The 108,625-nt window shown below is 68.9% G+C and carries 121 protein-coding genes, 1 tRNA gene and 1 other RNA gene (2 of these 123 cut by a window edge); 52 read left to right on the forward strand and 71 right to left on the reverse strand.

Annotation, left to right across the window (positions count from 1 at the left end; all coding sequences use genetic code 11):
- The 6 genes from V3W47_RS00870 to V3W47_RS00895 form a co-directional block, all read left to right on the forward strand.
- On the forward strand, positions 1-372 hold the final stretch of the coding sequence (locus tag V3W47_RS00870) for an XdhC family protein (protein ID WP_331823257.1). Its footprint begins 771 nt before the window's first position; 372 of the gene's 1,143 nt are visible here — the last part of the coding sequence; its start codon lies off the left edge, out of view; its stop codon occupies positions 370-372.
- 85 nt (positions 373-457) lie between these two features.
- Positions 458-964: a ribonuclease E activity regulator RraA gene (gene rraA / locus V3W47_RS00875; protein WP_331823258.1), complete on the forward strand. Its 507-nt coding sequence runs from the start codon at positions 458-460 to the stop codon at positions 962-964.
- A 174-nt stretch (positions 965-1,138) separates the two neighbouring features.
- Positions 1,139-1,537 (forward strand): YbaN family protein, encoded by a 399-nt coding sequence (locus V3W47_RS00880; RefSeq protein ID WP_331823259.1) that lies wholly within the window; start codon positions 1,139-1,141, stop codon positions 1,535-1,537.
- Complete coding sequence (locus tag V3W47_RS00885; RefSeq protein ID WP_331823260.1) at positions 1,534-2,496, forward strand: alpha/beta fold hydrolase; 963 nt, start codon at positions 1,534-1,536, stop codon at positions 2,494-2,496. Before V3W47_RS00880 ends, V3W47_RS00885 begins: the two co-directional genes overlap by 4 nt.
- 395 nt (positions 2,497-2,891) lie before the next feature.
- Positions 2,892-3,890, forward strand: a complete 999-nt coding sequence (locus V3W47_RS00890) for a 4Fe-4S binding protein (protein WP_331823261.1) — start codon at positions 2,892-2,894, stop codon at positions 3,888-3,890.
- A 115-nt stretch (positions 3,891-4,005) separates the two neighbouring features.
- Positions 4,006-4,692, forward strand: a complete 687-nt coding sequence (locus V3W47_RS00895) for a bacteriorhodopsin (RefSeq protein ID WP_331823262.1) — start codon at positions 4,006-4,008, stop codon at positions 4,690-4,692.
- Between the two features lie 37 nt (positions 4,693-4,729).
- Here V3W47_RS00895 and V3W47_RS00900 read toward each other — a convergent pair whose 3' ends face one another.
- The 3 genes from V3W47_RS00900 to V3W47_RS00910 all read right to left on the reverse strand — a co-directional run bounded on the left by V3W47_RS00900 (position 4,730) and on the right by V3W47_RS00910 (position 7,821).
- Positions 4,730-6,112, reverse strand: a complete 1,383-nt coding sequence (locus tag V3W47_RS00900) for a D-alanyl-D-alanine carboxypeptidase/D-alanyl-D-alanine-endopeptidase (protein ID WP_331823263.1) — start codon at positions 6,110-6,112, stop codon at positions 4,730-4,732.
- Between the two features lie 40 nt (positions 6,113-6,152).
- A complete protein-coding gene (locus tag V3W47_RS00905) occupies positions 6,153-6,986 on the reverse strand; it encodes an SDR family oxidoreductase (RefSeq protein ID WP_331823264.1) in 834 nt (277 codons plus the stop codon).
- Positions 6,987-7,050: 64 nt separating this feature from the next.
- Entirely contained in the window at positions 7,051-7,821 is a 771-nt protein-coding gene (locus V3W47_RS00910) for an enoyl-CoA hydratase-related protein (RefSeq protein ID WP_331823265.1), read from the reverse strand.
- Positions 7,822-7,898: 77 nt separating this feature from the next.
- Here V3W47_RS00910 and V3W47_RS00915 point away from each other — a divergent pair, with 77 nt between their 5' ends.
- Positions 7,899-8,303, forward strand: coding sequence for an NUDIX domain-containing protein (locus V3W47_RS00915; protein ID WP_331823266.1), 405 nt, complete (start codon positions 7,899-7,901; stop codon positions 8,301-8,303).
- A gap of 5 nt (positions 8,304-8,308) precedes the next feature.
- Here V3W47_RS00915 and V3W47_RS00920 read toward each other — a convergent pair whose 3' ends face one another.
- Positions 8,309-8,575, reverse strand: coding sequence for a hypothetical protein (locus V3W47_RS00920; RefSeq protein ID WP_331823267.1), 267 nt, complete (start codon positions 8,573-8,575; stop codon positions 8,309-8,311).
- A 60-nt stretch (positions 8,576-8,635) separates the two neighbouring features.
- On the reverse strand, positions 8,636-9,559 hold the full coding sequence (gene pdxY / locus V3W47_RS00925) for a pyridoxal kinase PdxY (protein ID WP_331823268.1): 924 nt from the start codon (positions 9,557-9,559) through the stop codon (positions 8,636-8,638).
- Positions 9,560-9,687: 128 nt separating this feature from the next.
- Here pdxY and V3W47_RS00930 point away from each other — a divergent pair, with 128 nt between their 5' ends.
- A complete protein-coding gene (locus V3W47_RS00930) occupies positions 9,688-10,905 on the forward strand; it encodes an MFS transporter (RefSeq protein ID WP_331823269.1) in 1,218 nt (405 codons plus the stop codon).
- 65 nt (positions 10,906-10,970) lie between these two features.
- Here the strand turns inward: V3W47_RS00930 and V3W47_RS00935 are convergent, their stop codons facing one another.
- Complete coding sequence (locus V3W47_RS00935; protein WP_331823270.1) at positions 10,971-11,513, reverse strand: DUF4142 domain-containing protein; 543 nt, start codon at positions 11,511-11,513, stop codon at positions 10,971-10,973.
- A 203-nt stretch (positions 11,514-11,716) separates the two neighbouring features.
- On the opposite strand from V3W47_RS00935, the gene V3W47_RS00940 reads away from it, so the two are divergent.
- A complete protein-coding gene (locus tag V3W47_RS00940) occupies positions 11,717-12,112 on the forward strand; it encodes a hypothetical protein (RefSeq protein WP_331823271.1) in 396 nt (131 codons plus the stop codon).
- Between the two features lie 70 nt (positions 12,113-12,182).
- Here V3W47_RS00940 and V3W47_RS00945 read toward each other — a convergent pair whose 3' ends face one another.
- From V3W47_RS00945 to V3W47_RS00975, 7 genes are all read right to left on the reverse strand, one after another.
- Positions 12,183-12,380 (reverse strand): hypothetical protein, encoded by a 198-nt coding sequence (locus V3W47_RS00945; protein WP_331823272.1) that lies wholly within the window; start codon positions 12,378-12,380, stop codon positions 12,183-12,185.
- 58 nt (positions 12,381-12,438) lie between these two features.
- Positions 12,439-13,752 (reverse strand): cytochrome b, encoded by a 1,314-nt coding sequence (locus tag V3W47_RS00950; RefSeq protein ID WP_331823273.1) that lies wholly within the window; start codon positions 13,750-13,752, stop codon positions 12,439-12,441.
- A complete protein-coding gene (locus V3W47_RS00955) occupies positions 13,749-14,414 on the reverse strand; it encodes a Rieske (2Fe-2S) protein (RefSeq protein ID WP_331823274.1) in 666 nt (221 codons plus the stop codon). Before V3W47_RS00955 ends, V3W47_RS00950 begins: the two co-directional genes overlap by 4 nt.
- A 19-nt stretch (positions 14,415-14,433) precedes the next feature.
- A complete protein-coding gene (locus V3W47_RS00960) occupies positions 14,434-15,288 on the reverse strand; it encodes a c-type cytochrome (protein ID WP_331823275.1) in 855 nt (284 codons plus the stop codon).
- A gap of 214 nt (positions 15,289-15,502) precedes the next feature.
- Positions 15,503-16,330 carry a serine hydrolase gene (locus V3W47_RS00965; RefSeq protein ID WP_331823276.1) on the reverse strand — a complete coding sequence of 276 codons (828 nt, stop codon included), beginning with the start codon at positions 16,328-16,330 and terminating at the stop codon, positions 15,503-15,505.
- A complete protein-coding gene (locus V3W47_RS00970; protein ID WP_331823277.1) occupies positions 16,327-16,578 on the reverse strand; it encodes a hypothetical protein in 252 nt (83 codons plus the stop codon). The genes V3W47_RS00965 and V3W47_RS00970 overlap by 4 nt, the downstream gene beginning before the upstream one ends.
- Before the next feature lie 173 nt (positions 16,579-16,751).
- Positions 16,752-17,396 carry a response regulator transcription factor gene (locus tag V3W47_RS00975; RefSeq protein ID WP_331823278.1) on the reverse strand — a complete coding sequence of 215 codons (645 nt, stop codon included), beginning with the start codon at positions 17,394-17,396 and terminating at the stop codon, positions 16,752-16,754.
- A gap of 120 nt (positions 17,397-17,516) precedes the next feature.
- On the opposite strand from V3W47_RS00975, the gene V3W47_RS00980 reads away from it, so the two are divergent.
- From V3W47_RS00980 to V3W47_RS00990, 3 genes are all read left to right on the forward strand, one after another.
- Complete coding sequence (locus V3W47_RS00980; protein WP_331823279.1) at positions 17,517-18,005, forward strand: hypothetical protein; 489 nt, start codon at positions 17,517-17,519, stop codon at positions 18,003-18,005.
- Positions 18,006-18,146: 141 nt separating this feature from the next.
- The gene (locus V3W47_RS00985) at positions 18,147-19,628 is read left to right on the forward strand and encodes a DUF512 domain-containing protein (protein ID WP_331823280.1); all 1,482 of its coding nucleotides are present in this window, start codon (positions 18,147-18,149) and stop codon (positions 19,626-19,628) included.
- A 27-nt stretch (positions 19,629-19,655) separates the two neighbouring features.
- Positions 19,656-20,120 (forward strand): DinB family protein, encoded by a 465-nt coding sequence (locus V3W47_RS00990; RefSeq protein ID WP_331823281.1) that lies wholly within the window; start codon positions 19,656-19,658, stop codon positions 20,118-20,120.
- A 112-nt stretch (positions 20,121-20,232) separates the two neighbouring features.
- Here the strand turns inward: V3W47_RS00990 and V3W47_RS00995 are convergent, their stop codons facing one another.
- Together V3W47_RS00995 and V3W47_RS01000 are read right to left on the reverse strand one after the other, a co-directional pair.
- Positions 20,233-21,444 carry a vWA domain-containing protein gene (locus V3W47_RS00995; RefSeq protein ID WP_331823282.1) on the reverse strand — a complete coding sequence of 404 codons (1,212 nt, stop codon included), beginning with the start codon at positions 21,442-21,444 and terminating at the stop codon, positions 20,233-20,235.
- Positions 21,445-21,527: 83 nt separating this feature from the next.
- Positions 21,528-22,007 (reverse strand): hypothetical protein, encoded by a 480-nt coding sequence (locus tag V3W47_RS01000; protein ID WP_331823283.1) that lies wholly within the window; start codon positions 22,005-22,007, stop codon positions 21,528-21,530.
- Between the two features lie 56 nt (positions 22,008-22,063).
- Here V3W47_RS01000 and V3W47_RS01005 point away from each other — a divergent pair, with 56 nt between their 5' ends.
- Complete coding sequence (locus V3W47_RS01005; protein WP_331823284.1) at positions 22,064-22,969, forward strand: DMT family transporter; 906 nt, start codon at positions 22,064-22,066, stop codon at positions 22,967-22,969.
- A gap of 70 nt (positions 22,970-23,039) precedes the next feature.
- Here the strand turns inward: V3W47_RS01005 and rocF are convergent, their stop codons facing one another.
- Together rocF and V3W47_RS01015 are read right to left on the reverse strand one after the other, a co-directional pair.
- Positions 23,040-23,939, reverse strand: coding sequence for an arginase (rocF, locus tag V3W47_RS01010; protein ID WP_331823285.1), 900 nt, complete (start codon positions 23,937-23,939; stop codon positions 23,040-23,042).
- A gap of 89 nt (positions 23,940-24,028) precedes the next feature.
- Positions 24,029-24,577 (reverse strand): GNAT family N-acetyltransferase, encoded by a 549-nt coding sequence (locus V3W47_RS01015; RefSeq protein ID WP_331823286.1) that lies wholly within the window; start codon positions 24,575-24,577, stop codon positions 24,029-24,031.
- Between the two features lie 111 nt (positions 24,578-24,688).
- Between V3W47_RS01015 and V3W47_RS01020 the strand changes: the two genes are divergently transcribed.
- Together V3W47_RS01020 and V3W47_RS01025 are read left to right on the forward strand one after the other, a co-directional pair.
- Positions 24,689-25,402: a metallophosphoesterase family protein gene (locus tag V3W47_RS01020; RefSeq protein WP_331823287.1), complete on the forward strand. Its 714-nt coding sequence runs from the start codon at positions 24,689-24,691 to the stop codon at positions 25,400-25,402.
- Between the two features lie 258 nt (positions 25,403-25,660).
- Positions 25,661-26,095: a dUTP diphosphatase gene (locus tag V3W47_RS01025; RefSeq protein ID WP_331823288.1), complete on the forward strand. Its 435-nt coding sequence runs from the start codon at positions 25,661-25,663 to the stop codon at positions 26,093-26,095.
- Positions 26,096-26,143: 48 nt separating this feature from the next.
- Here the strand turns inward: V3W47_RS01025 and V3W47_RS01030 are convergent, their stop codons facing one another.
- Positions 26,144-26,689 (reverse strand): single-stranded DNA-binding protein, encoded by a 546-nt coding sequence (locus V3W47_RS01030; protein WP_331823289.1) that lies wholly within the window; start codon positions 26,687-26,689, stop codon positions 26,144-26,146.
- A 74-nt stretch (positions 26,690-26,763) separates the two neighbouring features.
- Between V3W47_RS01030 and V3W47_RS01035 the strand changes: the two genes are divergently transcribed.
- Positions 26,764-27,822, forward strand: coding sequence for a DUF4357 domain-containing protein (locus V3W47_RS01035; protein WP_331823290.1), 1,059 nt, complete (start codon positions 26,764-26,766; stop codon positions 27,820-27,822).
- On the opposite strand, the gene paaI is transcribed toward V3W47_RS01035, so the two are convergent.
- Complete coding sequence (paaI, locus tag V3W47_RS01040) at positions 27,819-28,184, reverse strand: hydroxyphenylacetyl-CoA thioesterase PaaI (protein WP_331823291.1); 366 nt, start codon at positions 28,182-28,184, stop codon at positions 27,819-27,821. The genes V3W47_RS01035 and paaI overlap by 4 nt on opposite strands.
- A 95-nt stretch (positions 28,185-28,279) precedes the next feature.
- On the opposite strand from paaI, the gene V3W47_RS01045 reads away from it, so the two are divergent.
- Positions 28,280-28,798, forward strand: a complete 519-nt coding sequence (locus V3W47_RS01045) for an RNA 2'-phosphotransferase (protein ID WP_331823292.1) — start codon at positions 28,280-28,282, stop codon at positions 28,796-28,798.
- Positions 28,799-28,805: 7 nt separating this feature from the next.
- On the opposite strand, the gene V3W47_RS01050 is transcribed toward V3W47_RS01045, so the two are convergent.
- Together V3W47_RS01050 and V3W47_RS01055 are read right to left on the reverse strand one after the other, a co-directional pair.
- On the reverse strand, positions 28,806-29,222 hold the full coding sequence (locus V3W47_RS01050; RefSeq protein WP_331823293.1) for a type II toxin-antitoxin system VapC family toxin: 417 nt from the start codon (positions 29,220-29,222) through the stop codon (positions 28,806-28,808).
- Positions 29,219-29,503: a hypothetical protein gene (locus V3W47_RS01055; protein ID WP_331823294.1), complete on the reverse strand. Its 285-nt coding sequence runs from the start codon at positions 29,501-29,503 to the stop codon at positions 29,219-29,221. Before V3W47_RS01055 ends, V3W47_RS01050 begins: the two co-directional genes overlap by 4 nt.
- 69 nt (positions 29,504-29,572) lie before the next feature.
- Here V3W47_RS01055 and V3W47_RS01060 point away from each other — a divergent pair, with 69 nt between their 5' ends.
- Positions 29,573-30,325, forward strand: coding sequence for an SIR2 family NAD-dependent protein deacylase (locus V3W47_RS01060; protein WP_331823295.1), 753 nt, complete (start codon positions 29,573-29,575; stop codon positions 30,323-30,325).
- On the opposite strand, the gene V3W47_RS01065 is transcribed toward V3W47_RS01060, so the two are convergent.
- The gene (locus V3W47_RS01065) at positions 30,313-30,576 is read right to left on the reverse strand and encodes a hypothetical protein (protein WP_331823296.1); all 264 of its coding nucleotides are present in this window, start codon (positions 30,574-30,576) and stop codon (positions 30,313-30,315) included. The two genes, V3W47_RS01060 and V3W47_RS01065, sit on opposite strands and share 13 nt — an antisense overlap.
- A 52-nt stretch (positions 30,577-30,628) precedes the next feature.
- Between V3W47_RS01065 and V3W47_RS01070 the strand changes: the two genes are divergently transcribed.
- A complete protein-coding gene (locus tag V3W47_RS01070) occupies positions 30,629-30,904 on the forward strand; it encodes a DUF3248 domain-containing protein (RefSeq protein WP_331823297.1) in 276 nt (91 codons plus the stop codon).
- Between the two features lie 43 nt (positions 30,905-30,947).
- Positions 30,948-31,415 carry a DUF3809 domain-containing protein gene (locus tag V3W47_RS01075; protein WP_331823573.1) on the forward strand — a complete coding sequence of 156 codons (468 nt, stop codon included), beginning with the start codon at positions 30,948-30,950 and terminating at the stop codon, positions 31,413-31,415.
- Between the two features lie 253 nt (positions 31,416-31,668).
- On the opposite strand, the gene V3W47_RS01080 is transcribed toward V3W47_RS01075, so the two are convergent.
- Together V3W47_RS01080 and ftsY are read right to left on the reverse strand one after the other, a co-directional pair.
- Positions 31,669-32,193, reverse strand: a complete 525-nt coding sequence (locus tag V3W47_RS01080; RefSeq protein ID WP_331823298.1) for a CAP domain-containing protein — start codon at positions 32,191-32,193, stop codon at positions 31,669-31,671.
- A 161-nt stretch (positions 32,194-32,354) separates the two neighbouring features.
- On the reverse strand, positions 32,355-33,314 hold the full coding sequence (ftsY, locus tag V3W47_RS01085; protein WP_331823299.1) for a signal recognition particle-docking protein FtsY: 960 nt from the start codon (positions 33,312-33,314) through the stop codon (positions 32,355-32,357).
- Positions 33,315-33,691: 377 nt separating this feature from the next.
- On the opposite strand from ftsY, the gene V3W47_RS01090 reads away from it, so the two are divergent.
- Positions 33,692-34,141, forward strand: a complete 450-nt coding sequence (locus tag V3W47_RS01090) for a hypothetical protein (protein ID WP_331823300.1) — start codon at positions 33,692-33,694, stop codon at positions 34,139-34,141.
- A 69-nt stretch (positions 34,142-34,210) separates the two neighbouring features.
- On the opposite strand, the gene V3W47_RS01095 is transcribed toward V3W47_RS01090, so the two are convergent.
- The 6 genes from V3W47_RS01095 to V3W47_RS01120 all read right to left on the reverse strand — a co-directional run bounded on the left by V3W47_RS01095 (position 34,211) and on the right by V3W47_RS01120 (position 39,681).
- Complete coding sequence (locus V3W47_RS01095; RefSeq protein WP_331823301.1) at positions 34,211-35,179, reverse strand: ring-cleaving dioxygenase; 969 nt, start codon at positions 35,177-35,179, stop codon at positions 34,211-34,213.
- A gap of 248 nt (positions 35,180-35,427) precedes the next feature.
- Positions 35,428-36,603, reverse strand: coding sequence for an acetyl-CoA C-acyltransferase (locus V3W47_RS01100; RefSeq protein WP_331823302.1), 1,176 nt, complete (start codon positions 36,601-36,603; stop codon positions 35,428-35,430).
- Position 36,604: 1 nt separating this feature from the next.
- Positions 36,605-36,919, reverse strand: coding sequence for a DUF6959 family protein (locus V3W47_RS01105; RefSeq protein ID WP_331823303.1), 315 nt, complete (start codon positions 36,917-36,919; stop codon positions 36,605-36,607).
- A complete protein-coding gene (locus V3W47_RS01110; protein WP_331823304.1) occupies positions 36,916-37,368 on the reverse strand; it encodes a helix-turn-helix domain-containing protein in 453 nt (150 codons plus the stop codon). Before V3W47_RS01110 ends, V3W47_RS01105 begins: the two co-directional genes overlap by 4 nt.
- Before the next feature lie 10 nt (positions 37,369-37,378).
- Entirely contained in the window at positions 37,379-37,564 is a 186-nt protein-coding gene (locus V3W47_RS01115) for a type II toxin-antitoxin system HicA family toxin (RefSeq protein ID WP_331823305.1), read from the reverse strand.
- Positions 37,565-37,602: 38 nt separating this feature from the next.
- Positions 37,603-39,681 carry a 3-hydroxyacyl-CoA dehydrogenase NAD-binding domain-containing protein gene (locus tag V3W47_RS01120; RefSeq protein ID WP_331823306.1) on the reverse strand — a complete coding sequence of 693 codons (2,079 nt, stop codon included), beginning with the start codon at positions 39,679-39,681 and terminating at the stop codon, positions 37,603-37,605.
- Positions 39,682-39,803: 122 nt separating this feature from the next.
- Between V3W47_RS01120 and V3W47_RS01125 the strand changes: the two genes are divergently transcribed.
- Positions 39,804-40,793 (forward strand): NADPH:quinone oxidoreductase family protein, encoded by a 990-nt coding sequence (locus V3W47_RS01125; RefSeq protein ID WP_331823307.1) that lies wholly within the window; start codon positions 39,804-39,806, stop codon positions 40,791-40,793.
- Between the two features lie 205 nt (positions 40,794-40,998).
- Here the strand turns inward: V3W47_RS01125 and V3W47_RS01130 are convergent, their stop codons facing one another.
- The 4 genes from V3W47_RS01130 to V3W47_RS01145 all read right to left on the reverse strand — a co-directional run bounded on the left by V3W47_RS01130 (position 40,999) and on the right by V3W47_RS01145 (position 44,246).
- Positions 40,999-41,703 carry an IclR family transcriptional regulator gene (locus V3W47_RS01130; RefSeq protein ID WP_331823308.1) on the reverse strand — a complete coding sequence of 235 codons (705 nt, stop codon included), beginning with the start codon at positions 41,701-41,703 and terminating at the stop codon, positions 40,999-41,001.
- A 154-nt stretch (positions 41,704-41,857) separates the two neighbouring features.
- Positions 41,858-42,523, reverse strand: a complete 666-nt coding sequence (locus V3W47_RS01135; RefSeq protein WP_331823309.1) for an amino acid ABC transporter permease — start codon at positions 42,521-42,523, stop codon at positions 41,858-41,860.
- Positions 42,524-42,586: 63 nt separating this feature from the next.
- Complete coding sequence (locus tag V3W47_RS01140) at positions 42,587-43,360, reverse strand: transporter substrate-binding domain-containing protein (protein ID WP_331823310.1); 774 nt, start codon at positions 43,358-43,360, stop codon at positions 42,587-42,589.
- A 151-nt stretch (positions 43,361-43,511) separates the two neighbouring features.
- On the reverse strand, positions 43,512-44,246 hold the full coding sequence (locus V3W47_RS01145; protein ID WP_331823574.1) for a carbonic anhydrase: 735 nt from the start codon (positions 44,244-44,246) through the stop codon (positions 43,512-43,514).
- Positions 44,247-44,322: 76 nt separating this feature from the next.
- On the opposite strand from V3W47_RS01145, the gene V3W47_RS01150 reads away from it, so the two are divergent.
- Entirely contained in the window at positions 44,323-44,706 is a 384-nt protein-coding gene (locus V3W47_RS01150) for a hypothetical protein (protein WP_331823311.1), read from the forward strand.
- Between the two features lie 28 nt (positions 44,707-44,734).
- Here V3W47_RS01150 and V3W47_RS01155 read toward each other — a convergent pair whose 3' ends face one another.
- The 4 genes from V3W47_RS01155 to V3W47_RS01170 all read right to left on the reverse strand — a co-directional run bounded on the left by V3W47_RS01155 (position 44,735) and on the right by V3W47_RS01170 (position 46,097).
- Positions 44,735-45,094, reverse strand: a complete 360-nt coding sequence (locus V3W47_RS01155; protein WP_331823312.1) for a tRNA-binding protein — start codon at positions 45,092-45,094, stop codon at positions 44,735-44,737.
- Positions 45,095-45,284: 190 nt separating this feature from the next.
- Entirely contained in the window at positions 45,285-45,785 is a 501-nt protein-coding gene (locus V3W47_RS01160) for an arsinothricin resistance N-acetyltransferase ArsN1 family A (RefSeq protein WP_331823313.1), read from the reverse strand.
- Between the two features lie 35 nt (positions 45,786-45,820).
- Positions 45,821-45,919, reverse strand: an RNA gene (ffs, locus tag V3W47_RS01165) — signal recognition particle sRNA small type.
- A 93-nt stretch (positions 45,920-46,012) separates the two neighbouring features.
- A tRNA-Leu gene (locus V3W47_RS01170) sits at positions 46,013-46,097 on the reverse strand.
- 177 nt (positions 46,098-46,274) lie between these two features.
- Between V3W47_RS01170 and rpsO the strand changes: the two genes are divergently transcribed.
- Positions 46,275-46,550, forward strand: coding sequence for a 30S ribosomal protein S15 (rpsO, locus tag V3W47_RS01175; RefSeq protein WP_331823314.1), 276 nt, complete (start codon positions 46,275-46,277; stop codon positions 46,548-46,550).
- An 82-nt stretch (positions 46,551-46,632) separates the two neighbouring features.
- On the opposite strand, the gene V3W47_RS01180 is transcribed toward rpsO, so the two are convergent.
- Both V3W47_RS01180 and V3W47_RS01185 read right to left on the reverse strand, forming a co-directional pair.
- Complete coding sequence (locus tag V3W47_RS01180) at positions 46,633-47,085, reverse strand: gamma-glutamylcyclotransferase family protein (RefSeq protein WP_331823315.1); 453 nt, start codon at positions 47,083-47,085, stop codon at positions 46,633-46,635.
- 50 nt (positions 47,086-47,135) lie between these two features.
- Positions 47,136-47,837 (reverse strand): XRE family transcriptional regulator, encoded by a 702-nt coding sequence (locus V3W47_RS01185; protein ID WP_331823316.1) that lies wholly within the window; start codon positions 47,835-47,837, stop codon positions 47,136-47,138.
- A 193-nt stretch (positions 47,838-48,030) separates the two neighbouring features.
- Here V3W47_RS01185 and V3W47_RS01190 point away from each other — a divergent pair, with 193 nt between their 5' ends.
- The 5 genes from V3W47_RS01190 (at position 48,031) to coaD (ending at position 51,424) form a co-directional block, all read left to right on the forward strand.
- On the forward strand, positions 48,031-48,354 hold the full coding sequence (locus V3W47_RS01190) for a hypothetical protein (RefSeq protein ID WP_331823317.1): 324 nt from the start codon (positions 48,031-48,033) through the stop codon (positions 48,352-48,354).
- A gap of 180 nt (positions 48,355-48,534) precedes the next feature.
- Positions 48,535-49,686 carry a S1C family serine protease gene (locus V3W47_RS01195; protein WP_331823318.1) on the forward strand — a complete coding sequence of 384 codons (1,152 nt, stop codon included), beginning with the start codon at positions 48,535-48,537 and terminating at the stop codon, positions 49,684-49,686.
- Positions 49,687-49,874: 188 nt separating this feature from the next.
- Complete coding sequence (locus tag V3W47_RS01200; protein ID WP_331823319.1) at positions 49,875-50,315, forward strand: superoxide dismutase; 441 nt, start codon at positions 49,875-49,877, stop codon at positions 50,313-50,315.
- A gap of 39 nt (positions 50,316-50,354) precedes the next feature.
- Positions 50,355-50,900, forward strand: coding sequence for an RsmD family RNA methyltransferase (locus tag V3W47_RS01205; protein WP_331823320.1), 546 nt, complete (start codon positions 50,355-50,357; stop codon positions 50,898-50,900).
- A complete protein-coding gene (gene coaD / locus V3W47_RS01210) occupies positions 50,897-51,424 on the forward strand; it encodes a pantetheine-phosphate adenylyltransferase (protein WP_331823321.1) in 528 nt (175 codons plus the stop codon). The genes V3W47_RS01205 and coaD overlap by 4 nt, the downstream gene beginning before the upstream one ends.
- A 50-nt stretch (positions 51,425-51,474) precedes the next feature.
- On the opposite strand, the gene metK is transcribed toward coaD, so the two are convergent.
- The gene (gene metK / locus V3W47_RS01215) at positions 51,475-52,716 is read right to left on the reverse strand and encodes a methionine adenosyltransferase (RefSeq protein ID WP_331823322.1); all 1,242 of its coding nucleotides are present in this window, start codon (positions 52,714-52,716) and stop codon (positions 51,475-51,477) included.
- Between the two features lie 383 nt (positions 52,717-53,099).
- Here metK and V3W47_RS01220 point away from each other — a divergent pair, with 383 nt between their 5' ends.
- The 3 genes from V3W47_RS01220 (at position 53,100) to V3W47_RS01230 (ending at position 57,508) form a co-directional block, all read left to right on the forward strand.
- Positions 53,100-55,727 carry a S8 family serine peptidase gene (locus V3W47_RS01220; protein ID WP_331823323.1) on the forward strand — a complete coding sequence of 876 codons (2,628 nt, stop codon included), beginning with the start codon at positions 53,100-53,102 and terminating at the stop codon, positions 55,725-55,727.
- Positions 55,728-55,878: 151 nt separating this feature from the next.
- Positions 55,879-56,979 (forward strand): IS4 family transposase, encoded by a 1,101-nt coding sequence (locus V3W47_RS01225; RefSeq protein WP_442877193.1) that lies wholly within the window; start codon positions 55,879-55,881, stop codon positions 56,977-56,979.
- Between the two features lie 25 nt (positions 56,980-57,004).
- Positions 57,005-57,508 carry a hypothetical protein gene (locus V3W47_RS01230; protein WP_331823324.1) on the forward strand — a complete coding sequence of 168 codons (504 nt, stop codon included), beginning with the start codon at positions 57,005-57,007 and terminating at the stop codon, positions 57,506-57,508.
- 79 nt (positions 57,509-57,587) lie between these two features.
- Here the strand turns inward: V3W47_RS01230 and V3W47_RS01235 are convergent, their stop codons facing one another.
- The 6 genes from V3W47_RS01235 to V3W47_RS01260 form a co-directional block, all read right to left on the reverse strand.
- Positions 57,588-58,298 carry an ABC transporter ATP-binding protein gene (locus tag V3W47_RS01235; RefSeq protein WP_331823325.1) on the reverse strand — a complete coding sequence of 237 codons (711 nt, stop codon included), beginning with the start codon at positions 58,296-58,298 and terminating at the stop codon, positions 57,588-57,590.
- Complete coding sequence (locus V3W47_RS01240) at positions 58,298-59,077, reverse strand: ABC transporter ATP-binding protein (RefSeq protein ID WP_331823326.1); 780 nt, start codon at positions 59,075-59,077, stop codon at positions 58,298-58,300. The genes V3W47_RS01235 and V3W47_RS01240 overlap by 1 nt, the downstream gene beginning before the upstream one ends.
- Complete coding sequence (locus V3W47_RS01245; protein ID WP_331823327.1) at positions 59,074-60,009, reverse strand: branched-chain amino acid ABC transporter permease; 936 nt, start codon at positions 60,007-60,009, stop codon at positions 59,074-59,076. Before V3W47_RS01245 ends, V3W47_RS01240 begins: the two co-directional genes overlap by 4 nt.
- 1 nt (position 60,010) lies before the next feature.
- Positions 60,011-60,985, reverse strand: a complete 975-nt coding sequence (locus V3W47_RS01250; protein ID WP_331823328.1) for a branched-chain amino acid ABC transporter permease — start codon at positions 60,983-60,985, stop codon at positions 60,011-60,013.
- Between the two features lie 87 nt (positions 60,986-61,072).
- On the reverse strand, positions 61,073-62,230 hold the full coding sequence (locus V3W47_RS01255) for an ABC transporter substrate-binding protein (RefSeq protein ID WP_331823329.1): 1,158 nt from the start codon (positions 62,228-62,230) through the stop codon (positions 61,073-61,075).
- A 224-nt stretch (positions 62,231-62,454) separates the two neighbouring features.
- A complete protein-coding gene (locus V3W47_RS01260; protein ID WP_331823330.1) occupies positions 62,455-63,594 on the reverse strand; it encodes an acyl-CoA dehydrogenase family protein in 1,140 nt (379 codons plus the stop codon).
- Between the two features lie 143 nt (positions 63,595-63,737).
- Between V3W47_RS01260 and V3W47_RS01265 the strand changes: the two genes are divergently transcribed.
- Positions 63,738-65,003: an MFS transporter gene (locus V3W47_RS01265; RefSeq protein WP_331823331.1), complete on the forward strand. Its 1,266-nt coding sequence runs from the start codon at positions 63,738-63,740 to the stop codon at positions 65,001-65,003.
- Positions 65,004-65,385: 382 nt separating this feature from the next.
- Here V3W47_RS01265 and V3W47_RS01270 read toward each other — a convergent pair whose 3' ends face one another.
- Positions 65,386-66,450, reverse strand: a complete 1,065-nt coding sequence (locus V3W47_RS01270; RefSeq protein WP_331823332.1) for a lipid II:glycine glycyltransferase FemX — start codon at positions 66,448-66,450, stop codon at positions 65,386-65,388.
- A 101-nt stretch (positions 66,451-66,551) separates the two neighbouring features.
- Between V3W47_RS01270 and V3W47_RS01275 the strand changes: the two genes are divergently transcribed.
- A complete protein-coding gene (locus V3W47_RS01275) occupies positions 66,552-67,622 on the forward strand; it encodes a peptidylprolyl isomerase (RefSeq protein WP_331823333.1) in 1,071 nt (356 codons plus the stop codon).
- Positions 67,623-67,682: 60 nt separating this feature from the next.
- Here V3W47_RS01275 and V3W47_RS01280 read toward each other — a convergent pair whose 3' ends face one another.
- From V3W47_RS01280 to argJ, 3 genes are all read right to left on the reverse strand, one after another.
- On the reverse strand, positions 67,683-68,435 hold the full coding sequence (locus tag V3W47_RS01280; RefSeq protein WP_331823334.1) for a TspO-related membrane protein: 753 nt from the start codon (positions 68,433-68,435) through the stop codon (positions 67,683-67,685).
- 56 nt (positions 68,436-68,491) lie between these two features.
- Positions 68,492-69,268 carry a hypothetical protein gene (locus tag V3W47_RS01285; protein WP_331823335.1) on the reverse strand — a complete coding sequence of 259 codons (777 nt, stop codon included), beginning with the start codon at positions 69,266-69,268 and terminating at the stop codon, positions 68,492-68,494.
- A 487-nt stretch (positions 69,269-69,755) separates the two neighbouring features.
- Positions 69,756-70,931 (reverse strand): bifunctional glutamate N-acetyltransferase/amino-acid acetyltransferase ArgJ, encoded by a 1,176-nt coding sequence (gene argJ / locus V3W47_RS01290; protein WP_331823336.1) that lies wholly within the window; start codon positions 70,929-70,931, stop codon positions 69,756-69,758.
- Between the two features lie 110 nt (positions 70,932-71,041).
- Here argJ and V3W47_RS01295 point away from each other — a divergent pair, with 110 nt between their 5' ends.
- The 8 genes from V3W47_RS01295 to V3W47_RS01330 all read left to right on the forward strand — a co-directional run bounded on the left by V3W47_RS01295 (position 71,042) and on the right by V3W47_RS01330 (position 78,645).
- Positions 71,042-71,563 carry a hypothetical protein gene (locus V3W47_RS01295; RefSeq protein WP_331823337.1) on the forward strand — a complete coding sequence of 174 codons (522 nt, stop codon included), beginning with the start codon at positions 71,042-71,044 and terminating at the stop codon, positions 71,561-71,563.
- Between the two features lie 307 nt (positions 71,564-71,870).
- Positions 71,871-73,430 (forward strand): nitrite/sulfite reductase, encoded by a 1,560-nt coding sequence (locus V3W47_RS01300; RefSeq protein WP_331823338.1) that lies wholly within the window; start codon positions 71,871-71,873, stop codon positions 73,428-73,430.
- Positions 73,427-73,972, forward strand: coding sequence for an adenylyl-sulfate kinase (gene cysC, locus V3W47_RS01305; RefSeq protein WP_331823339.1), 546 nt, complete (start codon positions 73,427-73,429; stop codon positions 73,970-73,972). Before V3W47_RS01300 ends, cysC begins: the two co-directional genes overlap by 4 nt.
- Complete coding sequence (locus V3W47_RS01310) at positions 73,969-74,745, forward strand: phosphoadenylyl-sulfate reductase (protein WP_331823340.1); 777 nt, start codon at positions 73,969-73,971, stop codon at positions 74,743-74,745. Before cysC ends, V3W47_RS01310 begins: the two co-directional genes overlap by 4 nt.
- 54 nt (positions 74,746-74,799) lie before the next feature.
- Positions 74,800-75,993 (forward strand): sulfate adenylyltransferase, encoded by a 1,194-nt coding sequence (gene sat / locus V3W47_RS01315; protein WP_331823341.1) that lies wholly within the window; start codon positions 74,800-74,802, stop codon positions 75,991-75,993.
- Positions 75,994-76,071: 78 nt separating this feature from the next.
- Positions 76,072-77,040: an ABC transporter substrate-binding protein gene (locus V3W47_RS01320; protein ID WP_331823342.1), complete on the forward strand. Its 969-nt coding sequence runs from the start codon at positions 76,072-76,074 to the stop codon at positions 77,038-77,040.
- Positions 77,041-77,044: 4 nt separating this feature from the next.
- Complete coding sequence (locus tag V3W47_RS01325) at positions 77,045-77,875, forward strand: ABC transporter permease (RefSeq protein ID WP_331823343.1); 831 nt, start codon at positions 77,045-77,047, stop codon at positions 77,873-77,875.
- Complete coding sequence (locus tag V3W47_RS01330; RefSeq protein ID WP_331823344.1) at positions 77,872-78,645, forward strand: ABC transporter ATP-binding protein; 774 nt, start codon at positions 77,872-77,874, stop codon at positions 78,643-78,645. Before V3W47_RS01325 ends, V3W47_RS01330 begins: the two co-directional genes overlap by 4 nt.
- Positions 78,646-78,703: 58 nt before the next feature.
- Here V3W47_RS01330 and V3W47_RS01335 read toward each other — a convergent pair whose 3' ends face one another.
- From V3W47_RS01335 to V3W47_RS01345, 3 genes are all read right to left on the reverse strand, one after another.
- The gene (locus V3W47_RS01335) at positions 78,704-79,123 is read right to left on the reverse strand and encodes a helix-turn-helix domain-containing protein (protein ID WP_331823345.1); all 420 of its coding nucleotides are present in this window, start codon (positions 79,121-79,123) and stop codon (positions 78,704-78,706) included.
- Positions 79,124-79,405 (reverse strand): type II toxin-antitoxin system HigB family toxin, encoded by a 282-nt coding sequence (locus V3W47_RS01340; RefSeq protein WP_331823346.1) that lies wholly within the window; start codon positions 79,403-79,405, stop codon positions 79,124-79,126.
- A gap of 115 nt (positions 79,406-79,520) precedes the next feature.
- Positions 79,521-80,789: an aspartate aminotransferase family protein gene (locus tag V3W47_RS01345; RefSeq protein WP_331823347.1), complete on the reverse strand. Its 1,269-nt coding sequence runs from the start codon at positions 80,787-80,789 to the stop codon at positions 79,521-79,523.
- Positions 80,790-80,972: 183 nt separating this feature from the next.
- Between V3W47_RS01345 and V3W47_RS01350 the strand changes: the two genes are divergently transcribed.
- Positions 80,973-81,383 (forward strand): hypothetical protein, encoded by a 411-nt coding sequence (locus tag V3W47_RS01350; protein ID WP_331823348.1) that lies wholly within the window; start codon positions 80,973-80,975, stop codon positions 81,381-81,383.
- On the forward strand, positions 81,383-82,549 hold the full coding sequence (locus V3W47_RS01355; protein WP_331823349.1) for a glutathionylspermidine synthase family protein: 1,167 nt from the start codon (positions 81,383-81,385) through the stop codon (positions 82,547-82,549). Before V3W47_RS01350 ends, V3W47_RS01355 begins: the two co-directional genes overlap by 1 nt.
- Before the next feature lie 10 nt (positions 82,550-82,559).
- Here the strand turns inward: V3W47_RS01355 and V3W47_RS01360 are convergent, their stop codons facing one another.
- From V3W47_RS01360 to V3W47_RS01380, 5 genes are all read right to left on the reverse strand, one after another.
- A complete protein-coding gene (locus V3W47_RS01360; RefSeq protein WP_331823350.1) occupies positions 82,560-82,766 on the reverse strand; it encodes a hypothetical protein in 207 nt (68 codons plus the stop codon).
- An 89-nt stretch (positions 82,767-82,855) separates the two neighbouring features.
- Positions 82,856-84,631 (reverse strand): ATP-binding protein, encoded by a 1,776-nt coding sequence (locus V3W47_RS01365; RefSeq protein ID WP_331823576.1) that lies wholly within the window; start codon positions 84,629-84,631, stop codon positions 82,856-82,858.
- Between the two features lie 44 nt (positions 84,632-84,675).
- On the reverse strand, positions 84,676-85,719 hold the full coding sequence (locus V3W47_RS01370) for a DNA double-strand break repair nuclease NurA (RefSeq protein ID WP_331823351.1): 1,044 nt from the start codon (positions 85,717-85,719) through the stop codon (positions 84,676-84,678).
- Positions 85,720-85,850: 131 nt separating this feature from the next.
- A complete protein-coding gene (locus V3W47_RS01375) occupies positions 85,851-86,474 on the reverse strand; it encodes a Crp/Fnr family transcriptional regulator (RefSeq protein ID WP_331823577.1) in 624 nt (207 codons plus the stop codon).
- 317 nt (positions 86,475-86,791) lie between these two features.
- On the reverse strand, positions 86,792-87,712 hold the full coding sequence (locus V3W47_RS01380) for a histone deacetylase family protein (protein ID WP_331823352.1): 921 nt from the start codon (positions 87,710-87,712) through the stop codon (positions 86,792-86,794).
- Between the two features lie 160 nt (positions 87,713-87,872).
- On the opposite strand from V3W47_RS01380, the gene V3W47_RS01385 reads away from it, so the two are divergent.
- Complete coding sequence (locus tag V3W47_RS01385) at positions 87,873-88,787, forward strand: carbohydrate kinase family protein (protein WP_331823353.1); 915 nt, start codon at positions 87,873-87,875, stop codon at positions 88,785-88,787.
- A gap of 78 nt (positions 88,788-88,865) precedes the next feature.
- On the opposite strand, the gene V3W47_RS01390 is transcribed toward V3W47_RS01385, so the two are convergent.
- The 6 genes from V3W47_RS01390 to V3W47_RS01415 all read right to left on the reverse strand — a co-directional run bounded on the left by V3W47_RS01390 (position 88,866) and on the right by V3W47_RS01415 (position 95,878).
- A complete protein-coding gene (locus V3W47_RS01390; protein WP_331823354.1) occupies positions 88,866-90,017 on the reverse strand; it encodes a cytochrome P450 in 1,152 nt (383 codons plus the stop codon).
- Positions 90,011-91,420 (reverse strand): phytoene desaturase family protein, encoded by a 1,410-nt coding sequence (locus tag V3W47_RS01395; RefSeq protein ID WP_331823355.1) that lies wholly within the window; start codon positions 91,418-91,420, stop codon positions 90,011-90,013. The genes V3W47_RS01390 and V3W47_RS01395 overlap by 7 nt, the downstream gene beginning before the upstream one ends.
- The gene (locus tag V3W47_RS01400; RefSeq protein ID WP_442877194.1) at positions 91,417-92,613 is read right to left on the reverse strand and encodes a glycosyltransferase family 2 protein; all 1,197 of its coding nucleotides are present in this window, start codon (positions 92,611-92,613) and stop codon (positions 91,417-91,419) included. The genes V3W47_RS01395 and V3W47_RS01400 overlap by 4 nt, the downstream gene beginning before the upstream one ends.
- A 100-nt stretch (positions 92,614-92,713) precedes the next feature.
- Entirely contained in the window at positions 92,714-93,370 is a 657-nt protein-coding gene (locus V3W47_RS01405; RefSeq protein WP_331823356.1) for a 1-acyl-sn-glycerol-3-phosphate acyltransferase, read from the reverse strand.
- On the reverse strand, positions 93,367-94,332 hold the full coding sequence (locus V3W47_RS01410; protein WP_331823357.1) for a carotenoid biosynthesis protein: 966 nt from the start codon (positions 94,330-94,332) through the stop codon (positions 93,367-93,369). The genes V3W47_RS01405 and V3W47_RS01410 overlap by 4 nt, the downstream gene beginning before the upstream one ends.
- Positions 94,333-94,342: 10 nt before the next feature.
- Positions 94,343-95,878: a phytoene desaturase family protein gene (locus V3W47_RS01415; protein ID WP_331823358.1), complete on the reverse strand. Its 1,536-nt coding sequence runs from the start codon at positions 95,876-95,878 to the stop codon at positions 94,343-94,345.
- A gap of 102 nt (positions 95,879-95,980) precedes the next feature.
- Here V3W47_RS01415 and V3W47_RS01420 point away from each other — a divergent pair, with 102 nt between their 5' ends.
- The gene (locus tag V3W47_RS01420; RefSeq protein ID WP_331823359.1) at positions 95,981-96,169 is read left to right on the forward strand and encodes a hypothetical protein; all 189 of its coding nucleotides are present in this window, start codon (positions 95,981-95,983) and stop codon (positions 96,167-96,169) included.
- A gap of 411 nt (positions 96,170-96,580) precedes the next feature.
- Here V3W47_RS01420 and V3W47_RS01425 read toward each other — a convergent pair whose 3' ends face one another.
- Entirely contained in the window at positions 96,581-97,189 is a 609-nt protein-coding gene (locus tag V3W47_RS01425) for a GNAT family N-acetyltransferase (protein ID WP_331823360.1), read from the reverse strand.
- A complete protein-coding gene (locus V3W47_RS01430; RefSeq protein ID WP_331823361.1) occupies positions 97,165-97,593 on the reverse strand; it encodes a ketosteroid isomerase-related protein in 429 nt (142 codons plus the stop codon). Before V3W47_RS01430 ends, V3W47_RS01425 begins: the two co-directional genes overlap by 25 nt.
- A gap of 270 nt (positions 97,594-97,863) precedes the next feature.
- Here V3W47_RS01430 and V3W47_RS01435 point away from each other — a divergent pair, with 270 nt between their 5' ends.
- The gene (locus V3W47_RS01435) at positions 97,864-99,108 is read left to right on the forward strand and encodes a hypothetical protein (protein ID WP_442877195.1); all 1,245 of its coding nucleotides are present in this window, start codon (positions 97,864-97,866) and stop codon (positions 99,106-99,108) included.
- 53 nt (positions 99,109-99,161) lie between these two features.
- Here the strand turns inward: V3W47_RS01435 and V3W47_RS01440 are convergent, their stop codons facing one another.
- The 3 genes from V3W47_RS01440 to V3W47_RS01450 all read right to left on the reverse strand — a co-directional run bounded on the left by V3W47_RS01440 (position 99,162) and on the right by V3W47_RS01450 (position 100,659).
- Positions 99,162-99,407 (reverse strand): hypothetical protein, encoded by a 246-nt coding sequence (locus V3W47_RS01440; protein ID WP_331823362.1) that lies wholly within the window; start codon positions 99,405-99,407, stop codon positions 99,162-99,164.
- A gap of 133 nt (positions 99,408-99,540) precedes the next feature.
- Entirely contained in the window at positions 99,541-99,759 is a 219-nt protein-coding gene (locus tag V3W47_RS01445; RefSeq protein ID WP_331823363.1) for a hypothetical protein, read from the reverse strand.
- 198 nt (positions 99,760-99,957) lie between these two features.
- A complete protein-coding gene (locus V3W47_RS01450) occupies positions 99,958-100,659 on the reverse strand; it encodes a hypothetical protein (protein ID WP_331823364.1) in 702 nt (233 codons plus the stop codon).
- Between the two features lie 245 nt (positions 100,660-100,904).
- Between V3W47_RS01450 and V3W47_RS01455 the strand changes: the two genes are divergently transcribed.
- The 3 genes from V3W47_RS01455 (at position 100,905) to V3W47_RS01465 (ending at position 106,811) form a co-directional block, all read left to right on the forward strand.
- A complete protein-coding gene (locus V3W47_RS01455) occupies positions 100,905-103,754 on the forward strand; it encodes a 2-oxoglutarate dehydrogenase E1 component (RefSeq protein ID WP_331823365.1) in 2,850 nt (949 codons plus the stop codon).
- Between the two features lie 171 nt (positions 103,755-103,925).
- Positions 103,926-105,260: a 2-oxoglutarate dehydrogenase complex dihydrolipoyllysine-residue succinyltransferase gene (gene odhB, locus V3W47_RS01460; protein ID WP_331823366.1), complete on the forward strand. Its 1,335-nt coding sequence runs from the start codon at positions 103,926-103,928 to the stop codon at positions 105,258-105,260.
- A gap of 201 nt (positions 105,261-105,461) precedes the next feature.
- Positions 105,462-106,811 (forward strand): hypothetical protein, encoded by a 1,350-nt coding sequence (locus V3W47_RS01465; RefSeq protein ID WP_331823367.1) that lies wholly within the window; start codon positions 105,462-105,464, stop codon positions 106,809-106,811.
- Between the two features lie 31 nt (positions 106,812-106,842).
- Here the strand turns inward: V3W47_RS01465 and pyrE are convergent, their stop codons facing one another.
- Entirely contained in the window at positions 106,843-107,403 is a 561-nt protein-coding gene (pyrE, locus tag V3W47_RS01470; RefSeq protein WP_331823368.1) for an orotate phosphoribosyltransferase, read from the reverse strand.
- 80 nt (positions 107,404-107,483) lie between these two features.
- Here pyrE and V3W47_RS01475 point away from each other — a divergent pair, with 80 nt between their 5' ends.
- Together V3W47_RS01475 and V3W47_RS01480 are read left to right on the forward strand one after the other, a co-directional pair.
- Complete coding sequence (locus V3W47_RS01475; RefSeq protein ID WP_331823369.1) at positions 107,484-107,696, forward strand: XRE family transcriptional regulator; 213 nt, start codon at positions 107,484-107,486, stop codon at positions 107,694-107,696.
- A 231-nt stretch (positions 107,697-107,927) separates the two neighbouring features.
- Positions 107,928-108,625: the 5' portion of a ribonuclease H family protein gene (locus V3W47_RS01480; RefSeq protein ID WP_331823370.1), read on the forward strand. It continues 37 nt past the right edge of the window; only the first 698 of its 735 coding nucleotides appear in the window; the start codon lies at positions 107,928-107,930; its stop codon lies off the right edge, out of view.

Consider the following 108,625-nt stretch of genomic DNA (forward strand, 5'->3'; position numbering starts at 1 on the left):
CACCTCGTCGTGATGAACCACCACCTCGACCGCGACCGGGTGTGCCTCGCCCACGCGCTGCGGTCGGGGGCCGAATATGTGGGCGTCCTCGGTCCCCGCTCCCGCGCGGAGGAACTGTTGCGCGACCTCACGGCGGAGGACGTGACCTTCACGCCGGAACAGCTCGCCCGGTTGCGCTCGCCCATCGGCCTGCGGCTGGGGGCCGAGGCCCCGGAGGAGGTCGCCCTGAGCATCCTCGCGGAGCTGATGGCGTGGCGACGGGGCTACGACGGCGGCTTTCTGAGCGGGCACACGGGCCGCATCCACGACGCGCCGACCCACGCGGCGGCCCCTGACCCGCTGGACAGGGCGGAGCCGCTCAACGCCAACTGATCGCGTTGGGCCTAGTTCGGTCCTCATATTGTCTCTACCGTAGTTCCTATGTGGGGCATTCGGTGTCTGCTGTGATGGCGACACCATGACTCCCCCGCCAATTCCCGATGCCGACTTCATACCCACGACGGACCTCAGCGACGCGCACCCGGACGCGCCCGTGCTGGCCCCGGTCTTCCGCGACTACGGCGGTCGCTCCCCCTTCCACGGTCCCGCCGTCACCCTCCGCATCGAGGACGACAATCCGCTCGTGCGCGCGGCGCTGGAGGAACCCGGTGGGGGCCGCGTCCTCGTCGTGGACAACGGCGACAGCCTGAACTGCGCCGTGCTGGGCGAGATGCTCGCCGGGATCGGGGCACGCAGCGGCTGGGCGGGCGTAATTGTGAACGGTTGTGTACGTGACGTGGCCGCGCTCGCCGCCGTGGACCTCGGCATCCGGGCGCTCGCCCCACATCCCCGCCGAAGCGCGAAACGGGGCCTGGGGGAGCGGGACGTGCCCGTGACCCTCGCGGGCGTCACCGTCCACCCCGGCGACCACCTCCACGCCGACGAGGATGGGACAGTCGTTCGGCCCGCCGGAAGGAACTTCTAGGACAGGCTGCACGTTATTTCTGCCCGGCGGCGAAGTTCCCCATCCTGCTCAGTCCCTTGAGGCACGACAGCAACAGGTCCCGGCTTTCCGCCAGATCATTGCTGTCTGACGGCTGGTTGCTCATTCGCGGTTCCCTTTCCTCCCGGTCCCTTTGCCGCCATACTTCGGGGCGTCATGGCCCGCCCGCCGTCCTCCCCATCCTCCCCCGCATTGCGGCCCCTGTGGGTCGCGCTCGGCTTCGTGCTGACGGGGCTGGGCGTCGTCGGCGTGGTGCTGCCGGGCATACCGGGGACGGGGCTGCTCGTGCTGGCGGCGGCCTGTTTCGCGCGGGGGAATCCGAGGTGGGAGGCGTGGCTCCTCTCACGGCCCGTGGTCGGCCAGCTCGTGCGCGACTACCGGGCCGGGCGCGGGATGCCCCTGCGGGCGAAGTGGGCCGCGTGCACGTGCATCCTCGTGGCAGTGGCCTTCAGCCTGAGTCGCCTCTCCAGCCTGCCCGTTCAGGTGGCGCTCGCCCTCGTCGGGTTGGTCGGTGTCCTCTACATCACCCTGCGCGTGCCGACGCGCCGCCCTTGATCCGCGCCGCGCACCTGCTGGGGCTGGCCGCCGTCCTGGGGGCCGGGGCGCTGGCGACCCATGCCCGCATCCGCCGCAATGTGGGCCGCTACCCGCCGCACGGCTTCACGCTGGACCTGCCGGACGGTCCCACCCACGTCATCGAGGGAGGCGAGCCGGACGCCCCGCCCACCGTCCTCATTCACGGGAGTGATGGGGTGGCGCTCGACTGGCCCGTCTCGCCGCTGTGGGGGCAATTGGGCGCGCACGCCCGCCTCATCGCCCCCGACCGCCCCGGCCACGGCCACACGCCCGCGCGGGTCGGCTCGCCCATCACCGTGGAGGTGAACGTGCGGCGGCTCGCGCAGCTTCTGGACGCACTGGAAGTGCATGAACCCGTCACCCTGCTCGGCCACTCCTACGGGGCGGCGGTGGCCCTCGCGTTCGCCGCCGCGTATCCGGGGCGGGTGCGGGCGCTCGTCCTCGTGTCGCCCACCGCCTTTCCCGTGCGCGGGCTGACGCGGCCCCTCGCCTACGTACCCCTCGTGCCCGTGCTGGAGACGCTGCTGACGCGGGTGCTGCTGCTGCCGATCGGTCGGCTCGTGGCATGGATCGAGGGCACGCGCGCCTTTCACCCGCACCCCATCCCCGCCGACTGGCACGCGATGATGCTCGCCTTCTCCCGCCGACGCGCGCAGGTCCACGCCCTCGCGTGGGAGAACCGCACCTTCGCGCAGGAACTCGCCCGCCTCGCCCCGCACTACCCGGAATTGGACGTGCCCGCCGTCGTCGTCGCCGGGGCACACGACCGCCTCGCGCCCACGGAGGGCCACGCCGTCCCCCTCGCCCATGCCCTGCCCCACGCCAGGTTGCGCCTGTTGCCCGACGCGGGGCATCAACTCCACTGGACGCACCCGGAGGAGTTGACGCGGGCGGTGGTGGAGGTGGCGGGGATGGAGGAAACGGACACCGGGAGTTGACGGCTCCGGCTTCTGGGAGGCTCGGCCCGTTCACCCCCTCGCGGCCTCCTCCCAGGGGACGCCTGATGTGAATTGCAGATTGGGCGGCAGGGGCGTTTTCGCTGTCCAGGAGAAGGGCGAGCGTGGCTCGCCACCCCTCTCCCCGGCCCTCTCCCGCAAGGGGAGAGGGAGAAAAAAGCACATCCGGCACGCTTATTTTCCAATTCACATCAGGCGTTCAAGGGGGAGGAGCTAAAAAGCTGATGCCCAAGCATCTTTTCTCCCTCCCTCCTTGTGGGGGAGGGTCGGGGAGGGGGGTGACGAGCGGCGCTCGCCTTGCTTTTGGGACGCAACAATCCCCTTCCTTCGTCTCCCGCCTCCCTTTGCTCCCACACCCCCGGCGCTAGACTCCCCGCGTGTTGAAGGGCGTTCTCAGCCGTCTGGGCGAGTATGGCAACCAGATGCCGCGTTATACGGGGCCACGCTGTCTGCTGGAGCGGCAGGCGGTCGGCGGGTGTGACGCCTGCCACGCCACCTGCCCGCACGACGCCATCACGGTCGGGCCGCTGGGCGACAGCATCCGCATCGACCCGGCGGCGTGTACGGGCTGCGGCCTGTGCGTGCAGGTCTGCCCGACGGGGGCGCTGGAGTACGACCTGACCCCCACCCTCCAGAGCGTGCGCGACGCGGGACAGACGGGGGAAGCTGGCCTCACCTGCTCCCAGAGCGGGGCGGGCGGGCCGACCCTGCCCTGCCTGGGCCGCGTGACGCCCGCCGTGGTCGCCGCCGCCGGAGCGTGGGGCATCCCGCTCACCATGATTCACGGGGAATGCGAGAACTGCCCGGTGGGAGCCTCCGACGTGCCCGAGCGCCTGGAGCGCGTGGTGGAGGAGGCGAACCATCTGCGGGGGGCGACCGGGCGGCCCGCCGAGGCCACCGTCCGTCCCGCCACTCCCGAGGACCGCGACCGGGCGGTGACGGTCTCGCGCCGTGGAGCCTTCGCCACCCTGCTGCGGGCGGGGCGTCAGCAGGTCGCGCAGGCGATTCCTGACCGTCCCCTCCCCTTCGTGGACTGGAGCCAGCCGGGGGAGCGCACCCCGGAGGAATGGCGCTGGCGGGCACGCGCCCTGACGCCGGACCCGGCCCCGAACGCGGGCGTCTTCTGGCCCGCCCCCCTCGTGGACGACTCCTGTATCGACTGCCCGGTGTGTGCCAACGTCTGCCCCACGGGGGCGATCACCCGCGACCTCAAGCCGGAGGGCGGCGCGCGGCTGCTCCTCAACCTCTCGGCCTGCACGGGCTGTATGGCCTGCGTGCGCTCGTGCCCGCCGGACGCGATGCACCCGCAGGACGAGTGGCTGCCCGCCGCCTTCCACACACCGATCCTGATTCGGGACGGTGGCGGGGCGATGTAGGGGCAGGGTGGGAGGCCCGGAAGACCCCCGGCGAAGTCCGCCCCCGTTCCCAAGAATGAAGTCCGGGTTGATCCCGGGTCACATGCGGGACGGCCACCCTCCGGCAAGGTGGGGCATGACGAGTGAACTGTGGCTGTGGCCGTACGTGGCGCTGATGGCGGCGGGGGCGCTGCTCTTCTATAGCTGGAGCCGTGACCCGCGCGGGGTGCCGCAGGTGGAATACCTCGTCGCCATCGTCATTCCGGTGTGGTCGGGCCTGGCGTATACGGCGATGGCGCTGGGTCAGGGGCTGCTGGAGGTGGACGGCCAGACGACCTACGTGCCGCGCTATCTCGACTGGGTGGTGACCACGCCGCTGCTGCTGGTCGCCCTGGCCCTGACGGCCATGAACCGCGCCGCCCAGAAGAACTGGACCCTGCTGGGTGCCCTGATCTTCAGCGACGTGGTGATGATCGTGAGCGGGCTGGTCTCCGACCTGTCGGAGGGACCCGCCCGCACGCTGTGGTACCTGAACGGGGTCGTCGCCTTCATGATCGTGCTGGCGCTGATCTGGGGTCCCCTGCGCGCGGAGGCGGAACGGGGCGGGACGGACCTCGCGGCCCTGTACCGCCGGGTCGCGGGCTTCCTGACCGCCTTGTGGTTCGCCTACCCCACGATCTGGGCCATCGGCCCGTCCGGCTTCGACCTGATCGGGCAGACCACCGAGACGGCGCTGTTCGTGATCTTCCCCTTCCTCTCCAAGGTCGGCTTCAGCATTCTGGACCTGAGCGGCCTGCGCCGTCTGTCCACCCGTCCTGTCTGACCCCCGCCCGTGGGTGAGCGGCGGGGAGGAACGGGCCTCAATACGCGGCGGCCACCGCCCGCACGATCTCGTCCTGGGCCGCCCGCAAGGCCCGGTTGAAGGTGTTCTCCGGCCCGTTCATCAGGAGGGAGAAGGCGAGGGTGTGCCCGCTCCGGCCCGTCACGTACCCGCTCAGGGCCGAGACGCCGGGAAGGGTGCCCGTCTTGGCGCGCACGTCCAGCCCCGACCCGACGAGCCGCCCGGCGAGGGTGCCGCCCCGACCGGCATAGCCCGGCAGGTAGGCCCCCGTCCCCGCCTGCGGCAGCGCCTCGACGAACAGGTTGCGCCGGGCGCGGTAGGTCTGGCCGGGCGACTCGGCCCGCAGCGCCCCGGCGGTGGGATACGGGAGGTCGTGGACGGCCCGCAGCAGGCCAACCAGCGCACGGGGGGTGACGCGGTTCTCCCGGCTCAGGCCGCTGCCGTCGGCGAGGCGGATGTGGGTGAGGTCCACCCCCAGCCGCCGCAGGGCCGCCCGCTCCCGCGCCAGCGCCCCGGCCAGCGCGCCGTTCCCAGCGGGCCGCACCGCCAGCGTGGCGAGCAGTTCCTCGGAGCGCAGATTGTCGCTGGGGCGCAGCATGGCGTACAGGAAACTCCTGGGCGACCCGCTGCGAACCGTCGCCACCCCCTGCTCCGGTCGTCGGTTCAGCGGCACGACGGGATCGGGGGGAAGGGCCTGGCCCCGCTCGTCCGTCCGCGACGGTGGTCGGTAAGGCAGGAAGGGCCGGGCCGTTCCCATCCCCTCCGACCGCACCCGCACCCCGGCGCGGCGCAACTCGGCGACGAGGGCAGCCCCCACCCGCTCCCGCGCCTCCGCCGCCGATGTGGGCGTGTTGTTGTGCCACTCGGCCAGGCGAACGGGGGTCATGGGCACGCCGAGAAGGAGGCCGTCCCAGGTCGAGGCGTCCAGTGTGGATTCGTCCAGCAGAACTGCGCCGACCTCCCGCACGCCCCGCCCGTGGACCTGACGCGCCAGCGCCCGCAGGCTGTTCGGGCCGTCCGCGATGCTCAGCGTCGGGTCGGCGCTTCCGCGCAGGGTGAGGTGGGAGACGCGCGCCCGGCCCACCTCGCGGGCGGGCACCGTGAGTTCCGTGCTCCACCACCCGCCCGCCCCACCCCGGTCGAGCAGCGCCGACGCCGCCACGATGAGCTTGCGGTTGCTCGCGGGGATGAAGGGCTGATCGGCGTTCCGCGACTCCAGCACCCGGCCCGTCGTCAGGTCGCGCACGAGGACGCCGGCGCGCACTCCCGGCGGCAACCCGTCCACGACCCGCCGCACCCCCGCGCTCAGCCCCGGCTCACGGACGGGCGGGGCGGCGGGGGGAGCCTGTGCGCCCGACCACGGGGCCAGCAGCGCCAGGCAGAGGGGGAGGAGACGGCGCACGCGGGAGAGGATACGACAGCGGGCGAGCAAGGCCAGAACTTCAGCCCCCGGACTTCTGCATCTGGAGATACATCTGATACTGCGGTGCCCCTCCCAGCATGTTCTGGCCGCCGTCCACGGGAAGAATCACGCCCGTGACGTAGCTCGCCGCGTCGGACACGAGGAAGAGGGCCGCGTTGGCGATGTCCTGCGGCACCCCGAAGCGGCCCAGGGGCACGGTGCGGGTGAACTGCTGCCGGGTGCGCTCGTCGGGGGCGAGGCGGGCCATCCCCTCGGTGCCGTCGATGGGACCGGGAATGATCGCGTTCACCCGCACGCCGCGCAATCCCCACTCGACCGCGAGCGTCCGCGTCAGGGCGTCCACCCCCGCCTTCGCCGCGACGACGTGCGCCTGCATGGGCACGGGCACCCCGTAGGCGCTGATGGAGAGGATGTTGCCGCCGGGCACGCGCAGATGCGGCGCGCACGCCTTGATCGTGTTGTAGGTGCCCAGCAGGTCGATGTCCACGACCGTCTTGAACCCGTTGGGGCTGATGCCGTCCACCGGGGCCGGGAAATTCCCCGCCGCCCCCGCGATCACGATATCGAGCGGACCGAATGCCTCCACCCCGGCCTGTGCCGCCGCCTGGAGCGCCGCGAAGTCGCGCACGTCCGCCGAGACGCCGAGCGCCCGGCCCCCCTCCGCCTCGATGCCCCGCGCGGCGCTCACGCCCTTCTCCAGGTTGCGGCCCAGGATGGTCACGGCGCACCCGTGCGCGGCGAAGCTCCGCGCGATGCCGAGGTTGATGCCGCTGCCGCCCCCGGTGATGAGGGCGTGTTTGCCCGTCAGGAGGTCGGGGCGGAAGGTGGTGGCGGGGTCGGCGGGCTGGGTCATGGGTGGCTCCTTCGAAGGAAGCTGTCAGCTCTCAGCGGTCAGCTTTCAGCAAGAGACGGACGCTTTAGCGGTGGCTTTCGGATGCTGACGGCTGACGGCTGACCGCTGAGAGCTTCAAGGCCTCCGCCGTCATGTGCCGCGCGTTCCACTGCACCGCCGCCGCCAGGCTCTCCGCGTGGGAGAGGCCATCTTGCAGGGTGCGCTTGGTGCCCTCCAAAGCTCTGGGCGGCAGCGTGGCAAGGTGAGCGGCGAGGGCGTGAGCGCGGGCGTACAGGGCGTCAGCGTCCGGCAGCACCTCCGTCACGAGACCCCAGCGTTCGGCGGTGGCGGCGTCGATGGGTTCGCCCGTCAGCGCGAGGTGGGCGGCGCGGCCCCGCCCGATGAGGTGGGGCAGCCGCTGAAGGCCCCCCAGGTCGGCGGTGATACCCAGTTTGACCTCCGGCAGGCTGAAGCGGGCCGACGCGCTGCACAGCCGCAGGTCGCAGGCGGCGGCGAGTTCCAGCCCCGCGCCGATGCACCAGCCGTCGATGGCGGCGATCACAGGCACGGGCAGCGCGGCGAGGCCCTCGATGGCGGCGTGCATCTCGTCCACCACAGTCTTGAACCGCTCCGGGTCGCCCAGGGCCGGGGCGATCAGGGGCGCGGTCGCCGCCACGTCCAGCCCGACGCTGAAGGCCCGCTCGCCGCGCACGACCAGCACGCGTGCCCCCTCCACCTCCGCGAGCGCCAGCGGCACCTCCCGCCATGTCGCCGGGCCGAAGGCCCCTTTCGGGTGCGCGAGGGTCAGGGTCGCCACCTCCCCCTCGCGGGAGAGCCGCACACTGTCATAGCTCATGGGTGGAGTGTACCCGGTTCAAAAAGGCGGGGCGCAGGAAGGACGGCCCGCCCCTCCCCATACGCCAGACTGCCCCCATGCGAACGGTCGTGGTGGGCATCCTGGAACGCGAGGGACTGGAGGGCGGGCGGCAGGTCCTCGTGAGCGCCCGGTCCTCCCCCGCGTGGGCGGCGGGCCAGTGGGAGTTTCCGGGTGGGCGGGTGAAGGACGGCGAGACGGAGGCGGCGGCCCTCGTCCGGGAGTGGCGCGAGGGGCTGGGGGCCGAGGTGGAGGCGGGCGAGGAGGTCTACCGCACGAGTCTGGAGACGCCCGTGGGGCCGTTCACGCTCGTCGCGCTGCGGCTGCGGCTGCTCGCGGACCTGCCACGACCACCCGAACACCGCGCCGTCGCGTGGGTGGCTCCCGCCGACCTCTCCCGCCTGCGCCTGCTGCCGGGCAACGTGCCTATAGCGCGGGTGTTGCTGGAAACCTCGGCCCCCTGACGTTCCTACATCACGAAGAAGCTCAGGCCGAACATGACGAGGGCGGGGAACACGACCACGACCCCCGGCATGGTGTTAGGTCTGCCTCGCATCCGCGCCATCTCCGCCACGGACTGCAACAGGAACCACAGCGCCGCCGAACCGAGCAGGCCGCTCAGCCACAGCAGGGGCCGCAGCTCCAGCAGAAACCCCGCGACGAAGACGATCGCGCTCAAGCCCTCCAGCGCCAGGAAGATGAGGTGCGAACGTTGGAAGGCGGCCCCGGAGGTCATGCCCCCGATCCTGCCGCCTCCCGTCCCACGGGATTCTGACGCGCCCGAATGTGAAGCGGCCTACCCGACCTGTTCCGCCCCGAACATCCGGGAAGGCCGCACGAACTCCTCCTGCGCGGCGACGAGCTGAATCTCGCGGGTGCCCGCCGCGTGGGTGCGCTCCAGCACGGCGAACAGGGCGCTCATGCTCAGGGCGAGGGCCTCTCCCGCGTCCCCTGTCTGGAGGAAATGCCCGAAGAACAGCGCGGCGATGGCGTCGCCCGTGCCGTTGCGGGGGGGGTCCAGCGGCAGCAGGGGGGTGCGGCACAGCCACGCGCCGCCTTCCGTTACCGCCAGCGTCTCGATCACGTCCCCCGGCGCGTCCTCCCGCACGAGGCTCGTCACGACGACGATGCGGGGGCCGCCCGCCCGCAGGGAGCCGCGCAGGGTCCGGGCCGCGTCCAGCGCCTCCGCCAGCGTCGTCACGCGCACGCCCGTCAGCAACTCCAGCTCGAACTGGTTGGGCGTCACCACGTCCGCCTCGGGAATGGCCTGCGTGCGGATGAGGTCGGGCAGCTCGGGCCGCACGAACACGCCGCGCCCCACGTCGCCCATCACGGGGTCACAGCAGTACAGGGCCGACGGATTGGCCGCGCGCACCCGCCGCACCGCGCCCACCACCGCGCCCACCGTGCCCTCGCTGCCCATGTAGCCGCTCAGGACCGCGTGACACGTCGGCAGCACGCCCCGCGCCTCGATGCCGTCGATGATCTGCGCCACATGCTCGGGCGGGAAGACGTTGCCCGTCCACGCCCCGTACCCCGTGTGGTTGGAAAACTGCACCGTGTTGATCGCCCAGACCTCGAAGCCCAGCCGTTGCAACGGGAAGACGGCGGCGGCGTTTCCCACGTGCCCGTAACTCACCCACGACTGGATGCTCAGCAGGTTGAGGGGCAGCGCCTGATGAGAGGGGGAGGCGTCGGCGGGCGAGGAGGGGACAGTCATGGGCTGAGCATAGCGGGGGACATGCGGGGCGGTGGGGCGGCAGGGCGGCAGGGCAGGGGGCAGGGCCACCCGGACCTGAGGGCGGGCCGTACTCCCGATTCCACGCTCCCCGGCGTACACTCCCCCGCGTGACCGCCCGTCCCGCCACCGCGCCCTTTCGCCCCTCGCCCGCGCACCTGGGCCTCATCGCCGTCACCTTCCTGATGTGGGGCGGCTTTTTCCTCATCATCCCCCTTGTCACGGTGCACTTCGTCGGCGGGCTGGGGTGGGCGGCGGCGAGCGTGGGGCTGGTGCTGGGGGTGCGCCAGCTCACGCAGCAGGGCCTGACCGTCTTCGGGGGCGCGTGGGCCGACCGGGTGGGGCCGAAGCCGCTCATCCTGGCCGGGTGCCTCATCCGCACGCTCGGCTTCGCGGGCATGGCCTTCTCGGACACCTTCGCGGAGCTGCTCGCCGCCTCGGTGCTGGCGGGGGTGGGCGGTGGGCTGTTCGACGCGCCCAAGAGTGCGGCCATCACCGCCGTCACGGCCCCCGAACACCGGGCGCGGATGTTCAGCCTGATCGGCGTGGCCGGGAACCTCGGCATGGTGACGGGGCCGCTGATCGGCGCGGCGCTCGCGGGAATCGGCTTCCGAACGGCGGCGCTGGCGAGCGCGGCGGTGTACGTCCTTTCCGCCGCGCTGCTCGCTCTCACCCTTCCGCACGTCCGGCCCGCGCGCACGGCGGGAGGCGGCCTCGCCGGGCTGTGGACGGCGGCGCGCGACCGACGCTTCCGGCGCTTCACCCTCGTGCTCATCGGCTACTTCCTGCTGAGCACGCAGATCAACGTGGCCGTAACCCTCAAGGCCATCGCGCTCGCCGGGCCGGGGGCGACCGGGCCACTCTACGGGCTGTCGGCGGGGCTGGCCGTCCTGTTGCAATATCCGCTTCTCCGGTTGGTGGAGCGGCGTGTCCGAACCCGCGTCGCCCTCGTCGCGGCGGTTCTCACCGTCGGGCTGAGCCTGGGGCTGATGGGCCTCGCCGTCACCTTCGGGCAACTCCTCGCGTGCGTGGCGCTCTACAGCCTGGGCACCATGCTCGTCTATCCCACCCAGCAGACCCTCACGGCGCGGCTCGCCCCGCCCGGTGCCACGGGGAGCTACTTCGGCTTCTCCGCGATCAGCCTCGGGGTGGGAGGCGCGCTCGGCAACGTGGTCGGCGGCACGCTGGTAGACGCCGGGGAGAGCCTGGGGCTGCCGCTGCTCCCGTGGCTCTCCCTGATGACCGTGGGACTGGTCACGGCCCTCGGCCTGCGCTGGGCGCTGCGGGAGGTGCCGGGCCGGGAGGCGGCGGAGGGCATGGGCGCGTAACGGGATCAAACGAAAGGTCCCACACCCAGTTATGAGGGACCGGGGTGGGGCCGGGTGGAAGGGACTCAGTGGCCGCCGGAATGGCCCGCCGACTGACCCGCCGGAGCGCCGCCGCCGAGCGACTGAATCTCCTGGAGGTGGCGCTGGATGAGCGGCAGGTTCTTGTTGGCGAACGCCAAAACTCCAGCGTCCCTGCCCGCCGTCTGCTCGTTCTGGAAGACACTCACGGTGAGCTGGTGGCTCAGCGTCTGCTCGCGGATGTAGGCCGCATCGAACTCCGCACCGTTCAGGCCGCTCAGGGTCGTCACCTTGAGTTGTAACTCCGGGGGCAGGGCCGGAGGCAGCGGCACCCGGCGGGCCGACGCGAGGGCCGCCACCTCGTTCTGCGCGGTCGTGTGCTCGTTGATCATCTGCTGGGCGTAGGTGCGGATGGCGGGCGTGTTTGACTTCTGGAGCGCCACCTGCGACGACTGAATCTCGAAGAGGTTGCTGCCCGTGGCCGCCTGGAGGAACAGGCCGTCGGCGGTGCTCGCGTTCGGGGCTGTCAAAGACGGCGCGCACGCGGCGAGAACGAAGGGGAGGAGCAGGGCGGCAGAACGTTTGGACATGGGAAGGCCTCCGGGCTGGGATAACGAAGGTCACGCCGGGGCGGACCTCGCGCGAGCTTCGTTTCAGCCCCTAGTCTGGGCGGTCCGGTACCCGCGACCGTGGCAGGACCTTCAAGGCAGAGTCAACTTCGCCTCAAGCCGGGGGAGTGAGCATGGCCCGGCCCACAATCCCCGCCGTCCTCTGCGCGGCGTACACTCCCCCTATGGCGTGGGTCAACGTCTTCATGCTGCTGCTCGTGGCGCTGCTCGTCGGCTGGATTCCCGTACTGGGGCCGCTCGCGCTGGGCTTCCTGGCGGGCCGGGCGGAGCGGGGCGTCCGGGCCGTGCTCGTGCTGCTGCCCGCCCTCCTCCTCCAGACGCTCGGCCTCCTCGGCGTGCGCTGGCTGGAGAACGCGGTGGAGGCGCGCGGGCTGGACGGCTGGTTCTGGACCGCCCTCACGTGGCTGGGCAGCCCCGTCAACGCCGCGCTGGGCCGTCCCCTCGGCGGCATGATCGGCGACAGCGACCTGCCCGGTTTCCTCCTGCTGTTCACCCTGCCCGCCCTCATCGGCCTGGGCCTGGGGATGCTGACGGGTGGGCGGCGACGGCGGGGGCTGTAGCAGACTTTTGCTCCTCCCCCCCTACGGGGGAGGCCGGGTGGGGGGTGACGCCGAAGGCGTCCTATGCTCCTCAGTTCCCCGTCACCCGCCTCTGCGCCCAACACCCCACATCCTCCTCCCCGGCCACCAATCCGAGCGCCGCGAGTTCATCCAGCACGGCCTGAGCGAAGGCCCGCACCGTGTCCGGCTTGGCCTCGGCAGCATTGAGGGCGTCCAGCCCGAGCAGCCGGGCCTGTTGAGCGAGGTGGGTGGCGAGGTCGTCCTTCACGCCCGACAGCATAGAAAAAGCCCCGGCACTGGACCGGGGCAGAGCGCGTGAGGTGAGCCTAGTCGTCCGCCGCCTGGAACGCGGTGCGGTCGCGGGAGTCGGCCTCGCGCAGGGCACGGATGCCGCGCACGATGCCCTGCACCGCGAAGTACGACGCGGCGGGAAGAGCGAAGGACGCGACCCACAGCACCATGTTGGAGTTCTCAGTCGAGAGGATGCCCGCGCTGATCAGCTCCGGCTTGTACCCGGCGACCGACCACACGACGAGCAGCATCATGAAGGCCACGCCCGCGCCGAGCCGCACCGGGTAGTTGGTGGGATTCTCAGCGTAGTACAGGTTCTCCTTGCTGCGGTCGAGCATGGGCACCGCGAACATCGCCAGCAGGGCCATCGTCGGCACCACGATAGCGCCCACGAACTCCGCGCCGATGATGCCGCCGAACAGGTGGAACTCGAAGCTGGGAATGATCGCCAGCACACCGAAGACCCACAGCAGGTACCAGTCGGGCTTGATGTTGTTGATCGGCGTGGTGGAGGGCGGCCCGAAGTATTCGACCGGGTGGACCGGGATAAAGGCGCTGAACAGCACGATGATGCCCGCGAACGCAAAAGTGAGCAGCAGCATGATGGGCGTTTGCTGGGTCATCAGCGGCACGCCGACGATCTTCTTGTAGGCGATGCGCTTGGCGTACTGCGGCTGCGTGTGCTTCTGCTTGATCATGATCAGCATGTGCGCGGCGGTCAGCCCCAGCAGGATGCCCGGCAGCAGCATGATGTGGTAGCCGTACACGCGCGGGATCACACCGTCGCCGGGGAACTTGCCCGCGAAGGCGGCCTGCGCCACCCACTCGCCCACCCACGGAATCGAGGCCGCGATGCCGTAGATCACCTTGAGGGTGTTGTAGGCGTAATTGTCGTAGGGCAGCACGTAGCCCGTCACGGCGGTCAGCGCCGCGAAGATCAGGAGCAGCATCCCGATCCACCAGTTGATCTCGCGCGGCTTCTTGAACGCGCCCGTGAAGTACACCCGCATCATGTGGATCACCGACGCGGCGATCATGATGTTTGCCGTCCAGTGGTGGATGCGACGCAGCATGTCCCCGAAGGGCATCGCGTTAATCTTCAGGGCTGAGTGGTACGCCGCCGGGACGAGGTTGGGCGCGTCCGTCGTGCCGGGGTCGAAGGAGTTCACGACGAGGCTGTTGCTCGGCTCGTAGGACAGAGCGAGCAGGATGCCCGTCAGGATCAGGATGATCAGGCTGAACAGGGTGATCTCGCCCAGGAAAAAGGCGTGATGGACGGGAAAGGCCTTACGCAGGAACTTGTCGTTCAGGCGCGAAATGTGCAGACGCTCATCAAGCCACTGGTTCATGCGAGCTGTTCCTCCACTTCTTCCTTAAAGGACTCCCACTCGGCCTCGGCGGTAAACGGATACGGCATCTGCAAGAAGAAGTCCGCCACCACGATGTTCTCGCCCTGAAGCCGGATGGGCAACTGCGCGAGCGCGCGGGGCGGCGGCCCACCCACCACGGCGGCGGCGCGCTTGGGGTCGTACTCGCCGGAGTGGCACGGGCACTTCATCGCCCCGGCGCGGGTGTCGCTGTCGGAGACCGAGCAGCCCGCGTGGGTGCAGATGTCGCTGTAGGCCACGACCTCGCCGTTGATCGTCGCGTCCAGGTTGGTGGGGGCCACGATCTGCCCGCGCGGAAAGCGGTACAGCGCGAGGATGTTGTTGGGGTCGCCCTTGCGAATCACGTTCTCGCCGTTCTCGTCCTTGCCCATCGGCCACACGCGGACGAGTTGCTCGTTGAGTTCGCTGAGCTTGACGGGCTGGCCCTCCTTGTTGTTCTCCGCGTGAACGAGGATGTCGCCCTCAAGTGGCGGCATCTTGTCGCGCGTGAGGCGGAAGACGGGGTTGGCGGTGCCGAGCGTGCTGAGCAGGCTCACGCCCCCCACGGCGGCGGTCGTGCCCATCGCCAGGTTGATGAAGCGGCGGCGGCTGAGTTCGGGGTCCTGTCTCTTGTAGCGGGTCATCGTTGATTCTCTCCTTCCCTTACCAGGGGAACTCGCCGCTGGCGTCCTCCACCAGCACCTCGCCGTCCATGAAGAACTTCTTGTACAGGGCGATGGCGACGGCGATGGTGAGCAGGATCATCGCGGCGAAAAAGCCCTCCATCGCCACGTTCGGCATCTCGCGGTTGGCCCACGCGGCGTAGTCGGCGACCATCTGCCGCACGAACAGCACGCTGAACAGCAGGCTCAGCCCCAGCGTGACCACCATCGCCAGCATCGCCACGGGCGTCGCGCGTACCTTGTGAATGCCGGGTTGCAGCTCCTGCCCCTCGGCCCACACGCTGTACAGCCCGATCACGCCGTAGGTCAGCAACACCATCACGAAGGTCGCCAGGAAGATTTCGGGCAGCTTGATGTCCTCGGGGACGAAGCGGCTGCGGTTCTTCAGCACGGCGGGGTCGATCCTCGTCTGCCCCTCGGCGACGAGCGCGGGCGTCAGCGGCTCCTCCACCTCGTTGCCCCAGGAGTTGAGCACGTAGTTGGAAACCGCGTACACCTCCTGCTCCGAGAGCTGCGGGAAGGCGGGCATCTGCCCCTTGCCCTTCGTGATGATGGTATGGACGTACACCGGGTCCTTGACGATTTTCTCGTCGCCCGCCAGCCTCGGGCCTGCCCCGCCCTGCCCCTGCGCCCCGTGACAGCCCACGCATCCGGCGGAGGTGTACACCTGCGCGCCCACCGTCGGCCAATCGCGGGTGATGCTCGCCGTCACCTCGGGGTCCACCACGATGGGTTCGGGAGCCGTCTCCTTGTTGAACAGGAACAGCAGAATGATCCACATGATCGCCGCGCACACGATGGCGACCCAGGGCATCACAGCGTCGTTTCTCTCCACGTTCTTCTCCTCGCGCTTGAAGTGCCCTCACGGGGCCTGCCCAGTCCGGAACCGCCAAAGGCCGCCGAAGTCGTGTCCAGCATAACACGTACCCAGGACGCCTCCCGCCCGTGCTGTACGTCAAAAAGACTGGCCCAAAGACTATACTTCCGCACCGTCATTCTGGCCCTGACCGAGCGGTTAAATGTCCCCGTCCGGCCCCCGCAACAGGCTCCTAGAATACGCCGCCGAGCGACGCCAGCAGCGGCCAGAGTGTGCCCGAGAGTACCGCCACGTCCCGGTTGTCCGGGTGCTCGCGGGGGTCTTGCCCCCCCTCCGAGAGCAGGGCCACCACGAGGGGGCGCGGGGTGAACAGCATGCCGACATCGTGGTGGACCCCGGCGAGTTCGCCGCTCTTGCTCGCCACCCGGTAGAGGGGGTCGCCGCCCGCGCCGCGCGGGATGTGGCGGGCCAGGATGTCCCGGAACTGCTGGCGCGACAGGATGGAGAGGGCGAGGTCGGTATGGGCGGCGTCCAGCACCTCCCCGCGCGCGAGGCGGCCCAGGAGCGTCACGTGCTCGCGGGCCGTCGTGCGGTTGCGCTCGCCCCGGCGCTGAGCCTCGTTCCGCTTCTCCGGCGGCAGTTGCAGCTTGCCGACGAGGCGGGTGTGCGTCAGCCCCTGACCGTCCAGCCACCCGTTCACCCCCTCCACGCCCAGCCGCCCGATGACGAGGTTCGTCGCGGTGTTGTCGCTCACGATAACCATGAGGGTGAGCACGTCCTCCCAGGTGGGCTGGAGGCCCGCGCCGAGTTCGTGGAGGACGCCGGAACCGGGCACTCTGTCCTCCGCCGTCACGGTCACGCGTTCCCGCAGGTCGAGGCGGCCCGATTGCGCCTCCTGAAGGGCCTGCAAGAGCAGGGGCACCTTGATCGTGCTCGCGGCGGGAAATACCCGGTCAGCGTTCTGCGCGTACAGCTCCCGGCCCGCGAGGTCCGTCACGAGCAGGCCCACCTCGCCCACGTAGCCGCGTGAGCGGAGTTCCGTCTCCAGGTCGAACGTCACTCCGGCCAGTCCAGACCCGCCAGCGCCGCGAAGGGGTGCGCCGTCCCCACCGGGCGCAGCGTGCAGAAGGGCAAGGTTCCCTCCGGCTCCACCCGGTGCGGGCACAGCGGGCATTCGGGAAACGCCTGCTCGGTGTACGCGAGGTCCGGCTCGGTGGACGCGACGACCCACTCGCGCTCGCAGCCCGCCCGGAAGGTGACGGGGGCGGCGGGGCGGGGAGTGGGCTTGATGGACTTCGGCTTGGGCATGGGTCAGGGGAGGTTAGGACGAGGAAGAAAGGCTCGAAGCGTTCAGAGTCTCGACCTCGACACCGATGCCCCCGCTGGTTGCTGGTTGCTGGTTGCTGGTTGCTGGTTGCTGGTTGCTGGTTGCTGGTTGCTGGCCGCTGGTCGCTGGCGGCTGGAAGCTGGCCGCCCCTCCCCTACTCCAGATTCGCAATCCCCTCCCGGATCGCATACAGCGCCGCCTGCGTCCGGTTGTTGAGTTGCAGCTTGGTGAAAATCTCGCTGAGGCGATTGCGGACCGTTTTCTCGGAGATGTCGAGCCGCAGGGCGATGTCCTGATTGGAAAAGCCCTGGGCAAGCAGCTTGAGGATCATCGTCTCGCGCTCGTTGAGGTCGGCGTGCTTCTCGCTGGGCAACTCCTCGCGCTTGTCGCGGAAGTCGTCGAGGACGTTCTGGGCCATGTCGGCGTCGAGCAGGACCTCTCCCCCCGCCACCCGGCGGATCACGTCGATGAGGGTGGCGGCGTCGGCGTCCTTGAGGACGTACCCGCGCGCCCCCGCCTTCACCGCCTCGAACACGTAACGGTCCTGGCGGTACATCGTGATCATGATGACCTTCGACTTCGGGTCTATCTCCAGGATGCTCTGGGTGGCCTTCACGCCGTCGAGTTCGGGCATCTGGATGTCCATCAGGATCACGTCGGGGTGGGTGTCGGCGGCGTAGCGGATGGCCTCGCGCCCGTTGGCGGCCTCGCCGATGACGCGCATCCCCTCGGATTCGAGCAGGCTCCGCAGGCCCTGGCGAAACAGGGCGTGGTCATCGACGAGCAGAACCCGGATCATGCTCCCAGTCTAGACCTCCTGCCGGGGAAGACGGGATGACCCCCCACCATCGCCCCTCTTCGGGGGGAGTGCCGGGATTTTTACGAGTCTTGTAAGGACCCTGCCGCTAGACTGCCCCGCGTGATCACCTGGTTCGACGCCCTCCTCGTGACCCTGTGGGCCATTCTGACGGCGCTGGGCGCGCGGCGCGGGCTGGCGGGGCTGGCATGGGGGCTGGGCGGCGTCGCCGCGTGTTTCCTCGCCAACGTGCTCGCGGCGGGCGCGGCCCTCGCGGCGCTCCTCGCGCTGGGGCTGGGTGTGGCGGTGGCGGTGGGAACCCGGCGGCTCGTGCCGGGCGGCCTGACCTACCCGTGGCACTCGCTCGCCGGGGCCGTCGGCGGCCTCGCCCTCGGGGGCGTCCTCGTGGCGACGCTGGCGCTGGGCTTCCCCATCGAGACGCGGGTGGGGCCGCAGGGGAGGGCGGGCGTGTACCCCTCCACCCACCTCTCCCCCGCCCTGTACAAGGCGGTGTCGGACTCCACCCTCCAGCAGGCCCTCCGGCAGGTGTGGACCTCGGGGGCGGCCCTCCGCACCCTGCTCATGCCCGATCAGGTGCGCGGCGAACCGTAAGCCCAGACGGGCGGGAAGGACGACGAATCTTCCCGCCCATGATCCACCCACCGGGACACCCATCCTGGTCAATGGCCCGCCCGTCTGTTAAGCTCTCGTGTTCGACGGGGCCGCGCGTGTGTCCCGAAAGGGGTGAGCGACATGACGGCAGCCGAGGCGATCCAACCGCAGGAACAGGTCTTCCCCGCTCCCATCAAGACGGTGGAGCCGGGCAGCCCCGCCGAGCGGGCGGGCGTGCGCCCCGGCGACCTGCTGTTGCGCGTGAACGGCGAGGCCGTGACCGACGTGCTCGCCTACCGCCACCGCCTCTCGCAGGGGCGGGCGAGGCTGGAGATCAGCCGCCCGGTCTCGCGCCCCTCGGTGCTGTCGGGCGTGCTGGGCACCGCGCAGGACCACCACACCCTCGCCTACGACGCAGCGGCACCGACGTTCACCTTCGAGGTGGAGTGGGAGGACCCCGGACTGGAGTTCGAGGAGGTCCTGTTCGACGGCATCAAGAAGTGCGCGAACAAGTGCGACTTCTGCTACGTCCACCAGATGCCGCGCGGCTTCCGCAAGAGCCTGTACATCATGGACGACGACTACCGCCTGTCGTTCCTGTACGGCTCCTTCGTCACGCTGACGAACCTGACCGAGGGCGACATCAACCGCATCCTCGACGAGAACCTGTCGCCGCTGTACGTCTCCGTCCATACCGCCAATCAGGAGTTGCGGCAGGACCTGATGAAGTGGTGGCGGCTCAAGGTCAAGGACCCGCAGGCCGTCCAGATCAGGAGCATGATCGAGCGGCTGGAGAGTATCGACCTCTATACCCAGATCGTCCTCGTGCCGGAGCGCAACGACCGCGAGCATCTGGACGAGACGGTGGAGTATCTGAGCAGCCGTCCCAACGTCATCAGCGCGGCGGTCGTGCCCATCGGCCTGACCTCGCACCGGACCAACCTCCCCGACGTGCGGACCTTCACGCGCGAGGAGGCGCAGGACACGCTACGGCGGTTGAACATCTGGCGGCGGCAGTTTTTGGAGGAGCGCGGCACCCGCTTCGTCTTCCCGTCGGATGAGCTGTACCTCCTCGCGGGCGAGCCGCTCCCCACCGAGGAGGAGTACGAGGGCTTCCCGATGCTCGAAAACGGCGTCGGCATGATCCGCGACTTCCTGACCGAGGGGCTGCCGGAGGGCCTGCCGACCGCGCTTCCCGCCCCTCGCCGCGTCATCCTGGGGACGGGTGCCCTCTTCGCCGAGTCACTGGACCGGGCCGTGGACCCCCTGCGGCAGATTGATGGGCTGGAGATCGAGGTCCGCGCCGTCGAGAACAAGACCTTCGGCAAGGTGACGACGGTGGCGGGGCTGCTCACGGGCCGCTGCTTCCGCCACGCGGTGAGGCCGGGGGAGGCCGACCTGCTCATCGTCCCACCCACGACTCTGCGCTACGGCACCGAACTGATGCTCGACGACACCAGCCTCACGGAGCTGCGCGCCGATCTGCGGATGGACGTGCGGGCGGGCGGCGCGACGCTGGGCGAACTCGCCCGCGTGATCTTCGAGAACGTGGCGTCCAGCGGCCACCAGTGGGGCATGAGTGCCCACGCGGTGAAGGACGGCGGGACGCGCGGGCAGGCCTGAGCACCTCGCCTGCCCTATCCTCTACCCATGCCGATGAATCCCGCCGAACTGCACGCCCGCACCTTTGAAATGCACCGCGAAGCCCTGATCGACCTGTACGGCCAGCTTCCCGAGGAACACGGCAACTTCCGCGCCTGGGAGGGCGGCATGAGCCTGATCGGTCAGGCCGACCACCTCGCGGGCAGCAGCACGATGCTGCTCGGCATGATCGCCGGACAGGCTCCCGAGCGGCCCGCCCCCGGCACCGGAAGCGCCAGCGTGGCCGAGGTGCGCGAGCGCCTGCGCCAGACCACCGACCACGTGGCCGCCGCCCTCCGCGCCCTGAGTCCCGAGGACTTGAGTCGCCGCGTCCCCGCTTTCGGAGGCCGGGAGATGCCCGTGGCCGCCCTGATCGACTCCCTGATCGGCCACGAGGCCCACCATAAGGGTCAGGTCTGGGTGATGGCGCGGATGGTGGGGGTCAAGCCGCCGATGTTTGTGAAGATGGGGTAGAAAGCTTTCAGCCGTCAGCTCTCAGCCATCAGCAAAAGGCCAGAGGCGGAACGCTCATGTACAGGCGTCCCGCCCCTTCTTTTGCTGACCGCTGACGGCTGAAAGCTGACCGCTAATTCACCAGCTTCGTCTTGTTCGTCACAAAATCCATCAGCACGTACTGGCCGATGTTCTGCGGCGTCGTGAAGTACGCCTTGCCCTTCGTCATTTCACTGACGCGGCGGACGAAGCCCACCAACTCCGGGTCGCGGGCGAGCATGAAGGTGTTGACCTGGATGCCGCTTCTCCGGCAGTTGGCGACCTCGCGCAGGGTCGCGCCGAGGACGTAGGGATCGAGGCCGTAGGCGTTCTTGTAGATGCGTCCGTCGGGCAGCGTGAGGGCCGAGGGCTTGCCGTCGGTGATCATCACGATCTGCTTCATGTCCTTGTTCTCGCGCTTCAGGAGCTGCTGCGCCAGCCGCAGGCCGCCCGCCGTGTTCGTGTGGTACGGGCCGATCTGTGCCTGCGCGAGCTTGGCGACGGGCACCTCCTCGGCGGAGTCGTGGAAGAGGACGAACTTCACCGTATCGCCGGGGTACTGGGTGCGGATCAGGTGCGCCAGGGCCAGCGCCACCTGCTTGGCGGGTGTGAAGCGGTCCTCGCCGTACAGGATCATGGAGTGCGAGCAGTCGAGCAGCACGATGGTCGCCGCCGACGAGTTGTACTCCGCCTGCCGAATCACGAGGTCGGACTCCTCCAGATTCTCGAAGCCCTTGCCCATCACGTTACCGAGGGTGGCGGTCGTGTCGAGGTTGAGCGTATCGCCGAACTCGTAGTTCTTCAGCTCGCCCGTCATCTCCACACCCGAGGCGTACTCGCGGGTGTCGTGGGCACCGGCGCTGCTTCGCCCCAGCCCACCCATCAGGTCGCGCAGGCTCTTGTAGCCGAGGAAGTCGATGCTCTTGTCGGTGAGCTGGAAGCGCGACTCGCCGCTCTGGCCCTGGCCGCCCTGCCCGTCCTCGTCGTCGAACTCCTTGCGGATGAAGCCGTCCTGCTGGAGCTTGTCCATCAGGCGCTCGATCTGCTGGCCGAGGCGGGTCTCGCGCACGTCCTCCGACTGCATCGCCTCCATCAGCAGGTCCTCGGGGATCATGTTGCGGTCGGCCAGCGCCTCCAGAATCGCGTCGAACAGGTCGTCCATGCTGGGGCGCGCGTTCGGGTCGGGGTCGTAGGGGTCGTTCATCCCCTGCCCGAGCAGCGCCTCCTGAATCATCTGCATCAGCTCACTGGAGTCGAGCTGATCGAGTTCGCCCTCGAATTTGCTGTACCGCGTGATGCGCGCCATAGGGAAAGCCTCCGTGGAAGACAGCATGGCGCGTTCAGGCGGGAATGTTTGTGACGGCTACGGCCTGGAGCGGGTCGTGCGTCTCAGTTGGGCAGCTCTGAAGGCTTTTCAGAATCGGCCAGACGCTCCAAGTACCCCAACGGGTCCTGAACAAACCGCGCCGCCCGCGAAACCAGAAGTTCGGCCACCACCGCGTCCCACTCGGCCTCGAACACCCGCTCCTCGCTGGAGACGAAGACTGCTCCCGCTGCCGCCGTCGCCTCCACGATAGCCCGGAGCAAATCAACGTCCGGATTTCTTAGGTCGAGGCGAATGTTGAGGCCCACTACCCGCCCGTCCTCATAGAACACCCTGATGTCGTTTCGTTCAGGATCGCCATAACGCAAGGTCAGGTCATCCCCTGCGCCGTAGGTCTCATGTAAGGGCAGCAATCCGCAAAGGCGAGACAGCAGCGATTCGGGGACAAGCTGCTCCTCCCACCCGAACTTGGACCACGACTCTTCAGGAGAGACACCGGGGGCGGGACGTGGAATTGGTGTGAAGGTGAACTGCCAGAGGGCCATCCGCCCTATCAGACCACGAGGCCAAACCCCACAGCTCACCCCCTACAATTCCCCGCGTGTCTCCTCACCTGCGCGGCATCCTGCTCCTCGTTCTGGTGACGACGCTGTGGGGCAGCACGTTCGCGGTCGTGAAGGAACTCGGCGAATTGTTGCCGCCCTCCGTCCTCATCGCGTGGCGCTTCCTGATCGCCACCGCCGCGCTGCTGCCCGCCCTCGCGCTCGCCCGCCGCATCTCTCCCCCAACGACGGCGACCCACTCCCCCCTCTGGCGTGACGGCCTGATCCTCGGCGCGTGGCTGATCGCCGGGTATGGCACCCAGACGATTGCGCTGCAAACGACGGGCGCGAACCGGGCGGCCTTCTTCACGGCGCTGAGCGTGGTGCTCGTGCCCGTGTGGCTCACGGTGGCGCAGCGTCGGCCCCTGCCGCTCGTGCTGTGGTTGGCGCTGCCGCTGGCGGTGGCCGGATTGGCCCTGCTCTCCTGGGAGGGCGGCGCGCTCGTCGTCGGGGACGCCTGGGCGCTCGCCTGCGCCGTCACCTACGCGGGCTTCATCATCGCGCTGGAGCGGACGGCCAACCGGCATGAGGCATTGCGCTTCACCCTCGCGCAACTGCTCGCCGTGACTGTCATCGCGTGGGGCTGGGCGCTCCTGTCCGCACCGGGGGCACTGTGGCCGCCCGCCGGGGCGTGGGGACCACTCCTGTATCTGGGAATTGCCGCCACGTCCCTCACCACCCTCCTCCAGACCGTCGGGCAACGCCGGGTCAGCGCCGCCGAGGCCAGCCTGATCTACGCGCTGGAGCCTGTCGCCGCCGCCGCCTTCAGCTTCGTCCTGATCGGGGAGCGGGTGGGTCTGCGCGGCGCATTGGGTGGTCTACTGGTCGTCGGCGCGACGGTCCTCAGTCAGCGGACGGAGGGACAGGCCCACCCGGAGACGCCCCACCCACAGGCGGAGGATTGAGGCCCACACGGGCAGTAGGGCGGTGAAAACCGGAACCTCCCAGTCCTCCTCATCACTCATCCCTCATCACTCACAAAATCCGCTGCCCCAGCAGGCTCGCCGCCATGCCAACCATCACCTCCGCCGTCTGGTTGCGCGTGTCGAGCACGGGGTTGACCTCCACGATGTCGAGGCTGGTGACGCGGCCCGACTCGGAGAGGAGTTCCATCAGGAGGTGGCCCTCGCGGTAGGTCAGGCCGCCGGGGACGGGCGTGCCCACGCCGGGGGCGACGGCGGGATCGAGGGCGTCGGCGTCGAAGGAGACGTGGAGGCGCGACACGCGTGAGAGCCGCTCCAGCGTCTCCTCGGTAATGCGGGTGATGCCGAGCTGGTCCACGTCCTTCATCGTGTAGGCGCGGATGCCCGCCTCGCGCAGCAGCTCGCGCTCACGGGCGTCCACGCTTCGGATGCCGATCATCACCACGTCCTCGGGGCGCAGGGTCCAGCCGCCGCCCAGCCCGGCCAGCCGCTCGTCGCCCAGCCCGACGAGGTGCGCGAGGGGCATGCCGTGGATGTTGCCCGTGGGGCTGGACTGCGGCGTGTTGTAGTCGGTGTGGGCGTCCACCCAGATCACGCCCGTGCGCTCGCCCGTTCCGCCTCCCCGCAGCGCGTTCCCCGTGACCGTGCCCATGCTGATGGAGTGGTCGCCGCCCAGCGTGATCGGGAACACGTCGTCCGGCAGGGCCGCCACACGCTCGGCGGTCGCGCGGCAGGCGTCGAGGATGGGTTCGAGGAAGACCAGCCCCGCCGAGGCGTGCTTGTCCAGCGTCTCCGGCAGCGCCACCCGCACGTCGCCGAGGTCGGTGACGGTGTGCCCCAGCCCGCGCAGCGCCGTGGCGAGGTGGGCGTTGCGAAGGGCCGACGCGCCCATGTCCACCCCGCGCCGCCCGGCACCGAGGTCCATCGGGATACCCAGAATGGAGACGTTCATGGGGTCAGGGTAGAGCGGGGAGAGGCATATGCCTCACGGCTGCAACAATATTCCCGGATTCCGGGTGGACGTGGGCGGGCGGTGCATATTCATAACGTCCCGCCGCCGTGCGTCCACACTGTCAGCGGGCCGTCCTCCACGCTCCAACTCTCACCCGTGCGCGTGAAGCCGAGCTTTTCGAGCACGTGCTCGCTCGCGCGGTTACCCCGTGCCGTGTGGGCGGTGACGCGGCGCACATCCGGGCGGGTGAGCAGGTGGGCGAGGAAGGCTTGCCCCGCCTCCGTCGCGTAGCCCCGCCCCCGCGCTTCCGGGATCAGCCCGTACCCGATCTCCACCCTGCCCGACCCGTCCGGCTCGCCCTTCGTGCCCATCGTCCCCACGGCGGTCAGGGTCGCGCGCTCCACGAGGAAGCGGGAGTCTGGAAGTTCGTCCACCCTCCCCACCTGAAGGTCGGCGAGGAACATCGGGAAGACGGGCAGGAGGTCGCCGGGCCAGTCGGGCGGGAACGCGACCAGCAGCGATTGTCCGTCCAGCTCGACCGGAGCCTCGAAAGTCCCGGCCCGCAACCGCGCCTCCACCACCGCGCGGGTGAGGGGCAGGAGCCACAGGCGGGGCGTGGTGAGGGCGGCGCTCGGCATACCGGGGAGGGTACACCCCCCGCCGGGGAGAGTCATGTTAGATGCGGTCACGGTGGGCGGCGGCGAAGGCGGTAGGATTGTCCCTCACCGTTCCATGACGTTCCTGTGCCCATGACCGGACCCGCTGCCCCCCCTGCCCCCCCTGCCTCCTCAACCCCCACGCGGCTGCTGCTCGTCGCCGACCATACGCATCCCTTCATCTACCGCGAGGGCTTTCCGCAGGGCCTCCCCGACGTGGACCTCGTGCTCGCGGCGGGGGACCTGCCGGGGTACTTCCTGGAGTTCCTGGCGAGCAAGCTGCCTGTCCCCATCGTGTATGTCCACGGCAACCACGCCAACGAGTATGTGACGGAGGACGAGAAACGCGTCCCGCCGCGCGGCGTCATCCCCGCCCACGGGCGCGTGGTGACGGCGGCGGGGCTGCGGATCGCGGGTTGGGGCGGAGCACCGCGCTACCGCAAGGACGGCGAGGGGCAGTACACGCCCTGGCAGGCGCGGGTGGGGCTGACGCGGGTGGGCTGGTGGGCGCGGGGCGGGGTGGACGTGCTGCTCACCCACGCGCCCCCCACCGGGCCGCACGAGGGCAGCGACTACGCGCACCGGGGCTGTCCCGAACTTGCACATTTCATCACCCGCCACCGTCCCCGCCTCGTCGTCCACGGCCACATCCACGAATACGAGGGGAAGAAGGAGGAGTACACCGACCCGGCGAGCGGTGCCCGCGTGGTGAATGCCTACGGCTACCGGATGCTGGAGCTGCCCGCGCGCTCGGCCAGTCCCCAGACGGGCGAAACGCCCCGAGAATTGTCTCAAGGTCGGCCTTAACTTCCGCCCATCTAGACATTCCGCCCGCCGGGCATACTCTCCCTCGGCAAGACACCCTCACCGCCGTGCGGGACGCGGGGCATGAGGAGCCGGAGGGAGACGCCCACCTCCCATCAAACGGGCGTGCGAGCGGGGTCAGAGCAGGCCACGGGTGGGTTCGAGTCCCATCACCCGCACCGAAAAAACAGGACGAGTGGGCCGCAGAGGGTGGCTCGCTCGTCCTCTCTTTTGGGGGACGGTGCCGTTACCATCCTCCCCATGACGCCCCCCACGAACGCCGCCCGCCTGCGTGAGTTCCACCGCGCCCTCGGCCTCACCCCGCCGGAGCGGCCCACCGTCCCCGACTTGGACCTGCTCGCGCTGCGCCGCACCCTCATCCGCGAGGAGACGGCGGAGGTGGAGGGGGAGTTTGGCCTGCTGGAAGCCCGGCTGCGCGGGGGCGAGGCCGTCCCACCCGCCGACCTCGCGCCGCTCGCGCACGAACTCGCCGACCTGCTGTACGTGACCTACGGGGCGCTCGACGCCCTCGGCGTGGACACCGACGCCATCTTCGCCGAACTGCACCGCGCGAACCTGGCGAAGACGCATGGCCCCCGAAGGAAAGACGGCAAGCTGCTCAAACCCGAGGGCTGGCAACCTGCCGACGTGCGGGGGGTGATTGAACGGCAGGAAGTGGGAAGTGGTCAGGAGTAAGTGGGACGCAGACGTTTCCACTCACCACTGACGACTGACCACTCACCCTCAGAACGGCGTCTCTTCCTCCTCCACCCGGCTCACGGTCGCCGTGCGCGCGGGGGCGGGCTGGGGGCGGGTCGGGGCCGGGCGGGCAGTGGCCGGGGTGGGGGCGCGGTTGCCGCCGGGGACGGCGTAGCGCTCCTGCCTGCGCCCACCCCGGAAGATCGCCAGCGTCACGTATTCGAACTCGCCGTCGGCCTTCTCGCGCACATGCTCTGGGTCGGTGTTCTTCGCGCCACGGGAGTACTTCACGGCGGCGGGGAGCTTGATCTTGCGGCTGTCCACGGCCTCCAGCTCGCGGCGGCGGTAGGCGTACCCCTTGTGGATGATCATCTCCTCGCCCTCGGGGTTCTGCCACTTGCGGGCACCGATCAGGGACCAGTCGAAGTCCGGCTCGTTCTCCAGCGGGAACTGGTAGCCCCCGGTGGGCACGTCGCCGCTCGTCCAGCCGAGGCGTCCGTACTGGCGTTGCACGTCCAGCAGCTTGCCCTCGCTCTCCACGTCCACGGTCACGCGTGCCCCCAGGTCGGTGATGAATTCAATATGCAGCATCTCGCCTCCTTACGTAAATAACATAACATATTTTGGTGGGGAAGGAGGCGTGCCGCTGCTAGACTTCAAGCCTGATGCCCAGCACGCAGGAGCGCGTTCAGGAGGTCGTCGGTGAAATCCAGACCTGGCTTGCCACCCACCCTCCTAAACTAAGTGAGGCTATCGTCCGACAAGCCATCGTGCTGCGGCTGCTCCAGGCGGCGGGATTCGACATCTGGAATCCTACCGAGGTGGTACCGGAGGAGACGAACACGACTGGCAATCGCTCGGACTTCTTGATCCGTGCAGGGAAGGGCACGTTCGCTCTTGAGGTCAAGGGAATGAATGTCAAGCTTAGACCTCAACATTACGAAAAAGTTATCACGTACGCTGCCAATGAGGGAACGCGTTGGGCTATATTAACCAACTGGCACTTTTGGATCGTTTTGGATGAGCACCTGCCCGGCCCGTACCACAAGCGCGAGGTACTTAAACTTGATTCAGGCAAAGAAGAAACTACCTTAGCCGCAGATTTGTCCATTATCATAGATGCAGAGAGCTGGCGGAAGGACTCTTTCTCAAACGCCATCGCCGAAATAGAACGTCGCCGCGAGATGCGTCTTGTTCGTCAGATCGTAAAAGATATTCAACTTAAGTATAAAATCCCTATTTTTGAGCTTGCTATACAGAACGCGGTTGACGCCAACAAAATTACTCATGAGCAAGCGATCTTGATTGGCAATCCTGAGAAGCAGACGAACACAGCCAAAATATCTCAGCCGCAAAAGCTATATACAAGTTCTAATACTACAGCTTCTGAAGATGTGAATCTTCACTACTTTGTGGGTGACGCAAAAGCTCGTGTCGTCTACAACCCAACAAAGGGGACTTGGACAATTGGTGCCGACAGTACGGCCCTACAAGCAACTAAGCCATATGCGGAAGCAACTCAACGTCGCCGAGAAAAGATGCTAGAAAGCGGGGAGATCGAAGAAATCAGCGATACACTTCTACGTTACGTCAAGGACGTAGAGTATACCTCGCCGAGTAGCGCAGCCAATGATATTTCTGGTGCTTCCCAGAATGGCTGGATGGCCTGGAGAGATTCAGAAGGCCGTCCTGCCCACCATTACCGGCCCTCCAAGACCAACTAATGGTCTCGCTCCCGCCGCGCCACCGTCCCCAGGAACAGCGCCAGCACCTCGCCCGCCTCGCCGCGCCGGACCTCCACCCGGTAGGTGGCGAGGGTGCGGCCCACCCGCTCGGGGGTGGCGACCGCGACGAGTTCATCACCCACGCGGGCGGGGCGGAAGAAGCTGAGGTGCGTCTCCACGGCGACCGCCTGTACCTCCAGATTGCTGATGAGGGCGAACGCCTCGTCCGCGAGGCTGAAGAGCAGACCGCCGTGCGCGGTGCCGTGCATGTTCAGGCCGCCGGGGGTGACGGTCAGGGCGACACGGGTTTTTTCGGCGGTCTCCTCCAGCACGCGCATTCCCAGCGTTCGGGCGAGGCTCATAGGGGAAGCGTACCCGGTGGACGCCGCCGCACAGGCCACCCCCGCTAGGCCAGCGCGCGGATGCGGGACGTGTGGCAGCGGTACACCCTATACCCATGACCGACGAGCAACTTTCCCGCCGCCTCTCCTACCTGCTGCGGCACGCGCCGGGCGATCTGGGCGTCACGCTGGAACCCGGAGGCTGGGTGCCGGTACAGACGATTCTGCGCCACCTCCGCGTCTCGCGGGAGCAGGTGGAGCGGGTCGTCGCCACGAACGACAAGCGGCGCTTCTCGCTGGACGGCGAGCGCATTCGCGCCAACCAGGGCCACAGCGTCCCGGTGGACCTCGGCCTCGTGCCCGCCGTGCCGCCGCCCGTGCTGTACCACGGCACGCACCCGGAGGCGCTGCCCGCCATCCGCCGCGAGGGGCTGCGCCGCCTCTCCCGCCACCACGTCCACCTCTCGCCCGACGTGGAGACGGCCCGCCGGGTGGGGGCGCGGCGTGGAAAGCCCGTCATCCTGACTGTCCGGGCCGGGGATATGCACGCTGCCGGGCACGTCTTCGCGCGCTCCGAGAACGGCGTGTGGCTGGTGGACGCGGTGCCGCCGGAGTTTCTGGGTTGGCCGAGTTGAGCGTGTCTCAGGCAGGTGTGAACACCCGCAGGCCGGGAAAGCGAGCGAAACCCGCGTCCGCCGTCACCAGCGTCAGCCGATGCTCCAACGCTAGCGCAGCAAGATATGCGTCGTTGAGGTCGTTACCGCACAGCCCCAGGCTCAACACGAGTTGCCGCCAACGGTCCAGTCCCGCCTTGCCGAGTTCGAGGTGACGGTAGGTGAGCTGGGCGTGGAGGTCGGCCAAGAACTTGAATACGTCCTCGGCGGGAGTGTTGTAGACGCGCGTGGAGATACGGGCCAGCGCCACCTCACTAAGACTGCTGGAGTAGAGGGTCTCCGCATCGGTGAGCGCCTGGCGTAGCCAGCCGAGGAAAGCCGGGTGACGCGGTTTGGTCGTCTGAAAAGCGTAGAGCAGGGCGTTTGCGTCAAGGAGGTAACTCATTGATCGTTGTCCGGTATGACGGCGGGAGACGGGCCGAGCTTGGCAAGTTGCTCGCTGTCGTCGTTGATCAGCGCCTTGAATGCTTCCGGTGTGAAGTTGAACCCCTCTGGACCGGTATATGTATGGAGCTTGACGAGAGGTTGAGCTGGCCGTGAGCGCGGCTGCTCAAGCTGCATCCGCAACCCTTCCTCCACAAGTTGCGTCAGCATGATGCCCCGCCGGGCCGCCTCCATCCTGGCGCGGCGGTGGAGATCGTCGTCCAGCCGGAGAGTCGTCCTCATGGTCATAGTTTGAAGGACAGGAGGCCGCCTCGTTTTGTCCCGGTGGTAGACCACGCTACCCTCTCCCCCATGAATCTCGCCGATGCCCGCGCCGCCCTCCGCTCCGCCCGCCGCATAGCCGTGCTGACGGGCGCGGGCGTGAGCGCCGAGAGCGGCATCCCCACCTTCCGCGACGCACAGACGGGCCACTGGGCACGCTTCCGCCCGGAGGACCTCGCCAGCCCCGGCGCGTATCGCCGTGACCCGGAGACGGTGTGGCAGTGGTACGCGGGCCGCTACGCCGACGTGACGCGCGCCACGCCCAACGCCGCTCACCACCTCCTCGCCGGGCTGGAGCGGGAGAAGGGGAGCGGTTTCTTCCTGGCAACGCAGAACGTGGACGGCCTGCACGCGCGGGCGAGAAGCGGCAGCCACGGCGGGCGGCTGGTGGAGTTACACGGCAACCTCTCCACGGCCCGTTGCGAGACGTGCGGCACGGTGGCTCCCCTCCCCGACCCGGAGACCTTCACGCCGCCGCCCACCTGCCCCGTCTGCGCCTCCCCCATGCGCCCCAACATCGTGTGGTTCGGGGAATATCTGCCGGAGGACGCGCTGGAGGCCGCCTCGCACGCCTTCCGGGGGGCGGAGGTCGCCCTGATCGTCGGCACGAGCGGCGTGGTGTACCCGGCGGCGGGGCTGGCGCTGGAGGCGATGGGGGCGGGCGGCGTGGTCATCGAGGTCAACCCGGAGGCGACCGAACTCACGCCGTACCTCAGCCACAGCGTCCGCGACACCGCCTCACGCGGGCTGGCGGCGCTGCTGGAACCCGATCAGCCGAGGTAGGGCGGCGCCTCCCCGAACCCGTCGAGCACGTCGGGCGCGAGCGTCCAGTCGTCGCCCTCCTTCCGCGCCTGCCCCTCCCGTACCATGCGGTTCAGCTCAGCCTCCACTCTCTGCCCGACGCGGCGCAGGGGCATCTCGGCGGTGCCCTCTACCCCGCGCCACATCAGGAACGCGCGGTGGAAGGCGGGGAGGTTGTCGAGGCCGACGCGGGTTTCGAGGTCACGCCAGGAGAGGGGGGCGGGTGAGGTCATACCCCCCGTTGTACCGCGTTTGTGGTACAGAAACCGCACGTACAATGCCCCCATGACCGACCCGACCCGACCTGACCCCCCCGGTTCGGACGAAGCCCAGCCCCAGGCCGAGGGAGCCGCTCAGCTTGCCCGGCACCTGGAATCTCTGGGGGCACAGCTCGTGTGGCGCGTCGGCAAGGACGAACTCAGCGACGACGTGGTGGTGCGGCTGGGCTTTGCGTCGGCCACACCCCGCTTCGCGCATCTGCCCCGGCTGCGGAGCGTGGCCGACACCGAGTTGCAGGCCGCCGTGCAGGAAAACCGTGTGGTGATCGAGTGGGTGGACTGAGCATGGGTGGACCGACGCGGCCCCGCCACATCCCAGGGTGCCCGTGCTGATCGAGGCCGAGCAGCGCTTCACCCTCACCCACCCACGGGGGCGGGAGGCGGCCCTCGCCTTCGTGCGCGACGCGGGCCTGTCCCTCGCGCGGGTGCGCTTCCTGCGCGGCCTGGCGGGCAACGCCGAGTACGTCTCCGGTGAACTCGTCGTACCTGTGCCCGTCCTCGGGGAGGTGGACCTGCCCTTTCGCAGCCTCCTCAGCGTCACGCCCGACGGGGCGGCCCTCACGCCGCAGCCGCTGACGGGTGAGCGGGCGTGGGTGGAGGTCGGCGGGCGGGCGAACGTGGACGACCTCGGGGCGGTCGCCTTCCACTTCCACTTCCGCGCCCACCTCCAAACCCCGCAGGCGGAGGGCTGGGGCGGGGCCGCCTTCGAGAAGATGGTCCGCGCCGCCGCCGCCCGCACGCTGGAGAGGGTGGCGGGGGAGTTGCCACAGGGAATCCAGACGGCGATGGAGTGAGGGCGAGCTGTATCGTCACGGGGAGCAGACGTGACCACACAACGTCTTCAAGAGTCACGACCGGCGGGTTCGGGCTGCCCCCTCGCTTCTCAGCGGGGAACAGGGGGAAGGCGAACATCCGGGCCTGGTGTAAGGAGGCCCGAATGTTCGCCTCTCCGGGTACACCCGATGCGAAATCCCCTACCAGGCACTGGGAGCGTCCTCCTCATCCAACGAATCGGCTCCGGGAAGACGAAGGCGTCCACCCCTCCCCTCAGCGCGTCCCGAAGACCTGCACCCAGTACGTCACACCGACGCTGCCGGGACGGTTCACGTACCCGACGCCGAGTTCCCTGAATTTCGGATTCATGATGGTCCGGCAGTGGCTCTCGCTCGCCAGCCACGCGGCCATCACGTCCGCGCCCGCGTGCCCGGTGGCGAGGTTCTCGCCCAACTCACGCCAGTTCGTGTACCCGGCGGCCTCGGCGCGGGCCTGCATGTCCTCGCCCTCGGGACTCAGGTGCTCGAAGTACCCCCGCGTAGCCATGTCGTCGGCGTGGGCGCGGGCGGCGGCGGCGAGGAAGCCGTTCCAGGTGACGGGCGTGGTGGCGGCGAAGCTCACGTCCCCGCACCTGCGGGACTGAGCGCGGGCCTCGTTGACCTGCTGAAGGATCAGGGCCTCCTCGGCACTCATGGTCTGGTCCCCGGCGTCGGTCGGCTGAGGCGCTTCGGTTGTCGTGCCCCCGCAGGCCGTGAGGGTCAGGGAGGCGAGGAGCAGCAGGGCGAGGGAAGTACGCATGGGGGTCCTTTTCGCCTCGCCGGGAGGACGTGAGGCGGTGGGTGAGATGCCCCCACCCTAGGCCTCCCCCTCTTGCAGGCCCGTCACATGGCCCGTTCCTCAAGGCCCGTTACGAACGGTCAGGAGGCGGACCCCACGCCGCCTCCCGTCCAGACCTCTCCTCACACGCTCTTGGGAATGTCCACATCGAACAGGGCGCGCACGAAGTCCCCGCTGTCGAAGGGTTGCAGGTCGTCCGGCCCCTCGCCCACGCCGATGAACTTGATGGGCACGCCGAGTTCCCGCACGATGGGGATGAGGATGCCGCCCTTCGACGTGCCGTCGAGCTTGGTAACGATCACGCCCGTGAGGGGGGTGGCCTCGTGGAACTTCTTGGCCTGCGTCAGGCCGTTTTGCCCGGTCACGGCGTCGAGGACGAGCCACACGTCGGCGGGTTCGCCGGGATCGGCCTTCTCGATGACGCGGCGGACCTTTTTCAGCTCCTCCATCAGGTTGTGTTTGGTGTGGAGCCGCCCGGCGGTGTCCACGAGGAGGAGGTCGGTGCCCCGCGCCACACGCGCGCTCGCCGCGTCAAAGGCCACGGCGGCGGGGTCGCCCCCCTCCGGCCCCTGCACGACGGGCACGCCGAGGCGGTCGCCCCACACGCCGAGCTGCGCGCCCGCCGCCGCGCGGAAGGTGTCCCCGGCGGCGAACATGACGCTGCGGCCCCGGCCCATGTAGTACTGCCCGAGCTTGGCGATGGTGGTCGTCTTGCCCACCCCGTTCACGCCGATCACCATGACGACTCGGCCCCCCGGGTCCACCGCCGTGCGCCGCGCGTTCGGGGCGAAGCCGAACTTGCGGAACTGCGCCCGGCGCGCGTTGGGTTCGAGTTGCAGGGTGAGGGCCTCCATGAGCGCCTCTTGCAGATTCGGTTTATCGCTCGCCCGCACGTCGGCCAAAATTTCCTCGGTGGCGGCGCGGCCCACGTCGGCGGCGATCAGGGCGTATTCGAGGTCCTCGATGGAGTCCAGCCGGTTCGTGAAGGTGTCCCGCAGGTCGGTGCCCAGAGTCCCGGCGGTGTCGTTCAGTTGCTTGCGGGTCTTGCTCAGCCCGTCCCGCAGGCGCTCTAGCCAACTCATGCCCCCACCATACCGCCCAGGGGGAGGGCGGCGGGCGCAAGGGATCGCAAAGCCGGAGAGAACTTCTTCGCGCCGCCGCTCCATGTGTTTCCAGAGATGCCGCTACCCTGACGACCTGTCAAACCTCCTGACCGGAGCGAAGAATCAGCTCCCCTCACGTGGTCCCTGTAGTGTCAGAACCCATGAAGTTGCCACCAGAAGAACCCGACTTCGGGCCGTGGACCGTCGTTTCACTGGTGGCGTTGCTCAACTCCTGTCAGCGCAAGTTCCCAGAAGCGACCGAGCGACCGGGAGTCCTGGCCGTCGATGGGCGTGGAGCAAGTGGGAAATCGACGTTTGCAGCCGTGCTCCATCGTGCCGTTCCAGGCTCTGTTGTCGTGCATACAGACGATATCGCCTGGCACCATGCCTTCTTCGACTGGGCAACGCTCGCCCGCGACGGTGTGCTCATTCCCGTCCACGGCGGTCAGGCGGTGCGCTATCGCCCCCCGGCCTGGGACGCACGAGGCCGAGAGGGGGCCATCGTGGTGCCCTCCGGCTGTCCCCTGGTCGTCGTGGAGGGCTGCGGGGCGGCCCGCCGCGAACTGATGCCGTGGCTTGATGTTGTGGTCTGGGTGCAGGCGGACATCGAGAAGGCGAAGGCACGGGGGTTGGTGCGTGACGGGGGCACGGCGGAGGTCGAAGCGTTCTGGGACGAGTGGATGGCCGAGGAGGTTCCCTTTTTTGCTCAGGAGCGACCCTGGGAGCGGGCGGACGTTATCGTTTCCGGCATACCTACGCTTGACCATGAGCCGCAGTCACAAGCTGTGGTCTCCGCCAGAACGTGAGGAGGGCCTGGTGCTACACCCTCAGCCTGAAACGGGGCATGAGGTCGGGGAGGGCGCATCTGCGGTAGCTCAGCCCTCCCTCCGCCGGAGTCTTAACGGCGTCAAGCCCGCCTCAATCTGCGTGCGCTGTCCCTCCAGAAAGGGCGCGAGGACCAGCGTTTCCCCCAAATGCTCCGGGGCCTCGTCCACCGCGAAGCCGGGGCCGTCGGTCGCCAGCTCGATCAGGACGCCCTGCGGCTCGCGGTAGTAGACCGAGTGGAACCAGTGGCGATCCACCTCGCCGCTCGTTCGCAGACCGAGGCCGCTCAAGCGGGCGCTCCAGGCGTGGTAGTCGTCGTCGCGCACTCGCAGGGCAAGGTGGTGGACGCCGCCCGCACCGGACCGGGCCGGGGGCAGGCTGGGATCGAGGCGAAGGTGGAGTTCGGCGTGTGGTCCACTCTCCCCCATCGCGTACACGTGGACCGTCCGCTCCGGCTTCTCCGGGTCCGGGTACGTGCCCGCCGCGTGCAGGCCGTAGGCGCGCGTCAGCACCCGCTCGGTGGGAAACAGGCCGGGCAGGGTGAGTTCGGCGGGGCCGAGACCGAGAATCTGGTGTTCGGCGGGGATGAGGCTGCCCTCCCATACCACCCCCTCCGGACCCCCCTCCACGAGGCTGAGGCGCTGGCCTTCCGGGTCGGCGAAGTCGAGGTGAGCACGGCCCGCGCGGGTGACAGGCGTGACGCTCAGGCCATGCCCGCGCAGATGCTCGGCCCACCACTCCAGACTCCCGGTGGGCACCCGCAGCCCCGTCCGCGTGATGCTGTTGTTTCCCGGCACCTCGGGCGGCACGGGCCACTCAAAGAACGTCAGGTCGCTTCCCGGACTCCCCGCCCCGTCCGCGAAGAACAGGTGATAGGCCGTCACGTCGTCCTGATTCACCGTCCTCTTCACGAGCCGCAGCCCCAGCACGCCCGTGTAGAAGTCGAGGTTCGCCTGCGCGTTCGCCGTCACGGCGGTGATGTGGTGCAGCCCGTGAGGGATGAGGGGGGAGGTGGTCATGGGAGAAGTGTAGATCGTTTAATGTTGAACGATTGTGAGCATGGTGTTGGCGGGAGTAGTGAGCATGGTGTTGGCGGGAGTAGGGCGTTGGAGTCATCACGTCGCCCCCTCACCCCGGCGCTCTCCCACGAGGGGAGAGGGAGCAAAACACCGTGGTCCTTCACACGAGGGCAAAAGAAGAGGGCGCGAGACGGCCCTCTCCCGCCCCGCGCCCCTCATCCCTCATCTCTCAACCCTCATCCCTGCCCTTACAACACCTCGAACAGCCCCGCCGCCCCCATGCCGCCGCCGACGCACATCGTCGCCACGACGTACTTGACGCCCCGGCGACGACCCTCGATCAGGGCGTGGCCGACGAGCCGCGCGCCGCTCATGCCATAGGGGTGGCCGATGGAGATAGCGCCACCGTTGACGTTGAGGAGTTCATCGGGAATACCGAGCTTGTCCTGGCAGTAGAGCACCTGCACGGCGAACGCCTCGTTCAGCTCCCACAGGCCGATGTCATCCACGGTGAGGTCGAAACGCTTCAGGAGCCTGGGCACCGCGTACACCGGGCCGATGCCCATTTCGTCGGGGTCGGTGCCCGCGACGGCCATGCCCATGTAGCGCCCGAGCGGTTTCATGCCCCGGCGCTCGGCCAGCCCCGCCTCCATGAGCACGCAGGCGGCGGCCCCATCGGAGAGTTGAGAAGCGTTGCCCGCCGTGATCTGGTTGCCCTCGCCGCGCACGGCCTTCAGCGAGCGCAGGCCCTCCAGCGTCGTGTCGGGGCGGTTGCCCTCGTCCTTCGTCAGCGTCACTTCCCGCATCGTGACCTCGCCCGTCGCCCTGTCGGTCACGGCCATGCGCGCGGTCACGGGGACGATCTCCTCGTCGAACAGGCCCTCCGCCTGAGCGCGGGCGGTGCGCTGCTGAGAGCGCAGGGCGTACTCGTCGCAGCGTTCGCGGCTGACCGAGTACCGATGACCGACGACCTCGGCGGTGTCGATCATCGGCATGTAGACGCCGTTGTGCATGGACAGGAGTTCGGGGTCCGGCCCCACGCGCATCTCCGGCGTCTGCACGAGCGAGATGGACTCCACGCCGCCCGCCACGCACACGTCCATCCGGTCCACGATGATCTGCTTGGCTGCCGTGGCGATGGACATGAGGCCGGAGGCGCACTGGCGGTCGATGGACATGCCCGCCACCCCCACGCCGAGGCCAGCGCGCAGCGCGGCGTTGCGGCCAATGGTGGTCTGGACGCCCTGCTGCATCGCCGCGCCCATCACGCAGTCGTCGATCTCGGCGGGTTCGACTCCGGCCCGCTGCACGGCGGCGCGGATGGCGTGGGCGGCCAGCGTGGGCGAGGGCGTGGCGTTGAAGGCCCCCCGGTAAGCCCTGCCGATGGGGGTGCGGGCGGTGGAAACGATGACGGCTTCACGCATGTTATTCCTCCTCCTTGGGTTGGTCCTGCGTTCTCAAAACTCCATCACGTATTCCGTGCTGTTGATAGATAGTCCAGAAACCCAAGAGCGCATCTCGCACGAATCCAAGGTCATACTCGCCTTCCTCATTCCACTGGCCGGATTCAAGCTGCTTAATCGTTGACTCAATGCGGCTGAGCATAAGGGCCAAGCTGTCACCTTGAATGGAAATGCTGGGGTATCCCCTGTCGGGTCGTTTGAATACCCAGACACCAGAGTTTCTATAAAACACTTCCACTTCAAATTTCTCGCTCACAGGTCCAACTTTCACAGTCACGACGCCTTCGTCGTCAACTTGACTTCCAGCTCAGCTTCCAGGGCGGCAGCCACTCGCCGGAGCATGTCGAGCGAGTGGCCCCAGTAGAACGGGTTAACGAGGCGGTTGACGGCGGAGCGGCTGGTGCCGAGGCGACGGGCCAGCTCCGCTTGCGTCACACCAGCCGTCTTCAACGCGTGCTCGATTTCCAAGCTGACCGGGTTCATCTCAGCGGGGGTGAGAAAGACGATCTCCTCGCTGCCGTCCAAGTCGCTCCTCAAATCGGCGTCGAGATCGTTCACGTTTCGCAGGCGGGGTACGGCACTTGGCTGATCCTCCAGCGCCAGCGCGATGGCCTCACGGGTCAGGCGGATCAGATCGTCGCGGGTTGGTGCCGTTCCGAGACAGGTCAGTTCGGGGACGAGAGCGCTCCAGTTGCGTTCACCAGAAGTGATGATCGTCAGATACATCGTGCCCCCTTTACTCCCGTCCTAGCGCGTCCTGCACAGCCCGCTCCTGATACTTCTTCGCGTCGTCGCCCGCGCTGCCGCTGATAATGACCGTGACCTCGCCCCGGACGTACTTCCGGTGACTGCCCCGCACGCTCCTCAACTCGAATCCAGCCCTTTCCAACTCACGAATCAGATCGCGGATTTTGCGGGGCATGGCTCACTCCACCAAAGTTATCAAATCCGAGAACGATTTCAGGCTCCCGCCCTCTGCCGGTCCCACCCCGCGAACGTTCCCCCCTCCTCCGCCAGCCTCTTCAAGAGCGGCGCGGGCGTCTGGCCGTACCGCTCCAGCTCGGCCACCACGTTCTGCAAGCCCACCTCGTCGGCGTACTGCATAGGGCCGCCCCGGTGGGCGGGGAAGCCGTAGCCGTAGATGTAGATCACGTCGATGTCGCCCGCGCGCTGGGCGATGCCCTCGTCGAGAATCTGCGCGCCCTCGTTCACGAGGCTGTAGACGAGGCGTCCGGTGATCTCCTCCTGCCCCAGCTCGCGCGGCTGGAGGCCCTGCTCGGCGCGGTAGTCCTCGATGAGCCTCTGCATATCGGCGTTGGGGCTGGGACGGCGTTTCTCGTCGTAGTCGTAGATGCCGCCGCCCGTCTTCTGGCCCTTGCGCCCGGCCTCCACGATACGGTCGAGCCAGCCGTCGGGTTTGGGGAGGCCGCGCACCTTCGCCTGGTGCTGGCGGATGGAATAGCCGATATCCAGCCCGGCCATATCGCTCATCTCGAAGGGTCCCATCGGCAGCCCGAGCGCGTGCATGGCAGCGTCGGCGTCCTGCGGGCGGGCACCCTCCTCCACGAGCTTGCGCGCCTCCTCGCCGTAGCGGTGAATCATGCGGTTGCCCACGAAGCCGTCGCAGACGCCGACCACCACGCCCACTTTCCTGATGCGCCTGGCGAGGGCCATGCTGGTGGCGAGGACGGAATCGCTCGTCTTCCCGGCGCGCACGATTTCGAGAAGCTTCATGACGTTCGCCGGGCTGAAGAAGTGCAGGCCGATCAGCTGTTCGGGGCGCGAGGTCACGGAGGCAATCTCGTTCACGTCGAGGGTCGAGGTGTTCGTGGCGAGGATGGCACCGGGCTTGGCGATGGCGTCCAGCCGTTTGAAGATGTCCTTCTTCACGTCCATGTTCTCGAACACGGCCTCGATGATGATGTCGGCGTCCGAGAGCGCGGACATGTCGAGAGCGGGTGTGAGGAGGCCCATGCGCCCCTCCACGTCCTCCATGCTCAGGCGGCCCTTCCTCGCCGTGTTCTCGTAGTTGCGGCGGATGATACCGAGGCCACGGTCGAGCGCCTCCCGCGAGGTCTCCACGATGGTGACGGGGATGCCCACGTTCAGGAAGTTCATGGCGATGCCGCCGCCCATCGTGCCCGCGCCGATGATTCCGGCGGATTTGATCTCGGTGGTGGGCGTGTTCTTGCCCAGCCCCGGAATCTTGCCCGCCTCGCGCTCGGCGAAGAAGATGTGGCGCAGGCCGCGCGACTGGGGGGAGTCCTTCGCCTGCATGAAGAGGCGCGCCTCTGCGTCCCAGCCCACCGCGAAGGGCTGGGTGGCCGCCATCTCCGCGAGGTCCACGATGAGGGAGGGCGAGAGCTGGCCCCGGTGCGTCTTGCCGAGGCTCTGACGGGCGGCGGCAAAAACTTCCGGGCTGGCGTCCGTCACCGCGCGCTCGCTGACGCGGGGCAGGGGGCGGGCGTCGGCGTGTGCCCGCGCGAAGCTCACCGCACCATCCAGCAACTCGCCCTCCACGATCTCATCCACGAGGCCAAGTTCTTTGGCTTCCGTGGCCTTGACCGGGTTGCCCGAGAGCATCATCTCCAACGCCTTCTGGACGCCGACCACGCGGGGCAGCCGTTGTGTGCCGCCCGCGCCGGGCAGGACACCGAGTTTCACTTCGGGCAGCCCCATCTGCGCGTCCCTGACCGCCACGCGGTAGGTGCAGGCGAGAGCCACCTCCAGCCCGCCGCCGAGGGCCGTGCCGTGGATGGCGGCGACGGTCGGCTTCTCGAAGCTGTCGAGGCGGGAGATGAAACCGCGCAGGTCTGGGGCCTGCTCGCGGGGCAGGTCGAAGGTCTTGATGTCCGCCCCCGCGATGAAGGTGCGCCCACCGCCGATGATGACGACGGCGCGCACCGCTTCGTCCGCCAGCGCGGCGTCCAGGCCAGCGTGCAGTCCTTCCGGCACACCGGGCGAGAAGGCGTTGACGGGTGGGTTCTGGATGGTCAGGACGAGAACGTTCCCCTGACGGGTCTGCTCGACGATGCTCATGGATTGGTACCTCCTTCGGTGAGGCCCATGCTTCCACGGGTCGGGGCCGGGGTCAAATACGTCCGCGTTCAAGGTGTACGTTCACGTTCACCCACCGGGGAACAGTCGGGTATGCTCGCCGCATGACCCCATCCATGAAGGCCATCGTCGTGGAACGCCTCGGCCCGCCCGAGGTGCTGGAAGTGCGCGAGCTGCCCGTCCCCCAGCCCGGTCCCGGCGAGGTGCGGCTGCGGGTGGAGGCGGTGGGCATCAACTTCGCGGACGTGCTCGCCGTGGCGGGCGAGTACCTGACGCGCACGCGGGTGCCCTACACGCCGGGCATGGAATTCGCCGGAGTCGTGGACGCACTCGGCGAGGGCGTGAGCGGGGTGGAGGTCGGTCAGAGGGTGGCGAGCCTGGGCGGGCGCGGCGGACTGGCCGAGTACGCGCTGTCCCCGGCGGCGGCGCTCATTCCCGTCCCCTCGACGTTCACCGCCGCGCAGGCCGCCGCCTTCCCGGTGTCGTACTTCACGGCCTACCACGGGCTGAAGACGCTGGGGCACGGGCAGGAGGGCGAGTGGGTCCTCGTGCAGGCGGCGGCGGGGGCGCTGGGCACGGCGAGCATCCAACTGGCGAAGGCGATGGGCATGAACGTCGTGGCGATGGCGAGCACCGGGGAGAAGCTGCGAATCGCCCAGGACCTCGGTGCCGACGTGACCCTGCTGCAAGACGACCCCGACCGGGTGCAGAAGGTGAGGGACGCGGCGGGCGGACAGGGCGTGCCCCTCATCCTGGAGGTCGTGGGTGGCAGCCGCTTTCAGGAGAGCCTGGATATGGCCGCCAACCGGGGCCGGATCATCGTGATCGGCAACGCCAGCCGCGAGGGGGCGAACCTGCGTCCCGTGGAGCTGATGAAACGCAACCTCACCGTGACCGGGCTGTGGCTCACCTCGCTGATGGGCGACCGGGAGGCGACCCGCGAGGCCGCGCAGGCGCTTACGCCGCTGGTGGCGAGCGGGCAGGTGACGCCGCAGGTCGGACCGACCTACCCGCTGGAGGGCAGCGCCCGCGCCTTTCAGGACATCCTCGACCGCAAGACGACGGGGAAGGTGATCATCGAACCGGGGAGATAAGCAGGTCAGAGGTCAGGACTGGGGATGTGGAGTCTGGAGGAGAAGAGTCCTGTTCTCCGGTGGAGTGCGCTGGTAGGAGAGCGGCCCTCTCACCTACCGCGCTGTGGTTGACTCGTCCCGCCCCTCGCGTGAAGGTGGTCCGTCTTCTCGCGCCAGGGTCCAGCCGACCATCCCGGCACACCCTACCGGTGGACAGCACCAGCCCCTACGCCAACTCCTCCGCCTCGCGCACGATGCCCAGCACACGCTCGCGCACCTGCCGTTCCTCGCGGAGGTAGCGTCCGGCGCTCATCTGCACGCCGATGGCGGCGACGACCTGCCCCCCGTGCTGGTAGGGCACGCCCAGGGTGCATTGCCCCGTCACCCACTCCTCGATGGAGTAGGCGTAGCCCCGCCGCCGCACGCGGGCGACCTCGGTGCGCCACTCGTCGGGCGTGGTGATGCTGCTCTCCGTGCAGACGCTGAAGGTGCGCGGCTGGAAGTCGGCGTGGGCGTACAGAATCTTGCCGCTCGCCGTCGCCGTGGCGGGCAGGTAGATGTCGAGCGGCAGGTCGATGTCCGCGTCGGGGTGCCGCTCCCGGATGGCGCACACGACCTCCTCGCCCTCCAGAATGCACAGGAAGGCCACCGCCCGCACCCCCAGCGCGAGCCGGGTGATGAGCGACCGCGCGTCAGGAAACCACGGCAGCGCCGCCGTGAGCTGCCCCCCCATCTCCGCGATGTGCCACGACAGGCGGTACTTCCCGGCGGGTGTGCGCCGCAGGAAGCCCGCCTCCGTCAGCCCGGCGAGGTAGGCGTGGGCGGTAGCACGCGGCACGCTCAGATGCGCGGCGAGCGCCCGCACCCCCCACTCGGGCTGCTCGGCGCTGAAAGCTCCCAGGATGCTCGCGGCTTTCTGGAGGGAGAGCACCCGTCCAGCTTAAACGGACAGGGGGGAGGAGGGTGTGAGGGTAAGGAAGGGGCGAAAGTTGATGGACGTACGTTCAACCCGGCGCGTTGACGAACGGGCCGAAGCCCCAGGCGGATTTGCGCTGACCGCCGAAAGCTGACGGCTGACCGCTCCCCTACGCCACCCCCCGTGACAGCCGCCGCTCCACCCGCCGCTGCACGACCTCCAGCACGGCGCTGATGGCCCAGTACAGCAGGGCCGCCATGAGGTAAGGGCCGAACGGCTCGAAGGTCCGGGCGATGACGAGCTGGGCGCTCCGCAGCAGTTCGACCACCGTGATCACGGAGACGAGCGACGTGTCCTTCACCAGCCCGATCAGGCTGTTGCCGAGGCTGGGGGCAGCGACCCGGAGGGCCTGCGGCAGCACGATCAGCCGCATCGTCTGCGAGGGCGTCAGGCCCAGGCTGTAGGCCGCCTCCCGCTGCCCGCGCCCCACCGACAGGATCGCCGCGCGGATTGTCTCCGAGAGGTAGGCCCCGGCGTTCAGAGTCAGGGCCAGCACGCCGCCCACCACCGGGCTGAGGGTAACGCCGAAGCTCGGCAGCCCGTAGTAGATGACGAAAATCTGCACCAGCAGCGGCGTTCCCCGGATGAAGGAGACGTACAGCCCCGTCAGCGCCCGCAGCGGCCCCACCCGTGACAGCCGCGCGAGCGCCACCGCGAAGCCCAGCGGCAGCCCCAGCACCATCGCCGCGAGCGCGAACGCCAGCGTGATGCCCGCCCCCTGCACGAGGACGGGCAGGGCCTGGAGGGCGCTTTGCAGGATGAAGGAGAGGTCCACAGGCTCACCTTAAGGGGCGGCGAGACGAACAGGGCTTCCCCCACGTCCCGCCGCCCCCGATCCTCACTGCCCCGGCTGGCCCACGTCCTGCCCGAACCATTGGCGGCTGATGCGGGCGTAGGTGCCGTCCGCCCTGATCTGCCGCAGCGCCCGGTCGATGGCGGTCTTGAGGCCCGTGTTGTCCTTGCGAAGCGCGATGCCCACCGCCTCCGGGTCGCCGATCACGCCCGCGCCCTTCACGGGCAGGTTGTCGCGCTTGATGAGGTAGCCCACGAGCAGGCGGTCGTTGTACGCGGCGTCGAGGCGGCCCGAGATCAGGTCACGCAGGTACTCGGGGGCACCGGGGTACGTCACGACGTTGATGCCGCCCGCGTCGCGCAACTGCTTCTCGAAGTTGCTCCCCAGCCCCACGCCGACGCGCTTGCCCTTCAGGTCGGCGAGGGTCCTGAAGGAAGTGTTCGCGTTCCCACGGACGATGATCTGCGGCGAGCTGTAGGCGTAGGGGGCGCTGAACCCGATGGCCCTCTGCCGCTCCGGCGTGATGCCGACCTGATTCACGATCACGTCGTACTTCCGCGCCTGCAACCCGGCGAGGATGCCGCTCCACTCGGTCAGCACGAACTCCGGCTTGAGGCCCAGCCTGGCGGCGACGGCTTTGGCGATGTCCACGTCGAAGCCGACGAGTTGCCCCCTCTCGTCCTTGAAGGTGAAGGGCGCGTAGGTGCCCTCCATCCCGATCTTGAGGACGCCGGATTCGAGGGTGGTGGGACGAGTCTGGGCCTCGGCACCGCCCGTCAGGAGCAGCCCGGTGAGCAGGGGGGGCAGGATTCGCTTCATGGTTCCTCCGCTGGTGGGGCACCGCTCGTCTCCGCTCGGACGGGGCACCGCGCGACCTCCCAACCTACGCCTGTTGACCTGTTTTATAAACTGCTTTGCCCTGAGAAGCAGCTTAGCTCGGCCTTGAGCGCCAGACAGGGGAGGGGCACGGCTAGGGCCGCAGGTCCTCCTCGTCGATGAGGAAATCCACCGCGCCCGAGCCGATCTCGTAGTAGGCCCCGATGACGCGAATCTGCCCGCGCGCCTCGGCGGCCTGAATGACGGGCTGCTCGCGCAGGGCGGCGACCTGACAGCGCACGTTGTTGAGCACGGCCTCGCGCATCCGGGCCTTCTTGTCGCGGATGGGGGGCAGGTCACGCACGCAGGGCTGGATGCGGGCGATGAGCTTGCGGAGGTTCTCCGGCTCCTGCGCGATCCTCTCGTCGGACAGCATCGCCGCCGCCACCGCGCCGCAGCCCTCGTGGCCCATGACGACGATGAGCTGCACGTCGAGATGCTCGGTCGCGTATTCCAGCGTCCCCAGCCCCGCGTCGCCGACCACGTTGCCCGCCACCCGCACCACGAAGAGGTCGCCGAGGCCCTGGTCGAAGACGATCTCCACGGGCACCCGGCTGTCACTGCACGCGAGGACCGCCGCGAAGGGTGTCTGCCCCATGATCTGCGCGCGGCGCTGGTTGGCGTCCACCTCCGGGCGGGTGGCCTGCCCCGAGAAGAAGCGGGCGTTGCCGTCCTGAAGGGCCTGAATCGCGTCCTCCGGCGAGGCGAGGCGGGCCGGGCGCAACTCGGCGATGTCTTCCATGCTCGCGCCCCGGCGAATCGCCGCCAGAATGCGCCGCTCCAGCTCACGCGGATCGAAGGGGGGAGTCGGCTCGCTCACACCGCCCATGCTACCGGGCGCGGGCTGGACCCCGTTCAAGCCTATCTGCACGCTTGCCGCCACAGGTGGGCGCTATCGTCGGTCCATGCTGGACCAGCCCGCCCAAGCTGAAGAAGCGCCGACCCTCGACGATCTCCTCGAACGTTACGCCACCCTGCGCGACACGATGCAGGGGCTGGAGCTGGAGCGCGACGAGCTGGCCGCGCAGATCAAGGCCGCCCTAGCCTCTGGTGCCCGTGCCGAGACTGACCTCTACCGCGCCGACCTCAAGACCTCGCGCCGGGTGGAATATCCCCTCGACCGCTTCCGCGACGTGTTCGGCGACGCCGCCGCGCTGGAGGCCGCCACCATCGACCGCAAGAAGGCCGAAGCCCTCGCCAAGTCGGGCGACCTTGACGCCGAGCGCCTGCGCGAACTCGCCGTGATGAAGGAAACGCAGTCGCTGGTGCTGATCCCGAAGACGCGATGAGGGCCGGGGCGTTCGCCTGTGCCGACGCTCAGAACACTTTGCCGCCGAGCTTGGCCTCCCGCGCGGGGGTCAGGACGGTCGCCTCCCCACTCGCGGCCCCCGGAAACTGCACGCCGAGGATCAACACTTCGGAGGTCGCGTCGCCGATCTGGCGCGGCTCAAAATTGAGTACCCCTACCACCTGACGCCCCAGCAGGTCGCCCGGCGCGTGCCCGGTGAAGCGGCCCACACTGACCCGGTGCCCGTACTTCCCGAAGTCCACGGTCAGCCGGTACGCCGCCCTCGGCGCGCTCGCCTCCACCTCGACCTCTACCACGCGCCCTAAGCGAATGTCCAGCCGCCCCAGAGTGTCCTCGTACGTCACGGTCGGCTTGAGTTCCGTCGCCATCTCACACCACGCTCCTCAGCTTGACATTTTGAACGGTGGCGACGCGGCCCGACGTTCCTCACCTGCTCCCGGCACAAGGCGGCTCCCAGTGCAGTTGACACGAAAATTGTCATGCTGAGCGTCAGCGAAGCATCTCGAAGTGAGATGAAGGAGGCCCTTCGCTTCGCTCAGGGTGACAAACGTTCTTCTGTCAAATGCTCTGGGTTTCCCCATCCAGCAGCACCTCAACCGTCACCACGTCGCGCCACTCGCCGTCCAAGCGGGCGTGGCGGTGGTGGATGCCCACCTCGCGGAAGCCGCAGCGGGCGTGCAGGCGGCGGCTGGCGGCGTTCTCCACGAATACGCGGCTGGTGAGCTTGTGCAGCCCCGCCGTCCGCGCGGCGTCCATCAGGGCGCGGAGGGCCGCCTCGCCGTGACCCTGCCCGCGCACTTCCCGTGCCACGTAAACGCTGTGATCGCCGATGGTCGCATACGCTTCCCGCGCGCTGTAGGGACTAGTCCACGCGAAAGCGACGACCGTTCCAGCCCCGTTCAACACCACCACGGCGGGATGGGGACCGCGCAGCCGCTCCGCCACCTCCGCCGCCGTGCGCTCCCTCGTCTCGAAGGTCGCCACCCGGTCGGCAATGCCCTCGTTGTAGATGCGGGCGATAGCGGGGGCGTCGGCGGGTGTGGCGGGCCGGGTGGACATGGCCGATCATGTCACGGGGTCGGGAAACACAAAAAGCATTGCCGGTGAGCAACGGCACCCGAGGATCATCCCTTATGGCTGCTACCTTCCGGTCCTGACCAGGTTCAGGCGTCCCCGCTGCGCTGCGCCAGCAATGCAGGGCGGAGTGTAGCACACGTCCCGAAGGTGGCAAGGCGGACACAGGTGCAAAAGTGCGCCGCCGGAACGGTGAGGTTCCGGCGGCCCGTTGGTGCTGGAGATGGGACTTGAACCCACACGCCTCGCGGCGCTAGCACCTCAAGCTAGTGCGTCTACCAATTCCGCCACCCCAGCAACGGTGAAGCGAAAGGAATGATAGGCGGCGTTCCCGGCCTTGTCAACTGCGGCCCTTGCCGGACGGCCCCGATGTGGTAGGCTGACGTTTGCCGCCGCGAGCGGTGGGGCACTCCCAGAGGGAGCATTTGGCCCGGCTGCTGCGCGCGGGACTTCATAACAAGAGAGGTACAACCTGTGATCGACAAGAAGCAGACCATCCAGACCTTTGCCCAGAGCGAAAAGGACACCGGCAGCACGACGGTACAGATCGCGCTGCTCAGCGAGCGCATCACCAACCTGTCGCGCCACCTGACCGAGAACAAGAAGGACAAGCACGGTCAGCGCGGCCTGCAACTCCTCAACGGCCAGCGCCGCCGCCTCCTGAAGTACCTGGAGCGCACCGACTACGACGGCTACATCGCCCTCACCGACCGCCTCGGCATCCGTCGCGGCCAGCGCGTCATTCGCTGAGAGTCTTCCCACCCAGCCGCCTCTTCGGGGGCGGTTTTTTGTTTGGCTTCCAGCTTCCAGCGGCCAGCATCACAGAAGGCGTTCAGCGGTCGCCCACTCTGGGACGGGCACGGTGGGGGGCCTCCCGCCAATCACCGCTCGGAATAGGAATCACGCCGGGGCGGGCGAGACGGGCAGTGTCGGCGTAGACGTAGACCCAGACGGCCTGCACCCCTCCCCCCTCCAGCGTCACGTTGACCTGCTCCCGCGTGTACAGCGGCGGCACCTCGTCCACGCCTTCCAACTCGTCGAGGAAGGGAAGGGCCGTCTCCCAGTCGCTTGGGTCATAGGTGAGAACGTAGCCGCGCACCTCGTCTGTAATCCCACCAGGCCGGATGGCTGGATACGCCTCCGGGAGCAGGTGAAGGAGCCGGAAGCCGGGAAGACGGGCGGGTTGAGCCTCGAACGCACCGCCCCTCGCCGCTATGTCCGCATTCCGCTCGCCGGGCATCAGCGTCCCGTAGACGAACACGCGAGTCAGGGAGTCGGTGCTCACGGGGCCATGCTATCGGCTGAAAGCTGATCGCTGATGGCTGACGGCTCCCCCTACAACCTGCTCCCCCTCGGCTGGTGGTAATACACCCGCCCCACCACCGTCGCCTCCTCGGGCTTGACGGGCGGGTGGTCTGGGTTGTCACTCGTGAGCCAGACGTGCGGGCCGTAGCGGCGCAACCGCTTGACGGTCAGGCCGAGGCCGGGGACATGGAGAACATAGATGCGGCCCTCGCGCAGGTCGAGGTCGCCGGGGTCCACGTACACGCGGTCGCCTGGGCGGATGCCGCCCGCGCCGCCCTCGCCCGTGCTCATGGAGTCGCCCTGCACCTCCAGCACGAGCATCTCGGGACGGTATTCCCGCGCGGGGACGAGTTCGTGGTCGATGACGCTGCCGTGGTCCTCCGCGAGCGGCAGCCCCGCCGACGCGAGCGCCCGCACGGGCACGCGGACGAGTTCCAGCGTCCCCAGCATCACGTCCCCCTCGCCGGGGATGGTCAGCATCGGCAGGCCCGTCCGCGCCACCCACTCGCTCGCACTGATCTCCAACGCACGGCGCAGGGCGTCCTGCCGCACGGGAGTCAGGGCACCCAGGGGCCGCGTCCCCCGCTCCAATCGGCTGAGGTACGGCTGGGTCACGCTGCCCGCCTCGCCCCCGTGAAGCTCGGTGCGGCGGGCCACCTCGTCCTGACGCAGACCTAGAAGAGTGCGCCGCTCTCGCAGCCAGCGGGAAAGGTCGGGGACGGAAGAGGTCACGCGAAAAGTCTAGGGTGTGCGGAAAGCCACAACTGGAATCCTATGACTTGACGATATGACTACGGACATATTATGTTGGGGACGTACCCACCCCTCTCCTCGAACAGGAGACCGCCTCTCTCCTCCGTCCGTCTTCCGAAGGCTTCCCACCTGGGGCGGCCCACGTCTTCCCATCCCTTCCCGGAGGCCCGCCATGACCGACCCTGCCCCCCTTACCGACCTTCTCCCCCTGCTGGCGACCGCGTTCGGGGCGGGGGCCGTGACGCAACTTGCGCGGCTGCTCTCGCGCCCGGCTCCTCCCCCGGCCCGGCGGGCGCTGGCGCTGGCGGTGGCGGCGGGCATCGCGGCGGTGACTGCAGTGGCGCTGCTGAGCGTGACGGTGCCGCTGCGCTCGGCCCCCGCCCCGGCCCTGCTCCTCGCCGCCGCGTGCGTGACAGGCTGGAGCGGCCCCGGCCTTCTGACCCGGCTGGGCGGGCTGATCGAGCGCCGTCTGGGGCTGGGGGGGCAGGAGGGGTAGGGTGTTGGGAGGGTCGCCGGTTGCCAGCTCCCACTCGCCGGAGGTCGTCAGGGCGCTCATTTCCTGTCTGGTGAGCACCCAGCCGGGAGAATGACCTCACCTCGGGGTGATCTAGAACCCCGGTCACTGGAACGGAAGACACTCCACAGACTCGGCCCGCGCGAACACGCACACTAGGGCATGAGCGCCCTGCGTCCCGCCGCCGTCCGTGGCCTGACCGTGCTGACCGCCCTGCTGCTCGGTGGCGCGACCGTCCACGCGCAGACCGCCGCCCCCTCCTCCCCGGCCACGACGCCCGCCCAGCGCCGCGCCGCCGCGCCCGCGCCGCTGAGTTCGTCGGAGACGACGGCGCTGACCGCCCTCTACCGTAAGCTGCGCCCGGCGGTGTTGCGGATCGAGGACTGCCCGCCCAACAACTGCCGCGAGCCGAACGGCGTGGGCACGGCCTTCCACATCGGCGACGGCTACGCGCTGACCGCCTATCACGTCATCTTCGCCTCCAAGACGCTGAGCGCGCAGACGGTGGACCGCAAGCGGTACGCGGTGCAGGTCATCGGCTACGACGATCAGTCCGACCTCGCGCTCATCCGGGTCAACCTCCCCGCCTCCACGCCCGCGCTGCCGCTCGCCGAGAACCGGCCCAGGGTGGGGGACCCGGCGCTCGCCATCGGGAACGGGGCCGGGGAGTTCCTGGTGTCCAAGACCGGGCGGCTGACGGGGCTGGACAGCGACGCGGGGCGCGCGGACTTCCCGCCGGGCACGCTGGAGCTGAACGCGCCACTCGTGCCCGGCGACAGCGGCGGGCCGATCATCAACGCGCGGGGCGAGGCGGTCGGCGTGGTGAGCTATATCAGCGTGGAAGGCCGGACGGCGAGCGGACCGCGCATCACCGCCTACGCCGTGCCCGTCACGCAGACGGACGCGAAGCTCACGGCCCTACGCAAGGGCGTGAAGCTGGACGCGCCCGTGATCGGCATTGGCCTCGCGCCGCAGCTTGAGGCCGCCTTCGCGCTGCCCGCCGAGGCGTTCCCGGAGATCAGCCGCTACTTCGACCTCGGCAACACGCCGGGGGCCTTCTTCACCAGCGTCTCGCCCGGCAGCCCCGCCGCCCGCGCGGGCCTCCAGCCCCTCACCCTCAACGATCAGGGCAAGCGTATCTCCGGCGACATCGTGACGGCGGTGAACGGCAGGACCATCGCCAACTTCTCGGACTTCCAGTTCGCGGTGCGCCGCTACCGCCCCGGCGAGACCATCACCCTGAGCGTCCTGCGCGGCGGCAGGAAGATCGAACTCAAGCTCGTGCTGGCGGCGAGGCCGGAGATCGGGAACTGAAGAGGGCGGGAATCAAAGAGAGAAGGAGCGGAGGACGACCTAGCGCCGGAGGGGACCTTTCCCCGTCCGGCGCTTCACCTTTCGCCCACAATGCGCGGGGGCAGACACTGTTGAGCTTGAGCGGGAGAGCAGACTGGCCGGGTCCAGCACTTCGACATGAAGCGTTCTTGCCCCAGGGAGGCTCCACCATGCCCAGGCTCCTCGCGCTCGCTCTGCCCCTCGTCCTCGGTTCCTGCACCATGATGATGGGGAGTAATTACACCCTCGGCAAACAGCCCGCCGCCGGGGACCTGACGCCGGGCGGCACCGTGACGAGCCGGATGTCCGGCGACATGGTGATGACCAACGCGCGGGTAATGGGGCTGCGGCCCAATCAGTTCTACGTGGCCCACTACCACACCCAGGGCGCGGCCAGCACCGACCCATGCAGCAGCGGCGGCCCGGCCATCATGAGCAGCAAGGTCGTCGGGCAGACGGACGCAGGCGGGATGCTTACCCTGACGGGCAGCGTGGCCCGCGCGGACGTGATGAACGCGACCTACTTCAACGTCCACACGGCCAGCGACGCCCAGGGCACGCCCGCCGACCCCGGCGTGGCCTGCACCGCCGTCCGCATGGCGGGGATGTAGCCTCCCTCTCACCCGCGCCCCTGCGTTACCCTGCCTCCCATGAGCCTGAGAATCCTGGGCGGCAGCGCGAAGGGCCGCGCGATTCAGGTGCCCCCGAGCGCCCGGCCCAGTGGGGCACGGCTGCGAAAAAGCCTCTTCGACCTGCTCACCACCCGGCAGCCGGAGGGCACCTTCCTCGACCTCCACGGCGGCAGCGGGGCGGTCGGCCTGGAGGCGGCCAGCCGGGGCTACACGGTCACGCTGGTGGAGAAAGACACCCGCGCCGTCCGCACGCTGGAGGACAACGCCCGACTCCTGGGGCTGGGCGTGCGCGTCCTGCGGGGCGACGCCGAGGCCTTGCTCCCGCGTTTGGGCGAGTTCGACGTGGTGTTCAGCGACCCGCCCTACGTGCAGGACATCGGGCGGCTGACGCTGCGGCTCCTCGCCTCCGGGATCGTCGCGCCCGGCGGGCTGCTCGTATGCCAGCATCCGGGGCAGGTGCGTCTGCCCCCACACCCCGACTTTGGGCACGAGGAGCGCGTGTACGGCAGCAACGTCCTCACGCTGTACACCCGGCCCGGCGGCGATACACTCGGCCCCACATGAACGCCGTCTTCCCCGGCTCCTTCGACCCGATCACGAGTGGGCATATGGACGTGCTCACGCGGGCGTCGCGCATCTTCGACCACGTGACCGTGACCGTCATGCACAACGCGCGCAAGCAGGGCCGCCACCTGTTCGACCTCGACGAGCGGCTGGAGATTCTGCGGCAGGCGACCGCCCACTTTCCCAACGTCAGCGTGGACAGCTTCGGCGGCCTGCTCGTGGACTACATGCGCCAGCAGCAGAAGGGGATCATCGTGCGCGGCCTGCGGGCAGTCAGCGACTACGAGTATGAGCTTCAGATCGCTCACCTCAACCGTCAGATCGGCGAGGTGGAGACGGTCTTCATCATGGCGGCGACCCGCTGGAGCTTCGTCAGTTCCACGATGGTCCGCGAGATTGCCAGCTACGGCGGCGACATCTCCGAGATGGTGCCCCGCGCCTCGGCGGCGGCGTTGCGGCGCAAGTTCGCCCAGCAGTACGGGGAACGGGACGAGGAGATGAGGGGGTCGCAGACGGGGGGGTGAAAGAGAGAAGGCCGAGTCCTCCCCCGACCCGGCCCCCTTCCCCCTGACGCTTAAACGAGTTCCCTGTGCCCCTCTGCCGCCCTCTTCAGCCCCTCCGCCCGGTCGGTCTGCTCCCACGGAAAGTCCGCGCGCCCGAAGTGGCCGTAGGCCGCCGTCTGCGCGTAGATCGGACGGCGCAGGTCGAGCTGGGCGATGATCGCCTGGGGCCGGGCGTCGAAGTGTCCGCGCACAAGATCGGCGAGGAGGTCGTCGCTCACCGCGCCCGTGCCGTAGGTGTCTACCCGCAGGGAGACGGGGTGCGCCCGCCCGATGGCGTAGGCGATCTCCACGAGGGCGCGCCGCGCGAGGCCCGAGGCGACCACGTTCTTGGCGATGTAGCGGGCGTAGTAGGCCGCCGAACGGTCCACCTTCGTGGGGTCCTTGCCGCTGAACGCGCCGCCGCCGTGGGGCACCGCCCCGCCGTAGGTATCCACGATGATCTTGCGCCCGGTCAGGCCCGTGTCCCCGTGCGGCCCGCCCAGCACGAACTTGCCGCTGGGGTTGATGAAGTACTTCGTCTCGTCCGTCAGCAGCTCTGCTGGGATCACCGCGCGGATGACGTGCTCGATCATGTCCGCGCGAATTCTCTCCTGGGTCACGTCCTCGCCGTGCTGGGTGGAGATGACCACCGTGTCCACGAAGGTCTGCGTGGCCTCATGGACGCCCGCCGCGTTGGCCGGAAGGTCGCGCACGACCGTCACCTGGGCCTTCGCGTCGGGGCGGAGGTAGGGCAGCGCGCCCGTCTTGCGAAGCTCCGCGAGCCGCCGCGTCAGCCCATGCGCGAGGCTGATCGGCAGCGGCATCAGCTCGGGCGTCTCGTCGGTCGCGTAGCCGAACATCAGGCCCTGGTCGCCCGCGCCGACCTCCGAGAAGCGGTTCTCCGGGCGGGCGCGCTCGGCGGGGGTCATCGCGCGCCACTCCTCGGAGTGGTCCACGCCCCCGGCGATGTCGGGCGACTGCTCGTGGATGGTGGTCAGCACGGCGCTGTATTCGGCGTCGAAGCCGTAGATCGCCCGCGTGTACCCGACCGCCTTGACGGCCTCGCGCACGATCTTCTGCACGTCCACATGGGCACGCTCGGCCCGCACCTCGCCCGCCACGACCGCCATGCCCGTCGTCACGAGCGTTTCCACCGCCACGCGGCTTTCCGGCTCCTGCCGCAGAAACTCGTCGAGCAGGCTATCCGAGATGAAATCGGCCAGCTTGTCCGGGTGGCCTTCCGACACCGACTCCGACGTATAGAACTTGCGCATGTCTCCACTCCTGTGCGCGCGGGGGGGCGTCTCACAGAACGGGGCCTGGAGAGGGATGCCGCCCCTGGTGTCCCCGCACGTGGCCCGCCCCACGGGAGGGGCGGCACCGGCGCAGCCTAACGTACGGGCGCGGACACGAAAAGGACGAAAGGCGGCGATTTCCCCCTCAGTGCCCCCGCGTGAGGGGAGGCACCCCATCTTCATGAGAAGCTGACGAACGAGATTCACGTTTCTTAGTCTTCGGCGACCTTATATTTCGCGGGCAGACACAGCACACAGAGCAGACAGCCGTTATCCAGGTACACGAGACATGAGAGGTGGGACCCCCACGGTCCCGCGTCCCACTGGGGGAAGGGCGCGTCACGCCCTCCCGAGGAGAACCCATGCCCTCAACGTCGTTCAAGCGCGGCACCGCCCTCACCCTCCTTTCGCTCACCCTGGCTGCCTGCGGAACGCAGCAGACGAGCACGCCGGGCGCGGCGGCCCCGTCGGATCAGGCCCAACTCGGTGCCCTGTCCACGGCCACCACCGCCGCCCAGAACGAGACCCCCCAGCTCTGGTTCGTGGAACTCGGGGAGCGGCCCACGAGCAAGGGCGGCAACGGCGCGGCCATCGCCCGCGAGAAACAGGCCTTCCGCGAGCAGGCCCGGGCGGCGGGCGTGAAGTTCCAGGAGCGCCTGACCTTCGAGCGGCTGTGGAACGGGCTGTCGGTGCGGGTGAAGCCCTCGGAGCTGGGCAAGCTCAAGGACCTGTCCACGGTGCGCGGCGTGTACCCGGTGCTGAACGTCACGCTGCCCGAGGAGCAGATCGTCAACGAGCCGGAACTCGCCACCGCCCTCGCCCAGACCGGGGCCGACGTGGCGCAAAACGAACTCGGCCTGACCGGCAGGGGCGTCAAGGTCGCGGTGATGGACACCGGCATCGATCTCGAACACCCCGACTTCCGGGGCCGGATCGTGGCGGGCTACGACTTCGTGGGCGACGCCTTCACGGGGGCGAACGAGCCGGTGCCCGGCCAGGACACTCCGGACGACTGCGGCGGCCACGGCACCCACGTCGCGGGAATCGTCGGGGCGAAGGCCGCCTCCGCCGGTGGGGCGACGGGTGTGGCCCCCGACGTGCAGCTCGGGGCCTACCGCGTCTTCGGCTGCGAGGGGTCCACCCAGACCGACATCATGATCCAGGCGATGGAGCGCGTGCTCGCCGACGGCATGGACGTGCTGAACATGTCCATCGGCGCGGCCTTCCAGTCGTGGCCGCAGTACCCCACCGCCATCGCGGCGAGCAATCTGGTGGACCAGGGCGTCGTGGTCGCCGCCTCCATCGGCAACTCGGGGACGGGCGGCGCGTTCGCGGCGGGGGCACCCGGCGTGGGCGAGAAGGTCATCGGCGTGGCGTCCTTCGACAACACGCACGTGCTGCTGAGCGAGTTCACGCTCTCCCCGGATGGCCGCAAGATCGGCTACCAGGCCGCCTCGCCCTCGCCCACCGCGCCCACCTCGGGCAGCCTCGTCTTCGCCCGCACCGGGACGCCGACGAGCGCCGCCGACGCCTGCACGGCCCTTCCGGCGAACTCGCTGGCGGGCAAGGTCGTCCTGATCCGGCGCGGCGGCTGCACCTTCTACCAGAAGGCCCTCACCGCCCAGCAGGCGGGGGCGGCGGCGGTGGTGCTGTACAACAACGCGGCGGGGCCGCTCGCCGCCAGCGTGACGGGCACGCCCGCCATCACGATTCCCGTGGTGGGCATCTCGGACACGGACGGGGCGCTGATCGACAGCCGCGTCGCGGCGGGCGAGACCACCTTGACCTGGACGCCGAACCAGGGCAGCTACCGCAACCCCACCGGGAACCTGATCTCCAGCTTCTCCTCCTACGGCCTGGCCGCCGACCTGAGCCTGAAGCCCGACCTGGGCGCTCCGGGCGGCCTGATCCGCTCGACCTGGCCGCTCACCCTGCCGGGCGGGGGGTACAACACCATCAGCGGCACCAGCATGTCCTCGCCCCACGTGGCGGGCGCGGTCGCCCTGCTGCTTCAGGCCAAGCGCCAGGCGGGCCAGACCATTCGGGCCGCCGACGTGCGCGGGCTGCTTCAGAACACGGCGTCGCCCCGGGCGTGGTCGGGCCTGGGCAGCGGCCCCTACCTCGACATGGTGCATCGCCAGGGCGCGGGCATGATCGACATCGTGAGGGCGGTGAACACGGCGGCGACCGTCACGCCGAGCAAGCTCTCGCTGGGCGAAAGCGAGGGCGGCGCGAGCAGGACGCAGACCCTGACCGTCACCAACACCGGCACGCGTCCGGTGACCTACACCCTGTCGCACGCCGGGGCGCTCAGCACGACGGGCAACTACACCGTGAGCTTCGCCCACACGCCCGCCAGCGTGAGCTTCAGCACGGGCACCGTCACCGTGCAGCCGGGCGGCAGCGCGACCGTCGACGTGACGGTCACCCCGAACGGCGCGGACCTCAGCCAGTACGGCGGCTACGTGGTATTCACGCCGCAGGGCGCGGGTACGACGCTGCGGGTGCCCTACGCGGGCTTCAAGGGCGACTACCAGGCGCTCAAGGTCCTGACCCTCGAGCCTCGCCTCGCCCGCGCGAACGCCGACGGCACCTTCGCGCCCACCGGGGGAGCGGCCACCTTCACCCTTCAGGACGGGGACGTGCCGTACTTCCTGCTGCACCTCGACCACTTCGCCCGCTTCCTGAAGATGGACGTGTACGACGCCGCGAGCGGCAAGCCCGTGCATCCCCAGTTCTTCAACCTGCTCACCCAGGAGTACCTGGGCCGCAACAGCACCGCCACCGGCCTCTACGCCTACGACTGGAACGGCACCGTCAGCCACAGCCGGGGCAGCAACGGCGCGGGCAACGACAAGGACAAGCGCAAGGACGTGCCCAACGGCTCCTACGTCGTCAAGCTCACCGTCCTCAAGGCCCTGGGCGACGAGAACAACCCCGCCCACCTGGAAACCTGGACCTCGCCCGTCATCACCGTCGCGCGGCCCTGAATCAAGCCCTCTCCAGACGCAGTTCCTCCACCGTGGGGAGCTGCGTCTTCCTTTTGGCGACAGGGAGACAAGTGACGCTCAGTACCTGACAGGTTGAGACCAATGGCGTCTAGGACGCAAAACGGCACGACAAAGGGCGGCAAAAGGGGGTGTGATTGCTCCCAGTGCCGCCCGCTCGCATGTTGACACGTTCGCCGCCTACCTCAAAGAACGGCTCGCCCACCACCGCAGCGACACTCTGCGCCGAGTGGCCGAGGTGCTGTTCGGCATCATCCAGGCCGAGTCCACGCTGCACCGCAAGATCGCCCTGCACATCGACCGAGCAGCGTCACAGGCGTCCATCACCCGCATGGTCGCCCGCACCTTCCACGAGACGCACCTCAGCCCGCAGGACGTCTACGACGTCCTGCTCCCGCTGCTCCCCACGGGCAAGCTTACCTTCGTCCTGGATCGCACCAACTGGAAGCTCGGAGAACACGACCTCAATCTGCTGGTGCTCGGCGTGACCTTGGGTGACGTCGTATTGCCCTTGAACTGGAAGGTGCTGCCGCATGGCGGCAGCAGTGAGATGCGGACCCGGATGTTTCTCGTCGGCCAACTCCTGAAGCGTCTCCCCGCGCGACGCTGGGCCGTGCTGATTGCGGATCGAGAGTTCGTCGGGCAGGAGTGGTTCACCTTTCTGCGTGATCGCGGCATCAAACGGTGCATTCGGATTCGAGAAAACACCGTGCTGGACGACAGCCCGGCACGTGACCACTTTCAGAACCTCCAGCCCGGAGAGGTCCGGGGCCTGTTCGAGCGGGCCTGGGTCTATGGCAGTCGGATGCAGGTGGGAGTGACGCTCTCCACGCGTGGAGAGCGCGTCCTGGTCGCCTCAGATTTGTCCCTTTGGGACACGCTGTTCACCTACCGTCGCCGTTGGGACATTGAATGCACCTTTTCAGCCATGAAAACGCGCGGTCTCAACTTGGAGCAGACCCACATGACCCGGCCTGATCGCCTCTCGCGCCTCTTCGGGCTGCTCAGCCTCGCGCTGGCCTGGATGGTCAGGATCGGCACGTGGCGCGCGGAACAGCAAGCCATTCCCCGTAAGAAGCACGGTCGCCCGGCCTGGAGCCGGGCGAGCTACGGTCGTGAACTGCTATGTACAGCCTTGCGCTGGGGGAAAACCACGTTCTACACGTACTTTGACCTGCTTAAGTCCCCTTTTTCCGCTCCTGGACAGCAAGAAGCTCAACCTGTCAGGTACTGAGCAAGTGACGTTCTAAGCTGCGGACGTGCCCGCCGCCGATCTGCCGACCGAAGCTCTGACGCTCGCCTGGGCCGTTCAGGTTGGGGCTGCGACCTGGGAGGAGGTGGTGGCGTGGGCGGATGCATGGATTTTGAGGTTGAGCGCGCCAACCGAAGACTTGCTGGAACTGAGCTTGAGCGCGAGGAAACCGAACGAGGCGTTCACGTTGCTACGGAGGCTCGCACAAAGGGGAGACCCGGACGCGGCTCTGTCCATGCTCGCCTGGAAACTGCGGGACGGTATTGATTGGCAGCGGATCAACGCTGTGGTCCTGGCGAGCCACTTGGCAGATATGGCTGCCCTCAGCCTGGACGAGGAACCCGACGACGTTCGCCTGCCACCACTGCCTCCCGGCTTCCGTGAGGCTGCCTGGGAACTCTACTCCATCGCCGACCAACGCAGCTTCTGGCTTGAGGAGGGTGTGGATAGGCGAGAGTACGACCGCAATTTGTCTGGGGAAGTTGCCGCCATGTTGCAACGCTTCCTCTGACTCGTCCTCACCCCATCGCCGCCTCTATTCCCTGCGGCAACTCCACCACTCCCTCACTCCTTTCCCCTCCCCCTCACCCCTACCCCCCCAAGTAAGCGTGCAATACCCGCTCGTCGTTCACGAGTTGCGCGCTATCGCCCTGCAAGGTCAGCTGCCCGGCGTCCAGCACGTAGGTCCGGTGGCTCTGGCCCATCGCCAGGCGGGCGTTTTGCTCCACGAGGAGAATCGTCGTGCCCGAGTCGTTGAGCGTGCGGATGATGGCGAAGATTTCGCGGACGATCAGGGGCGCGAGGCCGAGCGAGGGTTCGTCCAGCAGGAGCAGGCGGGGGCGGCTCATCAGCGCGCGGGCGATGGCGAGCATCTGCTGTTCGCCGCCGGAGAGGGTGCCCGCAAGTTGGCCCCGCCGCTCACCCAGCCGGGGAAACCGCTCGTACATCCGCCCGATGTCCGCCCGCACCGACGCCCCATCCCGCCGCGTGTAGGCCCCGAGTTCGAGGTTGTCCTCCACGCTCTGCCGGGCGAGGACCTGCCGCCCCTCCGGACTCTGCGCGATGCCCAGCCTTACCGCCTCGTCGGGGGGCAGGCGGGTGATGTCGCGCCCCGCGAAGGTGATGCGGCCCTCGCGCGGGCGCAGCAGCCGGGATACGGCGCGCAGGGTGGTCGTCTTGCCCGCCCCGTTCGCGCCGATGAGCGTCACGACCTCGCCCTCCTCGACGTGGAGGCTCAGATTCCGCACCGCCTGCACGCCGCCGTAGTTCACGCTCAGGTTCTCGATGGTCAGCAGCGCCATTACTCGCCCCCCAGATAGGCCTCGATCACACGCGGGTCGCGCTGGACCGCCGCCGGGTCGCCGATGGCGATGAGTTGCCCGAAGTTCAGCACGGCCACCCGGTCGCACAGGTTCATCACGAGCGGGACGTGGTGTTCGATCACGAGGACGGTGAGGTCGAAGCGGTCGCGCACCTGCCGGATGAAGGCGGTGAGCTGCCCCTTCTCGCTCGTGTTCATGCCCGCCGCCGGTTCGTCCAGCAGCAGGACGCGCGGCTCGGTCGCCAAAGCGCGGGCGATCTCCAGCCGCCGCTGGTCGCCGTAGCTGAAGTTGCCCGCGCTCTCCCCCGCCCGGTCGGCGAGGCCCACGAGGTCGAGCAGCGCCCACGCCCGCTCCTCCACCCGCGCCTCCTCCGCCCGCGCCGTGCCGAAGACGCCCGCCCAGATTCCCGCGTGCGTGCGGACGTGGCAGGCGATCTTCACATTCTCCAGCGCCGTCAGCGCCCGGAAGAGCCGGATGTTCTGGAAGGTGCGGCTCATCCCCAGCGCGGCGACCCGGTGCGGGGCGAGACCCGTCACGCGCTGGCCCCGGTAGGTCAGCGTTCCGGCACTCGGCGGCGTCAGGCCCGTCATCAGATTGAAGAGGGTCGTCTTGCCCGCCCCGTTCGGCCCGATCAGCCCGAAGATTTCGCCCTCCGCCACGTCGAAGCTCACGTCGTTCACGGCGACGAGGCCGCCGAAGCGCCGGGTCAGGCCGCGCGCCTCCAGCACGGTCGTCCGTTCGGTGAGGGTGGCGGTCATGGCGTGCCTCCCTTCACCTCGGGGACGGCGGCGGGTGGACGTTGAGGTGGCCGACTGCGCCGCAGCCGCTCCAACGCGCCGACGATGCCCTGCGGCAGGTACAGGCTCGCCACGACGAGGACCAGCCCGTTGATGACGAGCCGCCAGTCGGCCAGGAAGCGCAGCACCTCGGGCACGGCGGTCAGGAGCGCGCCGCCCACCACCGGCCCCCAGATGTTGCGCGACCCGCCGATCAGCACGAAGGCGAGGATGGCGATGGAGGCGTCGAAGGTGCCCTGCTTGGCATTCCAGGTGTTCAGGAAGGGCGCACTCATCGCCCCGACGATGCCCGCCAGCACCGCGCCGATCACGAAGGCGAGGACCTTGTAGCGGGTCGGCGGCACGCCCATCGCGTCGGCGGCGAGTTCGTCCTCCCGGATGGCGCGGAAGGCCCGGCCCACCCGCGAGCGTTCGAGTTGCCGCGCGAAGAGCAGCGTCAGCGCGAGCAGCGGCCCGAACAACCAGATGTACTGCCAGCGGTCCTGAAAGCCGAACGCCTGCGGGATGCCGAAGATGCCGATGGCCCCGCCTGTGACCGGCAGGTTCAGGCTCACCACCCGCAGAATCTCGACAAAGGCGATGGTCGCCAACGCGAGGTAGATGCCCCGCAGCCGCAGCGCGGGCACCCCGACGACGAGGCCGAGCACCCCGCACACGAGCGCCGCCGCCAGCCATGTCAGCGGGAACATGGCGTTCCCCAGCGACTCGCGCAGGCCCGCGAAGGCCGGATTCGTGAGCGCGATGGCGGCGACGTAGCCCCCCACCGCGTAGAAGCCGGGGCTGGCGAGACTGAGCTGGCCCGCCTGGAGGGGGAAGTACAGGCTCAGGCCGAGCAGCCCCGCCTGCACCATCGTGACGATGAGGAAGCCGTACTGGGCGAGGAAATCTCCCATGTCAGACCTTCTGAATCTGCGTGCGGCCCAGCAGACCCTGCGGACGCACGAGGAGAATGACGAACAACAGGGCGAAGGCCACCGCGTCCTTGTAGGCGCTGTAGTCGGCGGGCACGAACGCCTCCGCCAGCCCGATCACCAACCCGCCCACCACGGCACCGGGAATGCTGCCCAGGCCGCCCAGCACGATGACCGCCAGCCCCTTCAACCCATACGTGACGCCGAAGTACGGCCCCGCCACCCCGAACGCCGTGCCGACGAGCGTGCCCGCCAGCCCGCCGAGGAAGCCCGACAGGAAGAACGTGATCAGGATGAAGCGGTCCACGCTGATGCCGAGCAGGCTCGCCGTGCCGGGACTCTCTGCCACCGCCCGCAGCGCCTTGCCCACCTTCGTGCGCCCGATGACGTACCCCAGCACCGCCAGCATCGCCAGGCTCACCGCGAAGATGATGATTTGTACGGTGCGGATGATGACGACCCGCTCGCCGATCTGGAAGCTGAGAGCGGGCCGCACCTCCCCGTAGGCGTCGGACGGAAAGTTGTAGATTTCCGCCCCCACGAGGAGCTGGATGAGGTTCACGATCACGAGCGCCACGCCGAGGCTGCTCACGAGGGCGAGGAGGGGGTCCGCGCCGCGCGAGCGCATGGGCCGGAACGCCAGCCGCTCCACGAGGACGGCGACCAGCCCCGCCACCGCCGCCCCGATCAGCGTCGCCAGCGCGAACGCCCACGGATTGCCTGACAAGGGAGAGCCGTCCGGGAAGAGGTTCACGCCCTTCAGCAGCCCATTGTTCTCGAACTGCCCGACGACCAGCGTGTAGGTGAAGTACGCGCCCAGCGTGAAGACCGCCCCGTGCGCGAAGTTGATGATCCCGAGGATCGAGAAGACGAGCGTGTACCCCAGCGCGAAGATGGCGTACACGCTGCCGATGGCGAGACCGTTCAGGAGGTTCTGGATGAGTTGGCTCAGTTCCACGGAGGCCCTTTCGTTGGGAAGCTCTCAGCGATCAGCCGTCAGCCATCAGCTTTCTTTTGCTGACCGCTGACGGCTAACGGCTGACGGCTACTTCAGGAAGACGAACGAACCCGTCCGCGCGTCCTTCATCTTGATCTGGGCCACGTAGAAGTCCTTCTGGATGATCTCGCCCTCCTTGTCGAAGCGCAGCTCCCCCAGGGGCGTGTTGTACTTGCCGGCCAGAATCTGCTTGTTCAGGGCCGCCCGCAGCTCGCCGAGGTCCCACTGGGCGAGCTTCTTCTTGCGGTCGATGACCTTCAGCGCCTCCACCATGACCTGCACGCCCGCGTAGGCCTGGGCGGCGAACTGGGGCGGGTCCTTCTTGTACTGGGCGCGGTATTCCTTCACGAACACCTGATTGGCGGCGCTGGGTTGGGCCGGGCTGTACGCCTGCGCGATGATGATGCCGTCGCAGTAGCGCTGGCACACCGGGAAGATGTTGGAGGTGTTCAGGCCGTTGCCGCCGATGATCGACCCCTTGTAGCCCAGTTGCCGGAGCTGCTTGACGAGGTTGCCGCCGTCCGCCGCGAGGCCCGAGATGATCACGAGGTCCACGCCCGCGTTGAGCACCGCCGTCACCTGGGTCGTGAAGTCGGTGTCGGTGGTCTGGAACTTCTGCACGGTGGCGACGTTCAGGCCCTGGGCCTTCGCCGTCTCCTGGAAGGTGCCCGTCTCGGAGGTGGAGAAGGCGTCGTTCTGCGCGTACAGCACGGCGACCTTCTTGATCTTGGGGTCGAGCTTCAGCGCCTGCTTGATCGCGTTGGGGGCGACCACCGCCACGGGAGCGGACACGCGGGCCACGAACTCCCCGATCTGCGGAATGCCTTTGGCCGTGTTGCTCGGCCCCAGCACGGGCACCCGCGCGCGCTCGGCGATGGGGTCGGCGGCGAACGCCTGCTGCGAGAGCGTCGGCCCCACGATGCCGACGACGTTCTCCTTCGTGATCAGGTTCTGGAAGGCGTTGATGGCGCTGTTCTCGTCGCCCGCCGCGTCCTGAAACACGAGCTTGATCGGCGTGCCGTTGATGCCGCCCCGCCCGTTGATGAACCGCTCGGCGAAGCGCGCCCCGATGACCTGCTCCTGCCCCAGCAGCGCCGTGTTGCTCGTCTGGGCGACGGCCACGCCGATGGGCACGGGGGTCTCCACCTTCTGCGCCTGCGAGGCGGTGAGCAGTGCGAGGGAAACAGTGAGGGTGAGTCGTTTCATGGGTCTTCCTCCTGGTCAGTGGTGCGCCCGTGAAGCTGGATTTAGGGTGCGCTCACTATCCGGTGGGGGCGGGGGGAAGTCAAGCGAGGAGGATACAGGCTCCGCGTCGTGTCTGAGCAGGGGAACGAGAATGCAGCGAGGTTGTTTGATGGCACCCCGCCGCAACAGGGGAGGACAAGGAGAAGGAGGCAGACCGTTACGCCTGCCTCCTTCCTCTCCCAATCTCACTTCAACAGGTGACGGCCAATGACCACGCGCTGAATCTCGTTCGTGCCCTCGTAAATCTGGTTGAGCTTCACGTCGCGCAGCAGCTTCTCCACCGGGTACTCGCCGACGTAGCCGTAGCCGCCGTGGACCTGAATGGCCTCGTTCGCCGCGTCGAAGGCCATGTCCGAGCAGTACGCCTTGGCGATGGCCGACTCGTAGCCGTGGGGCAGGCCCCGGTCCACCAGCCACGCGGCCTTCTGGTACATCAGGCGGCCCGTCTCCACGCCCATCGCCATCTCCGCGAGCTTGAATTGAATGGCCTGGAAGCCCGCGATGGGCCTGCCGAACGCCTCCCGTTCCTTCGCATATTTCACGCTCTCGTCGAGCGCGCGGCGGGCGATACCCACCGACCCGGCGGCGACCGGAATGCGCGTCTTGTCGAGCGTCTTCATGGCGATCTTGAAGCCGTCGCCGGGGCCGCCGAGCTGGTTCTCCCTCGGCACGCGCACGTTCTCGAAGACGAGTTCGGAGGTCAGCGAGGCCCGCTGGCCCATCTTGTGCTTGATCTTGTTGTAACTGAAGCCGGGCGCGTCCTTCGGCACCACGAGCGCGACCGTCGCCCCATGCCCGCCCTGCTTGTCGGTGGTGGCGAAGACGACCGTGACCTCGGCCAGCCCACCGTTGCTGATCCACATCTTCGTCCCGTTGATGACCCACTCGTCGCCGTCCAGCACGGCGGTCGTGCCCATCGCGGCGGCGTCCGAGCCGTTGTTGGGTTCGGAGAGGGCGAAGGCGGCGAGCGAGGGCTTCTCGGTCAGCGGCGTGAGGAAGCGCCTCTGCTGCTCCTCGGTCCCGCCGACGAGGATGGGCGTGATGCCGAGTTCGGAGGCCATCAGCACCGTGTAGATGCCCATGCAGCCGTAAGCCAGCTCCTCGCCGATCAGGCACTCGTCCACCATGCCGAGGCCGAGGCCCCCCGCGTGTTCGGGGATGGAGGCGTTCAGGAGGCCGACCTCGAACGCCTTTTCCACCACCTGCCACGGCAGTTCTTCCCGCTGGTCGTACTCGGCGGCGATGGGGATGATCTCGCGGCGGGCGAAGTCGCGGGCGAGTTGCTGAAGCTGCTTTTGCTCGTCGGTCAGCGTGAAGTCGATCATGGGCACCCTCCTGGGGACGGCTCGGGGGAGGTGTGGGCGACCTCACCCCGGCAGACTGGGAAACTCTGGACTGGGTTCAATTTATCACGCCCTTCCTCAACCTCATCGGGTCCCCCCTCCGGCGCAGGACCTATCATCGGCGGATGAACGATGCCCGCCCGCCCGGCACACAACGGCTCTTCTACGGCTGGGTCGTGGTGGGCATCACCGTTCTCGCCCTGCTGATCGCGGCGGGGGCACGCTCCGCGCCGGGCGTCTTCCTGGTGCCGATGGAGGAGTCGCTGGGCCTGAGCCGCAGCACCTTGTCGTTCTCGGTGAGCCTCGGCCTGCTCGTCTTCGGCCTCGCCGCGCCGCTGTCGGGCCGACTGATGGACCGCTTCGGGCCGCGCCGGATCGCCACGGTCGGGCTGCTCCTCGTGGCGCTGAGCTTCGCGTTGACGACGCTCTCACGCTCGGCGCTGGGGCTGCATCTGACGTGGGGCCTGCTGAGCGGGCTGGGTACGGGCCTCGTCGGGAGCGTGCTGGGGGCGACGGTGGCGACGCGCTGGTTCGTGCGGCAGCGCGGCTTGGTGACGGGCATGTTCGGGGCGGCGACGAGCGCGGGGCAACTGCTGTTCATCCCGCTGCTGACGAGCTGGGCACAGGCGAGCGGCTGGACGGGCGGCACATTGGGCATCGCGGCGGTGGCCCTACTTCTCGCCCCACTGGTGTGGTGGCTCCTGCGCGACAGCCCCGCTCAGGTCGGTCTCGCACCAGACGGCGACCCGGTGGCGGCGGGCACCTCCGCGCTGGCCGCCGTCCCGCGCTCGGACCCCGGCGTGATGAGGCGGGCCACGCGAAGCCGCGACTTCTGGCTGCTCGCCGTCACCTTCTTCGTTTGCGGCGCGACGAGCAACGGCATCATCGGCACGCACTTCATCGCGTACTGCGGCGACATGGGCCTCACCGCAGGATTTGCCGCCGGGATGCTGGCGCTGATGGGCGCGTTCAACTTCGTGGGCACGCTCGCCAGCGGGTACTTCACCGACCGGGTGGACCCGCGCTTTCTGCTGGGGCTGTACTACGCCTTCCGGGGCGTGAGCCTCGCGCTGCTGCCCTTCGTGCCGCCGGGCTACGGCCTGACGCTATTCGCGGTGCTGTTCGGGCTGGACTACATCGCCACCGTGCCGCCCACCATCGCCCTGACCGCCGACACCTTCGGGCGGGAGAACGTGGGCACCGTCTACGGCTGGATTTTCTGCTCGCATCAGGTCGGCGCGGCGCTCGCGTCATGGCTGGGGGGCGTCAGCCGTGAGGCGCTGGGCAGCTACGACGCGGCGATGATCGCGGCGGCGATCTTGGCGGGAGCCGGAGCCGTGCTGGCGCTGGGGGTGACGGCACCGGGACGGCGGATTCAGACGAGCGGGTAGGGATGGAAGGGAATTGGGCGATGGAGGTGATCACACGCCCCCTCACCCCGGCCCTCTCCCACGAGGGGAGAGGGAGAAAAACTGCTCAAGCCCTCGCTTTTTAACTCCTCCCCCTTGAACGCCTGATGTGAATTAGAAAATAAGCGTGTCAGATGTACTTTTTGCTCCCTCTCCCCTTGCGGGAGAGGGCTGGGGTGAGGGGTGACGAGCACCGCTCGTCCTCCTGCTAGACGGTAGAAGTACCTCCACCGCCCGATCTGCAATTCACATCAAGCGTCTTGAGGGGGGAGGCCGGGAGGGGGTGAACCGGGCCTGACATCCAGACCCCCTGAGTTGGCCCTCGTTCTTCGCTGGCGGCTGGTCGCTGGCCGCCGACCGCCTCCTACAGCACGTCCTCCGCACTCCCCCGCTTCTTCAGATTGTTCCGCGTCTTGCGCCAGCGCAGCGCCTTCACGATGGCGGGAGCGGCGGGGTTGAGATTCAGGTCGTAGGCGGGATACCAGACGCGGTGTTCCGAGAACTTCAGCTTCATCTTGAAGACGCCGAAGGAGTGCTTGTCCTCGTCCAGACGGCGCGGAATGCCCCAGAAGTCAAAGGTCGTGTAGCCCCGGCGCTTGGCGTCCAGCATGGCGTTCCAGTAGAAGGCGTCGGGCGCTTTGGCGTCCTTGTAGGGCGTGCCGTCCGCGTGGGTGCGGTCGTCGCGGACGCTGCCGCCGAAGAGGTACGAGGTGCCCGTGCCCATCGCCAGGAAGAAGCCCCCGGCGAGAGCTTTCCCCTCGTGGCGGGAGAGAACGAGGTACGCCTCGCCGCCGTGCGCGTTCCCCTCCCGGAGCATCGCCTCATAGTAGGCACGCGGAAAAGCCCCGAGTTTCGCCCGCTCGTTCGTCGCCGTGAAAATGTTCCAGAAGGCGTCGAAATCGTCGTCCCGGCCCGCGACCACGCCGAGTTTCTGTGCGGCGCGGACGTTGCGTCGGGCCATCGAGTGCAGGCCAGTGAACAACTCGTCCTCCGGACGCGTCAGGTCCGCGAGGATGGTGTGTTCGGGCTGCTCGGATTCGGCGCGGCGCAGAGGCCCGTACTCCCCCGGCACGGTCACGCTCCCGTCGGCAAGAACGGGCGAGGGCGGCTCGATCTTGAGGAGGGCGTCGGTGGGTCGGGCCACCTTACGCACCGCCTCCGCGAAGGCGGGCAGCAGTTCCAGCGACTCCAGCGCCGGGCCGCGCGGGGCATAGAGGGTGCTGAGGCCGGGCACCAGCCGCTTGCGGAGGAGCTGCACCGCCCCCACCGTCGCCCCCCCCCGTTGAATGAGGTAGCGGTGGGGCGTCTGACCCAGCACGCGCCTCGCCTCGCCGTACCCCCAGCCTTGCAGGGCGCTGGTCAGGGGCAGCGAGCGCACCGCGTCGTCGTACACGCGCGGGTCGGTGGTGGGCACGAGGGTCAGGCGCATCGGGGCGGATTGTAGCAGGGGGCCAATTGGGGAGGCGGACGCGTGGCCCGGATTCACGCACCGCTCAGGGACAGGTCGGCACCGGGCGCTAGAGTGGGGGGGTGAAACAGAGCATCCTGACGCTCGCCCTGCTGCTCGGCGGCTCGGCCCTGGCCCAGACCACCACGCCGACGCCCGCCACCCCGGCGACGCCGACGCAGAGCGCCCCGGCGACGGCTCCGGCGCAGACCACGCCCGCCCCGGCGGCGACCCCGGCAGCTCCGGCCACCACCACGGCAGCCCCCGCCGCCGACCCTCAGACGGTCGTGGCCGTGGTGGGCACCGAGCGCTTCACGCTGGCGGACTACGAGCGGGCCTTCCGGGTGGCGGTGGCGCGGGTGCTGAACTCCCAGGGGGTGCCGTTCACGACCGACATCCTGCCGGAGTTCGCGCAGGCGCGCGGGGAGTTCCTGCGGCAGTACGCCCGCGACCGCGCCGTGTACCAGCTCGCCCGCCGGGGCACGAGGGTCACGCCCGCCCAGATCGACGAGCAGTTCGCCAAGGCCCGCGAGGGCTTCGAGAACGACGCCGAGTTCGCCGAGGCCCTGACCGCCACGGGCTACACGAACGAGGCCGAGTTGCGCGCCGATCTGGAGCGCCAGACCGTCGTCTCGGCCTACCTCGACCAGATCAAGACCCGCCTGCGCTTCGGGGACGCCATCGTGGGCAGCTTCTACAACTTGAACCGGGCGACCTTCACCCGCCGCGCCGAGTCGTGCGTGAAGCACATCCTCGTCAAGACGCAGGCGGAGGGGCAGACCGTCCTCCGGGACGTGCAGGGCGGCGGGGACTTCGCGGCCATCGCGCGGGAGAAGAGCCAGGACCCCGGCAGCGCGGCGGAGGGCGGCGACCTCGGCTGCGTCGCGCCCGGCGACACGGTGGCCGCGTTCGACCGGGCGGCCTTCAGCGGTCCCGTGAACCAGCCCCAGCTCGTGCAGACCGAGTACGGCTCTCACGTCCTCGTCGTCACGCGGCGCACTCAGGCGGGCCTCGCGCCCCTCACCGAGGTCGCGCCCGTCATCCGCGAGCAGCTCGCCCGCGACGCCGCGCAGAAGTATCTGGACGCCCAGATCGCGCGGCTGAATATCCAGACCACTCCGGCGGCGGTGGCGGCACCCGCAACGAACAGGTAATCAGCCATCAGCGAAGGGGGAAAGGTCGGGTGTGACCTTCCCCTCCTCGTTTGTGTGAGGCTACACCGCAGGTCTCGGCTGACGCGCCGCCCGCACCAGACCCAGGACGACGAGGACGGCGGCGACGACGACTCCCAGAACAACTGTGCCGAGGTCCGGGCGGGCCGCATAGACGCCGTAGAAGGACCAGAGCAGCACCACGGCAAAGGCAGAGTCGCGGAAGCGCACGAGGAAGAACACGCCGAGGAGGGCGGCGATCAGCACGAGGAGCGCCGACCATACGGGGCCGCTCAGCCCGGCGAGGCCGTCCGTCACGCCCCGGCTGACGAGGAAGGCCGTGACGTTGGCGATGGTCGCCACGCTGATCCACCCGAGGTAGAGGCTGGTGGGCAGGGCCAGCGTCAGTCCCTCGACCCCCTGCGGCTTCATCCCGCGCACGTGCAGATAGAGCCAGATCAGGCTTCCGAGCAGCGCGAGCATGATGACGACGCTCGTGCCGTAGTTCAGGCTCTGGAAGGCGAGCAGCCATGCCACGTTCAGCACGTTTACCAGCAGGAAGGGCCAGAACAGCCCGTCGAAGCGCGGCCCACGTTGCGCCGGGAGCGCCTGATACACGGCGAACACGAGCAGGCCGAGGAAGATCGGCCCCCACACCGCGAAGGTCAGCCCGGCGGGCGTGAAGGCGTTCGGCAGGCTGTCGCTGATCTCCTTGTTGGAGTTGCCGAACAGCGGCAGCGCGTTGCTGAGGTAGTTCATCACCAGCGTGAGGACGGTGGCCGCGAGCAGAGTGAGTTGGCGCGGAAGTCCGGTCATGGCTCAGGGTAAAGGGGGGAGGGGTTAGGAGTTAGGGAGGGCATCCGCTTCCGCCTTCAGCGTCGCGTGATCTTCCGCAGTCCGACCGCCAGCACCGCCGAGGCGAGGGGCGCGAGCGAGCGCGTCTCCTGCGCGACGAGTCCGGCACCGAGGGTGCCCACGGCGAGGAGGCGGGCGAGGCGCACCCGCTCGGTGGGGACGAGGGCGGGGGCGCGGTCGCACTTGCTCCGCACGGCGTCCGGCCCGGACAGCACGCCCGGCACCCCCAGCGCGGCGAGGACGAGGAGATCGGCGGCGACGCTCCGGCCCTGGCTCCGGCGCACCCTCGGCAGCAGGCCGGGCGCGGCCACGACCCCCGCCTCCCCCGGCGTGGAGCGGAAGGCGTCGGCACGCCCCGACGACACGCCGAGCGCCGCGCCCGGCAGCAGGGCCGCGACCCGCTCGCCCGTCAGCGCCGACAGTCCCGCCTGACCCGCGAGGGCGGCCACGTCGAGCGCCGTCGGGGCCTGCCCGACCGTCGCCGCCAGCACACGCAGGCCGCTCAGCACGGAAAAGCCCGCCACTGGATTCGGCGTGCCCCCCACGAGCGCCACGAACGCCGCCACGGGCAGCGCCGCACCCGCCGCGTCGGGGTCGTCCGGGTCGAGTTCGCGCGCCGTCGCCCAGCCCAGAAAGGCCGCCGCCCCCACGCCAAGCGCCGACGCGGGGCGGTGCCCGGAGAGCCACGCGGCCACCGCGCTCACCACCGCACCGACGACGACATAGCGGTTGGACGGGAACGAGAAATCCAGCGGTCGGCCCAGCGCCGAGGGTGGGAGCGTGGAGGTGGTCATGGCCCACCGTATCCCTCGCCGGAGAGAGGTGGATGGCGGTTCAGGAAAGGCTCAAGGGTGGGGGCGTGAGGTGGACCTAGCCTCTGCTTTTCGGGCGTCGGTGAAAGGCTGGTGGGAGTTGTTCAATTCGGTTTCTGGGTTGCGGTGCTCGTTCACCTCTCCCAACTTCCTCCTCAAGACGCTTGATGTGAATCAGGAAATAAGCGTATTGGATGTGCTTTTTGCTCCCTCCCTCCTTGTGGGGGAGGGTTGGGGAGGGGGGTGACAAGCGGCGCTCGTCCTCCTGCCGGACAGCGAAAACGCCTCAACTCCCCGATTTGCAACTCACATCAAGAGTTCGAGGGGGAGGGGCTAAAAAACTGACGTGCTCTTTTTCTCCCCCTCCCCTTACGGGTGACTCGGAGAGGTGCGCAGCAGAGGGCTGGGGGGAGGGGTGACAAGCACCGCTCGTTCTGGCATCACAGGGGAGGCCGCGCCGCACTTCCCCTCAGGTCGTGTAGTCCGCGTTGATGCTCACGTACTCGGCGCTCAGGTCGCAGCCCCACGCCTCGCCGCTTGCGCCCCCCACGCCGAGGTCGATCTCGAAGACGACCTCCTCGGCCTTCATGCTGGCGCTCACTGCCGCGTCGTCGTAGGGAAGCGGCTTCCCGGCGAAGACGGGCTGGCCCTGCACGCGGACGGTCATGCGCTCGATGTCCACCGCCGCGCCGCTGCGGCCCACGGCCATGATGACGCGGCCCCAGTTGGGATCGTTGCCGTGGACGGCGCTCTTGAGCAGGGGGCTGACGCAGCAGGTGCGGGCAGCGGTCAGGGCCTCGGCCTCGCTGCGGGCACCGGAGACGCGGACGGTCAGGAGCTTGGTCGCCCCCTCGCCGTCGGCGGCGATCATGCGGGCGAGGTCGCGCATCACTCCCTCCAATGCGGCCAGGAACTCGCCCGCTTCCACCTCCCCGGCCCGCCCGTTCGCCAGCACCACGGCCATGTCGTTCGTGCTCGTGTCGCCGTCCACCGTCACCGCGTTGAAGGTCCGGGCGACGACAGCGGGGAACGCCTCCCGCAACGCCTCCCCGTCCACCCGCGCGTCCGTGAAGGCGAAGGCGAACATCGTCGCCATGTCGGGGTGAATCATGCCGCTGCCCTTCGCCGTGCCGACGATGCGAGCACCCGTGCTCAGTGTGACCGACGCCAACTTGGGGCGCGTGTCGGTCGTCATGATCGCCGAGGCGAAGGGGGCGGCCTCCGTGCCGAGTTCCTCCGGCAGATGCTCCACGCCGCTCAGCACCCGGTCCATCGGCAGGGGGTGGCCGATGATGCCCGTACTTGCGGTCAGCACCGCGTCGGCGTCCACGTTCAGCACGCTCCCCAGCGCGTCGGCCATGTCCACGTTGTCGCGCAGGCCGCGCGCCCCGGTGGCGGCGTTGGCGATGCCCGCGTTCACCACGAGCGCCCGCACCGGCCCGGCCTCGCGGTACAACTCGCGGTTGCGCGTCACGCAGGCCGCCGCCGTCGTGCTGCGGGTGCCCGCGAAGGCCCACGTGCAGTCGGCGTCGCTCACCACACAGCTCAGGTCCGCCTTGCCGCTCGGCTTGATGCCCGCCGCCATCGCCGCCGCCTGAAAGCCCCTGGGAAGAGTTTCTAGAAGGGTCACTCCCGAATCCGTCATGGGGGCATGGTAGCCGGAGCGCGCGGGCTGACCGCCACGTGATGTCGGGCCGCACGGTCCTCACGTGCGCTTCATGGCCGGGAGGGGGCGGGCGGGTAACGTGAGACGCTATGAAGAATGTCCTGCTCTTCCTCACGGCTGCCGCCGTGTTGTCCGGTGCCGCCCTCGCCGCGCCTGTCAGGCTCCAGACCGTTCCCGTGACCGTGGAGCCGAACGCCCGGCTGCTGACCCTGAATGACGCGGGCATCGCCAAAGTCTTTCCCTCGGCGGCGGGCCGCCCGAACGCGGTGTTCCTCACGGAGGACCGCAAGGTGTCGGTCGCCCTGGAGTGGCGCGAGGGACGGCTCGCCCCCGCCGAGGTGCAGGGCCTGGTCAACCAGTTCCCCGCCGTCATCCGCTCGCAGGTGCCCAACGTCAAGTCGCTCAAGGCGGGCCTCGTGCAGATGGGCGGGACCTCGTGGGCGCAGTTCGTCTTCACCACGCCCGGCCAGGGCGACGACGTGCGCCGCGAGTTGCTCGTCACCAGCCTGCAAGGCCGCACCCTCGTTATGACCATCGCCGGGAAGGTCGGCGACTACAGCCGCAACGAGGCCATCATCCGCAATCTGGCGAACAGCGTCCGGCTGAACTGAGGGGAAGGTCTGCGCCGAGGGCCGCGTTCCTGAAGGGGGCGCGGCCTTCGTGTCGGAGTGTGACCCGGTGTATTTAGAGGTCGTGCCCGCTCACGGCACCTGCTGTGGGAGACTCCCCCGCGACGAGGTGGCTCAATCCTCCCTTCACCCTGTCCCCTCCACGTCCCCGCTGCCGAGACAAGTTGAGTAAAGTTGTCATCTTCCGAGTATCCTGTGGGGATGAGGCATCCGGCATTGGGCAGGTCGTGTTCGCCCGAACCCTGCCCCGCTCGGCCCTGACTTCCCCTCCCCGACCCCTGGAGACCCCATGAGCGATATCGAGGCCCTGAAAAAAGAACTGCCCCCGTTCCAAATCTTCGACCTGATCCCGCAGTACGCCGCGCAGGGCTATATCGACCCGGAGCGGATCGACCTGTTGAAGTGGGCGGGCGTGTACCCGCAGCGTCCGCAGGAGGACGGCTTCCTGATGATGCGCGTGCGGGTGCCGAGCGCCGAGTTCGCCACCTCCACGATGCGCGAGGTCGCCAACATCGCGGAGGAGTACGGGCGCGGCTTCCTTGACGTGACCGACCGCCAGGCGTTTCAGTTCCACTGGCTCACCATCGACAAGATTCCGCAGATTTTCGAGCGGCTTCAGCCGCTGGGCCTACACCCGAAGGGGGCGTGCGGCGACACCGTGCGCGCCGTGATCGCCTCGCCGCTCGCCGGGCTGGATGCGCGCGAGATCATCGACGTGCGGCCCCTCGCCCACGCGATGGAGGGCACGCTGACGGGCAACCCCGACTTCCAGGACCTGCCCCGCAAGTTCAAGATGAGCCTGACCGCCACGCCGGAGCTGGAGGGCATCCACCTCGTCAACGACATCGGCTTCCTGGCGCATACGGTGGACGGGGAAGTGGGCTTCGACGTGTGGGTGGGCGGCGGCCTCGGCGCGGTGGCGCACCTCGCCAAGCGGCTGGGCGTGTTCATCACGCCGGAGGAAGTGGTGGAGGTGGGCCGGGCCATCGCCGGGGCGTACCGTGACCACGGCTACCGCCAGAACCGCAAGAAGAGCCGCCTGAAGTTCCTGATCAAGGACATGGGCGTGGAGAAGTTCCGCGAGATCGTGGAGACCGAGTACCTGGGCCGCAAGCTGCGCGACGGCCCCTCCGCCCCGGTCGCCCGCTTCGGCGGCAACGACGTGCTGGGCGTCAATCCGCAGAAGGACGGGCTGAATTACGTCGTCGTGGCGACGACCGTGGGGCGGATCAACCCGGACAAGGCGCGCAAGCTCGCCGACCTCGCCGACCGCTACGGCAAGGGCGTGCTGCGGACGACCGCCTTCCAGAACATGGTCATCCCGCACGTGAAGTCGGAGGACGTGGAGGCCCTGAGCGCCGAACTCGCCGCCGTGGACCTCGCGCCCAAGACGACGCTGCGCGGCACGACCATTGCCTGCACGGGCACCCAGTTCTGCCGCCTCGCCGTGACCGAGACGAAGGCACGCACCGCCGGGCTGGTGGACCACCTGGAACCGCAGTTCAGTGACCTCGACGTGCCCTTCACGATCAACCTCACGGGCTGCTCGAACGCCTGCACGCGCTATCAGGTCGCCGACCTCGGCTTCATGGGGGCGTTGCGCGGTGAGGAGGAGGTCTACAACGTCCACCTCGCGGGGAGCATCGGGCAGGCGCAACGCACGGGCACGAAGCTCAAGGGCGTGGTGCCCGCCGTGCGGCTGAACGAGTACACCGAAGCCGTGCTGACCGACTTCCGGGCGGGCAAGCAGCCCGGCGAGAGCTTCGTGGAGTACGCCGACCGAATGGGTGCCGACCGCTTCACCCCCGACGCGGTGCTGAACGCGGGCCGCGAGCCGGTGGGCGCGTGACCACCACCCTCAGCCGCCCGGAGGTGGGCACGGGCCGGGTGGTGTGGTTCACCGGGCTGTCGGGCGCGGGCAAGAGCACGCTGGCAAGCGCCCTGCACGCCGAACTCGTCTCGCGGGGTGTCGCTGCCGAACTGCTGGATGGCGACGCCGTGCGCGAGAACCTGAGCAAGGGGCTGGGGTTCACGCGGGTGGACCGGGATACCAACGTCCGGCGAATCGCCTTCGTCGCGGGACTGCTCGCCAAGCATGGCGTGACCGTCCTGGTCAGCGCGATCAGCCCCTACGCCGACACCCGCCGCGAGGTGCTGTCGGGCCTGCCCAATCCCACCGAGGTCTTCGTGGACGCGCCGCTGGAGGTCGTGACCGAGCGCGACGTGAAGGGCCTGTACCTGCGGGCGCTCGCCGGGGAGATCAAGCACTTCACAGGTGTCTCCGACCCCTACGAGGCCCCCGAAAACCCGGACCTCCATCTCCGCACCGATCAGATCAGTGTGGAGGAGGGTGTGACGCGACTGCTCACCCATCTGGAGTACACGGCATGACGGCGTGGAGCGAACGCCCCGACGTGCGGACCCCCGAACAGGGCGGCGTGCCCCTCACCACCGAGCCGCGCGCCCCCCGCGAGGCTGCCGGACACGCCGACTCCTCCGCGCCCAACTTCACCCCCGACACCAACCCGCTCGACGTGATCCGCTGGGCGCTGGACACCCACCCCGACCTCCTGATGCCGAGTGCGTTCAACCTCAACGGCGTCGTGCTGCTGGACCTCGCGGCGCGGGCGGGCTACCGGGGCGAGGTCGTGTTCGTGGACACGGGCTACCACTTCCCCGAGACGCTGGCGACGCGTGACCGTCTGGCCGCCCGCTACCCGGAGATGACCTTCGTGACGCTGAACGCGGGGGCCGACCCGGAGGACGGGCGGACCCCGCCCGACCTGTATGCCTCGGACCCCGACGCCTGCTGTGCCGTGCGGAAAGTCGCACCGCTTCAGGCTTACCTGCGGGAGAAGGCCCCCTCCGCCCTCCTCAACGCCCGGAGCCGCGATCAGGCCGCGACCCGCGCCGACATCCCCTTCGTGGAGACCGGGGCACGGGTCAAGATCAATCCCCTCGCCCACTGGACGCGCGAACGGCTGGAGGCGTATGCGGCGGAACACTGCCTCCCCGTCAACCCGCTGTACTACGACGGCTTCCTCTCGGTCGGCTGCTGGACCTGCACCCGCGCCGTCCGCCCCGGCGAGGACGCCCGCGCGGGCCGCTGGGCAGGCCAGGGCAAGACCGAGTGCGGGCTGTGGGCCGGGGAGAGCAAGCTGTAGGCCTCTTCCCCTTTCGTCCGCCTCAAAAGTTGACCAAGTTCATCCACTGCTCGTTTGAAAGGCTCTCCCGTGACGACTCTCCCCACTCCCTCCCCCTCTCCCGTCCTCCTGCCCGCGCCGCTGGGCGGCACCCTCGTGAACCGCGTGCGGCGGCCCGGCCACGACTTCGACCCCAACGAACTCAGCGGGCTGTCCCGGCTGGAACTCTCCGACCGTTCCTATGCCGACCTGGAGATGCTGGCGACGGGCGCGTACTCGCCGCTGACGGGCTTTCTGGGCGAGGCCGACTACCTGAGCGTCATCGAGCACATGCGGCTGGCGGACGGGACACCGTGGAGCATCCCAATCACGCTGCCCGTGAGCCGGGAAGAGGCTGGGCGGTTCACGGGCCGGGTCGTCCTCACCCACGGCGGCGAGGCGGTCGGCAAGCTGGACGTGCAGGAGCGGTACGAGGCGCGCAAGGCGCTGGAAGCGCGCGAGGTCTACCGTACGGAGGACGCGATACACCCTGGCGTGGCGGCCCTGTACGCGGGCGGGGACGTGTATCTGGCCGGGCCGATCACGCTGTTCGAGGTGCCGCGCGGGGCCTTCCCCCTCCACCACCGCACGCCCGCCGAGGTCCGCGAGGTCATCGAGGCGCGTGGTTGGCGAACCTCGGTCGCATTCCAGACGCGCAACCCCATCCACCGGGCGCACGAGTACCTCCACAAGGTCACGCTGGAACTCGTGGACGGACTGCTGCTGCACCCGCTCGTGGGGACGACGAAGGGCGACGACGTGCCCGCCTCCACCCGCGTGCAGGCGTACGAGGTGCTGCTCGACCGCTACTACCCGCAGGCCCGCACGCTGCTGAGCGTGTACCCCGCCGCCATGCGCTACGCCGGGCCGCGCGAGGCGATCCTGCACGCCCTGTCGCGGCGCAACTACGGGGTGACGCACTTCATCGTCGGGCGCGACCACGCGGGGGTGGGCAGCTACTACGGCACCTACGACGCGCAGGAGATTTTCTCGGCGTTCACGTCGGACGAGTTGGGTATCCGGATTCTCAAGTTCGAGCACACCTTCTACTGCCGGACGTGCGGTCAACTCGTCTCCCCGCGCACCTGCCCGCACGGGAGCGAGCATCACCTCGTGCTGAGCGGCACGAAAGTGCGCGAGAAGCTGCGCGCCGGGGAGAACCTGCCGCCCGAATTCACCCGCCCGGAGGTGGCCGAGGTGCTGCGGGGGGCATACAGCGAGCAGGCTTAAAGCACTTCCACCCGACCGACGCGCCCCCCTCACCTGGGCTGTGTTCACTCCTTCCATCTCGCCCCCAAGGAGAACTGCATGACCCGACCCCTGACCCTGCTGGCCTTATCTACCCTCCTCCTCACCCCAGCCGCCCACGCGCAGGGGGCCACGTCCGTGCGGCTGGGCTTCTTCCCCAACCTGACGCACGCGCCCGCCCTGGTGGGGCTGGAGCGCGGCACCTTCCAGAAGGCGCTCGGGGGGGTGAAGCTGGAGCCGAAGGAGTTCGTCTCGGGGACCACGCTGACCGAGGCGTTCGGGGCCGGGCAGATCGACATCGCCTACATCGGCCCCGGCCCGGCGATCAACGCGGCGACGCGCGGGATGCCCCTCCAGATGATCGCGGGGGCGAGTGAGGCGGGCGCGGTGCTCATCGCGCGGGGGGACAGCGGCATCCGGTCGTACAAGGACCTCGCCGGGAAGCGGGTGGCCGTCCCGAGCCTCGGCAACACGCAGGACATCAGCCTGCGGCACATCCTGAAGGACGAGGGCCTGAAGGCGCAGACGGACGGCGGCACCGTGAACGTGACGCCCGTGGCCCCCGCCGACGTGCTGGCCGCCTTCGCCACGCGGCGGGTGGACGCCACGCTCGTGCCCGAGCCGTGGGGCGCGGCGCTGGAGGCCCAGGGCCACCGCCTCGTCGGCACCGAGAAGACGGTGTGGCGGGACGGGGCGTATCCCACGACGGTCGTGATCGTGAATACCCGCTTCGCCGCCCAGAACCCGGCACTCGTGGCCGCGTTCCTGAAGGCGCACGGGGAGGCGGTGGCCTTTCTGACGAGCAAGCCCGCCGCCGCCTCAGCGGTCGTGAACCGCAAGCTGGAGGAGCTGACCGGGCAGAAGCTCAACCCGCGCGTGCTGCAACGCGCCATGAGCCGCACCCGCTTCACGACGGGGCTGGACCTCGCGGCGCTGACCGAGTACGCGGCCCTGAACGTCGAGGCCGGGTACGCGCGGGGAGCCACGGACCTCACGCCCTTCGTCAACGTGGGCTATCAGAAGCGGTGAGGCCATGACGACGACCTCTCTGGATGCACCAGCCCCCGTCCGCCGTCCGTCGCGCTGGCGGACCCTGGGCTGGCAACTGCTGGGGCTGGCGGTGCTGCTCGCCGTGTGGTGGCTCGTCACCGACGTGCTGCGGCTGTACCCCCCCTATGTGTTCCCCAGCCCGCGCGCCGTCTGGACCGAGATCAGCTACGGGCTGTGGGGCAGCGGGCCGCAGGACGGACGCCTGCTCGCGGGCATAGGCAACAGCCTGCGCCGCGTTCTCGTCGGGTACTCCATCGCCGTGCTCCTCGGCGGCGTGGTCGGCCTGCTGATGGGCGCGTGGCGACCGCTCCGGGAGACGCTGGGCGCATACCTCACGGGCGTTCAGAGCGTGCCCTCCATCGCCTTCGTGCCCTTCGCCATCCTGTTCTTCGGGCTGAACGAGCGGGCGGTGCTGTTCGTGGTCATCCTAGAAGGCTTCATCCCGGTCGCGCTCGCCGTGTCCGGGGCGCTGATGAACGTGCCCCCGGCGCTGCGGGTGGCGGGGCGGACCCTGGGGGCGGGCGGCCTCGCCCTGACGACGGGCGTGCTGCTGCCGAGTGCGGTGCCCTCCATCCTGACGGGCCTGCGGACCGCGTGGAGTTTCTCGTGGCGGGCGCTCGTGGGGGCCGAACTGCTCGTGAGCGCGAGCGCCAGCCTCGGGGCGCAACTGGAGATCGGGCGCAACACGGCGAACATCGCCCTCGTGATCGCCACCATCCTCACCATCGGCGTGATCGGCGGCCTGTTCGACACCCTGCTGCGCGCCCTGGAGACGCGGGTGCGCCGCGACTACGGCCTGGAGGTGACACAATGACGGCCACGATGGACCGCCCCGCCCCCGCCGCCACCACCGCCCCGCAGGGGGTGAGCCTGACACTGGACGGGGTGACGTACCGCTACGGGCGCACCGCTCAGAGCGGAGGAGGCCAGACCGCCAGCCGCGCCGGACTCGGGCCGCTGAGCCTCCACGTCGCGCCGGGCGAGTTCCTGTGCGTGGTCGGGCCGTCGGGCAGCGGCAAGAGTACCCTGCTCTCCCTGCTGGCGGGCTTCCTGCGGCCCCAGGTGGGCCAGATTCGCCTCGGCGACACGCCCGTCACCGGCCCCGACCCCCGGCTGACGCTCGTGCAGCAGGAACCCGCCCTCTTCCCGTGGCGCACGGTGGCGGGCAACGTCTCCTTCGGGCTGGAGCGGCGGCGCTTTCCCCGTTCCCAGCGGGACGTGCGGGTGCAGGAGACGCTGCGCCTCGTCGGGCTGGAGGGGTACGGCCCCCGGCGGGTCCACCAGCTCTCCGGCGGGCAGCGCCAGCGGGTCAGCCTCGCCCGCGCGCTCGCCGTGCAGCCGAGCCTGCTGCTGCTGGACGAACCCTTCAGCGCCCTCGACGACCGCACCCGCACCGTCCTCGCCGACGAGCTGCTGTCGATCTGGTGGGCGAGGAAGGTCACGGTCGTCTTCGTCACGCACAATCTGGAGGAGGCGCTGGCACTGGGTCAGCGCGTGGTCGCCCTGCGCGGCGGCGAGGTGGCGCTGGACGCTCCGGCGCGGGAATTGAACGTGGCGAAGTTGCGGGGAATGCTGGAGGGGTAGCGCCGAAGAAAGGAGCAGGAGCCGAAGCGCAAAGCCTCGGCTCCTGCTTTTGCATGAGTTACAGGAACACGCCGGGGTCCACCTCGAAATACCGCCCCAAAATCCGCGCGTGTTCGGCGGTAAAGGGGCGCTTGCGGTTCAGAAGACGGCTGATAATTCCCTGGCTGATGCCCGTTCCGGCGGCGACCTGGCTTTGGGTCAACTCGCGCCCATCCATGTAGAAGGCGAGCATGGCCGCACCGTCCGCCTCCGGCAGAGGATAATGACGCTCCTCGTAAGTAGCGATGCGCTCGATCATCAACGTCATCAGACTGGCGAGGGGATGAGCCGGGTCCTCACCTACAGCGTGCCAAACGGGTTCGAGCAGTCCCAGCGCGCGGGCGTGTTGCTCGTCGTTCTCGATGGGCGTGATGGCGTCGTGGGCCAACGCCTCCACCTGCGACCAAGCGGCCTGAAGTTCGGCGAGTTCAGCGGTCACTTACGGCCTCCAATCGTCGTACTGCCGGTGGGTGAGGACGTGTTTGATCCAGAAGGTCCTGCTCTGGAATCTGGCCGTCACGATCAGGCGGTACTTGTTGCCCCCGATGTCGAAGACCATCTGCCCCTCCACCCAGTCCACACTGCCGAAGTCGGCTCGGACCTCGGCAAAGTTCGCATACTCGGCCCGGCGAACGTGCTTGTACCAGGCGGAGAGAGGCTCTTGCGCCTCCGGGTGAACCGTCCAGAACGCCACGAGCGCGAGCTTGCTGATGACATTCATGCCTTACAGAAAATATGTCACGTTGGAATAAAAACATCAATACCTACTCGGCCATTCTTCCCAAGAAGCGGCGGGCCGAGAACCCTTCCCCAGCCCGCCGCCCTCCCTTTCTCCCCTACTCCGTCTGCTTGTCTTCCCGTGCCCCGGCGAGTTCCGCCGCCCGGTCGCCCCTCGGATTGACGGTGTTCAGCACGCGCTCGAAGGCGGCAATCACCCCGTCAATCTGCTCCTTGCTGATCGTCGCGGGCGGCAGGAAGCGCACGACGAGGGGCGTGGCCTGAAGGGTCAGCACGCCCTCCTCGTGCTCGAGGGCCGCGATGTACGGCGCACTCTTCTCCTTGAGTTCCACGCCGATCATCAGCCCCAGCCCGCGCACCTCGCGGATTTTGGGGGAGCGGATGGCGCGCAGCCGCTCCATGAAGTACGCGCCCTTCTCGCGCGCCTGCTCGGCCATGCCCTCGCGCTTCATGGCGCGGATGGCCGCCACGCCCGCCGCCATCGCCAGCGGGTTGCCGCCGAAGGTCGTGCCGTGACCGCCCTTCGGCATCCGGTCGGCGACCTCGGCGGTCATGACGAACGCGCCCACGGGCACGCCGCCCGCCATCGCCTTCGCCAACGTCATGCCGTCGGGAATGACACCGGAATGCTCGCAGGCGAACATCTTGCCCGTGCGGCAGAAGCCCGTCTGAATCTCGTCGAGGATGAGGAGCGCGCCCTTCTCGCGCGTGAGGCGGCGGGCCTCCTGGATAAACTCGATGGGAGCCGGACGCACCCCGCCCTCCCCCTGCACGGGTTCGAGGATGACGGCGGCGGTCTGGTCGGTCACGGCGGCGCGCAGTTCCTCAATGCTGCCGTAGGTGATGAAGTCGACGTTCCGGTTGTCCACCGCCTCGCCGAAGGGTTCGCGGTACTTCGGCTCCCACGTCAGCGCGAGCGCCCCCAGCGTCCGGCCCGAGAAGCCGCGCTTCATGCTCACGAAGCGCTGGCGGCCCGTCGCCGTGATGGCGAACTTCTTGGCGGCCTCCATCGCCTCCGTGCCGGAGTTGCACAGGAACACGCGGTCGAGGCCGCTCGGCAGCACGCTCACAAGCTCTTGCAGGAACTCCGCGCGCTTGTCGTTGGGGAGCGTCTGGGGCATCACGATGAGGCGCTCGGCCTGGTCCTTGATCGCCCGCACCACGTCCGGGTGGCTGTGGCCGATGTTCGCCACCCCGTACCCGGCCACACAGTCGATGTACGCCCGCCCCTGCTCGTCCCAGACGGTCGCGCCCTGCCCGCGCACCATCACGACCTGATGCTTGTTGTACACGCCGGAGTCGTAACGCACCTCGGCGTCCAGCCACTTGCTCGCGCCCTGCTGCTGGGGTTCACTCTGTACGGTCATGGTGAAGACCTCCTGTTGGAAGTCAGTGTAGGGGTTGGGGGTTAGGGGAAAGGAAGGGGTGTCCAGCCGGGCGGGTCGGCAGGGCTGGAACTGGAAGCCCTGGCCCCTGCTGGCGGCTGGAAGCTGGCCGCTGGCCGCCCCACGTTACGGAACATTTTGCCCCTATGCCTCGTAATAGAAGACGTGAGCAAGTCCTTCCATCTGCCGCTCCTCGCGGCGCTGCCCGCCCTGCTCGTCGCCTGTGGGGACGACGACCTCGACCTCGACAGCTACAAGCGCACGAAGTACACCTCCTACCAGCAGTGCCGCCTGGCGAACCAGGAGGCCATCCAGCGCGGCCTGCGAAACCCCTGCCAGAAGACGAGCGGCGGTTTCTACGGGCCGTACCTCCTGCTCGCCTCGGGCCTGACGCGCTATGTGGGCTACACGGCGGCGGGGCGCGTGGCCTCCACCGGCCTGACCTACAACACCCGCACGGGCAAGGCGACCTCCTTCAAGGCACCGGGCGTCGCTCGCGGCGGCCTCACGAGCACGGGGCGCGCGGGCAGCTCGTCTGGTGTGAGCAGCTCACCCAGCGGAAGCTACGGCGGCTGATGCGGCGTCTCTCCCTCCCGCCCCGCCCGAACTGGGAGGAGCGGCTGCGCGAGGTCGGCTTCACGTGGTACGCGCCCACCCCCACACATCCCGTCCCCTACTGGGGCGAGGACGCCTGCTACGCCTTCACGCCCACGCAGATTGAGGGCCTGAAACGCGACGCGCAGGACCTCACGAACATGGTGCTCGAGGCGACCGGGGCGGCCATCGAGGGCGGGCGGATGAGGGAGCTGGGCATCCCCACCTTCCTGCACGACGCGGTACGCGCCTCCTGGGACCGGGACGACCCGACCGTGTATATGCGGCTGGACCTCGCCTACGACGGCTCCGGGCACGCCCGCTTGCTGGAGGTGAACGCGCAGACGCCCACCTCTCTCATCGAGGCGGCGGTGAGTCAGTGGCAGTGGCTGGAGGACCGTCTGGCGGCTGGGGAAGTGGCCGCAGGAACCTCCCAGTGGAACACGATCCACGAGGGCTTGAGCGAGCAGTGGGCTTACCTCGCGCGGGAACGGGGCGTGACGCAGGCGCACTTTTCCTCGGCGCGGGAGGTGGAGGACATCGCCACCGTCACCTACCTGCGCGACCTCGCGGGGGCGGCGGGCGTGAGCGGGTCCTTCCTCGCGGCGGACGAGGTGGGGACCAGCCCGGACCAGCGGTTCCTCCTCGACACGTGGACGCTGCCTATCCGCCACCTGATGTGGCTGTGGCCCTTCGAGTACGCGTGGGAGTCACGGGACGCGGCCTTCCTGTCGAACACCGAGACGCGCTTCATCGAGCCGCTGTGGAAGGCGGCGACGGGCAGCAAGGGCCTCCTCGCCCACCTGCACGAGCGATACCCGGACAGCGGGTTGGTGCTTCCGGCGACGCTGACGCCGGGGAGCCTCGGTGAGAACGTCGTCCGCAAGCCGCTCTACTCGCGCGAGGGGCAGAACGTCACGTTGCCGGGACAGACGCAGACGGCGGGCGTGTACGGCGACCTGCCTGTGGTCGAGCAGGCCTACGCGGAGTTGCCGACCTTCGAGGCGGAGGACGGGCCGCGCTACCCGGTCCTCGGCGTGTGGGTGGCGGGCGACGAGGTGTGCGGGCTGGGCATCCGCGAGGGCCGCAGCCGCGTGACGGACAACCGGGCGACCTTCGCGCCGCATGTAATTCTGCCTGTCCAGTAGAAACCTATGTTCACTCCCCGCCCGGATGCCGCTCCTCTGGCACGCTCAGGCGGGACTTATCCACGCTTTCGGTCGCGGGCGTGCCCTCCACCGTCTCCCGCGCCAGCTCCCGCATCTCCCGGCTCGCCGCCTCGGAGACCTCGGGCGTCCAGCGTCCGTGCTTGGTCGGGGTGCCTTCCTCGGATGAAGGGTCGGCCTCTTGCTTCTTCTCGGTCATAGAACACCTCGGCGCTTATTTGACTTGCTCGGGAGTCAGGAGGGACGAGAACGCCTGCGGAGAAACTTCAGCCTTCCGCCCTCTCTGTCTCAAATCCCCAGCCAGTCCTCCCCGACTTCCTCCACGTCCCGCCCCACGTCCTCGGCCACCTCGTCCCGGCGGGTCGCCCACGCGGGGAAGGGATAGCTCACGAGGACCGGGTTGGGCACGTCGGGCTGCGAGACGAGCATGGTGCCCGGCTGGAGGATGCCCGCGCGGGCGCGGAAGCTCTGCGGCAGGAAGCGGTACTCGGGGCGCTCGGCCTCCGCGAGATCGAGGCGACCGACGACCCGGATCGCCGCGTTGGAGACGATGCGCCGCTCGACCTCCGAGGCAGTCTGCTGGGCACCGATCAGGATGATGCCCAGGGAGCGGCCACGCTCGGCCACGTCGAGCAGCACGTCCTTGATGGGGCTGTCGCCCTCGCGCGGGGCGTACTTGTTCAGCTCGTCGAGCACCACGAACACGGTGTCCTGCCGCCCGTACCGCTCCTTGTGCTCGAACAGGTCGCGCAGCAGCACGCCGACCACGAAGCTCTGCGCGTGGCCTCCGAGTTTATGGATGTCCACCACGCTCGTCTGCACGCCGGACTTCAGGACGTTCGGGCGGTATCTCTCCGCCTGCGCCGCGCTCACGTCGCCGCGCACGAGGGGAGCGAGGTGTTTTTGCACGCCGCGCAGCCGCCGGACGAAGGCCCGCAGGGTGCCCTGATTCTGCTTGAGCACCCACCGGGGATCGCCCTCGCCGTCGTTCTGGTCGAGGAGCTTGTATTCGAGGTAGGAGACGAGGGCCGCAAACGTCTCGATGCGCGTCTTGCCCATGTCGTCGAAGCGGAGGTTCTCCGAGAGCAGCACCTCGGTGTCGGGCTGCCAGTCGTCCACGGTGAGGGAGGGCGCGTCGTCCCCGGCGGCGAGGCGGGCGAGCTTCTCCTCCATGTTGCCGATCACGAAGCCGAGGTTGAGGCTCCCGCCCGCGTCCGAGAAGACGTAGGGCAGCATCCGCCGGGCGCAGAACTCCCGCAGGCTGAAGACGAAGGGCGTCACCCCCGCCGCTCGTTGCTCCACGTCGGGCACGATCACGTCCCCCTGTCCGGCCCTCGGCGGGGCAAGGAACTGCACGTCGCGGAAGGGTTCGGCGGGCAGGCCGAGGCGGGCGTAGCGGCCCTCCTGCCAGCCCTTGCGCTCCTGAAAGTCGCCCTCCTTCTTGCCGAGCTTGGCGTTGAGGCGGTCGAGGAAGAGCAGGTCCTCGCCCTTCACGTTGAAGATCAGCGCGCGGGTGGTGTGGCCCTCGCCCCGCTGAGTGAGCAGGCCACTTCGGAAGATGGAGTGCAGCAGGAACAGCGCGTAACTCGTCTTCGTCGCCACGCCGGAGATGCCGCTGATGTTGATGTGCCCGCCCTGCTCGCCGTTCACGAAGCCGTAGTTGACGGGAAGCACCTGTCCGTCCGCCAGGAGGCCGCCGGGGAAGGAATAGTCCATCTTGTCGGCGCTCAGGGCGAGGGCCAGCGCCTCCCCGCGTGCCTGCCGCACCTCGTCGCCGGGCTGGGGCGGGATGAAGTCCTCGGGGTCCACCCGCGTCACCAGCACGCGCGCCGCGTAGCTCACCGATGCCGGAAGAAGGCCCGCCATCACATCCTGAACGTCGCTGTCGAAGGTCACGCCCTCATGCCGGGTCCGCACCGCGTCCACGAGGCCGTAGAAGCTGACGGGCTGGCCGCCGGGCTTCCTGGTCCGCACGGTCACGAGGTCGTCCATGCCCACGCTCGCGCCGGGACTCACCGCGAACCAGAAGGAGACGGGGGTAGCGTCCTCGGTGCCCAGGACCATGCCGAGGTGGGCACCCTGTTCGGGGTCGGTCAGCCGGAGGTTGGTCACGCGACTGCCCCCGGCCCGTACTGCCCGGCGATGTGGGCGCGCAGCCTCCGCGTCACGAGGTCGGCGCTGCCCATCGCGCGGCTCATGGCGCTCTCCAGGGCGGCGGTCGGGATGAGGTTCTGGGGGGCGCGGGGGTCCTTGTGCGCCCGGCTGGCGAGGCGGCACAGCAGCTCACCGCTCACGTTCGCCACCTCACGCACGATGGGCGGCAGGAAGTCGGAGTCGTCTGGCGCGTACATCTCCAGCCGCATCACGCCGGACATGGGGTGCTGGTAGAAGGCCGCCTCGCACAGCCGCACATACCAGATGAAGCGCGTCGTCTTCCCCGTCTTGGAGGTCAGGTGCATGATCGGCGTGCGCTCGCCCGGCTTCAACTCCGAGAGCAGGCCCACCCGGTCGGGCGGAAGGTACTGCGTCTGCATCGTCTTGACGTAGCCCACGACCGCGCCACCGAGGTTGCTGCGCCGCCGCAGGGTGCCGTCTTGCAGGGTCAGGGCGGTCAGCGCCTCGCGGTCGTCGCCCTCGTCGAAGGGGACCGCCGAGGCCAGCCCGTGCGAGAGTTCCTGCTCGGCGGAGAGCATGGCCTGTTGCAGCTTGTGGAGCGGCGCGAGCGGGTCGGTCCCCTCCGCGACGATGGGCGTGTACTGGAGTTGCCCCGTGTGCGGGTCACGCGGCGAGAGGAGGCAGGGGTCCACCCGCAGGCCGGGCGCGTGGGCGAGGAGCCTTCTCGCCCGCACGTTCTCTAGCTCGGCGGGCCGCGACCCGTGCGGGCACAGGTTCACCGCGCCGACCACGTAGGCCCCGAAACCGCCCATGCCCGCCTCGCCCTCGTCGTCCTCTAGGAAGACGCGCGACTCCATGCGCCGCTTGCCGTCCACCACATAGACGGTGTGCAGCCGCGCCGGGATTGAACGCGGGGCCACCGCCCCCCAGCGCGGCGTCTCGATGTCGATCAGGTCCCCCTCGAAGCGTTGCAGGCCGAGTTGCCCGCCCTCCATGTCCACGGGCCAGGGGTCAAGGCGAATACGCATGGGGGCCATTGTAGGGGCGGGGTGTGGGATGTGGGACGGAGGTTGTGGGAAGAGATCACTTCTCCTACACCCCACAACCTCCACCCCAAAAGAAAAACGCCCGGCTCTCCTCCCCGGACGTTCCTCCCCACCTGTCCCCCTCAGCCGTGGTAGCCGCTCAGCGCCCGAAGCCGGGCCTCGTCCGTCAGGGTCAGGCAGCGGTAGGCGGGGGTCAGGAGACCGTCGTCGCGCATCTCGCCGATGAGTTTGGAGACGCTCTCGCGGGTGGCCCCGGTGCCCTCGGCGATGAGTTCGTGGGTGGCGCGGACGTAGCGCACGCCGTTGGGGTGCGTGCCGCCCAGGCTGCTGCCCGCGAGGTTCAGGAGGTAGCGGGCGATGCGCTCGCGGAGTTCGCCGTCCTGAATATGCACGCCGTCGTTCATGACCCGCTGAAGCTGCGCGCTGAGGCTGCGCGTGACCTCCCACAGCTCGGCGGCGCTGAGGTGCTGAATGTGGATGGGCGTCAGCGCCGCGTCCGTCAGCGCGATGACCTGATGGCTGCGCGCCAGCCCGTGCAGAGTCTCCTCGCCGAAAATGTCGCCGGGCAACACGTGGCGCACGGTCAGGTTGCGGCCCTGCGGGGTCAGGCGCACGGCGCGGAGGAGGCCGCTCTCCAGCCGGTAGAGCGTCGGGGCCGGGTCGCCCGCGTAGTACAGCGTGTCGCCACGGCGCAGGGGCCTGCTGCGGAGGTCGGGGCTGGCCGGGACGGTGCTGTACAGGGTCATGTCGAACTCCTCGGAGGGAAAGCAAGGGGCGGTGGGCACGGCTGACAGGCTGACCTGAATGTGATTGAACTGTACAAGGTTTGTCCAACCCCTGAACGTTCGGGCGGGACATTGTGAAGTCCTTCATAAGCTAGAGGTGGGTGGCAGCGATGGGGGCAGTCAAAAAAGCCTGTGTGACGCGGCGGGACTCGCCCCCCCATAGGCTCTGGCCTACCGAACGACGTGCAAAACATTTCTCAGACTCATACTCTCTTCATGCCCAATTCGTTGGGCCACAAGCTAAAAGCCGCGCTTGGGCCAACGAGGACGGGGAGCACTCAGGCGTAAACTTCCAGCCCGTCCAGCACGACGCTGGCGTGGGCCTCCACGGTGAGGGCGTGGTCGCGGTTGTAGCCGCCCGCCATCATGGTGACGGTGGGGATGCCCGCCACGTGTGCCCAGGTCAGCACGGCGCGGTTGCGCTCACGCACGCCGTCCAACGTGAGATGGAAGCGCCCGAAGCGGTCCCCGGCGAGCACGTCCGCGCCCGCGAGGTACAGCAGCAGGTCGGGCCGGAAGGCGTCCAGCGCGGGGAGGGCTGAGACACGCAGCACGCGCAGATATTCCACGTCCGTCACGCCGTCGGGCAGGCCGAGGTCGAGGCTGCTCCGCTCCTTGCGGAAGGGGTAGTTGCGCTCGCCGTGGACGCTGAGGGTGAAGGCCCGGTCCTCCCCGGCGAGGAGCGCCGCCGTGCCGTTCCCCTGATGAACGTCGAGGTCGAGGACGGCAACTCGCCGCGCCCACCCCCCGTCCAGTGCCATCCGCGTCAGGATCGCCGCGTCGTTCACGAGGCAGAAGCCCTCGGCGCGGTCGGCGAAGGCGTGGTGTGTCCCACCCGCGAGATTGGCACCCCAACCGCACTTCAGGGCGTCGTGCAGGGCCGCAAGGCTACCCCCCGCCGCCCGCCGTGCCCGCTCTACCACCCCCTCGCTCCACGGCAGCCCGAAGGCGCGTTCCTCTGCCGCCGTCACCTCCCCCCGCCGCCAGCGCCGCAGCCACGCCGGGTCGTGGACACGGGCGGCGTCGGCCCAGCCGAGCGCGGGCGTCTCCAGCACAGGCAGCAGGCCCGCGAGTCGGTCCCGGACTCCCGCGTACTTGTACGCCGGGAAGCGGTGGCCCTCCGGCAGCGGAAAGGTGTACGAGGCGGGCGTGTAGGCCCGGAAGGGATGCGGGAAGGACGGGACGGCGGGCAGGGTCACGGGGTCAGTGTGGGCCACGGAGAGGAGAGACGCCGTGTGCTCCCGCTTGTTCTACCTTTGTCTAAGGTCGAGCTTGGGAGGAGTCAGGACGCGGCCTCCACCCTTTCTCCCCTCGTCACTCAACCCTCATCCCTCCCCCGGTATGTCACTCTGTCCTGCGATGAACAACCCATCCCAACTGCCCCTGATCGTGAGCGCCGGGGAGGCGCTGACCGACCTCGTGACCGCCGGGGAGAACCGCTGGGTGGCGCATCCCGGCGGGGCCGGGTGGAACGTCGCGCGGGCGTGCGCGCGGCTGGGGGTGCCGAGCGCCTTCGCGGGCGCGGTCGGGCAGGACAACTTCGGGGACGACCTGACGGCGGCGGGCGGGGCGGCGGGGCTGGACGGGCGCTTTCTCCAGCGGGTGCCCGCGCCGACGCTGCTCGCGGTGGTGTATCAGGTGACGCCGCCCGCCTACCGCTTCCTGGGCGAGAACAGCGCCGACCTGCACTTCGACCCGGCCCGGTTGCCGGAGGGCTGGCTGGGCACCGCACGCTGGTTGCATGTGGGCGGCATCAGCCTGAGCCGCTGGCCGCTGGCGCACACGTTGCTGGGGTTGATCGAGGCGGCGCGGGCGGCGGGCGTGAAGATCAGCTTCGACCCCAACGCGCGCATCACCCACCGCCACCCGGACTATCCGGCGGTCTTCGCACGAGTGGCCCGACAGAGCGACGTGATGAAGCTCAGCGACGAGGACCTCGCCTTCTTCTTCCCCGGAGAGTCGGAGGAGGACGCCCTCCGCAAGCTGCGCGGCATGAACGCCCGCTGCCCCATCGTGATCACGCGGGGGGCACGGGGCGCGACCCTCTATCACCCCGCCGGACGTGCCGACCTGCCTGCCGCGCCCGTGAAGGTGGCGGACACGGTGGGGGCCGGGGACGCCCTGTGCGCGGGCCTCCTCGTCAGCGCGACCGAGCAGCCGGACGCCCGCTGGACCGACCATCTCCGCCTGGGCCTGCGCGCCGCCGCCGCCGCCTGCGCCCGCCCCGGTGCCTACGCCCCCACGCGGGGGGATGTGGAGGCGGTGCCACTGTAGCGGGCGACGGGGAGCAAAGAGGCGTCGTCAGCGGGCTGAGTTGCCCTGTAGCGTTCAGAGAACCTTCGAAGCAGGTTCTCACCGTGTCGCAGATGTGACGACGAGAGGCCCCCTCGGTCCCAGCGTCACCCCCGGCTGGGGCGAGGGGTCGCCGCGCACGGCCCTCAGCGGCGGCAGGGCGGCCAACGTCTCCAGAATGAGGAGGTGGGCGAGGTGCAGCCCCAAGCACACGCGCTCGCCGCCGCCAAAGGGGAGGTAGGCCCAGGCGGGGGGCGCTGAGCGCCAGCGGTCCGGGCGGAACTCATGGGGTGCGTCCCACAGGCGTGGATCGCGGGCACTGAGATAGGGGCTGTACAGGGCCAGGGTGCCGCGCGGCAGCCGCACCCCCTCCCACGTCATGTCGCGGGCGAGGCGGCGGCTGCCCATCCAGCCGGGCGGATAGAGGCGCAACGTCTCCTTGAGGACGGCGGGGTGATGCTCGGGCGCGTGCCATTCGGGATGCCGGGCGACGTGCCACACCGCCCACGCGAGGGCGTGCGTCGTCGTGTCGTGGGCGGCGGCGAGGCTGACCCGCGTTTCCTCCAGCCCTCCCGGCAGCGGCGCGAGGAGGGCGAGCAGGTCGTCTCCCCCACCCCGCGTCAGGCGAAGGTCGGCGAGGCGGCGCAACTCGGCATGGACCCGGTGGAACAGGAGCGGGCGGGGCAGCGCCGGAATGGGGAAGGGTTGCCGCAGCGGGGCGAGGAAGGCGTGGAGCAATTCCGGGCGGAACTCGCCGGAGAAGTACGCCGCGTTCAGCAGGTGAAGGACGGCGTGGTCGGCCCAAGTGAGGGCGTCGAACTCTCCTGACGGGGGAGGGGGAAGCGCGGCCTGGATGCGGGAGCGGAGAACCTCCAAGTGGCGTTTGCCGAAGCCGGGATTCAAAACCTTGCGGCGAGAACTATGGCCGGGCGCGTCGGTCAGGATGACCCCGCCCGCGAGGTGCGGCACGACCCGCGAGAAGCTGCCCGCGCTGCGGAAGGTGGCGAGGTCGGTCAGCAGGCGGCGGTTCCAAGCCGGGCTGGAGGCTACGACGGCGGGCAGCCCCAGCCGCAGGCGGAAGAGGTCGCCGCCCACCTCCCGCGCCCGCCGCGCCCCGTCCTCGATCAGCGGCAGTGGAGAGAGCGCCCAGTCGCGCAGGTGGCCGTTCCCCAGCTTCGGCGGCGGCTCGGGCAGGTTCGTCAGGCTCACCACGTCTCGCCCTCACCGGGCACGTGGGAGCCGTCCAGATCGTCGTAGGGCAGACCCAGCAGCGTTCCGGCCCCGTTCCAGCCGCTCAGGATGGAGAGGGGCACGCCGCCGCCGGGGTGGACAGTCCCGCCGACCTGCACGAGATTCCGCGCGCCCGGATGGGTCCAGCCCGGTCGGAGGCTTCCCAGCAGGCCGTGGGGTGCCCGTCCGTACAGCGCCCCCCGCGCGGCGGTGCGGGCGTACTCGGCGGGCGAGAGGGGCCGCCACTCGGTCACGGGCAGGGGCAGGCGGGCCTGGAGGCGGCCCAGCAGGAACTCGCCGTACTCGTGCGGGTCGTCCGTCACCTCGGGGTTGGGCGGCGCGTTCACGAGGAGGAAGGCGCGGTCGCCGTCGAGGTGGAGGTAGAGGGTGGGGTCGCCCGGCAGGCGTCCGGCGCGGATGTCGCGCCACTCGCGGGCATAGTCGGCGGGCCAGAGGAGGTGGTGGGCGCGGCCCCGGTCCTCCGCGAGCCGAAGTTGCAGCGCGAAGCCGCTCACCCCGCGCGGCGTGCGGTCGGGGGGCAGGCCCAGCCAGCCGCGCGTCATGGCCCGGTCGGCGGCGCTCACCCAGGCGTCGGCAGTCAGCACGCCCCGGTCCGTGTGCGCGCCCAGCACCCGCCCCGCCCGCGTGATGAGGTGTTCCACCCGCGTCCCGAACTCGAAGCGCACCCCCAGCGCCTCCGCCCGCTCGCGCAGCCGCCCGGCGAGGGGACCCAGCCCCCCCTCCAAGTGCCACACCCCGTAACCCAGCTCCACCCAGGCGACGTTATGCAGCACGGCGGGCGCGCGGTACGGGTCGGCCCCCAGGTACGTGGCGAAGCGCAGCCAGAAGGGGGTCAGGAAGGGGCCACTCCGCACAAATCGGGCGAGGCTGGACCACGGGGCGGCCCGGTGCCCGCGCGTCACGGCGTAGCGCGCGAGCTGGAGACGATTCGGCGGCGGCCCGAAGATGAACGTGGGCGCGGCGTCGAGGTACATCCGGCGCGCGGCGAAGAGGAGCCGGGCATAGTCGCGGCCCTCCTGCCGGGAGAGTTGCGCGAGAGTCGGCTCCAAGCTTCCGGCCACGTGCAGCGCCTCCGGGGCGAAGGTGCGCCCTCCGGGGGCGTGGTAGGTCGTGGTGGGGCGGGCGGCCTCCAGCGGGGGCAGGGCGAGGCCGGTCCGCTCGTGGAGCGCCCGAAAAATCTGCGGCATGGTCACGACCGTCGGGCCGCTGGAGAAGTCCTCGTAGCCCAGCGCCGCCTTGCCGCCGGGCCGCCCCAGCGCATCGAGCACCGTCACGCGCACGCCCTCACGGGCCAGCCGCAGCGCCGCCGCCAGCCCCGCGAAGCCGGAGCCGAGGACGGCGACGTGACCCGGAGCGCGCGTCATCCCCGAACACCTTCCACCACGGGAGATGCGGGCTGAGGCAGATGCTCTCCAGGCTGACCGCTGACGGCTGACCGCTGACGGCTCTGCTCGTAGCTCCGCCCCTTCCACCCCACCCGCGCGCCCCGTGCCCGCAGGAAGACGGGCAGGGCGAGCAGCGGCGTCAGGGGACCGAGCAGCCCCTCGGCGAGGTCGGCGGGGCGGCGGCGACCCGCGACGAGGTTGACGAGGGCGCGTTCGGCCACGCCCGCCACACGCAGGGCGGTCAGCCAGCGCCAGCGCCGGGAGGGCAGCAGCCACGGCAGCGTGTACGCCGCGAGGTGCCAGCCCAGCGACACGGCGAGCAGCACGCGCGAGCGCCCGTGGACCTCGTAGGCGTTCTTGCCGAAGCCGCCGACGGACTCCCGGTAGCCCCGGTACATCCGCACCTCCACGCACTCGCCTCCCAGCGCGAGGGCGAGGCGACCATCCTCCGCCTTGAGCCGCTGACCGAACTTCACGTCCTCCAGCAGCTCGGCGCGGACGAGGGCGTGCCCGCCGAGCCGGGCGTAGGCTTCCCGGCGAAAGGCCATCAGTTGCCCGTTCGCCGCGCTCGCCGCCCGGTGGGGAATCCGCAGCACCGGCTCGGGCAGGAGGGTCAGCAGCACCACGTCCACCAGCGGGGTGAGCAACCGCTCGCCGAACGTCTCGTTGCGCTGGCGCGGGTACACGCTGAGGAGATCGGCCCCCGAGCGCGAAAGCTCGTGCAGCACGGCACCCAGCGCCCCCGGCCTCCAGTCCACGTCCGCGTCGGTGAAGATCAGGAGGTCCCCCGTCGCCGCCTCGCCGAGCTGCTGGCAGGCCCACGGTTTGCCGTGCCAGCCGGGCGGAAGGGGCCGCCCCTCCAGCACCCGCGCCCCCGGCACCCCCGCGCACAGGCGGCGGGCGACCTCCCCCGTGCCGTCGCCGCTGCCGTCGTCCAACACCAGCACCTCGTCGGCCCCCTGCGCGAGCAGGCCGGGCAGGGTGCGCGGGAGGTTGTGCGCCTCGTCCCGCGCGGGCACGAGCAGCGAGACGCGCGGAGCGTCCACGGGCCGGGGCCGGGGCCGCAGCCGGGGAAAGTGCCGCGCGTTGACGAGCAGCACCGCCCCCTTCACCCCGAAGAAGACCGCCGCCGCGACCCCGTACACGCCAAGCAGAACGCGGGCGCGACTCACGCCGCCTCCGGGCAGGGCCGCGTCTGTTCACGGCTCCAACCCTGAGAACCCACCGCCCCACCTTCTGCTGGCCGCTGGAAGCTGGAAGCTGGCCGCCCCCTCACCGCTCCCCCGTCAGCCGCGCGAGCAAACGCCCCGCCCCCGCCAGCCGCTCCTGCGCGCTCGCCCGCCCGCCCGCGAGGCGCAGATAGCCCGCGAGGGGAGATTCCGGGTCACTCGCCCGCAGTTCGTCGTCCAGCGCGGCGAGTTCGTCCGTGAGAACTTGCGTCAGTTCCCCACCCGGCACCGCCCGCCCGAAGCGCAGATAGGCTTCCGGCCTCTGCGCGCCCCGCAACGTGACCCGCAGGGCGACGGGAACGAGAGGCACCCCCGCCGTCCGGGCGATCCAGGCGGCTCCGGGCTGCACGTCCCGGAGTGGTCCGACAGGCTGCAAGGCCCCCTCCGGGAAGACGACCACCCACGCCCCCGCCCGCGCCGCGCGCACGGCAGCCCGCACCTCACTCGTGCCCAGCGCCCCGACCCGCCGCAGGAAGGGGAAGCGGGCGAGTTGCCGCTCCGTCATCAGCACCCGGAATTCCACCCCCAGTACCCACGTCACCTCGCGCATCACGTAGCCGTCCCACCAGGAATGGTGATTGGGGGCGATCACGGCCCCGCCAGGGGGGAGAGGGCCGCGTGCCCACACGCCCGCGAGGTCGCTGTGAACACTCCGGCGGATGCTCGCGCGCAGGAGGGCCGTCACCGGGTCGGGTCTCACGTCCGCACCCCACGCACGGCCCGCGTCAGCCCCAGCCCCGCCAGCATCACCGCCAGCGTCACGCCCGCCTCGGCGTACCGCCCGACGAGGACGAGGCCGCCGGGCAGGAAGAAGGTCTCGATGGGGTAGGCGAGGGCGAAGGTGGGTCGCCTTTGATCAGACGCCCCGAACATCCCCGGCGCAATTCGCGTGAAGGCCCACGCGATCCCCGTCCCCACCGCCCACCACCCCACGAAGTTCTGGACGGGCGCACCGGCCCACACCGGAGCCGGGTCGCTCCAGCGCCAGTAGCCCTCGGTCGTCATCAGCGGCTCCAGCCCCACGTCCCAGGCCAGGACGAGCAGCCCCGCCAGCCACGCCCGCCCGCCCGCGAGCAGCAGCGCGGCGAGGGGAAAGGCGAACCACCCCAGCGGCACGATCAGCGGCACGGTGAGGAGCGTCGGGGCCGGGGCACCCGCGTAGGAGTACACCCCGAACGGGAAGCCCGTGCGGCTGCCGAGGAGTTCCACGCCCAGGCCGACCGCAAAGGCCAGCGCCGCCATCATCAACGCCCGCCGCACTCCCGCCCGCTCCCACGCGAAAGCAAAGGCCGCCGCGAACAGCGCCCCCGTGCTCAGCAGCGCGAGCAACGGAAAGCCGTCGGGCCAGAGGGGAACCGGGATTTTCAACCCCACGTACAGCGCCGTGAGCCACATCCACGGGCGCATCTGCGTGGAAACGTCCGCTGCCCTGAGTCTCAGCACCTGCCCGAACTTCGGCCCAAGCGCATCACCCGCCAAAGCCAGAACTCCGGTGAGCGGCAGCCCCAGCGCGATCAATACCAATCCGCCCGCCACGCCATTCAGCACGAGCAGCGCCCCGAGGAAAGAGACACCCAGCGCGGCGAAGGCGAGGCCGGAGCGGAGGAAGAGTGGGCTGACTCTCCCTCCCCTCCTCTCGCCGCTCACTGTTCCGCGTCTCATTCTCGTCCCGTCACTTCCAGCCCCGCCGCGTCAAATCCTTCACCAGCACGCGCGCCGCATTCCGCCCCGACGCGCCCATAATGCCGCCGCCGGGGTGGGTGCTGGCCCCCGTGAGGTACAGCCCCTTCACGCCCGGCCAGCGGTACTGGCTCGCCGCCATCCACGGGCGGAAGGCGAACATCTGGTCGAAGCTCATCTCCAGGTGCATCACGTTGCCCCGGTGCAGCCCGAGGTTCGTCTCCAACCACTGCGGCGTCTGCACGAGTTCACCCACGATGGTATCCCGCGTGCCCGGCGCGTAGTGCTCGAAGGCATTGAGGATGTTCTCCCGCGCCTCCGCCGTCCGCGTCTCCCAGCTTCCCGAGGCCAACTCATACGGGTAATATTGCGCCCACAGCCACAGCACATCACCCCCCGGCGGCGCGAGGCTGTCGTCCACGGCGGAAAAACTCATGGCGATCAGCGGCGGGTCGGTCGTCGGCTCACCCGCCAGATACTCGCCGTAGCCCTTGAGCAGTTGCCGCTCGTCCTTGATGAGGAGGCCCAGCCCCACCCGGCTCTCCGGCTCGGTGTGGTTCCTGTACCGGACCTTCTCGCTCAGGGCGAGACGCAGGATCATCCCGAAGCCGTTCCCGACCCGGCCAGCGCGGGCGGCAGGCGGCACGTGTTCCTCCGGCAGCGCGTCCGCCGTCGTCAGGATGTGGGTGCCCGACACGACGGCGCGGGCGGTGTACGTCTCGCCGCTTTCCAGCTCGATACCGTGCGCCTTCCCGCCCTTGACCAGAATCCGCTTCACGGGCGCGTTCACGAAGACCTCGCCGCCGTCCGCCTCGATGGCCCGGCGCAGCGCCTTCGTCAATCCTCCCGACCCACCTTTGGGCCGCGCCACGCCGCCCTCGTGGTAGAGGGGATGCCACAGCAGGAAGGGGGCGCTGAGGGGGTCGCTCGGCGGGGGGCCGCTCTGGGCCGCCATCCAGACGAGGGGGGCACGCACCCGCTCCTCGGAGAAGTATTCGCGCGCCACGTCGCCGTAAGGCCGCAGGATGCGCGAAAGCTGCGTCTGCCACTCGCGCCCCTGCCCGCTCTTCATCATCATCTTCCCCATGTCGAGCGGTCCGGGGGCCGAGTTGAAGAGGTCGGCGACCGAGCGGGCGAAGGGCGTCCAGTCGTCAAGGAAGCGGCGGTACGCCTCACCCTGACCGGGGAAGAGGGCCTCCAGCTCCCGCGCGGTGCGGTCGGCGTCGCGCCACACGAACCACGGCGTCTCCCCGTCGGAGGCGTGGAACATGGGGTCCACTTCCAGATAGTGCAGGCCGTGGCGGGTCAGCTCCAGCTCGCGGACCACCGGGGTCATGCGGATCAGGATGTGGGCGCTGCCGCCGTAGTCGAAGCGGTAGCCGGGGACAAGTTCCTCCGTGCTGACCGCCCCCCCGACGAGGTGCCGCCGCTCGAAGACGCCCACGCGCAGCCCCGCCTTCGCCGCGTAGGCCGCCGTCACCAGCGCATTGTGGCCCGCCCCCATCACGATCACGTCGAAATCCGGCATCCCGTCCCGCATCCTTTCACGCCGCGCCGCCCCCGAACGGTCAGGGATGCCGCCTTCCGTTCCGAGAGAATCCGGTGACAGCCCGCCCCCTACCCTGTCCCCATGTTCGGTCGCCGTGTGCCGCCCCACCTCGTCTTCGCGCTCAGCCTCGTCTTCGCCCTGCTGTGCGCCGTGCCTGCCGTGCGCTACGGGCTGGCCGGGGGCTGGCTGCCCGCCGTGCTGTGGGGCGTCGTCGCCGTGTGGTTCACGGTGGACGCGGTGCGGGCGTATGGGTGGAAGGGAAAGGCGTAGGCGAAGGAGAAGACTCTTCACAGTAAGCGGGTAAGCTTCGTTGTAGGGGAGTTGACGAGTGGGTTTGCAGCATTGCCGGGCCAGTTCACCCCCTCCCGGCCTCCCCCCTCAAGGGGAGGAGCTAGAAAGTCACTGCACAAGCCTCGGCTCTTTCTCTCCCTCCCTCCTTGTGGGGGACTTGCAAAGCTGCGAAGCAGAGGGTCGGGGAGGGGGGTGACGAGCACCGCTCGTCCTCCTCCTGAACAGCGAAAACGTCTCAACTCCCCAATCCGCAATTCACATCAGGCGTTCAAGTGAGACGAGCTAAAAGAGCGAGAGCTTATGCGCCTTTTCCCCCTCTCCCCTGTGGGTGACTCGTAGAGCCGCTTGCGGAGGGCCGGGGTGAGGGGGCGACGTGACGACTCAACGCGTTCAAAGCCGCCTCACCCAGAAGCGCATCGGCTTGGCCGTCTCCCCCACCTCTCCTACGTCCCGCCACGTCATCGTCGTCTCCAGGTCGGGGCGTTCGGTGTAGCCACGTGAGCGCCAGAAGGCGTCCAGCGGGCGGTCGTCCTCCGGGCGGGCCGGATGGTCGGACGGACGCTGCACGGCGCAGAAGGCTGTGACACCCAGCTCCAGCCACCGCGCGTGCGCCTCGCGCTCGTCGAAGAAGCGGTGGCCTACCCCGTGCCCCCGGTATTCGGGGAGCAGCACGCTCTCGCCGAGGTAGAGCACGTTTCCAGGGTCGAACTCGGACCCCAGGAAGGGCGATTGCACCCCCGCCGTCTCGTGGACGAGCGGCACGGCGGTACTTGCGCCGACCACCCGCTCCCCGTCGCGGGCGAGGACGACCACGGCACCGGGCGCGTCCAGATACGTGCCGAGGTAGCTTTCCTCGTACTCGGCGCTCCCCTCGTACAGGTAGGGGAAGGCGCGGAACACCTCCTGCCGCAGCCGGGCGAGGTCGGGCAGGGCCGCGCGCAGTTCGTCCCCGGTGGCGGGGCGAACGGTCAGGCTCAACCGCCGACCTGCCGCGTCCACTCGGCGAGGTTGTAGTAGTTCGTGACGCGGGCAATCTTCCCCTCGTCAGGCCGCACCTCGAAGAAGGCACCGACGGGCAGCACGTAGGTCTGTCCCGTCGCCCCCGGCAGCCCCGCGTCGGTCCGCAGGTACTCGCCGTGAATCACGAACTCGGCGGCGGCGCGGGTGCCGTCCTCCCCCGCCATCACGACCAGTTCCTCGGCCCGCTCGCGGTAGTGGGCGTCCATCCTCGCCAGAAAGGCGCGGAACGCCTCCACGCCCACCTCCGTTCCGCCCTCGTTGATGTCGTGGCGCACGTCGCCCGTGAGGAGGGCGAGCATTCCCTCCGCGTCGCCCGCGTTGAAGGCCGCGTAGTAGCGCTGCACGAGGTCACGGGCCTTGTCCTGAACATCCGGGGGGGTCATGGGGGCAAGTCTAGGGGGTGGGACGACCGCACGAGGAAAATGACAGGCCGGGAATGTGCCACTTAGCTCATCCGGAAGGAGCATGATGGGGGCGTAGGAGTTCCCCACCCGCTCATATGTGCCCCCGTCCCGCCCCTGCAACCTTAACCGTTGGTTGCGTCTGTTACTTTTCCTCGCAGTGCGTTTACTCTAGGCAACATCCACAGGCGTCCTTCCGCCCTCAAACGGAAATCGCCCACGAACCGGATCATGAAACGGAGGAGTCCCCGCGTGAACCCTGTGCGCTACATCATCACCCGGCCCTGCCTGCAAGAAGGCAGCCTGCGCCTGCTGAAATACGTCCAACCCCTGTTCCCGGAAAGTGGCCCGGCGCAATTCGTGGACGACCGGGGCACCGAACACGCGGTCCAGGTGGACCGTGAGGGGGGCCGGGTGTGGGGGCTGGGACGGCTCTTCCACGATCTTCACCTCGGCGTGAACGACGTGCTGACGATCACGCCGCTGGCACCGGGCCGCTATCAGGTGGAGGCGACCGTGAAGCCCCACGCGGCCCCGCCTCCCCCCGAGCGCAGCCTGACGCCGAAGAAGCCCGAGCCGCGCCGGATCGTGGTGTCGTCCACTCCCCACGTCCGCGAGGTGCGGCTGGAGCAGCCCCAGCCGACGGCCCCGGCGCAGAAGCCCGTGGAGAAGGCCACCCCGCGCCCCACCCCGGAGGCCGACGCCCCCACACCCACGCCCCTCGTCCCGGTGCAGAAGGCGGCACCCCTCCAGCCCGCACCCGCCGTCCCCGCACCCGCCCCCGTCAGTCGGACGGCTCCTCCCGCGCCCCTGCCCACCAGCCTGGAGGGCCAGCTCATCGAACTCGCGCGGCTCACGGGCTACCGGCTGGACTTCCCGGCGCAGGCGGTGGCGCGGCTGCGGGCCGAGTTGGGAGAACACGGGTACGAGGTGCATCTCGCCCTCAGCGAGAGCGGGATGCGCTCGCCTGCGTGGCAGAAGGGGGCGGACTACGCGGCGGTGCTGACCACCGAGGCCGAGCGCCCCCAGGGCGTGTCCCGCCTGACCCGCGAGGCGCTCGTCGCCCTGATCGAGCACGCACGGCTCGCTCCCCTGTCACCCATCGACCTGCGCGGCTACTGGAAGGCGGGCAACCTCGACCTGGAGACGGCGGCGAGCGTGGCCGAACTCGTCGGGGCGCACCTCGCCCAGCGTGGAGCCTTTTCCTTCGTGCTGCTGACGCTGGCCTCCTCCCCGGCCCACAGCGTGATCCACGCGGGCCGCCTCGCCGAGAAGCTGGGCAGCGGCGTGAACACCGCCGAGCTGAACTCCATCCTCGACACGCTGACCCGCGCGCCCTTTCTCGCCCTGACGCCGCTGCCGGGCGGACAGTACCTCCTGCGCGGCGACGTGCGCGGCCTCCTCGCCGACCTCGCCGAGTACGCCGACGGGGTGCGCCGCCGCCTGCGTGCCCCCGCCGGGGAGAAGCGGACAGACACCACGCTCGTCAACGCCTGAGAGGGAAGGGGGTGGACGAACCGCACACCCCCGCCCCTCGCCTTCTCGCCAACCTATTGACTCTTGTCGTCGTTGCCCGTGCCGAAGGTCGTTCCCGTGGAGGCGAGGCCGCCGCCTGAACCGGGCTGGCCGGTGACGTTCCGATCGTCGCTCGTCATCGGGTTCCCCGTGGCGGTGGGCGTGTCGGTCATGCCGCTCTCCGAATCGTTCGTGTAGCCCGCGCGGTCGCTCATACCGTTGCCCGCGTCGGCGGGGAGACCGCCTTGTGAGTCGGTTGGGGTGCGGTCGTCCTGGGTCATGGGGTGCTCCTGTGAGGTGAGCAGGGAGCTGTCAGCCGTCAGCTTTCAGCAGTCAGCAGGATGAGGGCGTGGGCAATGGGCTAGGGAGGAGAGGGGCAGGACTTTTCCCGCTCATAACCCCGTGGAATGGCGCTCAGCGGTCGTCGTCGTTGATGCCGCCGCCGAGGGACCCGAACGGTGTAGCCGGGTTGTCGCTGCTCGTCGCGCCCACGTCCCCGGTCCGGTCCACAGTGCCCGCCGTGCCGGAGGGGTCGGTGCCCAGCCCGATCTGCCCGCCGCCGGACGTGGTGGGCGACTCGGTGTCGGTGCTGCTGTCGGCGCTGCTGTCTGAACGGGTGGGGTCGGTCGTCATGGGAGCCTCCGGTCGGCGCGGGCAGGCCCCCGACACGGACCGTCCATGCCGCCGGGTTGCCCGTGGGTGCCGTGCCCCCTTGATACGCGCCCAGCGCCCCACGCCGCAAGGACGGACGCTTTAGTGTTCCCGCGCCCTACGGCTCATGGAGGACCGGAAGTTGGCCCTGTCCCCCTGGCGACTGGGACCTGGCGACGCCTAAGCCGCCGCCCGCGAGCGCAGCAGATACCGCACGAGGCTCGCCGGGCTGGGGTCGCGCAGGACGCAGAGAATGAGCAGGTCCTCGTGCGCGACCGCCAGGAGGGTGCGGTGCTCGAACTCCAGTTGGGCGGAGAAGAGCGGCCCGCCCTGCGGCAGGTTCGTCAGCGCGCGGGCTTCCAGCATTCCGCACAGGGGCGCGAGCAGCGCGGCGGGCACCGGCTCGCCCCCGCCGCCGAGGGGCTGGTGGTCGGGGGTGAGGAGGGTCACGCCGAGGACGCCGGGCTTGCCCAGCAGGTCGGTGATGAGTCGGCGCTCGGCGGTGGAGGGCTGAGGCGGCGTCGCCACGAGGGGCAGCAGCGCGGCGAGCGCGACCCGCAGGGTATCGGGGGTGGGGGCCTTGCCCAGCGAGGCGACGCCCTCCGGCACCCGCTCCCCGAAGGCGAGCAGCCGCGTCTGCGGGGGGAGGGGCAGGTCGCCCGGCCCCGTAAAGTCGGCGAGCGGCAGGTCCAGCAGCACGGCCCCCGGTCGCCGAGTTCGCAGGGCCGTCCGCGCCGCCGCGAGGGTGGCGACCCGGCGGGCGCGCAGGCCGAGGTGCTCGACGAGCCGCTCCACGGCCTTTCCACCGCTCACGCTCTCGCTCACGATGAGCACGTCGCCGCCCCGCCCGGCGGTGGTACCCTGTTGGTCCTTACACGTCATGTTCTCTCCCCTCCTCTCCCCGGTGTCACGGTTGGTCTCTGCCGCCACTTCCGGCCTCCACTTAAGCTCCCGGCGTCTCACGATTCCCTTACAGGGTCATCATGAAGGCACCATTGTCAGGAGTATGCGGGCGGGCGGCTTTTGGATCACCTCCTGTCCATCTCGGGCATGTGACCCGCGTGGGGACAAGAGGAGTTCAGGAGACCGCAGTTCGCCCCAGAACCGGGGGGTATGCTGGGGGCGTTATGACGCAGTTTCAGACAGTCATGTCCGGCGGGAACGCGGCCTTCATCGAGGGGCTGTACGAGGCCTACCTCGCCGATCCGCAGAGCGTGGACCCCGAGTGGCGCGCCTATTTCGACGAACTGCGGGGGGGCGCGCGGGAGACGCCGCACTCCCCGGTCCAGCAGGCGTTCTACGAGCTGGGCACCCAGAAGCGCGGCGGCGCTGCTCCGGTCGCGGCGGCCCCGCAGGGCGTCAGCGGCGCGCAGCAGGCCGCCGGGGCGCTCATCACCGCGTTCCGGGTGTACGGCCACGTCAGCGCGCGGACCAACCCCCTCAAGATGCGCGGCCTGCCCGCCGTCCCCGAACTCACGCCCGAGTACTACGGGCTGTCGGACTCGGACCTCGGCGAGAGCGTCCACGACGGCATGTTCCGGGGGCCGCTGCGGGACGTGATCGGGCAGCTTCGGGAGACGTACTGCGGGGCCATCGGCTTCGAGTTCACGTACCTGCCCGCCGAGGAACGCGCGTGGTTTCAGGAGCGGGTGGAGGCCGGGCGGGGCCAGGGACAGTACACCGACGCCGAGCGCCGCCGCCTGATGGTCAAACTCAACGCCGCCGAGGGGCTGGAACGCTACCTTCACGTCAAGTACGTGGGCCAGAAGCGCTTCTCGCTGGAGGGCGGTGAGAGCTTCATTCCCCTCCTCGACCGGATCATCCAGCAGGCGGGCACCTTCGGGGTCAAGGAGACGGTCATCGGGATGGCGCACCGGGGCCGCCTCAACGTCCTCGTCAACATCTTCGGCAAGAAGCCGTCGGACCTCTTCGCGGAGTTCGAGGGCAAGAAGAAGATCAGCGACGACCCGGACATCGCGGGCGACGTGAAGTACCACATGGGCTTTTCGAGCGACGTGCGGACGCCCGGCGGGCCGATGCACCTCGCGCTCGCGTTCAACCCCTCGCACCTGGAGATCGTCTCGCCCGTGGTCCACGGCAGCGTCCGCGCGCGGCAGGACCGCCGGGGCGATACGGAGCGCAAGCAGGTGCTCCCCGTGACCATCCACGGCGACGCGGCGGTGAGCGGGCAGGGCGTGGTCATGGAGACGCTGAACCTCTCGCGGCTGCGCGGCTTCACGACGGGCGGGGCGATCCGCATCGTCATCAACAACCAGATCGGCTTCACGATCAGCGACCCGCGCGACACCCGGAGCAGCCGCTACTGCACCGACGTGGCGAAGATCGCCAATGCGCCCGTGATGCACGTGAGCGGCGACGACCCCGAGGCGGTGGCCTTTGCGGGCGACCTCGCGCTGGAGTACCGCCAGACCTTCGGCAAGGACGTGTTCATCGACCTGATCTGCTTCCGCCGCCACGGGCACAACGAGGCGGACGACCCCACGATGACCCAGCCCATCATGTACCGCGAGATCAAGGCGCACCCCGGAACCCGCGCCCTGTACGCGCGTGAGCTGGAGGCGCAGGGCGTGTTGCAGCCCGGCGAGGGCGACGCGCTCGTGGAGAGCTTCCGCGACCGCCTCGACGCGGGCGACGCCGTGGTGACGGAGATGGAGAACCTGGAGCAGAGCAAGCTCGCCGTGGACTGGAAGGAGTACCTCGGCACCCGCTGGACGGACGACACGCCGACCGCCGTGCCGCAAGACAGGCTCACCGAACTCGGCCTGAAGATCAGTCAGGTGCCGGAGGGCTTCCAGCCACACCGGGGAATTGCCCGTGTCTTGGAGGCCCGCAAGGCGATGAGCCGGGGCGAACAGCCGCTCGACTGGGGCATGGGCGAGATGCTGGCCTACGCGACCCTGCTCGTGGAGGGCTACAGCCTGCGGCTCGACGGGCAGGATTCCGGGCGCGGCACCTTCGTCCACCGCCACGCGGTCCTCCACGACCAGAACGCGCAGGACCCCATGAGCGAGGAATACCTCAGCCTCGCGCACCTGTCGCCCGATCAGGGCCGGGTGGAGGTCATCGACTCCACGCTGTCGGAGGAGGCGGTGCTCGCCTTCGAGTACGGGTACTCAACGTCGGAGCCGAAGGCCCTCGTCGCGTGGGAGGCGCAGTTCGGCGATTTCGCCAACGGGGCGCAGGCGGTGATCGACCAGTTCCTCAGCGCGGGCGAGAGCAAGTGGCAGCGCCTCTCCGGCCTGACGATGCTGCTCCCGCACGGCTACGAGGGCGCGGGGCCGGAGCACTCCAGCGCGCGGCTGGAACGCTACCTGCAACTGTGCGCGCAGAAGAACATGCAGGTCGTGGTGCCCTCAAGTGCCGCCCAAATCTTCCACCTCCTGCGCCGTCAGGTGCTGCGGCCCTACCGCAAGCCCCTGATCGTGATGACGCCCAAGAGCCTGCTGCGGAACAAGCTCGCCATGAGTCCACTGTCCGACCTCGCGGAGGGCCGCTTCCAGGAGGTCATCGGGGACGACACGGTGCAGCAGGCCCGCCGGGTGGTCGTCTCCTCCGGCAAGCTCCACTGGGAGCTGTTCGAGGCACGGAACACGGACAAGGAGGGGCACGCGGGCACGGCGCTCGTGCGGCTGGAGCAGCTCTACCCCTTCCCGAGCGGGGCGCTGAAGGCCGAACTCGCCAGGCACCCCGGCGCGACGGTCGTATGGGCGCAGGAGGAACCGGAGAACCAGGGCGCGTGGCTGATGATCTGGGAGGACCTTGAGAAGGCGCTCGCCCCCGGCCAGACGCTCATCCACGCCAGCCGCCCGCGCGCCGCGAGCACGGCGGTGGGCTACGCCAGCGTCCACACGAAGGAGCAGGCGCGGGTGATCGCCTCGGCCCTCGGGGAGCCGCTGACGCTGGACACGGTGGACGCCCAGGTGGAGACGATCAAGGAGGCGACGGCGCAGGCGTAGAGCGAGGCCGAAACGAGGTGGGGTGAGGTCGAGAGGCCGCCCCGCCTTCTCCTTTGAAAGAAGCAATCCGGCAACCACCGTTCACGACGTTCTTTTCGTGCCTTCCTTCCCCGGATGAAGGAAGCGTCCCCACGCGAGTCACGCCCCGCCGGGGGTATAAAGGAGCACGTTATGGCCGAAATCAAGGTTCCGGTATTTTCCGAGTCGGTGAGCGAGGGCACGCTGCTGACATGGCACAAGAAGCCCGGCGACGCGGTGCGGCGTGGCGAGGTCATCGCCGAGATCGAGACCGACAAGGTGGTGCTGGAAGTCACCGCCCAGCAGGACGGCGTGTTGCAGAGCATCGCCAAGAACGAGGGCGACACGGTGCTGAGCGAGGAAGTCCTCGGGGTGGTGGGCGACGCGGGCGCTTCGGCAGCGGGCGCGACTCCCACCGCTCAAGCCCCGGCCCCCGCCGCCGATCAGGCGAGTGGCCCGGTGGCGAACGAGACGAGCGCGGGCGGCACGGCCACCCAGCCCGACTCCTCCGGGAGCGAGCCAGCCCGGCGCGACGACCTCTCCCCTGCCGTTCGGCGCGTGGTCGCCGAGAACAACCTGAACCCGGCCCAGATTCCCGCGACCGGGCCGAAGGGCAACATCACGAAGGCGGACGCGGTGGCAGCGGTCCAGGGCGGCCTGACCTACCAGGGACCGCAGGAGGCCGCCGTCCCGCCCAGCATGAGGGAGGCGGCCAGCGGCGGGCAGCCAGCGGCCAGCACGCCTCAGCCCGCGCCCACCCCGCCCTCCGTCCAGGCCCCACAGGGGGCGCGGACCGAGCAGCGCGTGCCCATGACGCGCATTCGCCAGCGCATCTCCGAGCGGCTCAAGGAGGTGCAGAACACCGCCGCCCTGCTGACCACCTTCAACGAAGTCAATATGAAACCGGCGATGGACCTGCGGAAGAAGTACCAGGACCAGTTCGTCGCCAAGCACGGGGTCAAGCTGGGCTTCATGAGCCTCTTCGTCCGGGCGGCGACCGAGGCGCTGAAGCAGTTCCCGGTCGTGAACGCCAGCGTGGACGGCAAGGACATCATCTATCACGGCTACTACGACATCGGCATCGCGGTGGCGTCGGAGCGGGGCCTCGTCGTGCCCATCCTGCGCGACACGGACACGATGAGCCTCGCGGGCATCGAGAAGGGGATCGGCGAGTTCGCGGGCAAGGCGCGGAGCGGCAAGCTGACGCTGGAGGACATGAGCGGCGGCACCTTCTCCATCACGAACGGCGGCACCTTCGGCTCCATGATGAGCACCCCGATCATCAACGCGCCGCAGAGCGCCATCCTGGGAATGCACAACATTATCGAGCGGCCCATCGCGCAGAACGGGCAGGTCGTCATCGCCCCGATGATGTACCTCGCCCTGAGCTACGACCACCGCATCATCGACGGGCGTGAGGCCGTGCAATTCCTCGTCGCCGTGAAGAACGCGGTGGAGGACCCGGCGCGGATGCTGCTGGAGCTGTAGGGGCAGTCAGCGTTTAGGCGTCAGCGGTCAGCTTCTCGAACAGGGGAGCTGGCCGCTGTTCGTTGGCTGCTGTCTTGCCTCCTCATCCTCGCAAGCCCCTACACGAAGTCTTCTCCAAATTTAGGATTTTGTCAGATTACTCCCTCTAAAATTAGCCCGCTTGCATCTCAAAAATTGCCGTAACCATGAGGGGTCACGTACATGACGAACGAACAGCGCGCAAACGACATCACCGACGCCTATAACCAGAACGTCTCTATGGAAAGAAGAGTAGAAATTATACGCAACGGCCATAAAGTAGCTCTGGAGATATTAGCAAATAGTGCTAATATCGACCCGATCATTTTCGACTTACTCATAAAAACTGGTGCCGAAAACGTCATACTCAAGCTAGCTAAGCGAGATGACTTAGAGGAGCATCAGATTGTACAAATATCGGAGTTAGGCTCTTATAGAGCACTATCAAGGCTATGCAAGAACTCAGATATACCTCCCAATGTTATACGTAGCATATTACGAGATAATCCAAATCTTGTGATTGATCTTATAGATCAAGCCGATTTTGATGTCACATTAATCGGAGAAGTTATTGAAAAACTGAACCAATATACACTTAGAAAGGTTTTAAACGATAAAAGAATCTCAGAAAAAGTTATGGGTGAGTACATAAGTAGGATTGTTGATTTAAGTATATCAAATGAAGTTGAGAAATTCTTGATTGAAGAATGTATTCTTACATATGAAGATTTGAGACTATTGTATTCTAAAAGTCAAGATCACAGAAGTTGGATAAGGTCCAGTGAAAAGGTGGGCGGAGAAGTAAAGCGAAAGCTGCTTAATGAATATGTCCCGCAAATGCGTTTAGGAGAATTCAACGATGGATTCATGTACTATCTGTGCGAACATGAACCTGCGCTGGAGGCATTAATTCATAGCGAATACATAGACATTATGGCAGTATTAGAAGCAGTTATTGATAGTAAGTACAGTAGAGACATCAACGATATTCTGACGTGCGTTGTATTATTGGAGTATAGTACTACCGACCGGTACTATACTTACTTTAACAACGCCGAAGATAAGTATATGGTCAGTCCTATGACTCTCGAAAACAAGCTGAAATCGGACGAATTGAGAGCCTGCTTATCAAGTGAGCTAGCTAATTGGTTGGGTAGCATAGAGGGCAGCTTTGATATGGTTACATTCAGGAATGAAGAGATAGCAGCGTTTTTAGACAGCGAGCTAACGTGCGAAAAGGTATTTATGATTGGGATGCATTTTAACAGGTTTCTTGAGAAAGTCTGTGGAAGCTATTTTTGCCCCTTTTACCTCCTAGACACAGCGATAAGGCTTGCAGATGAAGAGGTGGCGAGCATTGCCAATGATACGAAACAACGTAAGCTAGATATCACCACATCCGAAGTCATCAATTCATTGAACACCTCACGCAGAGAAGAAATTGACTTCTGGAATGATTACTACCAACGCCTAGATTTAGAAGAACGGGACATCGGCGTTTATGAAAAACACAAAAGAGAAGCCGGCTACTGAAATAGGTTTATAAAATAGTAACTCCGACTACTCAAATTTCCCGCAACGGCCTCGCCGCCAGCCACTCCGGCACCTCGCCCGGCAGGTACGTGTCGAAGGTCAGGTGGGTCAGGCTGACGAGGGGGTAGCCCTCCAGCGGCCCTTCCTCCTGCCGCCGATCCACGATGCAGGCGACGGCGACGCACCTTCCGCCCGCCGCCTCCGCCGCGCGCACGGCCTTCAGGACGCTGCCGCCCGTGGTCAGTACGTCCTCCACGGCGACGAAGGGTTCACCGGGCTGGAGGGTGAACGCCTCGCGGAGTTTCATCCCGCCCCGCCCGTCCTTCTCGGCGAAGATGGCGCGGGTGCCGAGGTGCCGGGCGACCTCGTAGGCGAGGACGACGCCGCCCATCGCGGGGCCGACCGTGACGGACGCCTGAACGCCTGCCTCACGCAACTTCCCGGCCAGCGCTCGCCCGATCTGCTCGGTGAGGTGCGGGTGCTGGAGCAGAGTGGTGGATTGGAGGAACTTCGGGGAGTGGCGGCCCGAGGCGAGCAGGAAATGCCCCTCGTGGTACGCGCCCGCCTCGCGGTACAGGGCCAGAACGTCCATGCGCGGAGTATCGCACTCGCCCGGAGACGAGGGCACGACCCCCTACAGCCCGGAGGTGCGGTCCTTCCCTATGATGGTGCATGGAGTCGCCCGACCATGCGCCGCCCTTTCCCCACGCCCTCGCCCTGCGGTCCCGCCGCCGCCTGCTCGGCATCCCGCTGCGGACGCTCGCGCAGGAGGCGGCCCTCGCCCCCGAACTGCTGGAAGCCGTGGAGCGCGGCGAGTACGACCCGCGCAGCCTCCACGCCCTCGCCCGTCAGGTGCTGGCGCGGACGCTGGACGTGGAGATTTAGGGGAAGCGGTCAGGCGCTGGAAAGGGACGGGGAGGTGTCGGTCTATGTTCGGGGGAGGCCCGGCCCGCTCACCCCCTCCCGGCCTCCCCCCTCAAGGGGGAGGGGCAAAAGAGAGGGGTCCACGTTTTCCTGTAGTCATTCAACTCCTGCCCACCAGCAACCCGGTTCCCCACTCCTCTGCTGGCGACTAGCGACTGGTGACTGGCGACCCCTCCCCCCTGGAGCGCACTCGTGAACCAAGCCTACGTGGACGCGAGCTGGCACGAACTCCCTGACGGTCAGGGCGTGGGCGGCTGGGGGCTGGTGCTGCTCGTGCCAGGGGGATTACCCACGAGCTATCAGGGGCAACTTAGCGCCCCGGACAACAACGCCGCCGAGGTGCGCGCCGTGCTGGAGGCCGTGCGGCATGCCCCGGCGGGCGAGGGGCTGCGGGTCTACACCGACAACGAGGCGGTCATCGCGTCGGTGGGGCGGGGGCGGGGGCCGCACATGCTCGCCGACCTCGCCCGCGAGGTGCAAGACGAGGCGGGCGCGCGGGACGTGGCGCTGCGGGTGAACTACGCGCCCCGCACCCGGCGGCACATGCTCGCCGCCCACGCCCTCGCCAACGACGCCCGCCGGGGCCTGACCACCCCCGCCCTCGCCGGGGCACATGCCGACGTTCTCATCGAGCAGCGGCCCGCCGTCCCCGAGGCCCGCGTGAGCCTGCGCCGCCCCGGTGAGCGGGTCACGGCCCACATCCACCTCGACCCCCTCTCCGCCGTGCCGCCGAGCGCCCAGGCCCTCCTCGCCGCCGTCACCCTCGCCCGCCCCGGTGAGCTGCTCCTCGTCCGGCGCGCGAGCAAGGTCGCCCAGGCCCTGTGGCAGCGGCCCGAGCGTGCCCTGCTCCCCCTCGCCCACGCCACGTTGCGGGAGGCGCGGCAGGCGGC

The sequence above is a fragment of the Deinococcus sp. YIM 134068 genome (assembly GCF_036543075.1).
GTDB lineage: Bacteria > Deinococcota > Deinococci > Deinococcales > Deinococcaceae > Deinococcus > Deinococcus lichenicola.

Bases quoted from the DNA above. Each gene is read 5' to 3' on its own strand.
- V3W47_RS01200 (WP_331823319.1), top strand. From the start codon at position 49,875: ATGCCCAGGCTCCTCGCGCTCGCTCTGCCCCTCGTCCTCGGTTCCTGC.
- V3W47_RS00895 (WP_331823262.1), top strand. From the start codon at position 4,006: ATGACGAGTGAACTGTGGCTGTGGCCGTACGTGGCGCTGATGGCGGCG.
- V3W47_RS01445 (WP_331823363.1), bottom strand. From the start codon at position 99,759: ATGACGACCGACCCCACCCGTTCAGACAGCAGCGCCGACAGCAGCACC.
- V3W47_RS01410 (WP_331823357.1), bottom strand. From the start codon at position 94,332: ATGAGACGCGGAACAGTGAGCGGCGAGAGGAGGGGAGGGAGAGTCAGC.
- V3W47_RS00955 (WP_331823274.1), bottom strand. From the start codon at position 14,414: ATGACCCGCTACAAGAGACAGGACCCCGAACTCAGCCGCCGCCGCTTC.
- V3W47_RS00995 (WP_331823282.1), bottom strand. From the start codon at position 21,444: ATGGCGCGCATCACGCGGTACAGCAAATTCGAGGGCGAACTCGATCAG.
- V3W47_RS01120 (WP_331823306.1), bottom strand. From the start codon at position 39,681: ATGAGCATCGTCGAGCAGACCCGTCAGGGGAACGTTCTCGTCCTGACC.
- V3W47_RS01140 (WP_331823310.1), bottom strand. From the start codon at position 43,360: ATGAAGCGAATCCTGCCCCCCCTGCTCACCGGGCTGCTCCTGACGGGC.
- V3W47_RS00975 (WP_331823278.1), bottom strand. From the start codon at position 17,396: ATGATCCGGGTTCTGCTCGTCGATGACCACGCCCTGTTTCGCCAGGGC.
- V3W47_RS01095 (WP_331823301.1), bottom strand. From the start codon at position 35,179: ATGACCACCTCCCCCCTCATCCCTCACGGGCTGCACCACATCACCGCC.
- V3W47_RS01160 (WP_331823313.1), bottom strand. From the start codon at position 45,785: ATGTCCACCCGGCCCGCCACACCCGCCGACGCCCCCGCTATCGCCCGC.
- V3W47_RS01370 (WP_331823351.1), bottom strand. From the start codon at position 85,719: ATGGCCCCCATGCGTATTCGCCTTGACCCCTGGCCCGTGGACATGGAG.
- V3W47_RS00990 (WP_331823281.1), top strand. From the start codon at position 19,656: ATGCCGATGAATCCCGCCGAACTGCACGCCCGCACCTTTGAAATGCAC.
- V3W47_RS01310 (WP_331823340.1), top strand. From the start codon at position 73,969: ATGACGGCGTGGAGCGAACGCCCCGACGTGCGGACCCCCGAACAGGGC.
- V3W47_RS00950 (WP_331823273.1), bottom strand. From the start codon at position 13,752: ATGAACCAGTGGCTTGATGAGCGTCTGCACATTTCGCGCCTGAACGAC.
- V3W47_RS01030 (WP_331823289.1), bottom strand. From the start codon at position 26,689: ATGCTGCATATTGAATTCATCACCGACCTGGGGGCACGCGTGACCGTG.
- paaI (WP_331823291.1), bottom strand. From the start codon at position 28,184: ATGAGCCTCGCCCGAACGCTGGGAATGCGCGTGCTGGAGGAGACCGCC.
- V3W47_RS01205 (WP_331823320.1), top strand. From the start codon at position 50,355: ATGAGCCTGAGAATCCTGGGCGGCAGCGCGAAGGGCCGCGCGATTCAG.
- V3W47_RS01325 (WP_331823343.1), top strand. From the start codon at position 77,045: ATGACGACGACCTCTCTGGATGCACCAGCCCCCGTCCGCCGTCCGTCG.
- V3W47_RS01375 (WP_331823577.1), bottom strand. From the start codon at position 86,474: ATGACCCTGTACAGCACCGTCCCGGCCAGCCCCGACCTCCGCAGCAGG.
- V3W47_RS01070 (WP_331823297.1), top strand. From the start codon at position 30,629: ATGACCGACCCGACCCGACCTGACCCCCCCGGTTCGGACGAAGCCCAG.
- V3W47_RS01475 (WP_331823369.1), top strand. From the start codon at position 107,484: ATGGAGTCGCCCGACCATGCGCCGCCCTTTCCCCACGCCCTCGCCCTG.
- V3W47_RS00935 (WP_331823270.1), bottom strand. From the start codon at position 11,513: ATGTCCAAACGTTCTGCCGCCCTGCTCCTCCCCTTCGTTCTCGCCGCG.
- V3W47_RS01125 (WP_331823307.1), top strand. From the start codon at position 39,804: ATGACCCCATCCATGAAGGCCATCGTCGTGGAACGCCTCGGCCCGCCC.
- V3W47_RS00905 (WP_331823264.1), bottom strand. From the start codon at position 6,986: ATGACCCAGCCCGCCGACCCCGCCACCACCTTCCGCCCCGACCTCCTG.
- V3W47_RS01265 (WP_331823331.1), top strand. From the start codon at position 63,738: ATGAACGATGCCCGCCCGCCCGGCACACAACGGCTCTTCTACGGCTGG.
- V3W47_RS00910 (WP_331823265.1), bottom strand. From the start codon at position 7,821: ATGAGCTATGACAGTGTGCGGCTCTCCCGCGAGGGGGAGGTGGCGACC.
- V3W47_RS01050 (WP_331823293.1), bottom strand. From the start codon at position 29,222: ATGAGTTACCTCCTTGACGCAAACGCCCTGCTCTACGCTTTTCAGACG.
- rraA (WP_331823258.1), top strand. From the start codon at position 458: ATGACTCCCCCGCCAATTCCCGATGCCGACTTCATACCCACGACGGAC.
- V3W47_RS01145 (WP_331823574.1), bottom strand. From the start codon at position 44,246: ATGGGCGGTGTGAGCGAGCCGACTCCCCCCTTCGATCCGCGTGAGCTG.
- V3W47_RS00920 (WP_331823267.1), bottom strand. From the start codon at position 8,575: ATGACCTCCGGGGCCGCCTTCCAACGTTCGCACCTCATCTTCCTGGCG.
- V3W47_RS01150 (WP_331823311.1), top strand. From the start codon at position 44,323: ATGCTGGACCAGCCCGCCCAAGCTGAAGAAGCGCCGACCCTCGACGAT.
- V3W47_RS01190 (WP_331823317.1), top strand. From the start codon at position 48,031: ATGACCGACCCTGCCCCCCTTACCGACCTTCTCCCCCTGCTGGCGACC.
- V3W47_RS01465 (WP_331823367.1), top strand. From the start codon at position 105,462: ATGACGAACGAACAGCGCGCAAACGACATCACCGACGCCTATAACCAG.
- V3W47_RS01260 (WP_331823330.1), bottom strand. From the start codon at position 63,594: ATGATCGACTTCACGCTGACCGACGAGCAAAAGCAGCTTCAGCAACTC.
- V3W47_RS01045 (WP_331823292.1), top strand. From the start codon at position 28,280: ATGACCGACGAGCAACTTTCCCGCCGCCTCTCCTACCTGCTGCGGCAC.
- V3W47_RS01395 (WP_331823355.1), bottom strand. From the start codon at position 91,420: ATGACGCGCGCTCCGGGTCACGTCGCCGTCCTCGGCTCCGGCTTCGCG.
- V3W47_RS01280 (WP_331823334.1), bottom strand. From the start codon at position 68,435: ATGACCGGACTTCCGCGCCAACTCACTCTGCTCGCGGCCACCGTCCTC.
- argJ (WP_331823336.1), bottom strand. From the start codon at position 70,931: ATGACGGATTCGGGAGTGACCCTTCTAGAAACTCTTCCCAGGGGCTTT.
- V3W47_RS01055 (WP_331823294.1), bottom strand. From the start codon at position 29,503: ATGAGGACGACTCTCCGGCTGGACGACGATCTCCACCGCCGCGCCAGG.
- V3W47_RS01430 (WP_331823361.1), bottom strand. From the start codon at position 97,593: ATGACCCCCCCGGATGTTCAGGACAAGGCCCGTGACCTCGTGCAGCGC.
- V3W47_RS01240 (WP_331823326.1), bottom strand. From the start codon at position 59,077: ATGACCGCCACCCTCACCGAACGGACGACCGTGCTGGAGGCGCGCGGC.
- V3W47_RS01220 (WP_331823323.1), top strand. From the start codon at position 53,100: ATGCCCTCAACGTCGTTCAAGCGCGGCACCGCCCTCACCCTCCTTTCG.
- V3W47_RS01285 (WP_331823335.1), bottom strand. From the start codon at position 69,268: ATGACCACCTCCACGCTCCCACCCTCGGCGCTGGGCCGACCGCTGGAT.
- V3W47_RS01365 (WP_331823576.1), bottom strand. From the start codon at position 84,631: ATGGTCCTGGGCACCGAGGACGCTACCCCCGTCTCCTTCTGGTTCGCG.
- V3W47_RS01320 (WP_331823342.1), top strand. From the start codon at position 76,072: ATGACCCGACCCCTGACCCTGCTGGCCTTATCTACCCTCCTCCTCACC.
- V3W47_RS01115 (WP_331823305.1), bottom strand. From the start codon at position 37,564: ATGCCCCGCAAAATCCGCGATCTGATTCGTGAGTTGGAAAGGGCTGGA.
- V3W47_RS01060 (WP_331823295.1), top strand. From the start codon at position 29,573: ATGAATCTCGCCGATGCCCGCGCCGCCCTCCGCTCCGCCCGCCGCATA.
- V3W47_RS00985 (WP_331823280.1), top strand. From the start codon at position 18,147: ATGACGGCAGCCGAGGCGATCCAACCGCAGGAACAGGTCTTCCCCGCT.
- V3W47_RS01300 (WP_331823338.1), top strand. From the start codon at position 71,871: ATGAGCGATATCGAGGCCCTGAAAAAAGAACTGCCCCCGTTCCAAATC.
- V3W47_RS01065 (WP_331823296.1), bottom strand. From the start codon at position 30,576: ATGACCTCACCCGCCCCCCTCTCCTGGCGTGACCTCGAAACCCGCGTC.
- V3W47_RS01255 (WP_331823329.1), bottom strand. From the start codon at position 62,230: ATGAAACGACTCACCCTCACTGTTTCCCTCGCACTGCTCACCGCCTCG.
- V3W47_RS01340 (WP_331823346.1), bottom strand. From the start codon at position 79,405: ATGAATGTCATCAGCAAGCTCGCGCTCGTGGCGTTCTGGACGGTTCAC.
- V3W47_RS01000 (WP_331823283.1), bottom strand. From the start codon at position 22,007: ATGGCCCTCTGGCAGTTCACCTTCACACCAATTCCACGTCCCGCCCCC.
- V3W47_RS01080 (WP_331823298.1), bottom strand. From the start codon at position 32,193: ATGCGTACTTCCCTCGCCCTGCTGCTCCTCGCCTCCCTGACCCTCACG.
- V3W47_RS01295 (WP_331823337.1), top strand. From the start codon at position 71,042: ATGAAGAATGTCCTGCTCTTCCTCACGGCTGCCGCCGTGTTGTCCGGT.
- V3W47_RS01235 (WP_331823325.1), bottom strand. From the start codon at position 58,298: ATGGCGCTGCTGACCATCGAGAACCTGAGCGTGAACTACGGCGGCGTG.
- V3W47_RS01245 (WP_331823327.1), bottom strand. From the start codon at position 60,009: ATGGGAGATTTCCTCGCCCAGTACGGCTTCCTCATCGTCACGATGGTG.
- ftsY (WP_331823299.1), bottom strand. From the start codon at position 33,314: ATGAGTTGGCTAGAGCGCCTGCGGGACGGGCTGAGCAAGACCCGCAAG.
- V3W47_RS01385 (WP_331823353.1), top strand. From the start codon at position 87,873: ATGAACAACCCATCCCAACTGCCCCTGATCGTGAGCGCCGGGGAGGCG.
- V3W47_RS01440 (WP_331823362.1), bottom strand. From the start codon at position 99,407: ATGACCCAGGACGACCGCACCCCAACCGACTCACAAGGCGGTCTCCCC.
- V3W47_RS01015 (WP_331823286.1), bottom strand. From the start codon at position 24,577: ATGCCGAGCGCCGCCCTCACCACGCCCCGCCTGTGGCTCCTGCCCCTC.
- odhB (WP_331823366.1), top strand. From the start codon at position 103,926: ATGGCCGAAATCAAGGTTCCGGTATTTTCCGAGTCGGTGAGCGAGGGC.
- pyrE (WP_331823368.1), bottom strand. From the start codon at position 107,403: ATGGACGTTCTGGCCCTGTACCGCGAGGCGGGCGCGTACCACGAGGGG.
- V3W47_RS01020 (WP_331823287.1), top strand. From the start codon at position 24,689: ATGACCGGACCCGCTGCCCCCCCTGCCCCCCCTGCCTCCTCAACCCCC.
- V3W47_RS01025 (WP_331823288.1), top strand. From the start codon at position 25,661: ATGACGCCCCCCACGAACGCCGCCCGCCTGCGTGAGTTCCACCGCGCC.
- V3W47_RS00940 (WP_331823271.1), top strand. From the start codon at position 11,717: ATGGCGTGGGTCAACGTCTTCATGCTGCTGCTCGTGGCGCTGCTCGTC.
- V3W47_RS00970 (WP_331823277.1), bottom strand. From the start codon at position 16,578: ATGCCCAAGCCGAAGTCCATCAAGCCCACTCCCCGCCCCGCCGCCCCC.
- V3W47_RS01195 (WP_331823318.1), top strand. From the start codon at position 48,535: ATGAGCGCCCTGCGTCCCGCCGCCGTCCGTGGCCTGACCGTGCTGACC.
- V3W47_RS01420 (WP_331823359.1), top strand. From the start codon at position 95,981: ATGTTCGGTCGCCGTGTGCCGCCCCACCTCGTCTTCGCGCTCAGCCTC.
- V3W47_RS01110 (WP_331823304.1), bottom strand. From the start codon at position 37,368: ATGTATCTGACGATCATCACTTCTGGTGAACGCAACTGGAGCGCTCTC.
- coaD (WP_331823321.1), top strand. From the start codon at position 50,897: ATGAACGCCGTCTTCCCCGGCTCCTTCGACCCGATCACGAGTGGGCAT.
- V3W47_RS01345 (WP_331823347.1), bottom strand. From the start codon at position 80,789: ATGACCGTACAGAGTGAACCCCAGCAGCAGGGCGCGAGCAAGTGGCTG.
- V3W47_RS01035 (WP_331823290.1), top strand. From the start codon at position 26,764: ATGCCCAGCACGCAGGAGCGCGTTCAGGAGGTCGTCGGTGAAATCCAG.
- V3W47_RS01415 (WP_331823358.1), bottom strand. From the start codon at position 95,878: ATGCCGGATTTCGACGTGATCGTGATGGGGGCGGGCCACAATGCGCTG.
- metK (WP_331823322.1), bottom strand. From the start codon at position 52,716: ATGCGCAAGTTCTATACGTCGGAGTCGGTGTCGGAAGGCCACCCGGAC.
- V3W47_RS01270 (WP_331823332.1), bottom strand. From the start codon at position 66,450: ATGCGCCTGACCCTCGTGCCCACCACCGACCCGCGCGTGTACGACGAC.
- V3W47_RS01155 (WP_331823312.1), bottom strand. From the start codon at position 45,094: ATGGCGACGGAACTCAAGCCGACCGTGACGTACGAGGACACTCTGGGG.
- V3W47_RS00880 (WP_331823259.1), top strand. From the start codon at position 1,139: ATGGCCCGCCCGCCGTCCTCCCCATCCTCCCCCGCATTGCGGCCCCTG.
- V3W47_RS01355 (WP_331823349.1), top strand. From the start codon at position 81,383: ATGCGGCGTCTCTCCCTCCCGCCCCGCCCGAACTGGGAGGAGCGGCTG.
- V3W47_RS01100 (WP_331823302.1), bottom strand. From the start codon at position 36,603: ATGCGTGAAGCCGTCATCGTTTCCACCGCCCGCACCCCCATCGGCAGG.
- rocF (WP_331823285.1), bottom strand. From the start codon at position 23,939: ATGAACGTCTCCATTCTGGGTATCCCGATGGACCTCGGTGCCGGGCGG.
- V3W47_RS00915 (WP_331823266.1), top strand. From the start codon at position 7,899: ATGCGAACGGTCGTGGTGGGCATCCTGGAACGCGAGGGACTGGAGGGC.
- V3W47_RS01450 (WP_331823364.1), bottom strand. From the start codon at position 100,659: ATGACGTGTAAGGACCAACAGGGTACCACCGCCGGGCGGGGCGGCGAC.
- pdxY (WP_331823268.1), bottom strand. From the start codon at position 9,559: ATGACTGTCCCCTCCTCGCCCGCCGACGCCTCCCCCTCTCATCAGGCG.
- V3W47_RS01360 (WP_331823350.1), bottom strand. From the start codon at position 82,766: ATGACCGAGAAGAAGCAAGAGGCCGACCCTTCATCCGAGGAAGGCACC.
- V3W47_RS01455 (WP_331823365.1), top strand. From the start codon at position 100,905: ATGACGCAGTTTCAGACAGTCATGTCCGGCGGGAACGCGGCCTTCATC.
- V3W47_RS01330 (WP_331823344.1), top strand. From the start codon at position 77,872: ATGACGGCCACGATGGACCGCCCCGCCCCCGCCGCCACCACCGCCCCG.